The following is a 115,343-nucleotide window of genomic DNA, read 5'->3' on the forward strand; positions in this document are numbered from 1 at the left end:
TGCCGGCACTCGGGCTCGGCCGGATGAAGGCGTGCTGGTCGACGGCCAGGTCGGGCATCCGGGTCTTGTCACCGAGCACCGAGCCTCCGGTGCGCGAGCTGCTCGGGTCCACGGCGAGCACGCCGACGCGGTGTCCGGCTGCGGTCAGCCGGCCCCCCAGCGCCTCGATGAACGTGGACTTCCCGACCCCTGGCAGCCCGGAGATGCCGACCCGGACGGTGGGCTCGCCGGGTGCCGTCAGCCGCGCGAGCAGGTGTCGCGCCTCGGCGCGGTGCTCGGGCCGGCTGGACTCCACCAGGGTGATCGCCCGGCTGACGGCGGCCCGTCGGCCGGCAGCGATCCCGTCGACGAGGTCGTCCACGTCGGCCATCAGTCGAGCATCAGGTGTCGAGCCGGGCCCGGAGCCGGGCCAGCAGGTCCAGCGCGGACGCCGCGATCACGGTGCCGGGCAGGAAGATCGCCGCTGCGCCCATCTCGGTCAGCGCGGGCACGTCGGCCGGCGGGATCACCCCGCCGATCACGATCATGATGTCGTCGCGTCCGAGGTCGGCCAGCGCCTGCTTCAGCGCCGGGAGCAGGGTCAGGTGGCCGGCCGCGAGGCTGCTCACGCCGACGATGTGCACGTCCGCGTCGACGGCCTGCTGGGCGACCTCCTCGGGCGTGGAGAACAACGGCCCGACGTCGACGTCGAAGCCCATGTCGGCGAACGCGCTCACCACGACCTTCTGGCCGCGGTCGTGGCCGTCCTGGCCCATCTTCGCGATCAGGATCCGCGGGCGGCGGCCCTCGGCCTCCTCGAAGTCGGCGGTGGCGGCGAGCACCTGCTCGACGAGCTGGTCCCCCGCGCTGCCGGCTTCGTCGCGGAACACACCGGAGATGGTACGGATCGTGGCGCGGTGCCGGCCCCAGACCTGCTCCAGCGCGCCGCTGATCTCGCCGACCGTCGCCTTGGCCCGGGCGGCGTCCACGGCCAGCGCGAGGAGGTTGTCTCCCTGGCCCTCCGGCTCGCCGGCTGCCTTCGTCAACGCCTCGAGCGCACGACGTACGTCGTCGTCGTCGCGCTCGGCCCGCAGCCGCTCCAGCTTCGCGATCTGCTGGCGGTAGACCTCGTCGTTGTCGACCCGGCGCACGTCGAGCGGGTCCTCGTCGGCGAGGCGGTAGGTGTTGACGCCGATCACCGCCTGGGCACCGGAGTCGATCCGGGCCTGGGTGCGGGCGGCGGCCTCCTCGATCCGCAGCTTCGGGATCCCCTGCTCGATCGCCTTCGACATGCCCCCGGCCCGCTCGACCTCCTGGATGTGGGCCCAGGCACGCTCGGCGAGGTCGTGGGTCAGCCTCTCGACGTAGTAGCTGCCGGCCCAGGGGTCGATCGTCCAGGTCGTGCCGCTCTCCTGCTGGAGGAGGAGCTGGGTGTTGCGGGCGATCCGGGCGCTGAAGTCGGTGGGCAGCGCGATCGCCTCGTCGAGGGCGTTGGTGTGCAGGCTCTGGGTGTGCCCCTGGGTCGCCGCCATCGCCTCGATGCAGGTGCGGCCGACGTTGTTGAAGACGTCCTGCGCGGTCAGGCTCCAGCCGCTGGTCTGGCAGTGGGTGCGCAGGCTCAGGCTCTTGGGGTTCTGCGGCTCGAAGTCGCGCACCAGCCGGGCCCAGAGCGCACGGGCCGCGCGCATCTTGGCGACCTCCATGAAGAAGTTCATCCCGATCGCCCAGAAGAAGCTGAGCCGCGGCGCGAAGTGGTCGATGTCGAGACCGGCCCGCACGCCGGTGCGGAGGTACTCCACGCCGTCGGCCAGCGTGTAGGCGAGCTCGAGGTCGGCGGTCGCCCCGGCCTCCTGCATGTGGTAGCCGGAGATCGAGATCGAGTTGAAGCGCGGCATGTGCTCGGCGGTGTAGCTGAAGATGTCGCCGACGATCCGCATGCTCGGGGCCAGCGGGTAGATGTAGGTGTTGCGGACCATGAACTCCTTGAGGATGTCGTTCTGGATGGTCCCGGCCAGCTGCTCGGGCTTGACGCCCTGCTCCTCGGCGGCGGCGATGTAGAGCGCCATGATCGGCAGCACCGCGCCGTTCATGGTCATGCTCACGCTCATCTGGTCGAGCGGGATCCCGTCGAAGAGCGTCCGCGCGTCGTAGATCGAGTCGATCGCCACTCCGGCCATGCCGACGTCGCCGCGCACCCGCGGGTGGTCGGAGTCGTAGCCGCGGTGGGTCGCCAGGTCGAAGGCGACGCTCAGCCCCTTCTGCCCGGCGGCGAGGTTGCGCCGGTAGAACGCGTTGGACTCCTCGGCGGTGGAGAAGCCGGCGTACTGCCGGATCGTCCAGGGCTGGGTGGTGTACATCGTCGGGTAGGGACCCCGCAGGTACGGCGTGAGGCCGGGCCAGGTGTCGAGGGCGTCGAGGTCCGCGAGGTGCTCGGGTCCGTAGACCGGGAGGATGTCGATCCCCTCCGGCGAGTGCCACGGGGAGGCGCCCTCTCGGTGGTCGAGCGCGTCCCGGTGGTCGAGCGCGTCCCGGTGGTCGAGCGCGTCCCGGTGGTCGAGCGCGTCCCGGTGGTCGAGCGCGTCCCGGTGGTCGAGCGCGTCCCGGTGGTCGAGCGCGTCCCGGTGGTCGAGCGGAGTCGAGACCACCTCGTCGCCGCTCAGCGGGAGGCCAGCGAAGCTCGGCGGCACGGAGGTCATGCGAGGTGTCCCCTCGTCCGGGTCAGGAAGTCGACGGCATCGACCCCGAGGGCACACGAGTCGTCGGCCCAGTCGGCGGGCTTCCCGGCCACGACGACGTGCCGGGCCCCGGCTCCGCGGAGGGCGGAGGCGGCCGCCTCGCCCCACTCGGCGTACGCCGCGTCGGTCCCGGCCAGGCAGACGACCGGCTGGCCGTCGTAGGCAGCGACCAGGTCGTCGACCCCGGCCGTGGGTCCGGCGACGTCCACGGCGACACCACCGGCGGCGAACAGGTTGGTGGCGAAGCCGGCCCGGGCCGTGTGCGCGGCGACCGGCCCCAGGGTCGCCAGGAAGGCGTGCGTGGTCGGCGGCTGAGCCCGCAGGGCCTCGAACGCCGCCCCCCACCGGTAGGTCAGGTTGCGTCGCGCCGGTGCCGGGTCTCCCAGGCGCGGGAACTCACTGAGCCCGGTCAGCGGCCGGCGCCGGGTCGCCACGTCGACCTCGCGGCGGGCTCGGACGTCGCGCACCCGGCCCTCGAAGGCGCCGAGGCCGTCGCTCTCGATCCGGCCGAGCTCGGCCCAGGCGACGCGGGCCAGGTCGTCAGTGAGGCGCTCGACGGCGTACGCCCCGCCGGCGGGGTCGGCCACCGCGGCCACGTGCGACTCCGCGACCAGCAGCGCGCTGGTGTTGCGGGCCATCCGCCGACCGAGCACGGAGACCTCCCCGGTCGGCTCGTCGAAGGGCACCACGGTGATCGAGTCCGCACCGCCGACTCCCGCGCCGAACGCGGCGACGGTCCCCCGGAGCAGGTTGACGTGCACGTCGTAGGCGCTTGTCATCGAGCGGCTGGTCACGGCGTGGATCCGGGTCCTCGGGTCGGCGACCTGGCACAGCTCGGCCAGCCGGGCCCAGAGCCGACGCAGGGCGCGGAACTTGGCCATCGTGGTGAACTGCTCGTCGGTGGCGGCGACCCGGACCTCGACCAGGCCGAAGGCGTCCTCGGGTGGCACCCCGGCCGCATCGAGGACGCGCAGCACGTGCGCTCCGCGGGCCAGCACCCAGCCGAGCTCCTGGCCGTCGGAGGCACCCTGCTCGTGGACCGTGGTGCCGTCGACGACGACCGCACGCACCCCGGCCTCCTGGGCGAGCCGGGCGAAGACCTCGAGGTCGACGGGATCGGCGTCCGGCGCCGCGCCCAGGTTGCTGTCCGGGTGCAGCGGCCCCAGGGCCACCAGGGCCTCCGCGTGGGCGCGCGTCGGACCCTCCAGCACGACCGCGGCGAGGTCGAGCCGCACTCCGGTCAGGGCAGCGGGCAGCTCGTCCGGGGCCACCTCGTCGGCGACCAGCCACAGGCTGGTGGCGCCGTTCTCGAGGTCCGCCACCGCGGCGCCGCTGTCGCCGGAGGTGCGGGTGCGCACGTCCCACGGGCCGTGTCGGGTCGGCCGACCCCTCGTGACGAGGTCGTCCAGGTCGGCGCGGGTGCCGAGCGGGGGGATCGCGATGTCGTCGTACGTCGTCCGGGTCAGGGCCGCCCAGACGGCGTCGTCGGGCGAGTCCTCACCCAGCCGTCGGGTCTTGCGGAGGACCTTCGCGGCCGCGCCCTCCCAGTCCGCACGGGACCAGTCGTCGGCCGCCGAGACCAGGGCGAGCGCGCCGGGGTCCGGTTGCAGCGCTTCGGGCTCGTCGAGACCACCCTGCACGTCGGTCATGGGCCAAGCGTAGGAGCGCGCCACGGGTCCGAGCCAATGGATGGGACCTTTGTCTCCCACCCCGGGACCTTTGCCGCGCGGCGGTTCTCTCCACCTGGCCGCGCGCGGGGTGGGATCATCCCCGGTGTGGCAGACCTGGTCGTGGTGATGGGCCTGGGGCACCTGGTCGGTGCCGACGGGAACGAGTGGTACAACTTCTGGTCCGGCCTCGGCGCCGACGTCGGTCAGGTCGCGCTCTTCGGCGCCGCGATCGGGCTCTACCGCAAGCACAACTGCCACGTGCACCGCTGCTGGCGGATCGCCAAGCAGCAGGTCGAGGGCACGACCTGGATGGTGTGTCACAAGCACCACCCGGACGGGAAGCCGACCGAGGCCCACATGACCGCTCTGGCCGAGAAGAAGCGCGCCGCCGACGCCGGCTCGTCGGTCACCCTGACCGACTGATCCGTCAGACCTCGGTACGGCTGTCGCGGTCCTTGTTACGGATCCCGATCTTGTTGCCCAGCCAGACCAGCGGGTCGTAGGTCTTGTCGACCACGCGCTCCTTCATCGGGATGATCGCGTTGTCGGTGATGTGGATGCCCTCGGGACAGACCTCGGTGCAGCACTTGGTGATGTTGCACATCCCCAGCCCGGCCTGCTCGCGGGTCGTCTCCCGACGGTCGAGGGTGTCCAGCGGGTGCATGTCGAGCTCGGCGTACCGCAGGAAGAACCGCGGGCCGGCGAACGCCTTCTTGTTCTCCTCGTGGTCGCGCACCACGTGGCAGGTGTTCTGGCACAGGAAGCACTCGATGCACTTGCGGAACTCCTGCCCGCGCTCGACGTCCTCCTGCATCATCCGGCGCTTGCCGTCGGCGTCGCGGGGCGGGAGCTCGACGTAGGGCAGCTCCTTGGCCTTCTCGTAGTTGTACGACACGTCGGTGACCAGGTCGCGGATCACCGGGAAGGTGCGCATCGGAGTGACCGTGATGGTCTCGGTCTCGGGGTAGTCCGAGAGCCGAGACATGCACATCAGTCGGGGCTTGCCGTTGATCTCCGCACTGCACGAGCCGCACTTCCCGGCCTTGCAGTTCCAGCGGACCGCGAGGTCACCGGCCTGGGTGGCCTGGACGCGGTGGATCGCGTCGAGCACGACCTCGCCGGTCTCGACCTCGACGTCGTAGTCCTGGAGGTCGCCCCCGGACTGGTCGCCGCGCCAGAGCCGCATCTTGAGCGTGTATCCCATGAGGTCAGTGCCCTTCCTCGAAGAATGCGGCCAGCTCGTCCGGCATCACCGGAAGAGGCTGGGTGGCCAGGTCGACGCCGTCGCCCGCCGAGTTGATCGACAGCACGATGTTCTTGGTGCCCCACTCCTCGTTGAACCCGGGGTGGTCCTCGCGGGTGTGACCGCCGCGTGACTCCTCGCGCTCGAGCGCCGCCTTCGCGATGCACTCGGAGACAAGCAGCATGTTGTGCAGGTCGAGGGCGAGGTGCCAGCCGGGGTTGTACTCCCGCTGTCCCTCGACCTTCAGGTGCGCAGCACGCACCTTGAGCTTCTCGATCTCGGCCAGCGACGACTCCAGCTCCGCACGGGTGCGGATGATGCCGACCAGGTCGTTCATCGTCTGCTGGAGGTCCTGCTGGACCTTGTAGGGGTTCTCGTTGTCGCCGGACGCCGGGTCGAAAGGCTTCAGCGCGAAGCTGCGGGCGGCGGCCAGGTCGTCGTCGGAGACGGCGGGTCGCGCCGCACCCAGGCCGGCGACGTAGGCCGCGGCGGACTCGCCGGCGCGGCGCCCGAACACCAGCAGGTCGGACAGCGAGTTGCCGCCGAGCCGGTTGGAGCCGTGCATGCCGCCGGAGCACTCGCCGACGGCGTACAGGCCCTCGACCCCGCTCAGCTCGGTGTCGGCGTCGACCTCGACGCCACCCATGACGTAGTGGCAGGTCGGGCCGATCTCCATCGCCTCGACGGTGATGTCGACGTCGGCCAGCTCCTTGAACTGGTGGTACATCGACGGGAGGCGCTTGCGGATGAACTCGGGGGTACGACGCGACGCGATGTCGAGGTAGACCCCGCCGTGCTCGGAGCCGCGGCCGGCCTTGATCTCGGAGTTGATCGCCCGCGCGACCTCGTCACGTGGCAGCAGCTCGGGTGGCCGGCGGTTGTTCTTCTTGTCCTCGTACCAGCGGTCGGCCTCCTCCTCGGTGTCGGCCGTCTCGCTCTTGAAGAACTCCGGGATGTAGTCGAACATGAACCGCTTGCCCTCGGAGTTCTTCAGGATGCCGCCGTCGCCACGCACCGACTCCGTGACCAGCAGGCCCTTCACCGAGGGCGGCCAGACCATCCCGGTCGGGTGGAACTGGACGAACTCCATGTTGATCAGCTTCGCGCCGGCGCGCAGGGCCATCGCGTGGCCGTCGCCGGTGTACTCCCAGGAGTTCGAGGTGACCTTGAAGCTCTTGCCGATGCCGCCGGTGGCGAGCACGATGCTGGGCGCGTCGAAGGTGATGAACCTGCCGGTCTCGCGCCAGTAGCCGAAGGCCCCGGAGACCCGGTCGCCGTCCTTGAGGAGGTCGGTGATCGTGCACTCCATGAACACCTCGACGCCGAGCTGCACGGCTCGCTGCTGGAGGGTGCGGATCATCTCCAGTCCGGTGCGGTCCCCGACGTGCGCGAGCCGCGCGTAGCGGTGGCCACCGAAGTCGCGCTGTGAGATCAGCCCGTCCTTGGTGCGGTCGAAGAGCGCCCCCCAGTCCTCGAGCTCGAGGACCCGTTCGGGTGCCTCCTGCGCGTGGAGCTGGGCCATCCGCCAGTTGTTGAGCATCTTGCCGCCGCGCATGGTGTCGCGGAAGTGCACCTGCCAGCTGTCGTCGGGCCACAGGTTGCCCAGCGCTGCCGCGGCACCGCCCTCGGCCATCACCGTGTGGGCCTTGCCGAGCAGCGACTTGCAGACCAGGGCGACCCGGGCGCCGGCCTCGTGAGCCGCGATCGCGGCCCGGAGCCCGGAGCCACCGGCGCCGATCACGACGACGTCGTACTGGTGCTTCTCGACGTCGCTGTCGGGGACGCTCGGCGTCTCGGAGGTGGTGGTCATCAGAAGAACCTCGGGTCGGAGAAGGCCCCGGACGAGATCAGGAGCACGTAGAGGTCGGCGAAGGCGACCGAGAACAGGGACAGCCAGGCGAAACGGGCGTGGTGGTGGTTGATCTTGGAGACCCAGGTCCAGGCCTTGTAGCGCACCGGGTGCTTGGAGAAGTGCCGCAGCCGCCCGCCCACGATGTGGCGGCAGGAGTGGCACGACAGCGTGTAGAGCCAGATCAGGACGATGTTGACCAGGAACACCAGCGAGCCCAGGCCCATGTGGAACCAGTGGTCGTTCGCGTCGCGGAAGGTGAGCACGGTGTCGTAGGTCAGGATCAGCGAGACCACGACCGCGGCGTACCAGAAGTAGCGGTGGATGTTGTTGAGGATCAGCGGCAGCTTGGTCTCACCGGAGTACGACGCGTGCGGTTCGGCGACGGCACACGCCGGCGGGCTCATCCAGAAGGCGCGGTAGTAGGCCTTGCGGTAGTAGTAGCAGCTCATCCGGAAGCCGAGCGGGAAGATCAGCACGATCAGCGCGGCCGACAGCGGCCACCAGCCGAAGGGCTGCCCGAAGTCGGAGCTGCCCTTGACGCAGTCGCCCAAGCAGGGCGAGTAGAGGGGCGAGAGGTAGGGCGCCTGGTAGTAGTGGCTGCCCATGAACGCACGGATCGTGGCGTAGATGACGAACGCCGTGAACACGACGAAGGTGGTCAGGGGGTAGACCCACCACCGGTCGGTCCGCAGCGTCTTCGCCTCGATGCTGGCCCGGGTGGGGCCGTGCACTCCTGTTGACATCGTCGTCCTTCCAAGACTGGGCCAAGCCGGGGCGCGCCTCCGCGACGTCAGGCGCGAGCACAGGGCAACTTATCGCGGCGCCAGCCCGGACGCCGTACCCGGGTGGTGTGAGATTTCGGACGCGGAACCGGCCTGGACCCGGGCGCCCGGCTCAGCGACGGCGCCTGCGGGCCAGCGCCGCCACTGCCCAGGCAGTCGCCGCTCCCACGACGAAGGCCAGCCGGGGGTCGGCGCGCCCCGCCGCCGCGACCGACGGGGCCGGGGCGACGGCCCGGGGTGGCTCCGCAGGCGGGGCGGGGCCCGCCGGAGCGGGTACGGCGTCGCGGGCCGCCCGCGCCGGGCGCGAGGTGTGCGCCCAGGCGGCGGCGTACATGACGACCCGGGAGAAGTAGTTGATCCAGACCAGGAGCACCAGCGCGATCCCGAACGCCTGGAACGCCGGCTGGTGCTGGGTGGCCCGCAGCAGGTAGCTCGACCCCAGCTTGAGCACCTCGAAGCCGATCCCACCCAGCAGCGCTCCCTGCCACAGGGCCCGGCGCGGTGTGCGCGGCCGCGCCAGGAGCCGGAACAGTGCGTAGAACAGCAGCATGTCCGCGCCGATCCCGACCACGACGCCGCCCAGGTGCACCAGCCAGCTCAGCTGCCGGCCGAGGCCGAGCAGCTCCAGGAGCTTGTCCGAGTAGCCGACGACGGCGCCGGTCACCGCGACGCTGAGCATCAGCGTGACCCCGATGATCACCAGGGTGACCAGGTCGCGGAGCTTGCCGACGAAGAAGTTGGGGTACTCGTTGCGCGGCATCTCGAAGACCACCTCGAGGGCGCTGCGCATCCCCGACAGCCAGCCGAGGCCGGAGTAGATCACTCCGGCGAGGCCGATCAGCCCGACGGTTCCGGCGGCGTCCTCGATCGAGCGGATCGAGATCTCGCCGTTGGGAGGAGGGTTCCGGCTGCTGACGATGCCCGGCAGCACCTGCTGGACGGCCCGGACCAGGTTGTCCTGGGCGGAGGAGTCCATCCGGGCGAGGTAGCCGACCACGAAGAACGCGAGAGCCAGGATCGGGAAGAACGACAGGAACGCGAAGTAGGTGACGGCCCCGGCCTGAGCCGAGCCGTTGACCCGCCCGTAGTGGGCCTGCATCCGGACCAGGTGGTCGACCAGCGCCGAGCGCTCGCGGGCACGTCCGAGCAGCGCCTTCGCCCGCGCGAGGGGAGAGGCCATCAGCCCGGTGGGCCGGTGAGCACGAAGTCGTGCGTGGCCGTCCAGCCGCTGTCACCGTCGTGCACGTAGAGGTGGAAGTCGCTCACCGGGAACGCGCACTCGAAGTCGGCCATCTCGTCGAACGCGCGGTCGAGACGGTCGTCGTCGAGGTGGTGGGCGACGGTCACGTGCGGGTGGTAGGGGAAGTCCAGCGTGAGTGCGAGGGGACCCGACCGGCAGGCGTGGGCGAGCTGCTCGGTCTGGGAGATGCCCTGGACCAGGTTGATGAACACCACCGGCGAGACCGGGCGGAAGGTGCCGGAGCCGCGCAGGTGCACGTCGTACGACGCTCGCAGCCGGGCCACCTCACCGAGGTGCTGCTCGATCGGGCCGAGGGTCTGGCTGTCCACCTCGATCGGCGGCACGAGTGTGATGTGGGTCGGGATCGCGGCACCCTGCTCGTCGCCGTTGGCGACCCGGAAGTCCTGGAGCCGGCTGCCCCAGGGTTCGGGAACGGCGAGCGAGACCCCGATCGTCGGCACGCGGACCCCTACGCGCCGGTCGCCCGGGAGACCGCCGCGAAGCCGACCCGCTGGAACACGTCGCGCAGCGTCGCCTCGGCGATCTCGGCGGCGGCCTGGCGGCCCTGCTCGAGGATCTGGGTCAGGTGGGTCTGGTCGTCGAGGAGCTCGAGGGTCCGGTCGCGGAACGGCGTCACGAAGTCCACGACCAGGTCGGCGAGGTCCTTCTTCAGGTCGCCGTAACCGCGCCCGTCGTACTCCTGCTCGAGGTCGCTGACGGCCAGCCCGGACAGGGCGGAGAAGATCGTCAGCAGGTTGGAGACCCCCGGCTTCTCGTCGGGGTCGAAGCGGATCTCCGAGCCGGAGTCGGTGACCGCTGAGCGGATCTTCTTCGCACTCACGCGCGGCTCGTCGAGCAGCTCGATGATGCCGGCCGGCGAGGACGACGACTTCGACATCTTGGCCGTCGGCAGCTGGAGATCGGTGATCTTGGCGGTGGCCTTGAGGATGTAGGGCTCGGGCAGCCGGAAGGTCTTCTTGTAGCGGTGGTTGAACCGCTGGGCGAGGTCGCGCGTGAGCTCGAGGTGCTGGCGCTGGTCCTCGCCGACCGGCACGAAGTGCGGCCGGTAGAGCAGGATGTCGGCGGCCTGGAGGATCGGATAGGTGAACAGCCCGACGCTGGCCGCGCCCTCACCCCCCTTGGCCGACTTGTCCTTGAACTGCGTCATCCGGCGGGCCTCGCCGAAGCCGGTCAGGCACTGCAGGACCCAGCCGAGCTGGGCGTGCGCCGGGATCTGGCTCTGCACGAAGATCGACGACCGCTCGGGGTCGATCCCCATCGCGACCAGCTGGGCGGCCGCGCGCAGCGTCCGCTCGCGCAGGACCTTGGGGTCCTGCTCCAGCGTGATCGCGTGGAGGTCGGCGATGAAGAAGAAGGGCTGGTACTCGCGCTGGAGGTCGACCCACTGACGCAGGGCGCCGAGGTAGTTGCCGAAGTGGAAGGAGTCGGCCGTGGGCTGGATGCCGGAGAGCACCCGCGGCCGCGCCCCGGTGGCCACGTCGGGGACCGTCAGCTGGGGTGACGTGGTCGCGCTGGGCATGGGCTGCATTGTGTCAGGGGCGTCGAGAGCTCCGGGGCCGGGTGACCGGCACGTCGTACGACGGCGCGGCAATCGGCTTGCCCCGTCGCGCTTCGCGTTGGCAGGGTGCCGCCATGCCCGACGTCCCGACCGCGCCCACCCTGACCGACGGCACCGTCACGCTCCGGGCGCACCGGGAGGACGACGTGCCCGGCGTGGTCGAGCAGGCCACGGACCCGGCCAGTGTCCGCTGGACCACCGTGCCCACGCCGTACGGCGTCGACGAGGCCCACGCGTTCGTGACCGAGGTGATGCCCGGGGGCTGGGCGGCGGGCCGGTGGGGGTTCGCGGTCGAGTCGGAGGGGCGCTACGCCGGCACGGTCGAGCTGCGCGACGAGGGGGGCGGCCGCGCCGAGATCGCCTTCGCGTCGACGCCGTGGGTCCGGGGCACCGGCGCGATGCAGCGGGCCTGCCGGCTGGTGCTCGACTGGGGCTTCTCCGAGCGCGGCGTCCGGACCGTCGTCTGGCACGCTCACGTCGGGAACTGGACGTCACGACGGCTCGCGTGGCGGCTCGGGTTCTCCTTCGACGGCACCCTCCGCGGCTACCTGCGGCACCGGGGCAACCTCGTCGACGCGTGGTCGGGCACCCTCCTGGTCACCGACGAGCGCGGCCCGAGGAGCACCTGGTTGGAGACTCCGCTGCTCACCGACGAGGTGGTCCGGCTCCGCCCGCTGCGGTACGGCGACCTCGCCCGGGTGGTGGAGGCGGCCGGGGACGACCGGACCCAGCGTTGGCTGGGTCGGATGCCCTCGCCGTACACCTGGGCCGATGCCCGGACCTGGCTGGAGCAGACCCTCGAGTCGGCGGCGAGCGGCGACGCGGTGACCTGGGCGGTCACGGGGGACGACGACGTCCTGCTCGCGGCGGTGAACCTGTTCGACATCGCGCCCGGCAACGCCGCCGAGGTCGGCTTCTGGGCGCACCCCGACGCCCGGGGCCGGGGAGTGACGACGCGGGCCACCGCGCTCGCCCTCCGGCACGGCTTCGACGCCCTCGGTCTCGTGCGGATCGAGGGTCACGCCGCCCTCGGCAACGCCGCCTCACGGCACGCCCTGGAGGCCGCAGGCCTGCGGGAGGCCGGCGTGGTCCGGCTCGGCACCGTGATCCGTCCCGAGGGCCGGGTCGACGCGATGCGGTACGACGTGCTGGTCGAGGAGTGGCGCGGGTCTCGCTGAGGTCGGGACCAAAGGATTACGGCGCGGTACCGGGGTGTTGGCACAATGGCACGAGCGCCGGATCACGGTGCCGGCCCGACACGAGGGGGAAGGGTGAGCCTGCAGTCCACGATCTCGTCGCTGCGCACCCGGCGCATGCTGACGTGGTTCGTCCCCGCGGTCGGGCTGGCCCTCTACCTGATCCTGGTCCCGCAGGTCCCCGACTTCGCCGCCCAGGCCACCCGCGCCGCGATCTTCGACCGGCTCGGCTCGGTGTCGTGGTGGCCGGGCTGGTACGGCGGCATGGAGCTGCCGACGTACTCGGTGATGGCGCCCGGGATCATGGCCACGATCGGCGACCTGGTCGGCAACAGCGACGCCGGTGTCGCGATCACCGGCGCCATCGCCTCGGCGATCTGCATGTGGACCGGGCACCAGCTGCTGAAGGGCTCGGCCCGTCCGCGGGCGGCGAGCGTGGCGTTCGCGGGGACCGTCCTGCTCAACCTCTTCGGCGGGCGGATCACCTTCCTGGTCGGCCTGGCCGCGGCCATGCTCGCGGTCTACGCCCTCATGCACCGGCACCCGTGGCTGGCCGGGCTGGCCACCATCGCCAGCGTGCTCGGGAGCCCGCTCGCGGGGCTGTTCACCGGCATCGTGGCCGCAGCGGTCCTGGTCAGCGACCGCTCGCGCCGGCCCCAGGCCCTCGTGGTGGGCGTGGCCACCGCCGCGTCGCTGGGCACCCTGGCCGTGCTGTTCCGCAACCCCGGCGTGATGGGGTCTCCGCCGGCGCAGATCCTGTTCGCCCTGCTCGGCATCGTCCTGGTCTGGATCGCCTGCCGCAACGAGCCCACCATCAGGGCCGGCGCCGTGATCATCGCGGTCGGCCTCCTGGTCTGTCTGGTGGTGCCCAACAGCGTCGGGCTCAACCTGACCCGGATGGTGTGGCTGCTCGCGGCCCCGCTGATCGTGGGCTACGGCCACCGGCCCGACAAGCACGTCCTGGCCCTGACCGCGCTGGCCCTGGTCTTCCCCGCGGTGGACGTGACCTGGCAGCTCGCCGAGGCCGACTCGCCGTCGGCGTCCGCGCCGTACTACGCGCCGCTGCTCCACCAGCTCGGGCAGCGCCTCGACTCCGGCGCCCACCTCGGCCAACGGGTCGAGGTCGTGGAGCCGCAGACCAAGGGCGCCGCACGCTACGTCGGCGAGACCACCCCCGTGGCCCGCGGGTGGGAGCGCCAGGCCGACGTCGTGGACAACCCGATCTTCTACAACGACGGCGCCCTCGACGCGACGTCGTACCGTCAGTGGCTCGACCAGCTGGCCGTCGCCTACGTCGCGGTGCCGGCCACCAAGCTGGACTTCGCGTCGGTCGACGAGGCGAAGCTGATCGCCACCGGCCTGCCCTACCTGCACCTGGTCTGGAGCAACCCGGACTGGAAGCTCTACCGGGTCGCGGACCCCGCTCCGCTCCTGCGTGGCGCCCAGATCATCTCGATGTCGGGCAACCAGCTGCGGATGCAGGTCAGCAAGCCGGGCCTGGTGCCGATCCAGATCCGGTGGTCCGACCATCTCGCGGTGCTCGACGGCACCGTGCCGGTGTCGCTGGGCGTCCGGGCGCACGGGTGTCTGTCGCAGAACGGCGACTGGACCCTGCTGCACGCCCGGCGCGCCGGCACCTACGTGCTCACGTCCGACTTCGACGTGCTCCCCGACCGCCAGCAGCGCGGCGGGGTCTGCCCCAACCCGGGCTCCTAGCTGCCCGGCTGCGCCGCGGCAGCCGCGTCGCGCCGATGGGCGCGCGCGGAGACCAGCAGGATCAGCAGCCCGGCCACGGCGAGCACCGCGCCGACGAACGACGGGGCGCGGTAGCCCCAGCCGGCCGCGATCACCAGCCCACCCAGCCACGCCCCGACGGCGTTGCCGATGTTGAGCGAGGAGTGGTTCATCGCCGCCCCCAGGGTCTGGGCGTCGCCGGCGACGTCCATCAGCCGCAGCTGGAGGTTGACCACCAGGACCGACGAGGACACGGCGACCAGGAAGGCCGGGAGCAGGGACGGCCAGCCGGTGGGTGCGACCAGGCCGAAGGCGACCAGGAGCACCGCCATCGCGGCCGACGAGCCGAGCAGGGACCGGAACACCGACCAGTCGGCGAGTGCCCCGGCCACCCAGGTCCCGGCCACCATGCCGAGGCCGAACACGAGCAGGAAGACCGGTACGGCGCCGTCCGGCAGGCCACCGACGACCGTGACCACGTTGGCGATGTAGGAGTAGAGCGCGAACATCCCGCCGAAGCCGATGGCGCCGGCCAGCAGGGTCAGCCAGGCCTGGGGCTCGGCGAACAGCCGGAGCTCGCGCCGGCCGGTCGCGTCGGCGTTGCCGGGGCCGGTCGGCACGAACGCGAGGATCAGGGCCACGGTCAGCATCGACAGGGACGCCGCGACCCAGAACGCCGAGCGCCAGCCGAGGTGCTGCCCGAGGAAGGTGGCGGCCGGCACTCCGACGACATTGGCCACCGACAGCCCCAGCATCACCATCGCCACGGCCCGCCCCTGCCGACCCGGCCGGGCCAGGTCGGCGGCGACCAGTGACGCGACGCCGAAGAAGGCGCCGTGCGGGACACCGTCCAGGAAGCGGGCCAGCAGCAGCAGGTCGTAGCTGCCGGCGAGGGCGCTGAGTGCGTTGGCAACGGCGTACGTCGTCATCAGGGCGACCAGCAGGGCACGGCGCGGCAGCCGCGCGCCGCTGACCGCCAGGATCGGGGCGCCGACGACCACGCCGAGGGCGTAGGCCGAGATCAGGTGGCCCGCTGTCGGGATGTCGACCGCGACCCCGTCGGCGATCTGGGGCAGCAGCCCCATCACCATGAACTCCGTGGTCCCGATCGCGAAGCCGCCCATGGCCAGGGCGAGGGTCGCCAGCTGCACGCGTGCTGCTCCGGCGACGTGCGTCGTCGCGCCGGCCGACGTCTCCGCGCTCAGAGACTGACCAACGTGATCACGGCGACCACGAGCACGAACCCGGCCACGACCCGCCCGGCCAGCCGACCTGCGGTGCTCAGCTCCACCGTCGACCGGTTGCGGACCATCCATCCCTGCGATGCCCGCCAGGTGGACTCGGGGCTCACCAGGGTCCAGACCGCCATCGCGGCGATTACCAGGAGCAGGAGGACCAGGATCACCCGAGCGACTCCAGTGCCGCGTTGAACGTCGGCGACGGACGCATCACCTCGGACGCCTTCGCGTCGTCGGGCCGGTAGTAGCCGCCGAGATCCACGGGGTGGCCCTGGACGGCGATCAGCTCCTCGGTGATCGTCTGCTCCTCGTCGGCCAGGCGGGCCGCGAGGTCGGTGAACCGCGTTGCCAGCTCCGGGTCGTCGTCCTGCCGCGCGAGCTCCTGGGCCCAGTACATCGCCAGGTAGAAGTGCGAGCCGCGGTTGTCGATCGAGCCGACCTTGCGCGAGGGCGAGCGGTTCTCGTTGAGGAACGTGCCGGTGGCGCGGTCGAGGGTCTCGCCGAGGATCTTCGCGTGCGGGTTGTCGTGCACCTCGGCGTACTTGCCGAACGACTCCGCCAGGGCCAGGAACTCGCCGAGGCTGTCCCAGCGCAGGTAGTTCTCCCTCACCAGCTGCTGCACGTGCTTGGGAGCCGAGCCGCCGGCCCCGGTCTCGAAGAGGCCGCCACCGTTGATGAGCGGCACGATCGACAGCATCTTCGCGCTGGTGCCGAGCTCGAGGATCGGGAAGAGGTCGGTGAGGTAGTCGCGCAGCACGTTGCCGGTGACCGAGATCGTGTCCTCGCCCTTGCGGATCCGCTCGAGCGAGAAGGCGATCGCGAGCTGGGGGGCGAGCACCTGGATGTCGAGTCCGCTGGTGTCGTGCTCGGGGAGGTAGGCCCGCACCTTGGCGATCAGGTTGGCGTCGTGGGCGCGGCTCTCGTCGAGCCAGAAGACCGCGGGCGCGCCCGTCGCCCGGGCCCGCGTCACGGCCAGCTTGACCCAGTCACGGACCGGGACGTCCTTGGTCTGGCAGGCCCGCCAGATGTCCCCGGCCTCGACGTCGTGCTCGATCAGCACCGCGCCGGAGCCGTCGACGACTCGCACGGTGCCCGCCGCGGGGATCTCGAAGGTCTTGTCGTGGGAGCCGTACTCCTCGGCGGCCTGCGCCATCAGCCCGACGTTGGAGACCGAGCCCATCGTGGTCGGGTCGAAGGCGCCGTGGGCGCGGCAGTCGTCGATCGTGACCTGGTAGATGCCGGCGTACGACGAGTCGGGGATCACCGCGAGCGTGTCGGCCTCCTCGCCGTCGGGGCCCCACATGTGGCCGCTGGTGCGGATCATCGCGGGCATCGAGGCGTCGACGATCACGTCCGACGGCACGTGCAGGTTGGTGATGCCACGGTCGGAGTCGACCATCGCCAGCGGCGGCCCGTCGGCGAGACCGGCCTCGAAGGCGGCCTTGATCTCCGCACCGTGCTCCAGCTGGTCGAGACCGGCCAGGATCCCGCCGAGGCCGTTCCTCGGGCTGAGCCCCGCGGCTGCGAGCTCCTCGCCGTACGTCGCGAACACCTCGGGGAAGAACGCGGTGACGACATGGCCGAAGATGATCGGGTCGGAGACCTTCATCATCGTGGCCTTGAGGTGCACCGAGAACAGCACACCGTCGGCCTTGGCGCGGGCGATGGCGTTCGCCACGAAGGCGTGCAGGTGCGCCACCTCGAGCACGGTGGCGTCGACGATCTCGCCGGCCAGCACGGGCAACGCGTCCTTGAGCACGGTGAGCGTGCCGTCGGCCGCCTCGTGCTCGATCCGCAGCGTGTCGTCGCCCTCGATCACCACGGACTTCTCGTTGGACTTGAAGTCGTGCTCACCCATGGTCGCCACGTTGGTCTTGGAGTCCGGGCTCCAGGCCCCCATCGAGTGCGGGTGGTTGCGTGCGTACTGCTTGACCGAGTCCGCAGCGCGGCGGTCGGAGTTGCCCTCGCGCAGCACCGGGTTGACCGCGCTGCCCTTGACCTTGTCGTAGCGGGTCCGGACGTCGCGTTCCTCGTCGGTGGTCGGGCTGTCGGGGTAGTCCGGCAGGTCGTATCCCTGGCTCTGCAGCTCGGAGACGGCCGCCTTCAGCTGCGGCATCGAGGCCGAGACGTTGGGCAGCTTGATGATGTTGGCCTCGGGCCGGGTCGCGAGCTCGCCGAGCTCGGCCAGCGCGTCGTGCTGCCGCTGCTCGTCGGTGAGCCGGTCGGGGAACTGCGCGATGATCCGCCCGGCGAGCGAGATGTCGCGGGTCTCGACGCCCACCCCGGCCTGACCGGCGTACGCCTCGATGATCGGCAGGAAGGAGTACGTCGCGAGCAGCGGCGCCTCGTCGGTGTGGGTGTAGATGATCGGGGAGGGCTGCACGGCGTCGGTCACGTCTTCGACGCTAGTTGGGGGCGTGTGGGTCAGGCAAACCACGGCTGCGCGGGACTATCGTCGGCGCTGGACCCGGCGGATGGGCCGGCGCTCGACGTGAGGAGCACTCGATGTCCGACATGACGGTGACCGCGGCCCCGGAGCTCGGCCAGAAGCTGGTCGCCGAGTTCCTCGGCACGTTCGTCCTGGTGTTCTTCGGGGTCGGGTCGGTGGTGATCCTCGGCGCGGCCGGCGGCAACCTCCCCGACTACACGGGCGTCGCCCTGACCTTCGGCATCGCGGTCGCGGTGATGATCTACGCCGTCGGCCGGATCAGCGGCGGGCACTTCAACCCCGCGGTCTCGATCGGCGCCGCCATCGGCGGCCGGGTGCCCTGGAGCGAGGCCCTGGCCTACATGGTCACCCAGGTGGTCGGCGCGACCGTCGGCGCACTGGCGCTCTTCGTCGTCGCCCACGGTTACGACGGCTTCAGCTCCGACGGGCGGATGGGCACCAACTCCTTCGGCCACGGCCTGGGAGCCTCCGGCATCTCCTGGTGGGCCGCGTTCGTGCTCGAGCTGATCCTGACCGCGGTCTTCGTCTTCGTGATCCTCGCGGTCACCGACTCCCGCAACGAGCACCCGGCCCTGGCCCCCCTGGCGATCGGCCTGACCCTCTTCGCGGTGCACATGGTCGCGATCCCGGCCACGGGCACGTCGGTGAACCCGGCCCGCTCGATCGGGCCGGCGCTCTTCGGTGGCAGCGAGGCCCTGAAGCACCTGTGGCTCTTCATCCTCGCGCCGCTGGTCGGCGGGGCCGTGTCCGGCCTGGTCTACCCGGCGCTGTTCGGACGCGGCGTCGAGCCGGTCGCCGGGTCCGGGCTGCGGTTCGGCACCGGCGCCACCGGCGCGGTGCCGGGGTACGGCGCCCCCGACGCGTTCCAGCAGCAGTGGCAGGAGGGCAACGGCGCCGCGGGAGACGTCCCCCCGCCGGCGGCTCCGACCGCGACCCCGCCGGACGACGACGGACGTACCCAGATCCGGCCCCAGCAGTGAGCCGGCCGGCCGTCAGGGCCGGCTGACCCGGACCAGCGTGAGCTGTACGTCGACCGCGTCCGTCGTGTCCTGCGCGACCATCCCGATCCCGGGCACGAAGTAGGTCTGCACCACGCGGATCGGTGCCAGGGCGCTCAGGTCACGGGTCTCGACCGCGTGGTCGTAGCTCCCCCGGGGCAGGGTCACCGAGGCGTCCAGCGACACCACCGTGGACCGGCGCTCCATGTCGCGCGCCCGGAACCCGTTGCCGAAGCCGTCCCCGACCCGCGGCTGCGCGGCCATCACCAGACCCGCCTCGGCGCCGTTGCGACCGGCCCGCCAGGAGGTCGTGGCGAGCGGGTCGACCGGGAAGGTGGCGCCGACCCGCTGGCCGAACCACCAGACGTTGCCCGCGGCGTCCTGGGCGTACCAGCGGACCGCTGCGAACGTCGTACCACCGGAGGGGCGGCGGACGACGTACCGCACCGCCGTGGTCGCCACGCCGTCGACCGGGCGGCTCGCCGGGAGCACGGTGGCGACCACCGTGTCGAGGGTGGTCCGCGTGTAGCGCCGATAGGTCCAGCGGGTGCCCGGCGCGAGCGGGAACCAGCGGTTGTCGACGCGGCCGACGAAGTCGCCGGGGGCGGGGTCCGGGGTCGGGATGGTCAGACCGTCGATGCCGCTCGGGCCGACCGGCGTGGGCAGGCCGCCGCAGGCGGCGAGCGGCGCCACCACGAGCAGGGCGAAGGCCGCTCGGGCTGCCCGGGCGACCAGCTGGGCGGGCCCGCGCGTCATGGCTGCAGCATGCCAGCCCGCTTGAAGTACGACGTCCGCCCGCTGCTAGCGTCGGCGGCATCCACTTCGGTGGTCGGGCGATGTCGCGGCCACGTGTCCCGAGGAGTCATCCCGTGAGTGCAGCACCCCTCAAGGTCGCCGTGACCGGCGCCGCCGGCCAGATCGGCTACAGCCTCCTGTTCCGTCTCGCCAGCGGCTCGCTGCTCGGCGCCGATCGTCCGATCGAGCTGCGGCTGCTGGAGATCGAGCCGGCGCTCAAGGCGCTCGAGGGCGTGGTGATGGAGCTCGACGACTGCGCGTTCCCGACGCTCGCCGGCGTCCAGATCGGCTCGGACGCCGAGCAGATCTTCGACGGCGTGAACCTCGCCCTGCTCGTCGGCGCGCGCCCGCGCGGCCCGGGCATGGAGCGCAGCGACCTGCTCGAGGCCAACGGCGCGATCTTCACCGTGCAGGGCAAGGCCCTCAACAAGGTCGCCGCTGACGACGTACGCATCGGGGTGACCGGCAACCCGGCCAACACCAACGCGCTGATCGCGATGAGCAACGCTCCCGACATCCCCTCGGCGCGCTTCTCCGCGCTCACCCGGCTCGACCACAACCGGGCGATCTCGCAGCTCGCGGCCAAGACCGGCGCACCCGTGACCGACATCGCCAAGATGACGATCTGGGGCAACCACTCCGCCACGCAGTACCCCGACCTCTTCCACGCCGAGGTGGGCGGTCGCAACGCCGCCGAGGTGGTCGGCGACCAGGACTGGCTGGAGAACACGTTCATCCCGACCGTGGCCAAGCGCGGTGCCGCGATCATCGAGGCCCGCGGCTCCTCGTCGGCGGCCTCCGCGGCCTCCGCCACCATCGACGCCGCCCGCGACTGGCTGCACGGCTCGGCCGACGGAGACTGGGTCTCGATGGCCGTGGTCTCCGACGGGTCGTACGGCGTCCCCGAGGGCCTGATCTCGTCGTTCCCGGTCACCACGTCGGGCGGCGACTGGTCGATCGTCCAGGGCCTCGAGATCGACGACTTCTCCCGCGCCCGCATCGACGCCTCCGTGGCCGAGCTCGCCGAGGAGCGCGACGCCGTCACCGGCCTCGGCCTGATCTGACCCAGTCGGCGCAAACAGGCACTCACACCACGCCGAGTCGGCGCAAACAGGCACTCACACCACGCCGAGTCGGCGCAAAGAGGCACGCTCGGGGCGCCGAGTCGGCGCAAAGAGGCACGCTCGGGGCGCCGAGTCGCCGCACAAGTGCACCCGCGGCAACCGAGCCACTGCCCACGCGCGCCGACTGAGCGTGTGTGCATTGCCTTTTCGCGCCGACTGAGCGTGTCTGCGTTGCCTTTTCGCGCCGACTCGGCGTGTGTGCATTGCCTCTTTGCGCCGACTGAGCGGGTGTGCGCTGCCTCTTTGCGCCGAGTCAGGGAAGGGGTTGGTTGGGGATGCTCGTGGAGAGGAACCACAGGGCGACCCCGACGGCGGCGAGGAGGGCGACGTCGAGGAAGCGACGGCGTACGGCGAGCATCCCGGCCTCACTCGCGGGCAGGGCCAGGCGCACGAGCGCCGCGACGACCAGCGAGGCGGCCATCCACTTCACGCCCAGGCGCCAGTTGCCGCGGGTGACGATGCTCAGGCCCACGCCGGCCGTGGCCAGCACGACGAGGTAGACCGCGCCGCCGATCGTGGAGGGGCGCCGCCGGCGGGTCGGCTCGGCGACCAGCTCGGCGGGTTGCTCCTCCTGCTCCACGGTGCTCAGTGTGCCTGCTCCGCGATGCTGACGACGTTGGAGAGCAGCATCGCGCGCGTCATCGGCCCGACCCCGCCGGGGTTCGGCGACACCCAGCCCGCGACCTCGGCCACGTCGTCGGCCACGTCGCCCGCGATCTTGCCGTCGACCCGCGAGACGCCGACGTCGAGGACCGCGGCGCCCGTCTTGACCATCTCCGCGCTGATGATGCCCGGCACCCCGGCGGCCGCGACCACGATGTCGGCGTTGCGCACGTGGGCCGCCAGGTCGCGGGTCCCGGTGTGGCACAGGGTCACCGTCGCGTTCTCGGTACGACGCGTCAGCAGCAGGCCGAGCGGGCGCCCGACCGTGAGCCCGCGGCCGACCACGACCACGTCGGCGCCCGCGATCTCGACCCCGTGGCGGCGGAGCAGCTCGATCACGCCGACCGGCGTGCACGGCAGCGGGCCGGCCTTGCCGAGCACCAGCTTCCCGAGGTTCATCGGGTGCAGGCCGTCGACGTCCTTGTCGGGGTCGACGCGGGAGAGCAGGGCGAACTCGTCGAGCCCGGTCGGCTGCTGCACGATGAAGCCGGTGCACGCCGGGTCGGCGTTCAGCTCGTCGATCACCGCCTCCACCTCGGCCTGGGTCGCGCTCGCGGGCAGGTCGTGCCGCAGCGAGGTGATCCCGATCGAGGCGCAGTCCTTGTGCTTGGCGCCGACATACCAGTGCGAGCCCGGGTCGTCGCCGACCAGGACGGTGCCCAGCCCGGGCGTGATGCCGCGCTCCTTCAGCGCGGCGACCCGTTCGGTGAGCTCGGCCTTGATCGTCCGCAGGGTCGCGGTGCCGTCGAGGATGCGTGCGGTCATCAATGTGTCCTTCGGTTGCCTGGGTGGTCTCGACTCCGCTCGACCACCGAGATGGTCAGTGGAAGAAGTGGCGGGTGCCGGTGAGGTACATCGTGACGCCGGCGTCCCGGCAGGCCTGGATGGTCAGCTCGTCGCGGACCGAGCCGCCCGGCTGCACGATCGCCCGGATGCCGGCGTCGATCAGGATCTGCGGACCGTCCTCGAACGGGAAGAAGGCGTCCGAGGCGGCCACCGAGCCCGCGGCCCGCTCCCCCGCCCGCGAGACCGCGAGCCGGCAGGAGTCGACCCGGTTGACCTGGCCCATCCCGATCCCGACGGACGCGCCGTCCCGCGCGAGCAGGATCGCGTTGGACTTCACCGAGCGGCAGGCCTGCCAGGCGAAGGCGAGGTCCGCGAGCACGTCGTCGGGGGCCGCCTCGCCCGTGGTCAGCGTCCACGTCGACGGGTCGTCGCCGGGCGCGTCAACGTGGTCGACGCGCTGCACCAGGACGCCACCCGAGATGCCCCGGAACTCCACGGGGTCGGCGTGCTCGTCGACGGGGCAGCTCAGGATCCGGATGTTCTTCTTGGTCTGGAGCACCTCCACGGCGCCGTCCTCGTAGCCCGGCGCCACGATCACCTCGGTGAAGACCTCGGCGACCTGTTCGGCCAGCTGCCGGGTGACCGGCCGGTTGACCGCGATCACACCGCCGAACGCCGAGCCCGGGTCGCAGGCATGGGCCTTGCGGTGGGCCTCGGCGACGTCGGCGCCGGTGGCGATCCCGCACGGGTTGGCGTGCTTGATGATCGCCACGGCGGGGACGTCGAAGTCGTTGGCCGCGCGCCGGGCGGCGTCGGTGTCGACGTAGTTGTTGTACGACATCTCCTTGCCGTGCAGCTGCTCGGCCGCGGCCAGCCCACCGCGCCAGTGGGCGTAGAGCGCCGCGGGCTGGTGGGGGTTCTCGCCGTACCTGAGGGCCGCCTTGCGCTGCCAGGTCGCTCCGGTGAACGCCGGGAAGCCGGTGCCGTCGCCGGTGTCGGCGAGCACGCTGCCCATCCACGACGCCACCGCGACGTCGTACGCCGCGGTGTGGGCGAAGGCATCGGCCGCGAGCCGCTTGCGCTGGTCGAGGGTGAAGCCACCTGCGGCCACGGCGGCAACCACGTCGTCGTACGACGTGGGGCTGGTGACGATGGCGACCGAGGGGTGGTTCTTGGCCGCCGCCCGCACCATCGAGGGGCCGCCGATGTCGATCTGCTCGACGCACTGGTCGGGCGTGGCCCCCGACGCCACGGTCTCGGCGAACGGGTAGAGGTTGGAGACCACCAGGTCGAACGGCTCGATGCCGAGCTCGGCGAGCTGGTGGACGTGGGACTCGAGGCGGCGGTCCGCGAGGAGGCCGGCGTGCACCGTGGGGTGCAGGGTCTTCACCCGGCCGTCGAGGCACTCGGGGAAGCCGGTCAGGGTCTCGACCCTGGTCACCGGAAGGCCGAGGGCTTCGATCCGCGCGGCCGAGCCGCCGGTGGAGACCAGCTCGACGTCGGCTGCCGCGAGGGCACGGACGAGGTCGTCGAGTCCGGACTTGTCGAAGACGGAGACCAGGGCTCGCCTGATCGGGATGCGATCGGTCACAGAGGTCACTCCTGCGCTGCTCGGGGCACCCAGGCGGTCGATGCCCGATGACGTCACTCCCCGGTGGTTTCCCACCCGCGCCAGTCGTGTCCGGGCAGCCTAACGGGTGGGCCCGACAAGCTCGACCACCGAATCAGGTCACCGCCCGAAACGGACGACCCGGCCGTCGACGGAGAAGCCCTCGCGGGCGATCCGACCGACCGCCTCGACCAGCATCGCCCGCTCCGAGGTCTTGATCCGTTCGTGCAGCGACTCCGCACTGTCGCCGTCGAGCACGGGGACCGCCGCCTGGGCCACGATCGGCCCGGTGTCGACGCCCGAGTCGACGACGAACAAGGTGCAGCCGCTGACCTTGACGCCGTACGCCAGGGCGTCAGCCGGCCCGTGCATCCCCGGGAACGACGGTGACAGGGCCGGGTGCGTGTTGAGGAACCGGCCGGCGTACCTCGACAGGAAGGCGTCCCCCACCAGCTTCATGAAGCCGGCCGAGACCACGAGGTCGGGCTCGAACGACGACACCGAGGCGGTCAGCGCCTCGTCCCAGGCCTCGCGGGTCTCGAAGTCCGGCACCCGGTGCACGAACGTCGGGATCCCGGCCCGCTCCGCGCGGGCGAGCCCCTCGATCGCGTCCCGGTCCGCACCGACCGCGACCACGGAGACGGGGTACGACGGGTCGCTCGCGGCGTCCAGCAGCGCCTGGAGGTTGGTGCCGGACCCGGACACGAGGACGACGACGCGCAGGGGCTCGGACACCCGTGGAGTCTAGGGTCCGCCCGCGGACGCACCGGCTGTGACCCAGGTCACGAACACCCGCAACCGGGCCATCCCGGTCTGGTGCAAGGGGGCCATGCCCACCCGGGCCCTCGGTCCCCAGTGGCGCCGACGATGGCCCCCTTGGCGGTGGTTCGCCCGCGGCCGGGGGCCGGCGGTGGTCCTCTGGAGTCACGAAGCGAACCGGCCCTCGGGCCGGGGAGCCTCCGCCATGGGGATGGCGCAGCTGCCGGGGTGCGACCGAAAGGTGTGACCTCCCAGTGCGCACGCCCACCGCCTCCGCCCTCAAGGCCCGCACTCTGGCCGCACTCGTCGTCACCGGCGCCCTGGTCTCGTTCGCCGCACCGGCCCCCGCCGCACCCGCGCTCCACCCGGGCTCCGGCCGCGAGGCCCGCACCACCACGCAGGTCGTCCGGGTCCCGGCCGCGTTCTTCGGCCTCCACGACGGCTCGGGCCAGGCCTACGGGCGGGCCGCCTTCGGGTCGATCCGGCTCTGGGACGCCCAGGTCACCTGGCGCGAGATCGAGAAGTCGCCCGGCGTCTACGACTGGAGCAGGCTCGACACCCTGGTCGGCGCCGCCCAGGCGCACGGGGTCCAGGTCACGCTGGTGCTGGCGATGACCCCGACCTTCTACGCCTCGTCCCCGACGCTCCCGCCCACCGACCTGTCCCACTACGCCGACTACGTGCGCGCGGTGATGGACCGCTACCGCGACTTCAACGGCCGGCGTGGCATCGCGGCGTACCAGGTCTGGAACGAAGGCAACCTGTCGACCTTCTGGACCGGCACCCCGGGACAGCTCGCGGAGCTCACACGGGTCGTGCACGACGTGGGCGCCCAGGTCGACCCGGGCGCGACGATCCTCGCACCGTCGTTCGCGATGCGGATGAGGTTCGAGGCCGACGCGTTCGCCGCCTACCAGTCGCAGCTCGTCGACGGAGTTCCGGTCTGGCACTTCTACGACGCCAACGCGCTGAGCCTTTACCCGAAGGCGACCTACGGCACGCGTCCGGGCGGCCCCGAGGACGCGATGGCCCTGCTGGGTACGGCGCGCAACCTGCTGGCCCGCGCCGGCGTGCCGGCCGACCTGCCGCTCTGGGGCACCGAGATCAACTACGGGCTGCCCAGCGGCGGCACCCCCGGGCACCTGGTCGCCACCCCGATCCCGGACAGCCAGCAGGTGGCCAACGTCCTGCGCACCTACGTGCTCGGAGCGGCCGACGGGCTCACCCGGCTGTTCTGGTACCGCTACGACTGGGGCACGGTGCCCGGCGGGGGGACCCTCGGCAACACGCTTCGCAACCCCCGGCGTCTACGACCAGATCACCCCCGCCGGGCAGGCGCTGGCCACCGCCCAGGCGTGGCTGCGCGGACGGTTGGTCGGCACCGGCACCGGTCGGCCCTGCGCCCGGGACGCCGAGGACACCTACACCTGCGTCGTGCGCTACCCGGGCGGCACCCGCCGGATCTACTGGAACCCCACCCAGGCGGTGCGGATCCCGCTGCCCGCCGGTGCGACGTACCGGCAGACCGGCCTGGGCGACCGCCGCACGGTGAGCCGCCGGGCCACGACGGTCCAGATCGGCTACCAGCCGGTGATGGTCGACTCCCCGAGCTGAGCGCGCCTCCCACCACACAGGCGGGACTCGCTTTTCCCACGATTCGCCCACAAGTCGCCCGCGGGCGTGATTCCCTAGAGCTCGCAGCACGTGGGGGGAAGAGCACCAGGGGGGTGCAGCACCGGGGGGTGCCAACTGAATCTCGGGGGGAAGCCCAGAAAGGTCCGATCCCCGTGCACGTCCCCCCTCGCAAACGGCTCTCACTGCACGCACGCGCCGCCGCGGTCATCGCCGGCGCCGGCCTGCTCGTCTCGCTGGCGGCCCCGGCACCTGCCGACCTCGCGGCGTCGGGTCACGACCGCACCCAGGGCAGGCACCACCGCGCCCAGGTGGTCCGGGTGCCCCGCGCCTTCTTCGGGATCCATGACGGGTCCGAACGGGCCTACGGCCGGATCCCCTTCGGCTCGATCCGGCTCTGGGACGCCCAGGTCACCTGGCGCGAGGTCGAGACCGCTCCCGGCGTCTACGACTGGAGCCGCCTCGACAGCCTGGTCAGCGCGGCCCAGGCGCACCACGTGCAGGTGACCCTGGTGCTGGCGATGACGCCGTCGTTCTACGCCGGCACCGCCACCCTCCCGCCGAGCGACCTCAGTCACTACGCCGACTACGTGCGCGCGGTGATGACCCGCTACCGCGACTTCAACGGCCGACGCGGCATCGCGGCGTACCAGGTGTGGAACGAGGGCAACATCTCGACCTTCTGGACGGGCACCCCCGGCCAGCTGGCCGAGCTCACCCGGACCGTGCACGACGTCGGTGCCCAGGTCGACCCGGGCGCGACGATCGTCGCACCGTCGTTCGCGGTCCGCCTGCCCTACCAGCGCCGGTGGTTCAGCCGGTACGAGTCGCAGAGGGTGAACGGCCTGCCGGTGTGGCGCTACTACGACGCGAACGCGCTCAGCCTGTACCCGATGCCGACCAGCGGCCACCGCACGGCGGGGCCGGAGGACGCCATGGCCCTGCTCGGTCGCGCCCGCCACCGGCTGGCCAAGGCCGGCGTGCCGGTCCGGACGCCGTTGTGGGCCTCGGAGATCAACTACGGCGTGCGCAGCGGCACGCCCGGGGAGCTGGCCGCCCGGCCGATCACACGCCGGCACCAGGTCGCCAACGTGATCCGGACCTACCTCCTCGGCGCCGCGCACGGCCTGGCCCGGGTCTTCTGGTACCGCTACGACTGGGGCCGGCTGCCCGCCTCGGTCGGGGGCGGCACCCTCGGCAACACGCTGCTCGCGGTGCCCGGTCAGCCTGATCGGGTCACCGCCGCGGGCCGGGCCCTGGCCACCGCGGCCGACTGGCTGCACGGGCGGCTCGTCGGCCGGCACGGGCGACGCCCCTGCGCGCAGCACCGCTCGGGTCTCTACACGTGCGTGATCCGCTACCGGGGTGGCGTCCGCCGGATCTACTGGAACCCTCGGCACGGCGAGCGGCTGCGCCTGCCGGCGCGCGCGACCTACCGCCAGTCGGTCGACGGCCGTGCGCAGAAGCTCGGCCGGCACCATCACATCCGGATCGGCTACCGCCCGGTGATGGTGCAGTCGCGGCGCTGACCACGCCGCAGCCGAGAGTCAGCCGCGCCGGACGCGCCAGGTGGCGACCAGCGAGCCGAGCAGACCGCCGACGCCGAAGGTCGCGATCCCGTGCAGCAGGACCTGGAACACGAACGGCCCGACCTGGGCCATCCGGCCGGGGCCGACCGCACCGCCCGACAGCGACGCGACCACGGCGAACCCCACGGCACAGAGCAGACCGGCCCCGGCACCGCGCAGGGCCGCGTCGTCCCACCGGTCGGTCGGGTAGCGCCGCAGCACGCGGTACGACGCGGCCGCGGCCACCAGGGGCGGCAGGGCCAGCAGAGCGACCGTCCAGCCCGGGGTCGGGCCGGCGTCGGGCAGGGCCGCGAGCAGGGGGAACATCGGTAGAGGTCCGAGCACTACCGCGGTCGGCGTGACGAGGGTGTGGGTGCCCACGGCGAAGCCGGGGCCGAGGAGGTAGGACCCGCTGAAGGCCGCCGCGTTGGGCACCAGGAGGGCGCAGAGCCCGATCAGCAGGGTGGCCGCGCCGGGGCTCGTGTGCAGCTGCGACATCACGTTGACCGCGCCGTCCCAGTCGACGACGAGGGCGACGACGAGGACCACCGCAGCCAGCACGGCGTACCAGACCAGGATTCGCCAGGCTGCGGCAGCGGCGGCGCGCAGCGAGACCGGCAGGAACGAGGTCCAGATCGCGGCCCGGCCCGAGCCGACAGCGACGGCGACGCCACCCACGAGCCCGCACATCAGGACGATCCGCACGACCACCGAGGCCAGCGACGGCGACGTGGACGGGGTGGCAGCCAGGCGATCGGTGACCACCGCGACCACGAGGTAGCCGGCGGTGAACAGCGCGGTGGCCGACCCGACCGTCCAGTCGCGCACGCCGTCGGCGATCGCATCGGCATCGGGACCGTGCCCGGAGACCGAGTCGCCCAGCCGCAGGCCGAGGCGCCAGACCACGACCGCGCAGAGCAGCGTGAGGCCGAGGGGGACGGCGGTGACGTGCACCCCGTTGACCCGGACCCCAGAGCCGTGCGCCATCAGCCAGCCCAGCGCGCCGACGCGCAGACCGTCCCGCGGCGCCCCGTGGGCGCCGGCGTCGGTGAGGAACCAGCCGACGACCCCGGCGGCCAGGCAGACCACGAGCGTGACCGTGGCCGCGACAGCACCGGCCAGCGTCGCCAGCAGGACCAGCGGCCGTCGGTGAGTCGCGTCACTCCGCTCGACGCCCGGCTCGCGGACGCTCCGGCGCGAAGCGGGCAGCAGTGAAGTCATGGCGCGCTCATCATCACCCGGGCGGGCTGGCGGATCGGGGGTGCCACGCCGGTGGCCGCGCGTTCCGAGGCCTGCTGGGACTTTCCGGTCTGCGCAGGTCGCGGCGTACCGTGGGCGCGCCATGTCCGATGCCGAGCGGTTCGACGCGTTCTACACCGATGCCCGCGAGCGCGTCCTGGTCCAGGCCTTCGCCCTGACCGGCGACCTGCCCGCCTCCCGCGCGGCCGTCCGGGACGCCTTCATCGCCGCCTGGCACCACTGGGCCAAGGTACGACGCCTCGAGGACCCCGAGGCCTGGGTCCGCCCCCACGCCTGGACGCATGCGCAGCGGCGCCACACCGCCCGGATCTGGCACCGCGACAAGTCCCTCGACCCTGAGGTGCGGGCCACCCTCGATGCGCTGGCCAAGCTGCCCGTCAGCGGACGTCGGGCGCTCCTCCTCACGCAGCTGACCACGACCTCCCGGGAGGAGATGGCGCGCGAGGTCGGGCTCCCGCTGGCCGAGGCCGAGCAACGGCTCCAGACCGCGACCACCCAGTTCTCCCTGCACCGCGAGGTGCCGACCACCGCCCTGCGTCCCCTGCTCGACCAGCTGGTCGCGGCCTGTGCCGGCCAGCGCTGGGCCCGGGCCACGATCATCCGCCGCTCCGGCACCACGCGACGCCGTACCCACGCGATGGCCGGCGGCCTGCTGGTCGTCGCGGCGCTCGTCGGCAGTGGCCTCTTCGTGGCGGACGCGAACGGCGTGCGCCCGACGCTGGCCTCGGCGGGCGACCGCCTGACCACGGTGCCACCCGCCGAGGCCGGCGGGAGTGGCGCGCCGCAGACGCCACCGGTGATCACCCCGGCCGCGCTGCTCAGCCGCGCCCAGGTCGGCCACGCCCTCCCCGGACGCACCTGGCGGGTCACCGGCACCGATCCCGGTCAGGGGGCGACTCTCCCGTGCCAGCGGCGCGACTACGCCGACCCCCAGGCCGAGACCACCCTGGTCCGCAACTTCACGTCACGGCGCCAGAAGGGTCACCCGACGATGGCGGCGGTGCAGTCCGTGGAGTACTCCCCCGACACCAGCGGTGCGACGCGCGGCTTCAGCGCCGCGGCCGGCTGGTTCGCGGGCTGCCTGATGCCGCAGACCCAGCTGCTGTCGGTGCATCGGGTGACCGGGGTCGGCGACGAGGCGGAGCAGTACGCGCTCCGCGCCTGGCAGCACCCCGCCGTGACCCTGGTGCTCGGTCTGGCCCGCACCGGGCGGGCCACGACGGTCACCGTCACCCGGACCGGCGGCTCGGCCGGCCCGGACCTGGCGGCCAACCTCCGGCTGCTGGTCACCGCCGTCGACAACCTGTGTACGACGTCGGGGGGCGGCCCCTGCTCCTCCCACCCGCACGCGCACGCCGTACCCGCACCCGCGGCCGGCAGCCCGCCGGCGATGCTCAGCGAGTTCGACCTGCCGCCCGTGGCCGGTGTCCAGCAGCCCTGGGCCGGTACGACGCCGCGCAAGGCGCTCGACAACCTCGCGGCCACCGGCTGCGACTCCAGCAGCTTCTCCGGGCACGGGTGGACCCACGGCGCCACCCGGTCGTTCCTGGCGCCGGGAGCGAAGCTGTCAGCCGAGTTCGGGCTGACCGAGACCGTCGGCGCCCTGCCCACCCCCCAGGCCAAGGCCTTCGTGAGCGGGGTGCGCGGCAAGCTCGCCAGCTGCCCTGACCGCGACCTCGGCACCAAGGTGCAGCGGATCGCCTCGTCGGCCGACCTGGCCGCATGGCGGGTGCGCACCCAGGTCAGCGCCAAGGAGACGGTCACGTTCTTCATGGGGGTCGTGCGGCACGGCGGCGCGGTGGCCCAGGTCGGCTTCGTGCCCGACGGCGCCCACACCATGTCGACCCAGGCCTTCGTGGCCCTGGTGCAGCGGGCCGGCGAGCGCCTCGCGGCGATGCCCTGAGGCTCGCCGCTCGGCCGGCGTCAGCGAGTTGGAGGCGTCAGCCGGCGAGGATCGCGCGCATCAGGTCGGCGGTCTCGGACGGCGTCTTGCCGACCTTGACGCCGACGGCCTCGAGGGCCTCCTTCTTGGCGGCCGCGGTGCCTGACGAGCCGGAGACGATGGCTCCGGCGTGGCCCATGGTCTTGCCCTCGGGAGCGGTGAAGCCGGCGACGTAGCCGACGACCGGCTTGGTCACGTGGTCCTTGATGTAGGCCGCCGCCCGCTCCTCGGCGTCACCGCCGATCTCGCCGATCATCACGATCGCGTCGGTGTCCGGGTCGGCCTCGAAGGCGGCCAGGGCGTCGATGTGGGTGGTGCCGATGATCGGGTCGCCGCCGATGCCGATGCAGGAGGAGAAGCCGAAGTCCCGCAGCTCGTACATCATCTGGTAGGTCAGGGTGCCGGACTTCGAGACCAGGCCCACCCGCCCGGCCTTGGTGATGTCGGCGGGGATGATGCCGGCGTTGGACTTGCCGGGGCTGATCAGTCCGGGGCAGTTGGGGCCGATGATCCGGGTGGAGCCCTTCGCCTCGGCGTACGCACGGAAGTCGGCGGTGTCGTGCACCGGCACGCCCTCGGTGATCACCACCAGCAGGCCGATGCCGGCGTCGATCGCCTCGATGCAGGCGTCCTTGGTGAAGGCGGGCGGCACGAAGACCACCGAGACGTCGGCGCCGGTCTCGGCCATCGCCTCGGCGACCGAGCCGAAGACCGGGACGGCGACGTCGGCGAACTCGACGCTCTGGCCGGCCTTGCGCGGGTTGACGCCACCGACCACCTGGGTGCCCGAGTCGAGCATCCGCTGGGTGTGCTTCATGCCCTCGGAGCCGGTCATGCCCTGGACGACGACCTTGGAGCTCTCGGTCAGGAAGATTGCCATCGTAGAAGTCCTCGTCCTTCTCAGTTGTTCGCGAGCTCGGCGGCCCGGTCGGCCGCACCGTCCATGGTGTCCACGAGCGTCACCAGCGGGTGGTCGGCCTGCTGGAGGATCCGGCGGCCCTCCTCGACGTTGTTGCCGTCGAGGCGGACGACGAGCGGCTTGTTGGCCTCGTCGCCGAGCCGGTGGAGGGCGCCGACGATGCCGTTGGCGACCTCGTCGCAGGCGGTGATGCCGCCGAAGACGTTGACGAACACCGACTTGACCTGCGCGTCGTTCAAGATGATGTCGAGGCCGTTGGCCATCACCTCGGCGGAGGCGCCGCCCCCGATGTCCAGGAAGTTCGCGGGCTTCACGCCGCCGTGCTTCTCCCCGGCGTAGGCGACGACGTCGAGCGTCGACATGACCAGCCCGGCGCCGTTGCCGATGATGCCGACGGCACCGTCGAGCTTGACGTAGTTCAGGCCCTTCTCCTTCGCCGCGAGCTCCAGCGGGTCGGCGTCCTCGGTGACCTCGAACTGCGCGTGGTCCTCGTGCCGGAAGTCGGCGTTGTCGTCGAGGGATACCTTGCCGTCGAGCGCCTCGACGGTGCCGTCGCCCAGCTTCACCAGCGGGTTGACCTCGACCAGGGTGGCGTCCTCCTTGATGAAGACGTCCCAGAGCTTCAGGATCGCGGCCTTGGCGGCCCCGGCCACGTCGGCGTCGAAGCCGGTGGCCGCGACGATCTCGTCGGCCTTGGCGTCGTCGACACCGACCTGCGGGTCGATCGAGATCCGGGCGATCGCGTCCGGGTTCTCGTGCGCCGTGACCTCGATCTCGACCCCGCCCTCGGTGGAGGCGATGCAGAGGTAGTCGCGGTTGGCCCGGTCGACCAGGAACGAGAAGTAGTACTCCTCCGCGATGTCGGCCGCGGGAGCGACCAGCACACGGTGGACGGTGTGTCCCTTGATGTCCATGCCCAGGATCTCGCGCGCCTTGACGACGGCGTCCTGCGGGTCCTGGGCGAGCTTCACGCCACCGGCCTTGCCGCGGCCACCGGTCTGGACCTGGGCCTTGACGACGACCCGGCCGCCCTCGGCCTCGGCCGCGGCCTCGGCGTCCTCGGGCGTGGTGACGACGGTCCCGACCGTCACGGGTACGCCGTGCCTGGCGAACAGCTCCTTGGCCTGGAACTCCATCAGATCCACGATCAACCAACCTCCGTACGACGCCCAGGGTGGGCCTTGGGCACCCTAGTCCCGCTCGCCGCGAGGGGGCCAAGCCGGGTCGGCGTGACCTGGGGCACACGGGGGTCCGCCCACCCGACCCGCAAGCGCGGTCAAGACGGCTGTCGGCGGTCGACCCTAGGTTGGTCCGATGACCCGGGTCGTCTACTTCACCGCCTGCACGCTCGACGGCTTCATCGCCGACGAGCACGACTCGCTCGACTGGCTGTTCGAGGTCCCGCACGGAGCGGACGACGGCAGCTGGGACGCGTTCATCGGCCGGATCCGTCCGATGGTCACCGGCACCACGACGTACCGCTGGATGCTGGACCGGCACTTCACCGAGCACCCCGAGCAGTTCGCCGAGTTCTACGGCGATCGTCCGCTCTGGGTCTTCACCCACCAGGACCTCCCCGGCATCCCCGGCGCGGACGTCCGCTTCGTCTCCGGCGACGTGGCGCGGGTGTACGACGACCTGGTCGCCGCGGCGGACGGTCGCGACATCTGGGTGATCGGCGGCGGCGACCTGGTCGGCCAGTTCGACGACGCCGGGCTGCTCGACGAGGTGCAGCTGGGGCTGACACCGGTGACGCTCGGTGCGGGTCGTCCGCTGCTGCCGCGGCGGATCACCTCGAGCCGGATGCGCTTTCGCGAGGTGCGGCAGTCGGGGCAGCGGGTGCGGGTCGTCCTCGACGTGGACCGGCCCGGCCCGGGTCAGGACTGAGCGGCGAAGGCCTCCGCGACCCAGCCGGTGATCTCGCCGGTCGTCGCGCCGGGGGTGAACACCTTGGCGACCCCGAGCTCCTCGAGCACCGGGATGTCCTCGTCGGGGATGATGCCGCCACCGAAGACCCGGATGTCGTCCGCGTCGCGCTCGGCGAGCAGCTCGAGGAGCCGGCGGAACAGCGTCATGTGCGCCCCGGAGAGCACCGACAGGCCGATCAGGTCGGCGTCCTCCTGGATCGCGGTCTCCACGATCTGCTCCGGGGTCTGGTGGAGCCCGGTGTAGATCACCTCGTGGCCGGCGTCACGCAGCGCCCGGGCCACGATCTTGGCGCCGCGGTCGTGACCGTCCAGACCGGGCTTCGCGACCACGATCCGGATGCGCTGGGAGACGGGGCTGGAGGCCATGCCCGCACCCTAACCGACGTACGACGGGGGTCGACGTAGGGCGCAGGTACCCAGGTTGTTGCGCTTCATGCACCTGATCGGTGCCCTCGGTTTCACCCCCTGTGACCTTTCCGTTATGGTCGGGTTTCGCCTCGATCGACCTGACCTCGTCACGCTGACCACCGGGAGCACACGTATGGGTGACCACCGCGCCGGAGCGGGCGGCAGCCGCATCGCCGCTCCGACCGGCAAGCGCGTCGCCCGTCACGCCAGCGAGCAGGTCCCCGCAGAGCCCTACGTCGGCCGCCGGATCGCCGCCACGGCGCCCGTTCCGCTGCCGGTCCCCGCACCCACGCCGGAGGTGTTCGAGGCCACCGCGACGGTGCCCGTTCCGGTGACCGCGCCGGCTGCGGTGTCCGCGCCAGTGACCGCGCCTGTTGCCGTGACCGCGCCCGTTGCCGTGACCGCGCCCGTTGCCGTGACCGCGCCCGTTGTCGTGACCGCGCCCGTTCCGGTGACCGCCCCGGCGCCGGTCAACCCCGTGACGCCGGTCCCCACGGTCGCGCGCTCCACGTCCCGCACGGCGCCGCGCAGCGCAGGGCGGCGCGTCGCCACCCGTCGTACGGGGTTCCCCAGCCTGTTCTCCGCCCCGGTGCTGATGGGAGTCGCCGTGCTCGGCGTCTCGGTCGCCGGCGCGCTCCAGGCCGTGCACCCGGGCCTGGCCGACAGCGCCGTGCACCACCACCTGACCCCGGCCAGCGCCCTCTCGGGCAGCGGCGCGGTGAGCTCCGCCAGCCTCCTCGGAGGCCGGGCCACGGTGATCAGCCGCGACTCCAACCGGCAGACCCTCTCGCTGGCCAGCGGCAGCAGCCTGCAGGCCGCCGCCGACGCGCAGGCCAAGCAGCGTGACGCCGCACTGTCACAGCTGCGCGGCCTGGCCGAGCAGCAGGCGGCGAAGATCAAGCTGCACCAGTGGGTGCTCCCCGTGCAGCCGGGCGTCTACCAGCTGACCGCCCGCTTCGGTGACTACAGCTCGCTGTGGTCGCACTTCCACACCGGTCTCGACTTCGCGTCGCCGACCGGCACCCCGATCATGGCGGTCGCCGGCGGCACGATCACCGAGGTCGGCTACTCCGGCGCCTACGGCAACCGCACCATCGAGACGCTGCCGGACGGCACCGAGCTGTGGTACTGCCACCAGAACCAGTTCGGCACCTCCGTCGGCGCCACCGTGCGACCCGGCCAGGTGATCGGCTACGTCGGCTCGACCGGCAACGTCACCGGCCCGCACCTGCACCTCGAGGTCCACCCCGGTGGCGGCGACCCGGTCGACCCGTTCACCGCGCTCGAGGTCCACGGCCTGCATCCGTAGCCGGTGGCTACAGCTTCTCCACCGGCGCGTAGCGCAGCAGCAGCCGCTTGACGCCCTCGGACCCGAAGTCGATCGAGGCCACGGCCTTGTCGGCGACTCCCTCGACCGCGACCACGGTGCCCATCCCGAAGGAGTCGTGCAGGACCCGCTCTCCCGGTGCCAGCGACGGCACCGCACGCGCCGGCTTGGACTTCGCGGCGGCGTCGGCCCGGGCGGCCGCGGCAGTGAAGTTGCGGCGCCCGGCGTCCGTCGGCTGACCGAAGCCGGTGGTGCGGGTCAGGTCGGGCCGCTGCCAGTGCACCTGGTCGGCCTCGGTGCGCCGCCAGTCGACCAGCTCGTCGGGCACCTCACCGAGGAAGCGGGAGCCGGGGTTGTGCGCGGGGGCGCCCCAGGCCGAGCGGACGAGGGCCCTGGAGAGGTAGAGGCGCTCGCGGGCGCGGGTGAGGCCGACGTAGGCGAGCCGGCGCTCCTCCTCGAGCTCGCCGCCGTCGTCGAGGCTGCGCGAGTGCGGGAAGACGCCGTCCTCGAGGCCGGTCAGGAAGACGGTGGGGAACTCCAGCCCCTTCGCGGTGTGCAGCGTCATCAGGGTGACCATCCCGCCGTCGTCCTCGCGCGGGGCGTCGGGGATCTGGTCGGTGTCGGCGACCAGGGCGACCCGCTCGAGGAAGTCCGACAGACCGGGCGCGACGATGCCGGCGTCGACGTCGGTCGGGTCGGCGGACGGCCCGGCGATCGGGTCGTCGCTGAACTCCCGGGCGACCGCCACCAGCTCGGCGAGGTTTTCCAGGCGGGTGCCGTCCTGAGGGTCGTCGGAGGCCTCGAGCTCGTCGAGGTAGCCCGACCGGGCCAGCACCGACTCGAGCACGACGTCGGCCCGCTCGCCGGCCTCGACCATCGACTGGAGCTCCTCGACCAGGGCCACGAAGCCCTGGATCGCGGTCAGCGAGCGGGTGGCCAGCCCAGGGGCCTGGTCGGCGTGCCGCAGCCCCTCCCAGAAGGTGATCCGCTCGCGGGCGGCGTACGACGTCACGCACTCGACGGCGCGGTCGCCGATGCCGCGCTTCGGGGTGTTCAGGATCCGGCGCAGCGAGAGCTCGTCGTCGGCGTTGACCAGCATCCGGAGGTAGGCCAGTGCGTCGCGCACCTCGCGCCGCTCGTAGAAGCGCACGCCCCCGACCACGCGGTAGGGCATGCCGAGCCGGACGAAGACCTCCTCGAAGACCCGGGACTGGGCGTTGGTGCGGTAGAAGACGGCGACGTCGCCGGGCCGGGACCCGGCATCGGTCAAGGTGTCGATCTCGCCGGAGACGAAGCGGGCCTCGTCGCGCTCGTCGTCGGCGACGTAGCCGATCAGCATCGCGCCGGCCCCGGCGTCGGACCAGAGGTTCTTCGGCTTGCGGCCCTGGTTGTGCCCGATCACGGCGTTGGCGGCGGTGAGGATGTTCTGCGTCGAGCGGTAGTTCTGCTCGAGCAGGATCGAGGTGGCGTTGGGGAAGTCCTGCTCGAAGTCGAGGATGTTGCGGATGTTGGCGCCGCGGAAGGCGTAGATCGACTGGTCGGCGTCGCCGACCACCATCAGCTCCGCGGGTGGCACCCGGTCGACGGGCACGTCGACCGTGCTCTCCTCCAGCTCGTCGGCGCAGAGCTGGTGGATCAGGGCGTACTGGGCGTGGTTGGTGTCTTGGTACTCGTCGACCAGGACGTGCCGGAACCGCCGGCGGTAGGTCTCGCGCACCTCGGGGAAGGTCGCGAACACCTCGACGGTGAGGGTCAGGATGTCGTCGAAGTCGAGGGCGTTGGCCTCGCGCAGCCGGGCCTGGTAGCGGACGTACGCCGCGGCGTACGCCTCCTCGAACTTGTTGTGGGTGTCCGCGGCGACGTCCTCGGGCGTGCGCAGCTCGTTCTTGTGGGAGGAGACCCAGTGCAGGATCGCGCCCGGCTGGTAGCGCTTGGGGTCGAGATCGAGGTCCTTGACCACCATCGTCATGAGTCGCTTGGAGTCGGCCGCGTCGTAGATCGTGAAGCTGGACTTGTAGCCGAGCTTGTCGATCTCCTTGCGCAGGATGCGGACGCACGCGGAGTGGAAGGTCGAGACCCACATCAGCCGGGCGCGCGGGCCGACCAGCTCCTCGACCCGCTCCTTCATCTCCGCGGCGGCCTTGTTGGTGAAGGTGATCGCCAGGATCGAGCCGGGGTGGGCTCCGCGCTGGGAGACCAGCCAGGCGATCCGGCGGGTGAGCACCCGGGTCTTGCCCGAGCCGGCCCCGGCGACCACGAGCAGCGGCGTGCCCTCGTGGACGACCGCCGCGCGCTGGGGCTCGTTGAGGCCGGCCAGGAGGTCGTCGGCGGAGGGCCGCGGTGGCCGGGCTTGCAGGGTCTCGCTCATCTCGGACCAACCCTACGTGGGTCCACCCCCGGACGATCCCGCCCGGTCACAGGGAGTAGGCGACCCCGATGTCGGCCAGGGTCAGCACCAGGATCAGCCAGTACAGCGCGTCGGGGATCCGGTCCTTACGCACGTTGGCCATCACCAGGACCAGGATCACCAGCCCGATCCCGAACATGACTCCCACCTGGGTGCCGTCGACGTCCTGGTGGCGCGCCTCGAGCACGCCCACGAGCAGCAGGCCGGCCACGAACGTCGTACCGATGCCGTCGCGCATCGGCCCGAGCACCCGCTTGTCCGGCTTGCGCACCTGCACCAGCAACCCGACCAGCAGGGCCAGCACCCCGAGCAGGTGCAGCACCAGGAGCACGACCTGCACGACCTTCATGCCCGCAGCCTAGGGGTCGTACGACGCGCGGCGGGGAGGCGCGGGCCCCAGGGCTACAGGAGCCGGCGGTCGGAGGCCCACCGGGTGAGCTCGTGACGCGAGGACAGCTGGAGCTTGCGCAGCACGCTGGACATGTGGGTCTCGACGGTCTTGATCGAGATGAACAGCTCCTTGGCGACCTCCTTGTAGGCGTAGCCGCGGGCGATCAGGCGCATCACCTCGCGCTCGCGCTCGGTCAGGCGGTCGAGATCCTCGTCGACGGCCGAGATCTCGATGGTGCCCGCGAACGCGTCGAGCACGAAGCCCGCCAGGCGCGGGGAGAACACCGCGTCGCCATCGGCCACCCGCCGGATCGCGTCGACCAGCTCGGGCCCGGTGATGGTCTTGGTGACGTAGCCGCGGGCACCCGAGCGGATCGTCCCGATCACGTCCTCGGCGGCGTCGGAGACGCTGAGGGCCAGGAACTTGGGGCCGTCGGCCGAGCCGGCCGTGGAGAGCCTCCGCATCACCTCGGCGCCGCCGCCACCGGGCAGGTGCACGTCGAGGAGCACGACGTCGGGGCGGTGCGCGAGCACCGCGGCGATCGCCTCGTCGACGTCGGCGGCCTCGCCGATCACCTCCACGGAAGTGCCCAGCTCGGCGCGGACCCCGGCCCGGAACATGGCGTGGTCGTCGACGATCAGGACCCGGGTCAGGGTGTTCATGCGGTCTCCTCGTGTCGGGGCAGTCGCAGCCGGACCTCGGTGCCGGTGCCGGGCGTGGACCTGATCTCGGCGCTGCCGCCGTGCCGGGCCATCCGGTCGACGATGCTGCTGCGGACGCCCTGCCGGTCCGACGGTACGGCGTCCGGGTCGAAGCCCGCGCCGCGGTCGCGGACGAACACCTCGACCTGTCCTGGCCCCACCTCGGCGTAGATGTCGACCAGCCCGCTGCCGGCGTGCTTGGCGGCGTTCGTCACCGCCTCACGGGTCGCCGCGACGATCGGCGCCAGCGCCTCGTCGACCTGGGCCTCGCCGACGGTCACCAGCTCCACGTCGACGCCGTAGCTGTCCTCGACGTCACGGACCACCTCGCGCAGGGCACCGGCCAGGGTGCCGTCGCCGACCGGCGTGGCGTCGAAGAGCCAGGAGCGCAGGTCGCGCTCCTGCGAGCGGGCCAGACGGGACACCGTCGCGTGGTCGGCCGCGTTCTTCTGGATCAGGGCGAGGGTCTGGAGCACCGAGTCGTGCAGGTGGGCGGCGAGGTCGGCCCGCTCCTGGGTCCGGACCCGCTCGGCACGCTCGGCGGCCAGGTCGGTGGTGAGCCGCCAGACCCAGGGGCCGATGGTGATGCCCAGCCCGATGCCGCCCAGGCCCGCCGAGATCAGCACGTCGTACACCTCGGTGACGTGGCCGTTGCGCAGCGCGAAGAGCGCGACCGACCCGGCCACCAGGACCACGCCGGCGCCGACCCGCAGGTAGGCGGCCCAGCCGCCCGAGCCGAAGACGGCCCGCACCGGGTTGAGCCGCTCGGACTGGTCGAGCCAGCGGGCGCGCTGCGCCTCGTCCGCCTGGCGCCACAGCAGGCCGAAGCCGAGCACGGCGAGCACCAGCGGCCAGAACACCAGCCCGTGCCCGAAGATCGCCTCCGCGGTCAGCACCAGGCCGAGCCCCAGGGCGACCAGCGCGATCGCAGGACCCGAGTCGGCCAGCCTCCGGATCCGGCCCGGTCGCCGCCCGCCACGCGAGGCGCTCTCCAGACCCGGCGCCTCGACCTCGAACGGCGAGTCGGCCGGCAGCACCAGCCACAGGCCGGCGTAGAACAGCACGCCGCTGCCCCCGAGCACCGCAGCGACCAGGAACGCCGCGCGCACCCACACCACCGGCACGCCGAGATGGCGGGCGAGCCCGGCGGCCACCCCGCCGATCACCGGCTGCCGGAGGTCACGGGTCGCCCGACGCACGTCGCGCGCCGGCAGGGTGGTCGTCATGGTGCCTCCATGGTCGCAGAGCGCCTGGTCGCGGACCATGCGGACGAACCCCGGCCGACCCCTGACCCGGACCCCGGGGTGGCGGGGCCGGGTCAGGGGGTTCCCCGATGGCGTACGACGTGCCGATGGCGCACCGTGGAGGTATGACCACCACCCCGCCCGACACCTCCCCACCGCAGGGACAGCCCCACGGACCCGGCCCCGACTCCGGCCCCCGGGTCGGCTGGGACGACGTCCGCGACCTCGGCCGGATCCGGCGAACCCGTGACAAGCGGATCGCCGGCGTCGCCGGCGGTCTGGGGCACCACCTCGACATCGACCCGCTGATCGTCCGGGTCGCCTTCGTGGTGCTGTCGTTCTTCGGCGGCGTGGGGCTGCTGCTCTACGTCGCCGGGTGGCTGCTCATCCCCGAGGAGGGGAACGACTGGGCCAAGGTCGCCCTGGACCGGCGCAGCCGCACCGTGGCGCTGGCCCTGGTCACCGGTCTCGGGCTGGTGCTGCTGCTCAGCCACAGCTGGTGGGGCTCCGGCTTCCCGTGGGGCATCCTGATCGTCGCCGGGATCGTCGCCCTGGTGGCGACGCAGCTGCCGGAGCGGCGCCGCCGCGACGACCCGGGCGCCCAGACCGTCGTACCCCCGCAGGGTGCGGTGCCCGCCGACCCCACGGCGTACGTCGTTCCCGCGGCCTCTGTCTCGCCACCCGCCTACGTCGCGCCACCGGTGCAGCCGCGACCCGTCAACCCGCGCAAGCGCGGACCGATCCTGTTCTGGTTCAGCCTGGCCCTGATCACCGTCGCCCTGGGCGCCCTGGCGGTCGTGGACCTCGCCGGCGCCGACGTCGCCCCGTCGGCGTACCCCGCACTGGTGCTCGCCCTGAGCGGGACGATCCTGGTGGTCGGCGCGTTCTTCGGCCGGGCGGGCGGGCTGATCCTGGTCGGCCTGCTGGCGACGTTCGCCACCATCGGCAGCACCGTCGCCGACCGCTGGGACCCGCACCGGCAGGTCGAGCGCCCGGTAGCCGCGGCCGACGTGCAGGGGAGCTACCACCTCGACATGGGCGAGCTCGTCGTCGACCTGACCGACGTGCGCGACCTCGGTGCCCTCGACGGCCGGACCATCGACATCAGCGGGGGGATCGGGCACCTCGACATCCTGGTCCCGGCCGGGATCACCGTGGTGACCCACTCGCAGATCAGCGGGCCCGGCGGGATCACCACCAACGGACAGGACACCGGCGGCGTGAACACCACGGTCGACTGGATCCACCGGGCCGGCTCCCGCGCCCCGACGATCACCATCGACGCCGACCTGCACGTCGGTGCGATCACCTACAGCGCGAGCTAGAGGAGTCATCATGGACGACACGACGGACCAGACGGTCAGCCTGCCGACCACCGCGCCCCACGGCTCAGCCGGCGGCGGCTCGGGCCGCCACCCGGTCAACATCGGGCACCTGGTGATGGGCATCGCCTTCCTCGGGCTGGCGGTGATCTGGGCCCTGATCGAGTCGGGCACCGCCTCGGCCACCGACCTGCGCTGGCTGCTGCCGGTGCCGTGGGTCGCCGCCGGAGCGGTCGGGCTCGCGGCGACCGCGCCGCGGCTGCGCGGCCACCGGGACTGACGGTGGCAGGGTGGAGCCCATGCCACTGCCGCGCCTGGGCTCGCTGGAGTCGCTGCCCGCGCTCTCGCACCCCGACCTGCTCGCCCCGAGCGTCCACGACGCGCTGAGCGCGTGGCCGCACGCCGGTGAGATCGCGGTGGTGGAGATCGACCCCGACTACGCCGACACGGCCGCGATGAGCGAGCGGTACGACGTACCGATGGCCTCGGGCGCCAACTGCGTGGTGGTGATGGGCCGGCGCGACGGCCTCGAGCGGGTCGCGGCGTGCGTCGTGCGCGCGGACACCCGGGCCGACGTGAACAGCCTGGTCAAGCGCACCCTCGACGTCCGCAAGGCGTCGTTCCTGGCGATGGACCGGGCGGTCGGTGAGTCCGGGATGGAGTACGGCGGGATCACCCCCGTCGGGCTCCCGGCCGAGTGGCGGGTGCTGGTCGACGCCGCCTGCCTCGAGCTCGAGGCGGCCGTGATCGGCTCGGGTGTACGCCGTTCCAAGCTGCTGGTGCCGGGGCGGCTGCTCGGGGAGCTGCCCCGCGCCGAGGTGCTGGCCGACCTGGGCCGCTGACGGGCGGAAACCTCCCTCGAAGACACCCTGTCCGACTGGTTTGAACCTCAACCAGCCGGGGGACAGTCCTCTTCGACACCGCAACGCACGGGAGGTCCCCCCATGAGCCTGCACGGAGCCGAGCTCGGCGCCGACCTGGCCCACCTCTACCAGGACGGCGCCGACCTGCTGCCGACCGTCGCCGCCGACTTCGACGCCGCCACGGCCGGCCCCGACGGGATGGCCGAGTACGCCTTCATCCGCGATGCCCAGCTCGGGTTGGGCATCTCCGGCCCCTACGCCGAGATCTCCGGGCTGGCGTCGGCGCTGTCGGAGAAGATCGGCGACGTCGCGACCACGCTCTACGCCCTTGGCCACAACATCGTGGCCACCGCCCAGGACCTCGCCCGCACCGACCAGGCGGCGCGTGATGCCTACCTCACCCAGGGCGGCAAGCTGTGAGCAGCCCGCTGGGCCGGGCCATCGAGGCGATGCACGTCAGCGCGACGACGCCGAACGGCCAGGTCGCCGGCGAGGTCAACGGCTGGTACGACGTCCGGATCACCTGCGCGGCCGGCTACCCCGAGCGGGTCGGTGAGGCCGAGCTCGCGGCCCAGGTGGAGCGGCTCGCCCGGCTGCTGTTCGCGGCCCGGATGGCGACGTACAACCGGCTGGTCGAGGAGCACCTCCCGCAGCCGGTGCTGCCGCTTTCCGACCAGGACCGCGCCTACGAGGAGGACGTCTCCGCCCTGGCCTCGACCGGTGAGTCGTCCGACGGCTCGATCCGGATCTCCGGCGTGGCGATGACCCACTGGACCGTGCACATCCGGCCCGGGCTGGTCGACGGCGTCGGGGGCGAACGCGTGGCGGCGCTGGTGACCGAGGCGGCGAACGCGTTCGTGCGCGACCGGGTCGCCGGCGTGCGCCGGCTGAAGAACCTCCACTACGTGGTCGGCTGAGCGGAGAGCCCGATGAGCGACCTGATCGGCAAGGCCCACGAGATCGTCAAGAAGGCGGTCGAGTGGGACCTCTCCCAGGAGGGGATCTACCCCGACGGGCACGGCGGCTTCGTGATGCCGGGCTACTCCGAGCCGCTGCCTGCCTCGCCCGGCTACTCGATGCCCGGGCAGCCCCCGCCGCCTCCCCCGCCCAGCCCCATCCAGCCGATGATCGACAAGGTGGTGGCGCGGTACGCCGACGTGCCCGGCCTGTTCGAGCCGTTCACGTGGTGCCCGCAGGGAGGCGACTTCGCGACCATGTCGACCGGGATGCTGCCCACCCTGCAGCGGCTGTCGAGCGGGCAGATCGACTCCGACCCGGTCACCCACTCCCCCGTCGTACCGAACCCCCACCTCGACAACGTCGCCACCGTCGCCACCGACGTGGACAACTGGCACGGTGAGGCCGCGAGCAACTTCGTGCGCAACTACCAGTCCCACTTCCGCACGGTGACCGAGAGCCAGTTCATCGCCGCCGCGGTGCTGAAGGGCTGCCTGGAGGCCGAGGACGCGATGTGGCGCGAGGTCGCCGCCAACATCGAGCAGATCGCCGACCGCACCCTCAGCGCGCTCGACAAGATGGACGACACCGGCAAGAACGGCTTCGTCTTCGGCCTGACCGTGGTCGCGGCCGTGGTGGCCACGGTCGTGGTGCTGCCGGCAGGTGCCGCGCTGACCGCGGTCGCGGCCGTCGGCTCGGCCGCCACCATCGCCGCCAGCGGCACCGACCTCGAGTTCAGCGGGGAGTCCGCTCCCGTCGTGGTCGACCACATGCGCGACGCGATCGACCAGCTGAAGAAGCAGATCGTCGACACCGAGACCCGGATCGCCAAGGCCGCCCGCGACATGGGCAACCTGATCGAGAGCTCACCGGTCAACCAGTTCTACCTGAACCGGCCGATGCTCGCCGCCGAGCCGGGCGGCCTCGGCTCCGACCAGGGCTGAGCGTCGCGCAAGGGCGGTGAGTGAGGACCGGTTTGCATGGCTCGAACCGGGCCCACGTCACCGCTGCCCGGCACCCTGCAGTCCCGCGGACGCCCAGCGGTGAGCCAGGACCGGTTGCCCGCGTACATTTCGATCCGCACTCACCGCTGCGCGCGACCCTTGCGACCGTGACAGCGGCTCTGTCAGAGTCGTGGGCGTGAAGATCTCCACGCAGCTGATGTACGCCGGCAACCCCCGCGACGCCGCCGACCAGGTCGTCGCCCTCGAGCAGGCGGGCCTCGACACGATCTGGGTCCCGGAGGCCTACGGCTTCGACTCCCCCACGCTGATGGGCTACCTCGCTGCCAAGACCGAGACCGTCGAGATCGGCAGCGCGATCCTCAACGTCTACTCCCGCACGCCGAGCGCACTGCTCCAGACCGCCGCCGGCCTCGACAACGTCAGCCAGGGCCGGGCGATCATCGGGCTCGGCGCGAGCGGGCCGCAGGTGATCGAGGGCTTCCACGGTGTGCCGTACGACAAGCCGATCGGCCGGACCAAGGAGATCATCGAGCTGATCCGCCGCGGCCTGCGCCGCGAGACGCTCGTCCACGACGGCATCTTCACCCTGCCGCTCCCCGAGGGCCAGGGCACCGGGCTCGGCAAGCCGCTGAAGCTGCTCACCAAGCCCGAGCGCTCCAGCATCCCGCTCTACATCGCCGCGCTCGGCCCCAAGAGCGTCGAGGGCGCCGCGGAGTACGCCGACGGCTGGCTGCCGTTCCTGTTCGTGCCGGAGAAGTCGGGCCAGGTCTGGGGCGACGCCCTCGCCCGCGGCACGGCGAAGCGCCAGGAGGGCCTGGCCCCGCTGGAGATCTGCGCCGGCGGCATGGTCGCGATCGGCGAGGGGCCGGAGACCAAGGCACTGCTGGAGTTCGCCCGCCCGATGGTGGCGCTGTACGTCGGCGGCATGGGCGCGCGCGGGAAGAACTTCTACAACGACCTGATGGTGCAGTACGGCTACGAGCAGGAGGCCAAGGAGATCCAGGACCTCTACCTCGGCGGCAACAAGCGCGACGCCGAGGCCCTGGTGCCCACCGACCTGCTGGAGCTCGGCAACCTGGTCGGCCCGTCGTCGTACGTCAAGGAGCGGGTCGCCGCCTTCGCCGAGGCGGGCGTGACCAACCTCCAGGTGATGCCGGCCTCCGACGACCCCGTCGCCACGATCCGTCAGCTGCGCGAGCTGGTCGACTGACCGACGACGTCGACGAGCCGGTCGAGCACGTCGTTCCAGCCCTGGGTCAGGTCGGTCCCGGCGGCCCGGGAGCCGCAGACGTGGGAGACCTCCACCTGGGTCCCGCCGTCGACAGCGGCGAGGCTGACCTCGACCGGCTCCGCCGCCGCCACCTCTCCGTCGGCCTCCCAGACCCAGGTGAAGGCCAGGCGGTACGGCGGGTCGACCTCGGAGTAGACCCCCGAGACCGTCGCCCCGATCACCGGGCTCTCGATCCGGTAGCCGCCTCCCGGCCGTGCGTCGACGTCGTACGTCGTGCCGGCCAGTTGCGGCCACCACCAGGTGGCCAGCCGCTCGGGCTGCACCCAGGCGGCGAAGACCGTCTCCGGCGGGGCGGCGACGGTGCGGGTGATCGTGATCGTGTGCCCGGTCATGGCACCAGCCTCGCATCCGGGCCTTGCATCCGGGCCTTGCATCCGGGCGCCGACCCGGCCACGGTGGCGGCATGCGGTTCGGCCTCCACCACCCTCGTCGCTTCGAGATCCGCGACCACCTCCGCACCCTCGATCCCGAGCACGACCGGGACGAGATCGCCTGGCTGGTCAGCCGGCACGAGTTCCCGTGGGACTACACCCAGGGCACCGGGATCGCGTTCCTGCGCGACTACGGCATCCCCACGATCTCGGCGCTGCTGGACCGGACCGGCGAGTTCGAGCACGACGGCGTCAAGCGGTACGACGACACCCTGCTGGTCGCCGAGGAGTCCAGCGTCGAGGGGCTCGACTCCGAGCGTGGGCACGCCACCCTGCGCCGGCTCAACCGCATCCACGGTCACTACGACATCCCCAACGACGAGTTCCAGTTCGTGCTGGCGACCACGATCGTCGGCCCGGTCGAGTGGATCCGCGCGTACGGCTGGCGCGACCTCGAGCCGGTCGAGCTCCAGGCCCTGGCCAACCTGACGACCCGCTTCGGCGAGCTGATGGGCATCACCGGCCTGCCCACGACGTACGACGGCTACCTGACCCTGCTGCGCGACTACGAGGCCGACCGCTTCGAGTTCACCGCCGCCAACCGCCGGGTGACCGAGGCGACCCTGCGGATCGCGGCGCAGGTCGCGCCCGCCCCGCTCCGACCCCTGGCCCGCCGGGTGACGATCGCGCTGATGGACGAGCCGCTCCGGGTGGCGCTGGGGATGCCCGAGCAGCCGGCGTGGTTCGTCACCGCGGTGCGCCGCGGGCTCCGGGTCCGGGCCCGACTGCTCCGCCTCGCGCCACCCCGCCGGACGGCGTACCACCACCGCCCGACGACGTACCCGCACGGCTACTCGCTGCGGGACATCGGCCCCGTCTCGATGCTCGAGGACCTCAACCGACGCCCCGCCTGACGACTCCCTACTTCGTGACCGAGATGGTCAGCGTCTTGCTGCCCAGGTCGAAGGAGTCGACGTTCGGATCGGTCGGCGGCAACGTCGGAACCACGGCGGGCAGGATCCTGATCTGCACCGTGTAGCTCTTGTTCACCTGCCATCCGAGCGTCGACGGCTTCAGGTCGGACTGGAAGAAGTGCTGCACCGCGTCGTACCTCGTGAGGTTGGTGCGTGCGGTCCAGCCGCCCGAGGTCACCGAGGAGAGGCGCCACCTGATCTGCAGCCGCCCTGCGGCCACCAGTGCAGCCGCCGTCGCGTCGTCCAGCTTCGTGCCGTTCGGGAGCAGCGCGCTGGTCTTCACCGGAACTGTTCCGGTGGCGTTGGTCGAGGCCGTCGCCACGCCCTTCTTGTCGGTGTTCACCGGCGAGATGAAGTTGCTGAACGTGTACTTGATCAGCATCGGAACAGTCCGGTTCGTCGCGCCGTCGGCCGAGACCGTCATCACGAAGTCACCCGGCGCGGTGCCGGCCCTCGGGACCGGGGACACGGCCACGCCCGCCGAGTTGGTGGTCACCTGGACCGAGGGACCGGTGGTGAAGGCCGCGCCGGTCCCGGTCAGGTCGAACGTGACCGGGACGCCGACCATCGGGCCGTTGGCGTCCCTGAGGGTCGCGGTGACACCACTCGGGAACAGTCCTCCCGCGACTCCGACCAGGGACGTCGGGGTGAGCGAGAGCGTGGCGCCGCTCAAGACGACGATGAGCGTGTCGTTGCCGACCACCGCGCCCGTGGAGTCGAGCAGGTTCGCCCGCACGGTGAGGCGTCCGGACGGCGGCTGCTGGCCGCTCGGCTGCACGATCTCCACGGAGCCGCCGGCCGACGTGGTGCCGGAGCCGGCGAAGAGCTGGATGCCCCCGCGGCTGACCGTGTACGTGACCGTGCGACCGGCCACGGGGCTGCCCTGCGCGTCCTCGACACCGGCAGTGACGCCCAGCGGGGAGCCGGCCGTGGCCGTGTGGGCGCGCAAGGTCAGCAGGCCCTGGTCTGGGCCTGCCTGGACCACGGGATAGCCGTCGCCCTCGGCCGTGTCGAGACCGACCGCGCCGACGCCGTTCGCGGCCTGTACCAGGAAGCGCACGTCGCCCGACGCCTGGCCCGGGGGCAGGTTGAGCGCGCCGGACCAGTGGGTCGAGTCGTTGGGGTCCTGGGTCAGGTCGACCGAGTCCCAGTGGCCGTCGCCGTTCGCGTCCGGGCCGCCGGTCCAGGTCACCCAGACCTGCTGCACGCCGGCCGACGGGTCGCCGGTCGAGGTCACCGAGAAGGTGACGACACCGTTGGTCACTGTGCCGTGGACCCCGCCGATGCTCGGCGCAGCCGCGGTGACCGGGGTGTTGCCGTTGAAGCCCTGGTTGTCGGACGGGCTGTAGAACAGCCGCACGCCCATCGACGAGTAGGCCCGCTGGGTGTCGGTCAGCGACCCGACGGCGTCCGAGCGGTACTGCGCAGGCGTCAGGATCAGCGACGTACGCCCGCTATGACCCAGGGCACCGAAGTAGTTCGGCGAGGTCAGCCGCTGCGGGAAGAACGCACTGGACTCGAACGTCGTGTTGGCGGTCGAGCCCTCGATCGCGGGCGCGCCGGTCAGCGGCAGCAGCCCGGAGTCGTCGTGGTAGCTCCCGCTACGGAAGCCGACGCCGCGCAGCACCTGGCCGGCGACCGTGACGTCCTCGATCTGCTTGGGCAGCGCCGGGGCGCCCGGCATCACGGTGACGCCGTCCGCACCGTTGAGCCAGGTCAGCTTGTCGGGCAGGCCGGCACCGGCACCGGAGTCCTTGGTCCGGGAGTCGGTGGGGGTCAGGTAGGTGTGGTCGAAGGTGCCGAGCCCGAACGTGGAGCCGGGCGCGCTCCCGACGGCGCCCGGCGAGACCTGCGAGCTTTGCGAGGGCAGTGGGCTGCGGCTCGGCGCGTCGAACTTCGTCATCGGCAGGCCGTAGAGCGTGGCCTCGAGCATCGCCTTCTGGTCGATGCCGGTGACCGTGCTCAAACCGGACAGGTAGTCCTGCTTGGCCAGGGCCAGGGCACTGCCGACCGCGATCCCGGGCGGCGGGGTGGCGGGCGAGGCGGGACCTTCGTGGAGCCGGCGCGCGATGTCGAGGTACAGCCGCTCGCTGTACTCGGTGAAGTCGGAGTCGCCGTACTGGTAGCCGGTGCCGCCGATCAGCACCGCGTGCTGGTCGGCCATCGCCTGGGTCCAGTCGTAGGTGTTGGTCACGCCCGGGACTGCCGCACCGTCGACGATGTTGTAACCCGAGTGGCAGCCGGCGCTCAGCACCAGCGTGTCCGTGAGCGCGTGCTCATCCGGTGTGCCCGGCGCGAACGTCGTGGCGTCGAGGGTCGTGGTGAAGTCGGCGGCCAGGGTGTCGTTGGCGCTGAAGTGGCCGGCCAGGTAGACCAGGTCGTGGTGGCTGTCGGTCAGGGCGGTGTGCAGTTGGTCCGCGGTCCAGGGGATCTCGGCCGGGGTCTGGTTCGGGTTGGTGATCAGCTGGTCGTTCGTGCCGCCCGGGAGTGCCGCGGCGAACTGGTCACCGACGCTGTGGGCGGCGTCGGCCAGGAAGTCGTAGCCGGTCACCAGCGACGAGGTCGGGGCCGGCAGCGTGAAGTCGGTCAGACCGTTGACGTCGTGGTCGATCGTGGCCTCGATCTCCTCCGGGGTCTTCACCAGCCGGCCGACACCGAGGTCGGGAAGTGGCAGCGTCGAGCCGCCGATCGTGACCTGCTGGTCCGAGCCGTAGGCGTCCTGGCTCTGCACCTGGTCCTCGGCGAGGCTGGCGTTCGACGGCGAGTCCGTCAGCACCGGCACGATGAACTGGCTCTCCTGGCCCAGCCCGGACACGTCCGGGTAGCGGAAGAACGGGATCACGTCGTCCCCGCCGGCGAGGACGACGTACTTCGTGTCGGGGCCGCGGAACGCGTGGCCGATCGACGCGATCGCGTCCGCGACCAGGTTGATGGCGTACGGGCAGGAGGGATGGTCTGCGACCTGGCCCCAGAGCGACTGCACGCGAGGCGAGTCCGCGACGTCGACGACATCGGCGTTGGTCGCGGTGGCGAGCTCGTGGAGGGACTGCTGATACGTCGCCAGCTCCGAGGAGCCGGGCGCCAGCCCGAGCTTGTTGGTGTCGGTGAGGACCACGGTCCCCGGGTCGGTCGTCGAGCTGTCGGCGGTGAGCTGCGGGATCAGCGGCTGCCCGGAGAAGTCGACCAGCCCGGCGCAGTCGGCGTTGCCGGAGGTGGAGCGGGTGAGGGTGAAGGGCACGTTCTTGTTGGACTGCTGGTCGGTGTGGCCCTGGACGCGGACGTAGAAGTACCCGTCGGTGTTGCCGGTGGATGCCGAGACGGTCTCGCTGTCGGTGCTGGTGTTGGCAGAGACCGCCAGCAGGGTCTGGTCCTGCGCAGCCGTGAAGGCCTGCGCGAACGACGGGTCCGAGGCGAGGTCGGGCAGGAACGAGTCAGGTGCGTAGACCCGCGGGGCGTAGACGCGGGGGGCGTAGACGCGGGGCGCATAGACACGCGGGGCGTAGACGCGAGGCGCATAGACCCGCGGGGCGTAGACGCGCGGAGCGAAGGTGGTGGAGGGCAGCGTGTCGGTCGAGGACGCGATCTTCGTGACCGAGGTCGGGTAGTCCGGCACCTGACTGCCCGAGCCGGGCGCGCCCGCGGCCGACGCGGCCGCCAGCGAGGTGATGTCGCTGCTGCCACCGAGCCGCTGGAAGGCTGCCCCGATGTCGCCGTACAGCGCGAGGTCGTAGTCGGCCGGGAGGTTGCCGAGGTTGACCGTGACCTGCTGCCCCGGCACCACTGGGAAGCGGTACCAGCGGGCCTCACCCGGCTCGTTCAACGTGCCGGACGTGCCCCCCGCCGGGAAGTCGGACGCCCCGAGCCACTGCCGGTTGTCGGTGCCGATCGTGGCGTCGATGTAGGGCTTGGTGCTCAGCGTGAACGTGCCGCGCAGGAAGTTGTTCTGGTCGGCGTTCGACCCGCTCAGCTTGAAGCCGTAGGTGTCGCCCGCCTGGACGTTGTTGAACGTGGCGACACCGCCGTAGACGAACCCGTTGGACGGGGAGGTGCAGCAGTTCACCGGACCCTGTGACACGAGGGTGCCGACCACGCTGCCGTTGACGACCATGTCGAGCCGGGTGGTGACCTGGAACCAGGCGTGCAGGCCCTGCCAGGTGTACGGGACCTTGATCGTCCCGGCGCTGTCCGTGGTTGCCTGGGACGTGAAGGTCCAGCTGGCCGTCGAGCCGATCCCGAAGCCGTCGGCGTTGTAGGTCATCGACGCCGCTGCCGCCGAGCCGTTCGACACCGTGGTGACGGTCCCGTTGCCGCTCGCGGACCAGCCGGCGTTGACCGGGCCGGCGACGGAGGGACCGGTGGCCAGGGCCACGAGTCCGACCACCATCGCCAGCACGGCGAGCACCGGAGTGACCACGGAGCGCCCGTGACGACCGCGTTGCGACGTGCGTGAAGGTACGACGAATCCAGCCATGCGTGAAGCTCCCCACCCCAGCCGCTCGACGTTCACGCCCGACGGAGGCCAGCCTCCGCGTGCGAGCAGCGCTTGGCAGGCTATCCCGTCGACACCACCTGAGACGAGGGCTCCAGGGCCAAATTCGCGCGATGCACGCTATCCGTCAGGTCGGCGACACTTCCCGAGATCTGCGCCCGCTCGAGCACGTCGGCTGGTGTCCGGGCCCGCGCGGGCTCCAGTGCGGCAGCCAGCGCTGCCTCCGTCGGCGGGAAGCGCGGCGCTCCGATCTCGTGGCGGAGGGACTCCGCGGACGCGAGCAGGGACACGGCCACGGCGTCTCCCTCGGGCCCGCGCGCCAGCAGCCACAGGGCGACGTCCTCGAAGAGGTGGGCCAGAGACCACCGGTCGTCGCGCTCGGCGTAGGCGGCCAGCGCCGGCCTGAGGTGGCCGGGCGTGGCGTCGAGGTCTCCCAGGTCGCGGGTCGCGTTCCCGAGGTTGTGGTGGCCGACCGCGTCGAGCCACCGGTCGCCCACCTCCTCGGCCAGGGCCTGCGCCTCGGTGAAGCGCTCGAGGGCGAGCTCGAGGTCACCACGCACCGTGGCCAGCATCCCCATGTTGGTCAGCGACACGCTCACCGCCCGGCGGTCGTCGAGGGCACGCCGTCGGGCCAGGCCCTCCTGGCCGAGCCGCTCGGCCTCGACCAGGTCGTCCTCGTCCTCGGCCACGAGGGCCAGGTTGGTCAGCATCGCGGCCACGCCCGCCTCGTCGCCGAGCCGCTCGCGCAGGGCCAGGCTCGCCTCGTACGCCGCTCGCGCCTCCTCGACGTGACCCTGCTGCGAGGCAAGGGTCCCGCGCAGGTGCAGCACCCGGCCGCGGCCCGCCTCGTCTCCGACGCGGGTGAAGGCCTCCTCCGCGGCCTCCAGCTCGGTCAGCGCCTCGGTGTACCGTCCCTGCTTGCGCGCCAGCTCGGCCCGGGCCGTGCGCGCCCGCGCCGAACCCGCGAGGTCGTCGGTGTCGTCGGCGGCCCGGAGGGCCCGGGCGACCGCCTCCTCGGCGCCGGCCCAGTCGCCGCCCAGCTCCCTCGCCTCGGCGAGTTGGAGCAGCACGGCGTTCTGCTCCTCCGGCGCGACCAGCGGGAGAGCCTGCTCGAGGTAGGAGATGGCGGTCTCGTTGGCGTACGACGCCCGCGCGGCCGCCGCGGCGGCGAGCAGGTAGTGACGCTGCTTGGGCACGTCGTCGCTGCGCGAGTAGTGGTAGGCGAGCAGGTCGAGGTGGCGGTCGGGGCCGTCCGGCTCGCTCTCCAGGGCGTCGCCGACCCGGCCGTGCAGCACGGTCCGGATGCTGAAGGGCAGGGAGTCGTAGGCGACGTCCCGGGTCACCGCATGGCCGAACGCGAACGCCCGCTCGGCGGGGTTCTCCAGCTCGATCAGCCGGGTCGAGGCGACCGCGACCAGGTCGTCGTGCACGACCGGCTCGTCGCCGAGGTCGGGATAGGCGGCCGCGACCAGGGGCGAGCGGAACGTCCGGCCGATCACGCTGGCGACCTTGACCGCGCGGCGGGGGCCCTCCGGCTGCGCGTCGATCCGGCTGAGCACCAGGCTGTGCAGGCTCGACGGCAGCTCGAGGGCGTCGGGGTCGATCGAGCCGTCCTCGGGCGCCGCATGGGCGACGACGTAGTCGACGAGCTGCTCGAGGTAGAACGCGTTGCCCTCGGCCCGCTCCACGACCGTGGCCACCAGCTCCGGCGCGGGCTCGGTGCCCACCAGGGCCCGGTGGCGCTCGTCGACCAGGGCGGTCGCGGCCTCCGGCCCGAGCGCGTCGAGCACCAGGTCGGTCACGTGACCGGACCGTCCCAGCGGCAGGCCGGCCAGCGGGGTGCCGTCGGGCCGGCTGGTGATCATCACCAGCACCGGCAGACTGGCCACGGCCCGGCCGAGCACCTCCAGCAGGTCGCGGGACAACGCATCGAGCCAGTGCGCGTCCTCGATCACCACCGCGAAGCCGGAGACGGCGGCGCGGGCGGCGAGCAGCTGCCGGAGCAGGTCCTCCAGTGAGGCCTTGCGCAGCTCCCCGTCGAACGACGCGGTCAGGGCGCTGTCCGGCAGCGTCACCCCGAGGACCGGCCCCAGCAACGGAGCGCGCCCGACCAGCCCCGGCGCGAGGCGTCGTACGGCGTCAGCCACCGCAGCGGCGTCGACCCCCTCGCCGTCGAGGCCCAGCAGGCCGGCCCAGATCCCGCGCCAGCCGGCGTACGCGACCTGGGTCCCCAGCGGCGTCGCCTCGCCGATCGATACCGGGACGCCGGCCGTCACCAGCTCACGGACGAGCTCGCCGACCAGTCGCGACTTGCCGGTGCCGGCCTCGGCCTGCACGACCACCAGCTGGCCGCGGCCGGCCGCGGCGCCGGCCCAGAGCTCGCGCAACCGGCCCAGCTCCTCGTCGCGACCGACGATGGCGTTCAGGGCCCCGGACGCCGAGGGGGTACGACGCGACGCCCGACCACGCAGGCGGCGCACCGCGACCTCCTGCTCCCGCCCCTTCACCTGGATCGACGGGAGCTCCTGCCAGTCGAACCGGTCGCCGGCCGCCGCGGCGACCTCCCCGTGCACCCAGATCCCCCCGACCGGTGCCCGCGTCATCAGCCGGGCGGCGAGGTTGACCGCGTCGCCGAGGCAGCAGAAGGTCCGGCGCTGGTGGTGGCCGTAGGTGCCGCTGCGTAGCCGGCCGGTGGCGATCCCCACCTGCACGTCGGTCACCGGGACGTCGTCGGCGATCTCGAGCAGCCGGAGGGCGGCCTCGCAGGCCCGGGCCGCGTCGTCCTCGTGGGCCAACGGAGAGCCGAAGACGCCGTACAGGTAGGCCCCCTTGTCGCCGATGGTGAGCTGGAGCACCGAGCCGCCCTGCTCGTCGAGCGCCCGCTGCGCCCGCGTCACGAAGTCGTCGAGCACTTCCGGGGCGTGGGGGTCCTGCTCGAAGTCGAGACCGCCGAAGTGCACGAAGACCGGCACCGCGGGCCGGAGGTCGGCCAGGAGCTCTCCGCGGCCGGCGACCATGCGCTCCCAGACCGGTGGGAGCAGCCACTGCCGGGCGATCTCCTCGGGCAGGTCGGGCCAGACCGGCAGCGCCTCGGGCGGGGACGGCGGGGCGAGCAGGCCGTCGACGACCCCCACGCCCTCCCGGGTCCCCCGCAGACGTACCCGCTCGCCCAGCGACGCGAGGGCGCCCTGGTCCAGGACGACCTCGCCTGCGCGGGACTGTCCCTCGGCGGCGGCGAGCGAGTCCATCAGCCGGCCCGCCAGCACGTCGATCAGCTGGACGTCAGGGGTGCCGACGACGAAGCGGTGCACCTCGCCGACCGCGACCGCGACCTTGACCCCGAGCGTCACCGGGACCCCGCCCGGCGTCGAGACGACCCCGACCCGGCCCATCACCTCCTGCATCGCCAGCGCGCAGGCCGTCGCCCGCACACCGTCGTCCCCGTCGATCCACGCCGTGACCGCGTCACCGCTGAAGTAGATGACGCTGCCCTGCCAGATGTGGAGCGGCTCGAGGAGTGCGGAGAAGATCCGGTCGAGCGTCGCGGAGAGCTCCTCGGCGCCCCGGCGCCCTCCGAGCTCCCGGGCCAGCGCCTCGGTCAGGGGCGTGAACCCCGAGATGTCGACGAACATCGCGGCGCCGCGAGCCAGCCTCGGCAGCTCCTCGCCGCGCTCGAGGGCGCGACGACGGTCGCCCGGGATGTAGGCCTGCGGGTTGTCCCCCGGCAGCAGCGTTCGCATGAGGTCCCCCCTCCAGCGCGTCCTGGGCACATTGTGCTGCACATGCGCCCGACGCGCCTCCGGCCGCTCGCGGGACGTCGTACCGACCCTTGCACCGTGACAGTCCCACTGTCACGATGAAGGCATGTCGCGCGCCATCTTCGAGCCCGAGCACGAGGCCTTCCGCGAGACCGTCGGCACCTTCCTGGACAAGGAGGCGGTGCCGTTCCACGACCAGTGGGAGACCGACGGCATCGTCGACCGCGAGGTCTGGGCCAAGGCGGGGGCCCAGGGCCTGCTGGCCTTCCAGCTGCCCGAGGAGTACGGCGGCGGTGGGACGCCCGACTTCCGCTACAACCTCGTCGTCAACGAGGAGATGACCCGGCGCGGTGTCTACGGCTGCGCCTTCCCGCTCTTCAACGACATGATCGTGCCCTACCTCGTCTCGAGCGCCACCGAGGAGCAGCAGGAGCGGTGGTACCCCGGTCTGTGCGCCGGTACGACGATCGCGGCGATCGCGATGAGCGAGCCCGGCGCGGGCTCCGACCTCCAGGGGATCCGCACCACCGCCGTCGACGCCGGCGACCACTACGTGCTGAACGGCTCGAAGACCTTCATCTCCAACGGCATCCTGGCCGACCTCGTGGTCGTGGTCGCCCGGACCGATGCCGAGGCCGGCCACCAGGGCATCAGCCTGCTCGTGGTCGAACGCGGCATGGCGGGCTTCGAGCGCGGCCGCAACCTCGACAAGATCGGCCAGCACGCCCAGGACACTGCCGAGCTGTTCTTCGACAACGTCCGCGTGCCCAAGGCCAACCTGCTCGGTGCGGAGGGCTCGGGGTTCCTCCAGCTGATGACCAACCTGGCCCAGGAGCGGCTCTCGATCGCGGCGTCGGCGGCGACCGCCTGCGAGGTGATCCTGGACGAGACGCTGCGCTACGTGAAGGAGCGCACGGCGTTCGGCCGGCCGATCGGGAAGTTCCAGCACAACCGCTTCGTGATGGCCGAGATGGCCACCGAGACCCACATCGCCCGGGTGTTCCTCGACGACTGCGTCGCCCGGCACGTCCGCGGCGAGCTGGACGCCAAGACCGCCTCGATGGCCAAGTGGTGGCTGACCGAGCTCCAGAAGAAGATCGTGGACCAGGCGGTCCAGCTGTACGGCGGCTACGGCTACATGGCGGAGTACCCGATCGCCCGCGCCTACGTGAACTCGCGCGTCCAGACCATCTACGGCGGCACCACCGAGATCCAGAAGGAGATCATCGGCCGGTCGCTGGGCCTCTGAGCCCTTCCGGCGCTTGCCCGGCGGTGCCACGATGACCGCCATGAGCGCCGACACCCTCCAGAGCGACCGGGCCGAGATCGAGCAGTTGATCGGGGGGCGCACGGTCGCGGACGCGCTCGCGGCGACGGTCGCCAGGTACGGCGAGCAGCCGGCGTACAGCGACAAGGCGGACGGCCGCAGCGAGTGGCGCACCCTGACCTGGCAGCAGGTGTACGACGAGGCGCGCGACGTGGCGGCCGCCCTGGTCGACCTCGGCGTCGAGCCCGGCCGGACCGTGGCGATCATGGCCACCAACCGGATCGAGCACCTGGTCGCCGACATGGGCGCGATGCTCGCCGGGGCCGTCCCGATGTCGATCTACAACACCCTCTCGCCCGAGCAGATCGCCTTCATCGCCGGCCAGTCCCGGCCCGCGGTGGTGTTCGTCGAGACCGCCGACCACCTGGACCGCTGGCGCACCGCCCTCACGGCGGACACCGGAGTGCTGGCGGTGGTCGGCATCGGCCCCGGCACCACCGAGGCCGGCTTCGACGACGACCGCCTCACCACCTGGGACGTGGTCGTCGAGCGAGGCCGCGGCGTCGGGCACGCGGCCGTCGACGCGCGCACCGCGGCGCTCCGGCCGGAGGACCCCGCCACGATCCTCTACACCTCGGGCACCACCGGAGACCCGAAGGGCGTCGAGCTCAGCCATCGCAACGTGCTCTACGACTGCGAGGCCGGGCTCCGGATGAGCCGGCTGGAGGGCACCAACCTGACCGTCTCCTACCTCCCCTACGCCCACATCGCCGAGCGGATCCTCAGCCTCTACATCCCCCAGCACTACGGTGACGTCCACATCTACCTCGTCGCGGACCCCTCCCTGCTGCTCGGTGCCCTCGGCGAGGTGCACCCGGCGCAGTTCTTCGGTGTCCCGCGGGTCTGGGAGAAGATCCAGTCCGGCGTCTCCGGGCTGCTGGCGATGGAGCAGGACGCCGCCAAGAAGTCGGCCGTCGAGGAGGCGATGCGGGTCGGGGCGGAGTACGTCGAGTCCCTCCAGGTGGGCCACACGACCTCCCCTGAGCTCCAGGCCCGCTTCGAGGCCGCGGACGCGGCCGTGCTCCGGCCGATCCGCTCGATGCTCGGCCTCGACCAGGTGATCTGGGCCGGCTCGGCCTCCGCTCCGATGCCCCTGGAGGTGGCCCGGTTCTTCGCGGGGCTCGGGATGCCGATCTACGACATCTGGGGCATGACCGAGACCTGCGGCGGGGCCACGGCGTGCGGCCCGGACGCGTTCAAGCTCGGCACCGTGGGGCGGGCCTATCCCGGCATCGAGCTCCGGATCGCCGACGACGGTGAGCTGTTGGCCCGTGGCCCGATCATGACGACCGGCTATCACCAGCGACCCGAGGCGACGGCCGAGCTGATCGACGCCGACGGCTGGCTGCACACCGGTGACATCGCCAGCATCGACGACGAGGGCTTCGTGTCGATCGTGGACCGGAAGAAGGAGCTGATCATCACCTCCGCCGGGAAGAACATCGCACCGTCCAACATCGAGAGCTACCTGAAGGAGTCGCCGATCGTCGGCCACGCGCTGGCGTTCGGCGACAGCCGGCCCTACGTCGTGGCGGTGCTGACCCTGGACGGCGAGGTCGCCCCGGTGATCGCCCAGATGGGCGGCATCGAGTTCACCGACCTGGCCGACCTCGCGGCCAAGCCGGAGATCCTGGCGATGGCACAGGACGCCGTGGACAAGGCCAACGCCCGGCTCTCGCGCCCCGAGCAGATCAAGGCCTTCGAGCTGCTCCCGGTCGAGTGGACCGCGGAGTCGGAGGAGCTCACCCCCACCCTCAAGCTGAAGCGGCGCGTCGTACACACGAAGTACGCCGACGTGATCGACCGGCTCTACGGCTGAGGGGGGCGACAGTGGCAACCCGGCACACCCTCGGCGCGTCCTACCCGACGTATCTACCGTCCCTGCGGCGGCTCTTCGACTGAAGGAGGGTCCGGGCACGGGACCCGACGCGGACACCAGGAGACAACCCATGCATCTCGCCAGCGACTTCGCCTTCGAGCCGGTTCCGGCCATCGCCGACACCCCGGCCCACCCGTTCACCAGCATCGACGACCCGCTCGGCCCGCTCGCCGCGCTGGTCGGGACCTGGACCGGCACCGGCTTCAACACGATCTGGCGCCCGCACTTCCCGTCCGGCGCCCAGGACCGCTTCCTCGAGCTCAACCTCACCTCGGAGACCCTGGTCTTCGAGGAGATCCCGGGCGCCATCCCCAACCGCGGTCTGGACCAGAAGGACATCGAGATGTTCGGCGTCCACTACCTCCAGCAGATCTCCGACAGCGCCCTGTCGGCCGGGATCCACCTCGAGCCGGGCATCTGGGCCACGGTGCCGGCCACGACCGCGCCGAAGGAGCCGCCGACGGTCGTCCGGATGGCGTCCATCCCGCACGGCACCGCGATCCTGGTGCAGGGCAAGGCCTTCACCGTCGCCGGCCCACCGGTCATCGCCGACACCGACATCATCCCGTTCGGGGCCGGCGACCCCGGTGGCAAGGGCACGTTCGCCAACGCCGAGCAGGCCTTCCCGGAGCTCGACCTCTCCAAGAAGACCAAGTTCCGGCAACCGTCCGACGCCACCACGCAGCCGTCGATCACCCAGGCGATGGTGAAGAACCCCAACCTCGTGCTGCAGAAGGCGATCCACGGCCAGGACATCGTCCGGACCACGGTCCTGCGGATCAACACCCACACCAAGCCGGAGAGCGTCGGCACGGCCAACACGTTCTTCCTCGGCGAGAACGCGTCGGCCAACCACGTCGACGCGACCTTCTGGATCGAGAAGGTCAAGAAGCCGCACACCGCCGGCCACTTCCTCCAGCTCCAGTACTCCCAGACGGTGATGCTCGACTTCAACGGCCTGCGCTGGCCGCACGTCTCGGTCGCCACGCTGCGCAAGACGGTCCCGTCGCCCGCCCCGGCGCGCAACGACCTCCCGTCGGGCGGGGGCGCGGTCGCCGGTCGCGAGGTCGAGCTCGGCTAGCGCCGGTCAGGCCTCGCGGATCGAGAAGACCTTGTCCAGGCTGGTGACCTGGAAGATCCGCAGCAGCCGCTCGTTGCTGCACAGGATCTCGAAGGATCCCTTGCGGGAGTAGGCGCGGCGCCGAGCGCTGATCAGGGTGCCGAGCGCCGTCGAGTCCAGGAACGTCGTGTGGCTCAGGTCGACCACGATGTCGACCTTGCCGGCGTCGAGGAGCTCCACGATGGCCGTCGCGAGCTGGGTGTGCGTGGCCAGGTCGATCTCACCGTGGGGGGCGACCACCGCCCGACCTTCCGCGTCGGTTCCCAGCTCGATCGAGAACTCGTCCATCTGCTCCCCTCCCACTAGCCTGAGCGCATGGACGCCCTCGCCCGCTGGAACGTACACCAGAGCGGGCAGAAGGGCGGGCCGGTCCTGCTCTTCGCTCACGGATTCGGTTGCGACCAGCACATGTGGCGGTTCGTCACGCCGGCGTTCGAGGACCGGTTCCGGGTCGTCCGCTTCGACTTCGTGGGCAGCGGCGGCTCCGACCTCACGACGTACGACGTCGAGCGCTACTCCACGCTCCAGGGCTACGCCGACGACGTGGTCAGCCTGTGCACCGAGCTCGACCTGACCGACGTCACGTACGTCGGGCACTCGGTGGCGGCGATGATCGGGGTCCTCGCCGAGGTGGCGCGACCCGAGCTCTTCGCGCAGCTGGTGCTGGTGGGGCCGTCGCCGCGCTACATCGACACCGACGGCTACCGGGGTGGCTTCTCCGCGGACGACATCGAGCAGCTGCTCGGGTCCCTCGACAGCAACTACCTCGGCTGGTCCGGCGCGATGGCGCCGGTGATCATGGGCAACGCGGAGCGCCCCCATCTCGGTGCCGAGCTGACCGCGAGCTTCTGCCGCACGGATCCCGAGATCGCTCGCCGCTTCGCCCGGGTCACCTTCACCTCCGACAACCGCGCGGAGCTGGGGCGGGTCACGACCCCGACCCTGATCCTGCAGTGCCGCGACGACGTGATCGCTCCGCTCGAGGTCGGCGCCTACGTCCGCGACGCGATCCCCGGCAGCACCATGACGGTGCTCGAGGCCACCGGGCACTGCCCCAACCTGAGCGCTCCCGAAGAGACCGTGGCGGCGATGGCGGACTTCGTCCGCGGCCGCTGACGTGCCGGGTCGCGAGCGAGCCCGGCGCGCGTTCGACGCCGCCCTGCTCGAGCACGATGCAGAGCAGCTCTACCAGCAGGCGCCGTGCGGCTACCTGTCGCTGTCGGCGGACGGGCTGGTGGTGCGGGTCAACCAGACGTTCCTGACCTGGACCGGGTTCACCCGCGACGCGCTGGAGGGCCGGCGCCGGTTCTCCGAGCTGCTCACGGTCGGCGGCCGGATCTACTACGAGACGCACTTCGCCCCGATGATCCAGCTCCAGGGCGGCGCGCGCGAGATCGCCCTCGAGGTGGTCGGAGCCGACGGCGTGGCACTGCCGGTCCTGGTGAACGCCGTACTCGAGCGCGACGCCGACGGCGCTCCGCGGTCGATCCTGGTCGCGGTGTTCGACGCCTCCGAGCGGCGGGGCTACGAGCAGGAGCTGCTGCGGGCCCGGCGGACCGCCGAGGAGTCGGAGACCCGGGCGCTCTCCCTGGCCCGCACCCTCCAGCAGACCCTGATCCCACCCCGGCCGCCGGACATCCCCGGCCTGGAGGTCGCAGCGGTCTACCGGCCGGCCGGCGACGGGCACGAGGTGGGCGGCGACTTCTACGACGTGTTCCAGGTGGCCGTCGACGACTGGGTGGTCGTGCTCGGTGACGTTTCGGGCAAGGGCGTCGACGCCGCCGTGGTGACGTCCCTGATCCGACACTCCCTGCGCGGGATCGCGGTCACGGTGGCGGACCCCAGCGAGGCGCTGGGCGAGCTCAACACGATCCTGCTCGCCGACGCGACGGACCGCTTCTGCACGGTGCTGATGCTGCGGCTCGTGCGGTCTGACGGCAGCTGGTGCCTGACCGCGAGCGCGGGCGGGCACCCCGCTGCCCTGATCTGGCCCGAGGGCGCCTCCCCGGGGGCGGTCGGCGAGCCGGGCTCTCTCGTGGGCATCTTCGACGACGCCTCCTTCACCACGGCCCGGGTCGAGCTCGGGCCCGGCGACACCGTCGTGCTCTACACCGACGGGCTCTCCGAGGCGCGGAGAGGCCAGGAGTTCTTCTCCGACACCCGGCTGCTCGAGCGCCTCGTCCACCACGGGGCCGATCCCGCCGTCCTGACGCGGGGTCTGCTCGAGGACGCGCTGGCCTTCGAGGAGGGCGCCCCCCGTGACGACATCGCCGTACTGGGGCTGAGGGTTCCGCACCCGCACGAGTGACCTGCTCGTGGTGTCCCGGTGGCCCGCAGCCCGACGTCAGGTCACGATTCGGCAAACCCTGACCGGATCGGGGGAATCCCCGATGCACGGCGTTGTCCGGATCTGGTCCACTTGACCCATGCACCGACAGATCGCAGGCAAGCTCACGAGTCCGGTCACCAAGTGGTTCGTCGCGATCGCGTGGATCGTGATCGCGGTGGGCGGCGGGTTCTTCGGCAGCAAGCTGTCGACGGTCACCAACGACCAGGCCGCCTCGTGGCTGCCCACCAGCGCGGAGTCGACCAAGGCGCTCGCCCAGCTCGACGCCTTCCAGAACCCCAACAACATCCCCACCGTGATCGTCTACTACCGCGCCGGCGGCCTGACCACCTCGGACCTCGCGGCGATCAAGGGACAGGTCGCCGACATCTCCGCGATGAAGGGGGTCACCGGCCGGGTCCAGGGCCCGGTGCCGTCTCAGGACGGTGAGGTCGCCCAGACCCTGGTCACCTTCAACTTCGGCAAGGACGGATGGAACAAGCTGCCCGACACCACCGACCAGCTGCGCTCGATCGCCGCGATCCCCGGTGTCACCGTCCACTTCGCCGGGCCGGGTGGTCAGGCTGCCGACTCCGCCAAGGCGTTCGCCGGCATCGACGGCACGCTGCTCTTCGCCAGCCTGGGCGTCGTGATCCTGATCCTGCTGGTCACCTACCGGAGCCCGATCCTGTGGATCCTGCCGCTGTTCTCCTCGGTGGTGGCGCTGTTCACCAGCCAGGGGGTGGTCTACTTCCTGGCCAAGGACGCCGGGCTCACCGTGAACAGCCAGAGCAGCGCGATCCTCACGGTGCTCGTGATCGGCGCCGGCACCGACTACGCGCTGCTGCTGGTGGCCAGGTATCGCGAGGAGCTGCGCCGGCACGCCGATCGGCACGAAGCGATGGCCTTCGCCCTGCACCGGGCCGCCCCCGCGCTGCTGGCCAGCGCCGGCACGGTCGTGGTGGGCATGCTGTGCCTGACCTTGGCCGAGATGAACTCCACCAAGGGCCTCGGTCCGGTCAACGCGATCGGTGTCGCGATCACCTTGCTCGTGATGATCACGCTGCTTCCGGCGCTGCTGGTGATCTTCGGACGCTGGATCTTCTGGCCGGCCCGCCCGTCGTACGGATCGCACGAGCCGACCACCACCGGCCTGTGGGCCAAGGTCGGCAACTGGATCGCTCCGCGGCCGCGCAAGGTGTGGGTCGTCACCGCCGTCGTGCTCGGGATCGCCGCGCTCGGCACCCTCAACCTCGACACCGGCGGGCTGACCACGGCCGACCAGTACACCAAGGTCGTGGACTCCACCCAGGGCCAGGCCCTGCTCAACCAGCACGGCCTGGTCAACAACGCGACCCCGATCATGGTGGTCACCAGCGCCTCCACCGCCGACCAGGTCACCCAGGCGATCCGCACGGTGCCGGGAGTCGACCCGCCGATCTCCCCTGCGCCGCCGATCAACGGGGTCGCCCTGGTCACCGCGACGATCCCCGACGACGTGGCGTCCCAGGCGGCCTTCGACAAGGTGCGCGCGGTGCGCGACGCCGTACACCAGGTGCCCGGCGCCAACGCCCTGGTGGGCGGGGCATCGGCGACCTTCCTCGACGTCCAGGTGGCCTCGCACCACGACAACAAGCTGATCATCCCGGTGATCCTGGTCGTGGTGATGCTGATCCTGATGCTGTTGCTGCGTGCGCTGATCTCACCGCTGATCCTGATCGCGACGGTGGTCCTGTCGTACGCCGCAGCGCTGGGGATCTCGACATTCCTCTTCCAGCACGTCTACACCCACCTGTTCAGCCAGGGGGCGGGCTTCGACCACGCCGACGCGTCGTTCCCGCTGTTCGTCTTCGTGTTCCTGGTGGCCCTGGGCATCGACTACAACATCTTCCTGATGACCCGGGTGCGGGAGGAGACCGCGGCCCGCGGCACCCGTCAGGGCTCGCTGATCGCGCTCGGTGCGACCGGTGGGGTGATCACCTCGGCCGGCTTCGTCCTGGCGTCGACGTTCGCGGTGCTGGGCACGCTGCCACTGGTGTTCATCGCCGAGCTCGGCACGGCGGTGGCCCTGGGGGTCATCCTCGACACGATCATCGTGCGGTCGGTACTGGTGACCGCGATCAACCTCGACCTGGGCGGCCGGATCTGGTGGCCGAGCAAGCTCGACCGCGGACCCCAGGACAGCGCCGTCGAGGCGGCCCACGAGGTCGACCGGATCGACGCCTGACCGACTTCTCAGGCGAAACCCGTCGCTTCCCGGCCGAGATTTCGGCTGAGAAGCGACGGTTTCCCCGGTGCACCGGGGAAACCGCGGCCCCTAGCGGTGCAGGCGGACCGGCACCGACTCGACGCCGTACACGATCGACTTGGCGTGGTAGGGCAGGTCCTCGGTGGGTACGGCGAGGGAGAGGTCGGGGAAGCGGCGGGCCAGGGCGGGATAGGCGGCCTTGAGCTCCATCCGCGCCAGCTCGGCGCCGACGCAGCGGTGGAAGCCGTACCCGAACGCCAGGTGCGAGGCGGTGGCCCGCGACGGGTCCAGCGCGTCGCCGGCCGGGTAGGCGCGCGGGTCGCGGTCGGTGGCCGGGAGGTGGACCAGGACGCACGATCCCTTCTTGATCCGGTGCCCGGCCACGGTGACGTCGGCCTTGGCGAAGCGCGGGAACGCGACCTGCACCACCGAGAGGTGTCGCAGGAGGTCCTCCACGACCGGGGTGACCGTGACCGGGTCGGTGACCAGGCCGGCGTACAGGTCGGGGTTGTTCAGCAGCACGACCGTGCCGAGGGCGAGCATCGACGCCGAGGTCTCGAGCCCGCCGGTGAACGCGCCGTCCGCGAGCCCACCGAGGTCGAAGTCGTCGATCTCGTCGCCGTGCTCACGGATGATCTGGCCGATCAGGCCGGGCCCGGGCTCGGTGCGCTGGCGGGCGCACTCGGCGAACAGGAACTCGCGGGACGCCCCGACTGCACCCATCACCGCCTGGCCGCCGTGGGTGACGTCGAACCGGGCCGAGCCGAGCTTGCGGACGATCTCGCGGTCCTCGTCGCGCAGGCCGAGGAGCTCGCAGATCACCAGGAACGGGATCGGGAAGGCGAAGGTCTGCACCAGGTCGGCGATGCCGTCGTTCGCGGCTGCGACCCGCTCGGTCTCGTCGAGCTGGGTCTCGATGATCCGGTCGATCGCCGGCTTCAGCCGGGCCAGCCGGCGCATCGTGAACTCCGGCGTGAGCAGCTTGCGGAGCCGGGTGTGCTCCGGCGGGTCGGTGAACCCCAGCCCACCGATGTCACCGCCGGCGGCGCCGGACTTGCCGTAGTAGGGCCGGATGTCGGTGGAGTACGACGTGAGGTCGCCGAGCACGGTGCGCGCCTCGGCATCGCCGGTGACCAGCCAGATGTCCATCCCCAGGAAGGTGATCAGGCGGGCGACGGGGTCCTTGTCGCGCATCTCGCCCACGCGCGGCACGGGGTCGGCGACGACCCGGTCGAGCGGCCAGGTCAGCCGGTCGGGGACCTTGTCGAGCTGGGTGAGGTCGATGCCGCCGGCGCGTGACAGCAGGCTGCGGCGCACCACTCCCTTGACAGCTTCCAGCATCGGCACGGGCCCCAGGGTACGGGTCTCACCCGTGAATCTGCTGAGCGGCACGGCTCTGGACGCCGCGCCGCCTCGTCCGGCGCCGGGCCTGCCCCCTTCCGCCCCGCTGGAGCGGGACCTCCGTCCCTGTTGCCGCCGCGTCCGGGCGCACATCGTGGAGTCGACGAGCGAGCCGAACCCGAGGATGTGAGACCCGTGCTGGTACGTGAGGTGATGACCTCCCCTGCCGTGACCGTGACCGCCGAGGCGTCGTTGCGCGAGGCGATCGGCCTCCTCGACCGGCACACGATCACCGCCCTCCCGGTCGTGGACGAGGCCGGGCGACCCCTGGGCGTGGTCAGCGAGGCCGACCTGCTGCGCGAGGCCCTCGGCCGTGGGGCCCACGAGACCGTCGGCGAGGTGATGACCTCCCCGGTACGGACCGTGTCCGCGGACAGCACCCTCACGGACGCGTTCGCCGTGATGGACGGCACCGTCGTGAAGAGCCTGCCGGTGACCCTGCACGGCCGGGTCGTCGGCGTCGTCAGCCGGCGCGACCTGGTCGCGGCGCTGGCCCGCGGCGACCTGGACCCGACCCGGACGAGCTGGTCTGCGAGCTGAGGGCTCCCCCCGGGACGGGCGGAGCGGCTACTCCCACTCGATCGACACTAGCGCGAATCCTCTTGAGTGCTGACGTCCGCTTCCTCGCCTACGCTGTACGCATTCCCGCCAAGGAACAACTCCACACGGAAGGTTCGTTCCTCGCGGACGCCTGTTGGCCGATTCCCGGTATCGCCAGCGGCCGTTAGGGTCCCGCCATGGGCGTGCACGGGAGGGAACCGGAGCAAGCTGCCATCGCTGACCTGCTGACGCAGGCACGGTCAGGGCTCGGCGGAAGCCTCGTCCTGACTGCCGAGGCAGGTGCCGGGAAGACCTCGCTCCTGGCGGAGGCCGCCGCCAGTGCGCGTGCTGCAGGCGACATGACGGTCGTGACCACGTCCGGCATCGAGTCCGAGGCGCCCTTGGCGTTCGCCGCCGTCGAGCGGCTCCTCGCGCCCCTGTCCGGGTCTCTGGACCGGATTCCCGCGCCGCAGGCTCAGGCGCTGCGGGTCGTGTTCGGGATGGAAGCCGGCGAGGCCGGCGACCGGTTCCTGATCTTCCTCGGGGTCCTGTCGCTGCTCGCGGACGCAGGGGAGCAACAGCCGGTTCTCGTGGTGGTCGACGACGCCCAATGGCTCGATGACGCATCCGCCGCGGCGCTGCAGTTCGTGGCCCGCCGCATCGCGATGGAGCCGGTCGCGCTGCTGTGGGCGGCGCGTGAGAATGCGGCACGCCCGTTCGACACCAGCGATCTCCCGACCCTCCGGCTGGCCGGACTGGGCCTGGCGGGGGCGACCGCCATCTTGGCGGAACAGACGGGCGGCGAGGTGTCCCCGGAGGTCGCGGCACTGCTGGTGGCGAACACGGGCGGCAACCCGCTGGCGTTGTGTGAGCTGCCCAGCGTCCTGACGCCCGGTCAGGTGGCCGGGACCGAGCCGTTGCCGCCGCGGTTGCCGGTGACCGAACGCATCGAGCGCGTGTTCCTCGACCGGGCCCGACGCCTCTCCGCGGACGCCCAAAGCCTGCTGCTGGTCGCCTCCGTCGACGACTCCACCCGCCTGGCCACGGTCCTGAAGGCTGCCGAGAGGCTCGGGGCCGACACCGGTTCGCTGGGCGAGCTCGAGACCTCGGGCCTGGTCGCCGTGGACGGTGGCCGGCTGAGGTTGCGTCACCCATTGGTGCGGTCGGCGATGTACGAGGCCGCCGCGAGCGGCGACCGTCGCCGCGTCCACGCCGCCCTGGCCGGGGCGCTGGACCGTGAGGAGGACGCCGACCGGCGAGCCTGGCACCTGTCGTCCTCGGTGGTCGAGCCCGACGAGTCGGTGGTGGCCGAGCTCGTGACGGCCGCGGAACGAGCCGGTCGTCGGGGCGGCCACGAAGCGGCCTCGGCCGCCTGGGAGCGAGCCGCCGAGCTTGCCCCCGACCCGGACGCACGGGCCCGTCACCTGTTCGCGGCGTCGATGTCCGCGTGGGCGTCCGCACACCCCGATCGCGCCCGGGACCTCGTCGAGAAGGCCATCACCGAGGCCCGCGACCCGCTCCTGCTCGCAGACGCGCGGCGTGTGCGTGGCCGCATCGAGTGGAACACCGGGTCGGTGAAGCTGGCCAACCGGATGCTGCTCGAGGCCGCGGTCGACGTCGCCGAGCACGACGCGGCGCGAGCCCGCGAGATGGCTGCCGAAGCAGTCTCGATCGCCCCGTGGGGAGGCGCGTCCGGGTCGACCATCGACGGCACGACCGTGGTCCCGCCGCCGCCCGCGGATGCACCGGCCCGGGCACGGACCTACGACCAGCTGATGCGCGGCTGCGCCCACGTCGCGGCCGGCGACTACGCGGCAGCCGCCGCACCGTTCCGCAACGCCTTCGCCATCCACGAAGAGCTCACCGAGGACTTCGAGCTCCTCCCCAACCTGAGCATCTGCGCGTTCCACCTCGGCGACTACCAACGCTCCCAGGGCTACATGCAGCGCGTGCTGACCCGCGCCCGCAACGACGGCGCCGCGGTGATGATGTTGTACACGTTGACCCGGCTGGCCATGATCGACCTGGCCGGCGGCCGGTGGACCGACGCCATCGGCGACTGCACCGAGGCCGTGTCCCTCGGTGAAGTCACCGGCCACCACGTCCTGGCCGACACCCCCGCCGCCATCCTGATGCTGCTCGCAGCCCACCGCGGCGAGACCGAGACGTTCGCCGAGCTCGTCCCTCGCCTCGACGTCGCCACATCGCTGGGCGCATCCGGCGTACTCGATGTGGTGCTGCGCGACGTCGTCCACTGGGCCCACGGCGTCCACCTGTCCCTCACCGACGCCAGCCGATCTGCCTCGGCGTTCCACCGGTTCGCCCAGATGTCTCACGACGTGCAGAAGCGGGTGGCCGGCATCGACCGCATCGAGGCCGCAGTCCGCGCCGACCAGACCGAGGCCGCCCGCCTGTGGACCGAGGACTTCGCCGGGTTCGCGGCCGCGACTGGGCTGCCGTGGCCGGCGGCGGTCGCCGAGCACGGGCTCGCCCTCCTGTCGGCGTCGGAGGAGCCCGAGGCTGCGGACGCCCACTTCATCCGGGCTCTGGAGCTGCACGAGGAGGACGCGAACGCTGGTGGATCGGGCTGGCCGGGGCGGCAGTTCAACCGGGCCCGGACCCGCCTGGCGTACGGGGAGTTCCTGCGTCGCTCCAGGCGCCGGGTCGATGCGCGCACACATCTGCGGGCCGCCCTGGACACGTTCGAGGAGCTCAAGGCGAGGCCGTGGGCCGAACGCGCGGCTACCGAGCTACGGGCCTCGGGTGAGACGGTCCGGCGCCGCGACGACGCGGCCGGTGAGGTCGTGTTGACCCCGCAGGAGCGTCAGGTCGCCCAGCTGGTGAAGCAGGGCATGTCGAACAAGGAAGTCGCCGCACAGCTGTTCGTCAGCCCTCGGACGGTGGACTTCCATCTGCGCAACGTGTTCACCAAGACCGGGGTCAGCTCTCGGGGCGAGCTCATCGGCCTCGAACTGGCGTAGGCGCCCCGGCTGCGTTCCTCCAAGGGCTGCGCGCTGGATGGTGAACCGTCGGTGCACTGCCGAACCCCAGCCCGCCCCGGCAGGTGGTGGCAGGCGGGCCGGCTCCCCAGTCCTGGCTAGGTCAGGCTTCGGTGTGGTCGGAGATCGCGTCGACGAGGCGTGGCCACAGGGGTCGTGGCCGGTCGTGCCCCATGTCCTCGAGCAGAAGGAGCTGGGCGTCGGGTACCAGCTCGGCAGTTCTGCGGCCTCCGGACGGGTCGATCAAGGTGTCGTCGAGGCCGTGGATGACGAGGGTCGGCAGGTCGAGGGTCCGGAGCGCGTCGGCCCGGGAGCCGTCGAGGATCATGGCGGCCAGCTGCCGCGGCACGCCGGGCGGGTAGTACGCCCGGTCGTAGCTGGCTGCCGCGAGGGACCGCAGTGTTGCCGGGTCGCGGTACCGGCGTGAGGCCCAGACGAGGTCACGCTCGGCTGCGGCGATGTACCCGTCCCGATCGGCCGGCCGCGGGGTGAACAGGACCTGTTGGGCCTCGGGGGTGGACTGGCCGTAGTCCGGTTCGCCGGTCGTGGACATGATCGACGTCAGCGACAGCACCCGGTCGGGGAACTCGATCGCCATCTTTTGCGCGATCATGCCGCCCATGGAGGATCCCACCACGTGGGCGCGTTCGATGCCGAGGCCGTCGAGCAGGCTGACGCCGTCGGCTGCCATGTCCACCAGCGAGTAGGGAGCCATCGCCCGCGCTCGGTCGATGTCACCGGAGGTGACCGCGCCGATGAACTCACCGAGGGCCACGGGATGGTCATGGAACCTGGTCGACAGGCCACAGTCGCGGTTGTCGTACCGGATCACATACCGGCCCCGGTCAGCGAGCAGTCGACAGAAGTCGGCGTCCCAGCCCAGTTGCTGGGCACCGAAACCCATCACCAGCAGGATCGCCGTGTCGCTGGCGTCACCGAACGCCTCGTACTCGATCACGATGCCGGTGTCGGTCTCGACGTGCATCACTTCCCCTTTCCGGGAGTTTGAGGTTGACGCGACACCGCGTCAACCGGGCCGTCCTCAACGCATCGCCCTCGGTCTTGGGTGAGCGTCTTCATGGTCATGCTCCGGTGGTGTTCGAGGTCTCGGCGGGCACGGACGTCCGTCGCCGTATGACCAGAGTGCACCCGAGGGCGGCGGTGGCGAGTGAGACGAGGGCTGCGGCAGTGAACGCGGCGGTGAACCCGGACGGCCCGAGCGCGCCGGAAGCGGTGCCGGCGACGGCGATGCCGATGGCGGTGAACACCGAGGTGCCGAGCGCCGAGCCGACCTGAGTGGCCGACCCGGCCAGGCCGGAGGCGAGTCCGGTGTGGGTGTCGGGCACGGCGCCTGCGATGACCACGGTGGTCGGGGTGAAGCTGAACGCAACCTCGGTGGCGACCAGAAGTAGTCCGGGGAGGACGGCGATGGTGTAGCCGACGCCGCTGGGTGCGTAGGCGAGCCACAGGTGGCCGGCGGCGAGGACGACCATCCCGGTGACCAGCGTGAGCTTCGGTCCGAGGGCGCGCAGCACCCTGGGCAGGAGGGTCAGGGAGACGACGAACCCGGTGACCGAGGTGGGGACCATGGCGAGACCGGCGTGCTGGGGGTCGAACCCGAGAGCCTGCTGCAGGTACAAGGCGACCAGCACGAACGTGGATGCTCGGGCCGAGCCGCCGAGGACGGCGAGCCCGACGCCGGTGCTGACGACGCGGTCTGCGAAGAGGCCGAGCGGCACCAGCGGTTCTGCGGCCCGGCGCTCGATGGCGATGAACGCACCGACGAGGACGGCAGCCATGGCCAGGCTGGCGACCGTCGAGCTGGTGAGGCCGTTCTCAGCGAGGCCGAGGGCGCCGTGGACGAGTGCGACGACGGTGCCGGTGATGGTGACGGCGCCGAGGACGTCGAACCGGTGCCGGGCCCCGGGGCTTGCGTCCTCGAGCACACGCCGCGCGAGGACGACGCCGGTCATCGACACCGGGACGGTCACCAGGAAGACCGACTGCCAGCCGAATGCACCGGTCAGGAGCCCGCCGAGGAACACGCCGGTGGCGCCGCCGACGGCGGACGCGGCTCCCCACATGCTCATCGCGCGGGCACGTGCAGGTCCGGGGGAGGTGAGGAGCAGCAGCGACATGGCGGCGGGGCTGAGGGCGGCGGCGCCGGCGCCCTGGACGACACGCCCGCCCAGCAGCATCCACTGGTTCGAGGCAGCTGCGGCCAGGAGGGTGCCGAGCGTGAAAAGGGCGGAACCGCCGATGAACATGCGGCGACGGCCGAACAGGTCTGCCATGCGGCCCGACAGCACCAGCAGACCCCCGAACGCGAGGACGTAGGCATTGACGACCCAGGCGACGCCCGCTGGGCCGAGCGCGAGGTCGGACTGGATGGACGGCAGGGCGACATTCACGATCGAGGTGTCGAGCATGACCATGAACTGCGCGGAGACGAGCAGCCCCAAGGCGACGGTGCGGCGACGACGCTGACGCTCGGCGGGGGCCGTTCCCGCGAGCGTGTTCGCGGCGGTGGGGGTCGCCGTGCTGGTGGAGGTGCGGGGTGCCGCGGTGGTGGTCATCGTGGGCCTGCCTGCTGTGGTCGATTGGCGGTGGTCGGTGTGGCTGGTGGGTCCACCGTCTCGTCGCTGCGGGTGTGTTCGCGCCGGCGAGATTGCCGGGTTCACACCGACGGCTGGGTCCCTGGCGGTGCGGAGGACGACGGGGCCGGGAGGGTGGTGGTCCCTCCCGGCCCGTCGGCCTGTGGCGGCGGGTCAGTGCATGCCGTGACCGTGTCCGTGCCCACCGGCGCCGGCAGGCGCCTTCACGTTGGGGACCGCGAAGGCGGCGAAGACGGACAGTGCGACCATGGCGACCGCGATGGCGGTGAAGACGGTCGGGTAGGCGTCGAGGAGCCCGGTGCGGGTGGTCAGGTCGCCGGCGATGGCGGTCAGGGACGCGACGCCGAGGGCGGCGCCGACCTCGTGGCCGGTCATCATGACCCCGGAGGCGAGCCCGGACTGCTCGTGCCGGATGCCGCTCATGGCGACGATGGAGATGGCCACGAACATGGGGCCGGTGCCGAGCCCGAGGACGATGAACCCGGGCAGGACGTCGGTCAAGTAGCTCGGGTTGGCGTCCACGCCGGCCAGGAGCCAGGCGCCGGTGGCGACAACGAGGAGTCCGACGACCATCAGGTGCTTGGGGCCGACGTGGCCGATGACGTGGGAGGCGACCGCTGCACCGAGAGTGATGGATGCTGCCAGGGGCAGGAACTCCAGGCCGGCGATGACCGGGGAGGCTCCGAGGACCTGCTGGAGGAACAGGGAGCTGACGAAGATGGCGCCGACGATGCCGCCGGTGATGACGGCCATGACCGTCGAGGCCGACATCAGGGACCGAATCTTCCAGGTGGTCGGGGGCACGAGCGGCGCGGGGACGTGACTCTCGATGAGCCAGAACGCGGTGAGCAGCACCGTGGAGATGGCCGACCCGAGGATGGTCTGGGTCGAGGTCCAGCCATGCGTGCCGGCGCTCTCGATGGCGTAGACCATGGCGAGCACTCCGGTGACCAGGGTGATCGCGCCGGGGACGTCGAGGGACCGCGAGCCATCGTGGTTCCCGTTGTTGCGGTTGCGGGCGACGGTGCGCAGGGTCAGGACGGCGGCGACGATGCCGATGGGCACGTTGACGAAGAAGATGGACCGCCAGCCCAGGGTGGTGGTGAGGATGCCGCCGAGGAGCACGCCGGCGGCGATGCCCATGCTGCCGATGGTGCCCCAGATGGCCAGGGCGGTGGAGCGCTGTTTGCCGGTGTACGTGGTGACGATGATGGAGAGCGCGGCGGGGGTGAGCATGGCGGCGCCGGTGCCCTGGGCGGCCCGGGACAGGATCATGGTCGCGGCGGAGGACGCCGTCGCGGATACCAGGGACGCGATCGTGAAGGTGCTGAGCCCGGTCAGGAACATGGTGCGGCGGTCGAACAGGTCGGAGAGCCGGCCGCCGAAGAGCAGCAGCCCGCCGGAGAGCAGCACGTAGGCGGAGACGACCCACTGGTAGTCGCCACTGGAGAACGACAGGGACCTCCCGATGGAGGGGAGGGCGACGTTCACGACGGAGACGTCGAGGACGACCATGAACTGGGCCATCAGCATCAGGGCGAGGATGGTCCAGGGACGGTGGGTCTCAGCCTCCCCGGCGCCTTCGTGCGCACCGTGGTGAGCGCCGTGCGAGTGAGCTGCTGGCTGGCCGTGGTGACCGTGACCGTGGCTGGTGCGCTGGGTGGTGCCGGCGTCGGGGACCGGTGCCGGGGTGGTGTGGTGCGACATGGGGATGCTCCTTCGAGTCCAGTTGGAGGGGGCCTGGGCTTTGTGGCCCGTTGACTCGACACTCCCGTCAGAGCCGCCTCCGTCGCGCCGGGTGAACCGCCGGGTTCGGGCCCTCGCCGCCCCCTGGGTCTGGCCCCTCGGCACTACCCGAGGGGCGCACACGGCCCTTCTGTCCGGGTGGCCGGGGTGAGCGACCCGGCGACATCCCGGCGACATCCCGGCGATTTCGCCGGCGCGGCCCCCGCGGGGCCGTTCGTAGCCTCAACGACGCCCCACGGCCCAACAATCGCCGAGCTTCCGACCCTCCACAGAGGAGCAGTCCCCATGTACGCCGCCCCCGACTCCACCGCTCACCGGCCCGCATTTGACTCGCCGCCACGCACACCGCTGGACGCGCTCGTCATCGGTGCCGGCCAGGCGGGCCTCGCGGTCGGCTACCACCTGGCCAGGCAGGGCTTGAGGTTCCTCCTGGTCGACGCTGCCTCCGAGATCGGGCATACCTGGGCGACCCGATGGGACTCGCTGCGGCTGTTCACCCCCGCCGAGTACTCCTCGCTGCCAGGCATGGCGTTCCCCGCCGCACGGGGCACCTACCCGGGCAAGGACGAGGTCGCCAGCTACCTGAAGACCTACGCTGAGCGGTTCGACCTCCCCGTCATGCCCAACACCCGCGTCCACCACGTCGACCAGCCCGACGACCAGCAGGAGGGCTTGTTCCGAGTCGCCACGAGCCAGGGCACGCTGTGGGCCCGGCAGGTCATCGTGGCTACTGGGCCGTTCCAGCAGCCCGGCATCCCCGCCGTCGCCGGCGGGTTCGCCCCCGATGTGACCCAGCTGCACAGCTACGCCTACCGGAACCCCACCGACCTGCCGCCCGGTGGCGCCGGGAACGTCCTGGTTGTCGGCGCGGGGAACTCCGGGCTCCAGATCGCGCTCGAGGTCGCCCGCACCCATCGAGTGCACCTCGCGGTCGGGACCCGGCCGAGGGCCGTGCCGCAGCGGCCATGGGGGCGTGACCTGTTCTGGTGGCTGACCAAGACCGGGGCCGTGACCCGGCCCTCGTCGTCCCCGGTAGCCGCGTGGTTCCGGAAGCGCGGCGGAGACCTGGTCATCGGCACCAGCTGGGACGACATCGACGCCGCCGGCATCCACATCCACCCGCGCCTCGCCGCCGCCGACGGGCACACCGCGACGTGCGCGGACCAGTCGCAGCTCGACGACGTGGCCGCGGTGGTGTGGGCCACCGGATTCCGCCCGGACTACTCCTGGCTCAACGTGCCCGGCGTGTGGGACGGCCACCAGATCGCCCACCACCGCGGCGCCACCAGCGTGCCCGGCCTGTGGTTCATCGGACTGCCCTGGCAGCACACCCGCGGCTCAGCGCTCCTGGGGTTCGTCGGCGCCGACGCCGCCTGGGTCGCCGACCAGGTCGCCAGCCTTGCCCCCAGCCGTACTTCGGGGCGGCGAGGCAGGTCGAGGTGATGAGCGCGGACGCCTCCACGTTCCAGCACGTTCACGCTGAAGCGTTCGACGACGGCACGGTCGACACCGCCCCGTTGGTCGTCCACACGGCCGGGCACCCGATGCGGTAGCTGCCCCCGGCGCCCCAGGCAGGTCTCCTGCTTGGGGCGCCGCCACATGCTCTGACGGTCCAGCTGCGTCACGCAGACCCAACGCGGGTCGACAACCCCGGTCCACACACCTGCCGCGCGTCACCGGAACCCCAACGGGCACCATCAAGGTGCTCCGCGGCGACCCGTCGCTCGCTGAGACCCTTGCGCCCGCCCCCGACGAGCTGCCCGACGGGAAGCCGGACGGAGAGTGGGACTGGGAGGCGTACGCCGACCAGCGGGAGGTGCCGCCGCCGCCGCCTCGTCGGCACGGTCTAATTCATGTCGACCGGGCCCTCGGTGTGCCGCACCGCGTGGCGGCCAACCGGATCGGGCGCGTCCGCTACGTCTCCGCGACCCAGCTCTTGTGAGTCGGACAGCTCGAGTTCTTCATGTACACCGAGCCCACGTACGGCCGGACGGCCCGGCCACCCCGGCCGCAGCCGGGTCCTGGTCGACACTCGTCGCCCAGACGAGAACCTGACCCGAGCAGACCTGCCCTGAACCCGACGCCCCCGGCGTCACCAGGTCCCCCTTCTCCGCTATGGAGAGGGGGGACCTTCGTCGTGGCCCGACAGTTCTCTGCGGGAGTGCGTCACGCGGATCGTCGCGTTGCCCGAATCGACGCCGGCACCGAAGAAGAGGTCGGGCGGCGAAGTGGAGCGACGGGTCACGTCGAGATGACGATTCGGCCGGCTGCGTCGCCGGCCTCAAACGCTGCCACGGCAGCCACCCCTTCCGCCAGTGGGAATGTCTGCTCCAACTTGGGCGCGACCTTCCCGGCGGCGACGAGCTCGCTCATCGTCACGAGGTCGGCGGTGTTCTCCTTGGCGACGACGACGGTGAGCTTCTGCGGCACCAGCGTCGAGAGGGCGGTGGCCCAGAGCTGCCGCTGGAGGCCGCCGACCCACCGGTCGCCCTCGCCGCCGACGATGACCAGCGTCCCCTTCCGGTCCAAAGCCTTCCGGAGCCGCGCGACGGACGTCGCGCCGCCGATGTCGAGGATGACGTCGTAGTGGTGCGAACCGTCGGCGAAGTCCTCGTTGGTGTAGTCGAAGACGTCGGCGGCGCCGAGTGACCGTACGAGATCGACGTTCCTGGCGCTGCAGACGCCGGTCACGGTGGCGCCGAACGCGACCGCGAGCTGGACCGCGATGGTGCCGACAGCACCGGAGGCGCCGACGACGAGCACACGCTGACCCGGCTGGACATGCCCGTGGTCACGCAGCGCCTGGAGTGCGGCGAACGTGGGATAGGGCAGGACCGCTGCCTCCTCGAAGGACAACTGGGACGGCTTGAGAGCGACCTTGTCGACCGACGCGACCGCGTACTCGGCGAACGTGCCGCGGGTCGCGCCGTAGACCTCGTCCCCGGCTTTGAGGGTGGTGACGCCGGGTCCGACGGCCTCCACGACTCCGGCGAAGCTCGTGCCGGGTACGGCGACCTTCGGAGCGCGAAGGCCGAACCCGAGCAACCGCATCAGGTAGGGCTCTCCCGTCATCAAGTGCCACGCACCGCGGTCGATGCCCGCGGCGACGACCCGCACCAGTACCTGGTTCTCGCCGGGCTCTGGGCGCTCGATGTCACGGACCTCTAGGACGTCTGAGGTTCCGTACCGGTCTTGAGTCAGAGCCTTCATGCCAACCTCCGGTGTGTGGGCTGGGGTGTGGGTGGGTTGGGTTGAGATTGCTCCCGAGGCGGGTGGGGTGTCGAGCATCGGAACTCCTGTGTCGGTTTGCATGGGTGGTGCGGTGGGTGCGGGGCTGGCGGGACGGCTGGGCCGGCGCGGGTGGGCCGTCATCAATCGCTCACCCGGGTGCCGCCGCGGACCGCTGCGATGACCTGGTCAATGGCGCGTGCCGATGCTCGGGCGGGGCTCTGGTCCTCCAGCAGCCCGGGGTGTGTGGAGTCGACGACCCGGTGAACGACGTTGGTGGAGAGCGCGGCCAGCTGGTCCTGCGCCTCGCCCCAGCCAGCGGTCTTGCGGAGATTGTCGGTGCTGGTCAAGACAGCCAGCGGGCGACCGTGGAGGCTCGTGAGAACCCCAGCCTGGGAGAACAGCGTGGGTAGGATCGAGATCTCGTCGCGGCCGTTCCTGGCTCCGCGGGCGCTCGCGGTCAGCGAGGTCACGACGTCCGCCGCCGGCTGGGGGAAGTGCGAGGGCATGACGTCAGCCAACAGCCGGCCCAGCCCGATCCGGTCGAGGGTGGGCAGGAACGCCAGGCCACGCCGCATCATCAAGGCGTACTGGGTGGCGTAGGCGGGCAGCACGGTGAACTGGTGCGGGCTGGAGCTGTCCAGCAGCACCATCCCGGCGACCTGCCCCGGGTACTTGGCGGCGTAGGTCATGACGTAGCTGCCACCGATGGAGTGTCCGACCAGGACGTAGGGGCCGTGTTCGCCGGCTTCTCGCAGCAGGGTGTGCAGGTCGCGGGCGGCGGTCACCCCGTCCTGGGGTTGTGAGACATCGCCACTCCAGCCCTGGCCGGCGCGGTCGTAGGCACACACGCGCGTGTCGGCGTCGACCTGGACGACGATGCGGGTCCAGGAGGCGGCGACTTCGCCGAGTCCGTTGGAAAGCACGACGGTGGGGCTGCCGTGGCCGCGGCAGTCGAGGTAGAGCCGGTGCCCGTTCACCTCGTAGGTCGTGCCGGGGCCGGAGTAGACGCGGTGGTCGCGGACCACGGAGACGTCTTCGTAGACGGCCCCGATCGAGGCGACAGCGAGGAGGGCTGCGACCGGGGTGAGCATCCAGCGTCCGCGGCGGGGCAGGGAACGCCGGACCTGCGTCCAGATGTACACGGACAGGACCACGGTCGGGACGGGCCAGACCCAGCTCATTGCGGCCATGGCGGAGTCGCCCGGTGTGAAGACCAGCAGTGCCGCGCCGGTGAGACCCATCGCAGCGGCCGGAAAGGCGGCCCACCGCAACGGTGGCGTGGTGAACCGGGAGGTCAGCCATGCCATCAACGCCCAGCCGGCCCCGAATCCCACCAGCAGGGAGCCGGTGATGGTGCTCTCGCTCCCGCCGGGGAAGACCACCAGCGTCAGGAGGCCGGCGACGGCGACTCCGATGGCCAGAGACAGGGCGATCAACCGGGCGAAGGGTCCCTGCTGTGCGATGGGCTGTCTGGTTCCGGGATGGCCTACGGCGTGGTGGTCACCGCGGGTTTCGATCGTGGTCATGGCGACTCCTTTAGATGGTGTCACCAGGTTGTCGCGAAGGTGTGTCTCCTCTCGCCGGGAGAATCGCCAGGTTTCGCCAGGGCGGGACTCCGGGCGCTCGCTGAGCGCCCATCCAGAGGCGGAGCCAGGTGGGGAATCGTGATCGCGATGCTCGGTGCGACCCAAGACCCCGATATTCGAGCGTTGCCGCAGGTCAGACGGCAGTGCAAGTCAGAACTACGACATCTGAGGCAATCCAGAGTGCTCCCAATCAGTCTTACCCGGTCCCGAGCCGGCGCTAGAGTCGGCCAACTCCAACCACCGAGTTCCATGGCGGGCCGCGTCCCGCAGGTCAGAGTGGGCGGCTACTCCCACTCGATGGTGCCCGGCGGCTTCGAGGTGATGTCGAGGGTGACCCGGTTGACCTCGGCCACCTCGTTGGTGATCCGGGTCGAGATCTTCTCCAGGAGGTCGTAGGGCAGGCGGGCCCAGTCAGCGGTCATCGCGTCCTCGGACGTGACCGGTCGCAGCACGACCGGGTGGCCGTAGGTGCGGCCGTCACCCTGGACGCCGACGGAGCGGACGTCGGCCAGGAGCACGACCGGGAACTGCCAGATGTCACGGTCCAGACCGGCTGCCGTCAGCTCCTCGCGGGCGATCGCGTCGGCCTGGCGCAGGATGTCGAGCCGCTCGCGGGTCACCTCTCCGATGATCCGGATGCCCAGGCCGGGCCCAGGGAAGGGCTGGCGCCAGACCATCGTCGGCGGCAGGCCGAGCTGCTCGCCGACCAGCCTGACCTCGTCCTTGAACAGGGTGCGCAGGGGCTCGACCAGCTCGAAGTCCAGGTCGTCGGGCAGGCCGCCGACGTTGTGGTGCGACTTGATGTTGGAGGTGCCGGCGCCACCGCCGGACTCGACGACGTCGGGGTAGAGCGTGCCCTGGACGAGGTAGGCCGTGGCCCCGGACGCCACATCACCGAAGACCCGCGCCTCGGCGGCCTCGAAGACCCGGATGAACTCCCGCCCGATGACCTTCCGCTTCTCCTCGGGGTCGACGATGCCCTCCAGGGCACCGAGGAACTGGTCGGAGGCGTCGACCACGTCGAGGATGTCGAAGACGGCCTCGAAGTCACGGCGTACCTGCTCGGTCTCGCCCTGGCGCATCATCCCGTGGTCGACGTACACGCAGGTGAGGCGGTCGCCGATCGCGCGCTGCACGATCGCCGCGGCGACCGCGGAGTCGACCCCGCCCGAGAGCGCGCAGATCGCCCGACTGTCGCCGATCTGCTCACGGATGTGCTCGACCTGCTCGTCGACGATGTTGACCATGGTCCAGGTGGGCCGGCAGCCGGCGATGTCGTGGAGGAAGTGCTCGAGCACCTGCTGCCCGTGCTCGGTGTGCAGCACCTCGGGGTGCCACTGCACGCCGGCGAGCCGTCGGTCGACGTCCTCGAACGCGGCCACCGGCGTCAGGGGGGTCGAGGCGAGCACGTCGAAGCCGGGCGGGGCGGCGGTCACGGAGTCGCCGTGGGACATCCACACCCGGTGCTCGTGGGGGAGCTCGGCCAGCAGGGTGCCGTCGTGGTCGACGGAGACCGGGGTGCGGCCGTACTCGCGCTTGCCGGTCGCCGAGACCTCCCCACCCAGGCCCCGCGCCATCAGCTGGAAGCCGTAGCACATGCCGAAGACCGGGACGCCGGCCTCGAAGATCGCGTTGTCGACGGCCGGGGCGCCCGGGTCGTAGACCGACGAAGGCCCCCCGGAGAGGATCAGGGCGGCCGGCTTGCGGGCCAGCATCTCCGCGACCGGCATGGAGTGCGGCACGATCTCGGAGTAGACCCGTGCCTCGCGCACCCGGCGGGCGATCAGCTGGGCGTACTGCGCCCCGAAGTCCACGACGAGGACCAGATCGTGCTCGGCCTCGGGTGTGGCTGGCGACATGACCGCAGCCTATCCGTGGGCGGTGGCGCGCCCGCACCCGGACGCGCCAGGGCCCGGCCCACTTGGGAGCAAGGCCGGGCCCTGGGTCCGGGGCTGCGAGGCAGGGACCCGGACCGCGGACCCGGCAAGGGAGGGAGTTCGACGCCGGGCCCGCTCGTCCAACGAGAGCCCGGCGGGTGGGTTACGGCATCGTGGCCCCGACTTCGGCTGACGCCGGGGGGTCGGGTCAGCTGACCGAGACGATCGGCAGGCGCAGCGCGCCGGGCGCGGAGTCCGGCACCACCGGCCGGCCCGGGACCACCGGCTGTACGCGCTGGTACGGCGTACCCAGAGGTGGGCGCGGGTCGGCGTCGCCCTTGTTGGGCCACAACGACATCGCCCGCTCGGCCTGCGCGGTGATCGTCAGGGACGGGTTCACCCCGAGGTTGGCCGAGATCGCCGAGCCGTCCGCGATGTGCAGGCCGGGGTGGCCGTAGACGCGCTGGTAGGGGTCGATCACGCCGGACTCCGCCGAGTCGCCGATCGCGCAGCCACCCAGGAAGTGGGCGGTCAGGGGCCGGTTGAAGGGCTCGCCGATCGAGCCGCCCGGCAGGCCGCCCATGACCTCGGCCATCAGCCGCACCGCGCGGTTGCCGGCCGGGATCCAGGTCGGGTTGGGCTCGCCGTGCCCCTGCTTGCTGGTCAGGAAGCGCTTCCTGGTGCCCGGGATCGGCTTGGTGTAGGTCGTGATCGAGTTGTCGACGCTCTGCATGACCAGGGCGATCACGGTGCGCTCCGACCAGTGCTTGAGGTCGTAGAGGTCGCGCACGTTCCGGCGCTGCGCCCAAATCTCGCGCAGCCAGGTGCGCCAGCGCGGGTCCGGGCCGTCACCGTCGGTGAGCACGGTCTGCATCAGCGACATGAAGTTGCTGCCCTTACCGTAGCGGCACGGCTCGATGTGGGTGCGGTCGTCGGGGTGGAAGCTCGACGTGATCGCGACGCCCTGGGTGTAGTCGACCGAGGTGTCGGGGGCGATCGCGCCCACGATCGACTCGGAGTTGGTGCGCGAGAGGTAGCCGAGGCGCTCCGAGAGCCGCGGCAGGTGCCCCTGGTCGCGCATCTGGTGCAGCAGCCGCTGGGTGCCCAGCGAGGAGGCGGCGAAGACCACCTGCTCGGCGGTGAGCACCCGGCGGGCGGACCGGCGGCCGGTCTTGGCCTTGGTGAACTTCACGTGCACGTCGTAGCCGTCGGCGCCGGACTCCCCCCGGGGGGAGACCCGGGTCACGGTCGTCAGCGGCAGCACGCGGGCGCCGTTCTGCTCGGCGAGATAGAGGTAGTTCTTGACCAGGGTGTTCTTGGCGTTGTGCCGGCAGCCGCTCATGCACTCGCCACAGCCGATGCACGTCGTACGAGCGGGTCCGGCGCCCCCGAAGAACGGGTCCGCGACGTCGGTGCCCTGCTCGTCCTCCGGGCCGCCGAAGAACACGCCCACGGGCGTCGGGTGGAACGTCTCGCCGACGCCCATCTCGGTCGCGACCTTCTCCATCACCTCGTCGGCCGGGGTGTGGAGGGGGTTCTGGACGACGCCCAGCATCCGCTTCGCCTGGTCGTAGTAGGGCGCCAGCTCCGACTTCCAGTCCGTGATGTGGCTCCACTGCTGGTCGGTGAAGAAGGCCGGGAGCGGCTCGTAGAGGGTGTTGGCGTAGACCAGTGAGCCGCCACCCACGCCGGCACCGGAGACGATCACGCAGTCCTTGAGCGCGTCGATGCGCTGGATGCCGTAGCAGCCGACCTCGGGCCGGAACAGGTAGCGCTTGACGTCCCACGAGGTGTCGGCGAAGTCGCTGTCGGCGAAGCGGGCACCGGCCTCGATCACGCCGACCCGGTAGCCCTTCTCGGTCAGCCGCAGCGCGGTCACGGACCCGCCGAAGCCGGACCCGATCACCAGGACGTCGTAGTCGAACTCGGTTGCCGAGCTCGCCGGGGTCGTGCTCACGCCCGGCCCAGCTTCTTGAGCAGCCGCAGGTTGGCGGTCATCACCTTGGCGTACGTCGCGTCGGACATGCCGAGGGACGGCGCGAGCCGGGTCGCCCGCTGGGTCGCCACCGACTGCGTCTCGGTGAAGCGCAGCACGCCCTCGCTGCCCTGCCGCCGCCCGACCCCGGACTGCCGCATACCCCCCATCGGGGCCTCGAGGCTGGCGAAGGTGGCGGCGAACGCCTCGTTGATGTTCACGGTGCCGCACGAGATCAGCCGTGCCATCGCGCGGGCGCGCGGGCCGTCCTGGCTGTAGATGGACGCGTTCAGGCCGTACTCGCCGTCGTTCGCCCGGGCGATCGCGTCGGCCTCGTCGGAGAAGCGGTACGCCGCGATCACGGGGCCGAAGGTCTCCTTGCCGAAGCAGGTCATCGACGGCGTCACGCCCTCGAGGATCGTCGGCTCGTAGAAGAAGGGGCCCAGGTCGGGGCGGGCCCGACCGCCGGTGAGCACCCGGGCGCCCTGGGCGACCGCGTCGTCGACGTGGGCGACCACGGTGTCGAGCTGCGCCTGGCTGATCAACGAGCCCATGTCGTTGCCCCAGTCGAGGGTGGCCCCGAGGGTCATCGCCTGCGTGCGGGCCACGAACCGCTCCATGAAGCGGTCGTAGACCTGGTCGGCCACGAACATCCGCTCCATCGAGACACAGAGCTGGCCGGCGTTGGAGAACGCGGCGCGGACCGCGCCCTCGGCGGCCTTCTCGAGGTCGGCGTCGCGCAGCACCAGCAGGGGGTTCTTTCCGCCGAGCTCCAGCGAGCAGCCGATCAGCCGCTCCGCGCAGCCCTGGGCGACGGTCCGCCCGGTGGCGGTCGAGCCGGTGAAGCAGATGTAGTCGGCGCGGGCCACCAGGGCCGGCCCGACCTCGGGGCCGGGGCCGGAGACGACCTGCCACAGGTCACGCGGGAAGCCGGCATCCTCGAGCAGCTGCGCGGCGTACAGCGCCGAGAGCATGGTCTGGGCGTCGGGCTTGGCCACGACGGCGTTGCCCGCGAGCAGGGCCGGGAGGCCGTCGCAGAGCGCCATCGTGAAGGGGTAGTTCCACGGCGAGATGATGCCGACGACGCCCTTGGCGATCCGGTTGACCTCGACCCGGGTCAGCGCCGGGAAGACGCCGCGCACCCGCTTGCTGTCGAGGTGCTGGTGGGCCGTCCGGCCGTAGTAGCGGGCCGTGAGCGCGATGTGCAGCGGCTCGTCGAAGGCGTGCTTGCGGGCCTTGCCCGACTCCAGGCAGATCAGGTCGATGATCTCCGACTGCCGGTCGAGCACCAGGTCGTGCAGCCGCAGCAGGGCGGCCGCACGGGTGTCGATCGAGGTGCGCGACCACGCGGCCTGCGCCGCACGGGCGCGGCGGAACGCCTCGTCGATGTCGGCCTCGGAGGACTGCGGGATGTGGGCCAGCGGCTGGCCGTTCAGCGGCGATCGCACCTCCACCGAGCCGCTGGTGGCGACCAGCCGATCGGTCAGCGCCGCGACGTACTCCGGCTCGAGGGCGTACGACGCGGTGGGGTCGTGCTCGGGATCGTGCGGGCCGCCCACGAGAGGGCCGGAGGACGGGGTCTGGGCGCTCATGTACCGAGAGTATGCCGAGCCCGGTCGCGGGGGCTACCCCCCAGTAACCAGTCTCGCGCCGGAGCTCTAGACGATGTCGGGGGCGCTGACCCGGGCCTCGTCGGCCTCCTGGTCGGTCAGCTTCTGCTGCGACTGCCGCTCGGCCTCGACCCGGCGCAGGTAGTGGTCCACCTCGTCGTCGCGGCGGGCGCGGTCCCAGCCCAGCTCCCCGGCCATCAGGTCGGCGGCGGCGAAGACCGCCACCGTGCCGCGGTCGAAGGTCTCGATGGAGATCCGGGTTCGACGGGCGAGGACGTCGTCGAGATGGCGGGCGCCCTCGTGCGAGACGGCGTACACGACCTCGGCGCAGAGGTAGTCCTCCGCGCCCGGCAGCGGTTCGCCGAGCTCGGGGCGCTGCTCGACCAGGTCGAGCAGCTCGTCGATCATCCCGCCGTACCGCCCGAGCAGGTGGTCGATGTGGGCGACGTCCAGCCCCGAACGGCGGCTGAGCGCGACCCGCTGGTTGGTGCGGACCTCGAAGCCGACGGCGCCGAGCAGCGGGACCCGCTCGGTGTGCGAGGGGGCCACGTCGTGCCGGTCGCGGACGGCGAGGTCGATCGCATCCCGCGCCATGATCCGGTACGTCGTGAGCTTGCCGCCGGCGATCAGCACCAGGCCCGGCACCGGGCTGGCCACGGTGTGCTCGCGGGAGACCTTGGTGGTCGACGACCGGGCCTCGCCCTCGCCGGCCGACCCCACGCCGCGTCCGGGCTTGCCGGCCAGCAACGGCCTCAGACCGGCGTACACACCCTCGACGTCGTCGTGGTCGAGCGGCACGGTCAGCAGCTTGTTGACGTGCTCGAGCAGGTAGTCGATGTCGGTGCGCGAGGCGGCGGGGTGCGCCAGGTCGAGGTCCCACGCGGTGTCGGTGGTGCCGATGATCCAGTGCCTCCCCCACGGGATCACGAACAGCACGGACTTCTCGGTGCGCGCCACCAGCCCGTACTCCGAGCGGATCCGGTCGCGCGGCACGACGAGGTGGATCCCCTTGCTGGCCTCGACGTCGAGAGCGAGCTCGCCGCCGAGCAGGTGCTGCACCTCGTCGGTCCAGACCCCGGCGGCGTTGACCACCACCCGGGCGCGCACCTCGAGCTCGGCCCCGGTCTCCAGATCGGTGGCGCGCACGCCGACCACCCGCTCGCCCTCGCGCAGGAAGCCGGTGACCCGGGTGCGGGTCGCGACCTGGGCGCCATAGCCGGCGGCGGTCCGGGCCAGGTTCACCACCAGCCGGGCGTCGTCGACCTGGCAGTCGTAGTAGCGGATCGCGCCAGTCATGGCGTCGGTGCGCAGGTCGGGGGCGATCCGGGCGATCTGCCGGCGGAACAGGTGGCGGTGCTTGGGCACGCCCATGTCGTACTTGCCGGCCATCGCCAGCGCGTCGTACAGCGCCAGGCCGGCACCGACGTAGGGCCGCTCGATGGTGCGGTGCAGCGGGTAGAGGAAGGCGACGGGTCGCACCAGGTGCGGCGCCAGCCGGGTCAGCAGCAGCCCGCGCTCCTGCAGTGCCTCACGGACCAGGGCGAAGTCGAACATCTCCAGGTAGCGCAGCCCTCCGTGGACCAGCTTGCTGGAGCGCGACGACGTGCCGCTGGCCAGGTCGCGCTGCTCGAGCAGCCCGACGCTCAGGCCGCGGGTGACCGCGTCGAGCGCCGCGCCGGTCCCGACGATGCCGCCGCCGACCACCAGCACGTCGAGCACCGCGTCCCCGGTCGCGGTGCCGGCGAGGGCCGCCAGCGCGCTCGCCCGACCCGTCGGATCGAGGGCGGTGGACTGGGGCATGCCACGATCCTCTCAACCCGGGACCGTTCCACCGCAACCCGACGCGATGCCAGCGCGTCCCAGCGACGACCGGAACACCAACGGACGGAGACCAGGTGCGCGCCACGACCCGGGTCGGCCTGGCCGGAGGCCTCCTGTCGCTGACGCTCGCGGCCTCGCTGCTGGCCTCCGGCTCGCCACCCGGAGGCGGGCGTGCCGGACCGGCCGGGCTCGGGCCGTCGAGCGTCCCGCTTCCCCGGGTCACGCCGTCCGCGGAGCCCCCGGCCCGGCCCGGCCCCCGGCACCAGCACACCCCCGCCGCCGGACCCCCGCCGCACCGCCACGTCACCGTGGTGATGAGCGGCGACCTGCTGTGGCACAACACGGTCTGGGAGAGCGCCCACGAGGACGCCGTACGCCTCGGCACGCACCAGCCCTTCGACTTCGGGCCGGCGTTCGCGGCGATGGCTCCGGTGGTACGACGTGCCGACCTGGCGATCTGCCACGAGGAGGTGCCGTTCGCCGCCGACGACGCCCATCTGTCGAGCTACCCGGTGTTCGCTGCGCCACCGGAGGTCGCACCCTGGATCGCCTCGATGGGCTGGGACGCCTGCACGACCGACTCCAACCACAGCATCGACCAGGGGTTCGCCGGGCTGGTGCGCACCGCGAACCTGCTCGAGCGCAACGGCGTCCGCCACGTCGGCACCTTCCGGACGGCCGCCGAGCGACGCCGCCCCGTCATCCTGACGACCCGCAACGGCGTCCGCGTCGGCATCGTCGGCGGGACCTACTCGCTCAACGGGTTCGCACTGCCCCCCGACAAGCGGTGGGCGGTCTCGATGTGGGACGCCGACAACCTGATCGCCCAGGCGAAGGCCGCGAAGGCGGCCGGCGCCGACATCGTGCTCGTGCAGTACCACGGGGGCGACGAGTACTCCCGCCTGCCCAACGCCGAGCAGGTGGCACTGGTCCGCCGGCTCACCGCCTGCCCGGCCGTGGACCTCGTCTTCGCCGAGCACGTCCACGTCGTGCAGCCGATCACCCGGGTCAACGGCACGTGGGTCGTCTACGGGATGGGCAACATGATCGCCCAGATGGACCCCGTCTACCCCCGCGCCTTCGAAGGCATCACCGTGCGGTTCCGCTTCACCCAGTCGCGGCACGGGTTCCGGGTGGACCGAGCGGCCTACATCCCGACCTACTGGAACCTCTGGTCCCCCGGTCACCCGATCCGGATCCAGCGCGTCGACCGGGCCCTGGCCCACGGCGCCCCGGACCGCGCCCGGTTGCTCGAGGCCCGTCGGATGACCCGGCTTGCGGTCAACGGTCTCGCGACACGCGGCGGCACGACTCCCGGACTACGCGAGCGCTGAACGCGTTTTGCGGGTTTGATGGGACCGTGGACGAGATCGTCGCGCTCTACGACGATGGGGGACGTCCCGCGGGAAGTGCCCCTCGGTCGGTGATGCGCGCGGAAAACCTGCGTCACGCCGCCACCGGCGTGGTCGTCCGCGACCGCCTGGGCCGGGTCTACGTGCACCGTCGCACCAACACCAAGGACGTCTACCCCGGCCGCTGGGACTTCACCGCGGGCGGGGTCGTGCTCTACGAGGAGGATCCTCTCGACGGCGCCCGGCGCGAGCTGCTGGAGGAGCTCGGCATCGAGGGTGAGCTGGTGTCGCTGGGCGAGGCGGACTACGCCGACGAGCACACGTCGTACCGCGCCTTCCGCTACGTCACCAGCTGCGACGGCGTGGTGACCCCGCAGGCCTCTGAGATCGCCTACGGCACCTGGATCAGCATCGAGCGCCTGCTCCCCCTGATGGAGGACCCCGACCTCGCGTTCATGCCCGACACGGTAGAGCTGTTCGGCGACTGGCTGCGCGAGCGCGCCGCCGAGCGCAGCGAGCCCAGCCAGGGCTGGGACTCCCTCGCCACCATCGTCGAGGGCAGGTGGATCGACCGGCAGCCGCGCTTCCGCGACGTCGCCGCCCCCCTGCGTGCCGAGACCCGGCTGCTGCCGGCGATCGCCCCACTGCTCCCGCTCAGCGTGCCGCTGCCCGAGGTGCTGGACGAGCACCCGCTCCGGGTCCGGCACCTGCTCGTCCCCGGCGAGCCGGCCACCGAGGTGGAGCTGACCGCCGCCGACGGGACCCGGATGGGTGAGTTCCTCCGGGCCCTGCACGACCTCCCCCGCGAGGTGTACGCCACGGCCGGGGTGGACGACGACCTCAAGGCCCGGGCCGAGCTGATGGCCACCCTCGACAAGCTGCTGCACCGGGTGCTGCCGCTCCTGCCCGAGGAGCACCAGGAGGCCGGCCGCGCGCTGCTCGGCCAGGTCGCCGCCCGCACACCGGTCACGCTCGTGCACGGCGACCTCGGCCCGGCGCACCTGCTGTCGCAGGACGGCGTGCTCACCGGCGTGATCGACTGGACCGACGCCCGGCTCGGCGATCCGGCCCTGGACCTCGCGTGGGCGCTCTACGGCTCGCCCGAGCCGTTCGCCGAGGCCGTCGCCACGGCGTACGCCGTCACCGACGAGGAGCTGTCCCGGGCCCTGGCGTGGCACCGGCTCGGCCCGTGGTACGAGGTGCTGTGGGGCCAGTCCGCCGGCGGCAAGGAGTACGTCGAGTCCGGCCTCGCGGGCATCCTCGAGCGGATCGGCGCCGGCTGAGCGCTGCCGGGCGGCCGGTCAGCGGGGTACGACGAGCCGGGACTCGTAGGCGAAGACGACCGCCTGGACGCGGTCGCGCAGGCCGAGCTTGGCCAGCACCCGCGCCACATGCGTCTTCACCGTGGCCACCGAGACGTAGAGCTCGGCGGCGATCTCGGCGTTGCTGGCCCCGGTGGCCATCGCCCGGAGCACGACCAGCTCGCGCTTGGTGAGCAGCTTCAGCTCGTCGGGCAGGGCACGGGGGCCCGGGTGCTGGTCGCCGGGACGGTCGGTCCGGCGAGCGGTGCGGCCGAGGGCCGACATCAGGCCCTCGACGGCGAGGTCGTCGAGGTGCAAGGTGAGCTGGGTGCGATCGCCCCAGCGGTTGCGGTGCAGCGCCGGTGGCGCGGCGATCATGGTCATGTCCCTGTGTCCCCCTGTGAGTCGCGTGCGGTCACCGAGCGTCCGTGATCACGGCCCGAGCGCGCTCCTGTGCAAGATCGGACACGCGCGACGCTCCGCACATCACCCAAGAGGGTGCATCGGCGCGCTACGTACGTGACCGGTCGCTCCATCTTGCACCGGGTCCTCCCCGGACGCATCAGGTAATTCGGGCACGACGTGGGTCAGGAGACGACGACCTCGATCCGCTGGAACTCCTTGAGCTCGGTGTAGCCGGTGGTGGCCATGGCCCGCTTGAGGGCGCCGACGAGGTTCATCGTGCCGTCGGCGACCCGCGACGGCCCGAAGAGGATCTCGGCCAGGGTGCCGACGGTGCCGATCTCCACGCGCTCGCCGCGCGGCAGGTCCGCGTGCACGGCCTCGGCTCCCCAGTGGAAGCCCTGCCCCGGGGCGTCGCTGGCCCGGGCGAACGGCGAGCCGATCATCACCGCGTCGGCGCCGCAGGCGATCGCCTTGGCGATGTCGCCGCTGCGGCCGATCGAGCCGTCGGCGATCACATGGACGTAGCGGCCGCCCGACTCGTCGAGGTAGTCCCGGCGGGCGCCGGCGACGTCCGCGACCGCACTGGCCATCGGCACGCTCACCCCCAGCACCGTGCGGGTGGTGTGGGCCGCTCCCCCGCCGAACCCGACCAGGACACCGGCGGCACCGGTGCGCATCAGGTGCAGCGCCGCCTGGTAGGTCGCGCAGCCACCGACGATCACGGGGACGTCGAGCTCGTAGATGAACTCCTTGAGGTTCAGCGGCTCGGCCTGGGCGCTGACGTGCTCGGCGCTGACCGTGGTGCCGCGGATCACGAACATGTCCACGCCCGCGTCGACCACGGCCTTCGCGAACTCCTTGGTGCGCTGCGGGCTGAGCGAGCCGGCCACCGTCACCCCGGCCTCCCTCATCTGCTGGAGCCGCTGGGTGATCAGCTGGGCCTTGATCGGCTCGGCGTACATCTCCTGCATCCGGCGGACGGCGGGTACGCCGTCGAGCTCGGCGATCTCGGCGAGCAGGTCGCTCGGGTCGTCGTACCGCGTCCAGAGGCCCTCGAGATTCAGCACACCGAGGCCGCCGTAGCGGCCCAGGGCGATCGCGGTGTCGGGCGACATCACCGAGTCCATCGGCGCGGCGATGATCGGGAGCTCGAAGCGGTAGGCATCGATCTGCCACGCCACGCTGACCTCCTCGGGGTCGCGGGTCCGCCGGCTCGGGACGATCGCGATGTCGTCGAAGGCATAGGCCCGGCGTCCGCGCTTGGCGCGGCCGATCTCGATCTCGCTCACGGAGGCAGGGTATCGACGCCTCTGCAGTGTGGGTGAAATCGCATCACTCGAGCCCCACGAGTTCCGCCGTTCTGCCGCGCGACGGCGCTTCCTCTGCGACCGTTTTCAGTACCCCACCTTGGAACGGAGCCGGTCATGTCATGTCCTCACCAGCGACGGCGCAGCCGTCTCCTGGCGAGCGCCGTGGCGCTGGCGGCCACGGTGGGCGTGATCGGCCTGGCGGCTCCGTCGTACGCCGGCGACGACTACCCGTACCGGGGCCTGGGCCAGTGTCCGCTGGTGCCGCTGCCGCCGGTCAAGCCCGGCCCTCCCGGTCAGCCTGGTCAGCCAGGCCACCCGGGACAGCCCGGTCAGCCGGGTCACCCGGGACAGCCGGGTCACCCGGGGTCGGGCCCGTCCACGCCGGGCAACGCGCCGCACGGACCGCACGCCCCGCACGCGCCCGGCGGGCCGGCGACCCCGGGACCGACGACCCCTGCCACGCCGGCCACCCCGCCGCCTCCCCGGGAGTGCGCGAAGCACATCTGGATCTACAACGGCACGTACGGCGACCCCTGGGGCTTCGCGCTGCGCAACTGCACGAGCTTCGTGGCCTGGCGGCTGCGTGAGACCAACGGCGTGACCGACTTCTCGAACTACTCCGGGGGCGGCTCGTGGGGCGACGCCCGGCACTGGGACGACAACGCGCAGGCCCTCGGCTACCTGGTCGACGACGTGCCCGCGGTCGGCGCCGTGGCCCAGACCGACCACGGCCGGGTCGGCCACGTGGCCTGGGTCTCCGCGGTCGGCGACGGCACCGTGACCGTCGAGGAGTACAACTACTACACGCCCGGCGCCTACGACGTCCGCACCGTGCCGACCTCGACCTTCCGATACCTGCACCTCGACGACGTCGCACCCGCGCCGTACCTCGGCTCGACCCGGGCCACCGCCACCGCGGTCGACCTGCGCGGGCTCACCTGGACCGCCCGCGTCACCGCGGCCGGTGACCTCGTCGTACGTCGACCGTCGGGGCACGACGTCCGCGTAGGCCCCTCGGGCGCCTGGTCGCGGCACGCGGCCCCGTCGCTCGTGGCCGACGAGTCCGGCCGGATGTGGCTGGCCGGGGTCACCGGCAACGGACGGGTCCTCCTGACCCATGCCTCCACCGCGGACCCCCGCTGGAGCAGGCTACGCACGCTCGGGCACGGCGGCTGGTCCGCGACCTCGACCCCGATGCTCGTCGTCGACGGAGCCGGCCGGCTCCACGCCTTCGCCCTGAGCGCCGGGGGCACGCTGGTCGAGCGCCATCCGGTCCGGCCCGACGCCGCACGGTGGAGCCTGCCGCACCGACTCGGCCGGCCAGGCTCGTGGTCACCGCAGAGCGCTCCGGCCACGAGCACCGACCGCCAGGGACGGACCTGGCTGGTCGCGGTCACCCGGCAGGGGGCGCTCCTGGCCCGGCACAGCAACCCGTCGGGCACCTGGTGGACGACCTTCCACGCCGTCGACGGCCGGACCTGGTCGCCGACGTCGACTCCGGCCCTCACCACCGCGGCCGACGGCCGCCTGTGGCTGGCCTCGGTCACCTCGCGCGGCGAACTGGTCTCGCGGCACACCGGCCTCCGGCCCGGCCCCGGAGCCGGTCGCTGGCAGGCCACCACCGAGCTCGGCGGCCGTTTCTCGCCCTACGCCTCCCCGACGATCGCGTCGGACGGTGCCGGGCGACTGTGGCTGGCCGCGGTCGACACCGCCGGCCGGGTGGTGCTCCGCGGCGCCGACACCCGCGACCGCTGGGGCCACGCCCACCGACTGGCTCCGGCCGTCTCGGTGACGGACGGCCCGGCACTGCTGGCCCTGCGTTCGGGTGGCGTCCGGATCGCGGCGCTCGGCTCCGACGGCGCGCTGCTCTCACGCAGGATCGGAACGCTCCGGGTCGGCCGGTCCAGCGCCCGCGGCGGTGGCTTCTCAATGCTGCGGCTGTTCGGCCTCTGAGCCCCGCCCGACGCCTGTCAGGCTCCGCCGCCGAGGAGCACCTCGTCGCCGAGGCGGATCGTCCCGGGCTCGACGACGTCGACGAAGATCGCCAGCCGCTGGTCGCGGGTCTCGGCGAGGGCCTTCAGCCAGCCGCCCAGGGGCGGCAGCCCCTCCTGGGCGATGTCGACCATCCGGCAGCGCTCGATCCGCTTGACCACGACGAAGGAGGTCGAGCCGATCGACAGGGGGCCCGTCCAGGTCTCCTCGACGAACGGCTCGCTGGTCTCGACCACGAGGTTGGGGCGCAGCCGGCGCGGGTCGGCGTCGATGTCCCAGTGCTCACGGCACCAGTCGAGGGTCGCGGTGCCGACCAGCGAGACCCAGCCCTCGTCGTGGTGGGGAGTGTCGCCCTCGGGCAGCACCCGCACCGGGTCGCCCATGGCGCCGGTCAGGACGGCGTCCAGAGCCGGGTCACCGGCCGGCCACTCGCCGTCGGCTCCGGTCACGCGTACGCCGTCGCTCGTCGTACGGGCGGCGAAGTCGAAGACCGCGTCGCGGCGACGGAAGCGGCGGGAGTGCTTGCCCGAGGCCAGCCTCCCGTCGTCGTCGACCACGGCGTACCACCGGTCGCCCACCACCCCACGTCGGTCGAGATCGACCTCGGCGAGCGACTCGCCGGCCATCGACTTCACCGGGTAGCGACGGATCTCCGAGACGCGGGGCACGTCGCCCACGCTAGTCGCCGAGCACCGGCTCGCCACAGATCGGGCAGTTCAGGCTGTCGCTGTCCGCACCGGCGGGGACGTCACCGGTGGCTCCACAGGTGTCGCAGACCCAGCGCCGCCCCATCGGTCAGCGACCGGTGTAGTTGGGCGCCTCGACGGTCATCTGGACGTCGTGCGGGTGGCTCTCGGCCAACGATGCCTGGGTGATCCGCACGAAGCGACCCTTGTCCTGGAGCTCCGCGACCGTGCGGGCGCCGACGTAGAACATCGACTGGTTGAGACCGCCGAGCAGCTGGTGGGCGACCGCGGAAAGGGGGCCGCGGTAGGCGACCTGGCCCTCGATGCCCTCGGGGACGATCTTGTCGTCGGAGGTGACCTCGGCCTGGAAGTAGCGGTCCTTGGAGTAGGACTTCTTGCCCCGGCTGCTCATCGCCCCGAGCGAGCCCATGCCGCGGTAGGCCTTGAACTGCTTGCCGTTGACGAACACCAGGTCGCCCGGGGACTCCTCGCAGCCGGCGAGGAGCGAGCCGACCATCACCGACTCGGCTCCCGCGACGATCGCCTTGGCGATCTCGCCGGAGTGCTTGAGGCCGCCGTCGGCGATCACCGGGATGCCGACCGGCCGGGCTGCCAGGGCCGCCTCGTGGACCGCGGTGATCTGGGGTACGCCGACCCCGGTGACCACGCGCGTCGTACAGATGGAGCCGGGGCCGACCCCGACCTTCACGGCATCGACCCCGGCGTCGATGAACGCCTGGGCGCCCTCGCGGGTGGCGACGTTGCCGCCGATCACCTGGACGTGCCGGGTGGCGGGGTCGCTCTTGAGCCGCTCCACCATCTCGAGCAGCAGGCGGACGTGGCCGTGGGCGGTGTCGGCGACGAGCACGTCCACACCGGCGTCGACCAGGGTGGTGGCCCGCTGCCAGGCGTCGCCGAAGTAGCCGATCGCGGCGCCGACCAGCAGCCGCCCGTGGCCGTCGTACGACGCGTCGGGGAACTGCTCGCCCTTGACGAAGTCCTTGACCGTGATCAGTCCGCCGAGGTGGCCCGCCTCGTCGACGAGCGGCAGCCGCTCCCGCTTGTGCTGCCGCAGCAGGGTGGTGGCCTCCTCACGCGTGATGCCGAGCCGCCCGGTGACGAGGGGCATCGGCGTCATCACCTCGTCGACCTTCGTGGTCGCCCAGTCGGCGACCGGGGTGAAGCGCAGGTCGCGGTTGGTGATGATGCCGAGCAGGCGGCTGTCGGTGTCGACGACCGGGAGGCCGGAGACGCGGTACTCACCGCAGATCCGGTCGAGGTCCTCCAGGGTCGCGTCGGGGCCGATCGTGACCGGGTTGGAGATGATCCCGGTCTGGGTGCGCTTGACCAGGTCGACCTGGTAGGCCTGCTCCTCGATCGAGAGGTTGCGGTGCAGGATGCCGATGCCGCCCTCACGGGCCATCGCGATCGCCATCCGGCTCTCGGTGACGGTGTCCATGGCGGCGCTGACCAACGGCGCCTTGATGCTGATCTCGCGGGTCAGGCGGGTGGTGGTGTCGATGTCGGACGGCGCGAGGTCGCTGTAGCCCGGCAACAGGAGCACGTCGTCGTAGGTCAGGCCCATCCGGGCGAACATCTCGGGCAGGTCGGCGTCGGACGAGGGCAGCTCCACTCCCGCATCCTACCGGGGCCGGGCGGTCTCCCCCGTCACCGCGGCCGACGTCTCCGCGGCGCGCGGCGCGAGGCCGCCCAGCGGGATCCGGACGGTCAGGGTCTCGCCGGCCATCCGGATCCGGCCGCGCAGGCCCGAGGCCAGGACGACCGCGAGCACCGCCTGGTTGTCCGACCGGGTGGTGAGCACCAGCGCGTCGGTACGACGCGACGACGCCAGGCGGGCGGCGTCGCGGAGCAGCCGGGTGCCGATCCCGCGGCGTCGCCAGGCCGGGTCGACGGCGAGGTCCACCGCGACGACCGCGTCCTCGTCGGGCACCGGCGCGAGGGTCGCGTGCCCGATCACCCGGTCGTCGACCGTGGCGCGCGCGCCGTCGACGTACTCACCGAACTCGGGCGTGGCCGACTCGTCGGCGCGGTGACCGAGACCGTCGGCTGCCGGGTGGTGCCGCACCAGGACGTCGTTGACCAGGTCGGCCAGGGAGCCGGCGCGGGCGTGCTCGGTGGCGGTGAACGGCGCCAGCCGGCGGATCTGCACGGTGACCTCGCGGACGGTCAGCTCGAGGACGTCCTGCAGCGCCGCCAGCGGGTCGTCGGCCGGGCGGTCCGGCTCGGCGTCGAAGAGCGCCGCCACCACCTCGGGGAACGAGGCCGGCTGGTCCAGCACCGTGCGCGCCGCCTCGACGTACCGGGTGGGCTGGTCGACCAGGGCCGCCTCCGTCACCGGGGCGACGCTGACCCGCGAGGCACCGGCCGACTCGAGGAGCCGGGCGACCTCGGCGGTGGTCCACTCGCCCGGACTGCGCAGGATCAGCTCGTCGGTCACGCTGCCGAGGGCGGGGAAGATCTGCAGGCCCAAGATGTTCACACCGGCCGCCCCGCAGCTGCGGGCCAGCTCGGCCAGGGCTCCCGGACGGTCGGCCAGGGTCGCGCGCACCTTCCACAACATGCGGGTCACTGTGCCCGGCTCGTGTTGCGCTCCCTGGTCGCCCGTGTTTCCCCGGTGCTAACGCTGGGCTACGTCTGACGCAAGCACGCCGAGTCGGCGCAAAGAGGCACGGGGAAGACGCTGAGTCGGCGCAAACAGACACCAGGAACACGCCGAGTCGGCGCAAACAGACACCAGGAACACGCCGAGTCGGCGCAAACAGACACCGGGAACACGCTGAGTCGGCACACAGAGACATCACAAAGCCGCCGACCCGGCAGCTCCTTGGCGAAGGAGTGCCGGGTCGGCGGTTGAGAACTGCCTGTTTGCGCCGAGTCAGCGGTTGAGCGCTGCCTCTTTGCGCCGAGTCAGCGGTTGAGCGCTGCCTCTTTGCGCCGAGTCAGCGGGTGAGCGCTGCCTGTTTGCGCCGACTCAGTGGCCGTGGCCGTGCCCGTGGCCGGCACCGGCGGCGGCCGGCTCCTGCTCCTCGGGCTTCTCGACGATCAGGGTCTCGGTGGTCAGCAGCATGGCGGCGATCGAGGTGGCGTTGACCAGCGCGGAGCGGGTCACCTTCACCGGGTCGATGACACCCTGGGCGACCAGGTCGCCGTACTCGCTGGTCGCGGCGTTGTAGCCGGTGCCGGCGCCGCCCTCGCGGACCTTGGCGACGATGATGTGGCCGTTCTCGCCGCCGTTCTCGGCGATCCAGCGCAGCGGCTGGTCGACGGCCGTGCGGATGATCCGGACGCCGGTCGCCTCGTCGCCGGTCAGGCCGAGGGAGTCGTCGAGCACGGACGACGCGTGGATCAGGGCCGAGCCACCGCCGGCGACGATGCCCTCCTCGATCGCGGCGCGGGTCGCGGAGACGGCGTCCTCGATGCGGTGCTTCTTCTCCTTCAGCTCCACCTCGGTGGCGGCGCCGACCTTGATCACGCAGACCCCGCCGGCGAGCTTGGCGAGACGCTCCTGGAGCTTCTCGCGGTCCCAGTCGGAGTCGGTGTTCTCGATCTCGGCCTTGATCTGGTTGACCCGGCCCTCGACCTCGGCGGTGTCGCCGCCGCCGTCGATGATCGTGGTGTTGTCCTTGGTGATCACGACGCGGCGGGCGGTGCCCAGCACGTCGAGACCGACCTGGTCGAGCTTGAGGCCGACCTCGGGAGCGACGACCTGGCCACCGGTCAGGGTCGCGATGTCCTGCATCATCGCCTTGCGGCGGTCACCGAAGGCCGGAGCCTTGACCGCGACCGCGTTGAAGGTGCCGCGGATCTTGTTGACGACCAGGGTCGACAGCGCCTCGCCCTCGACGTCCTCGGCCAGGATGAACAGCGGCTTGCCCGCGGCGATGACCTTCTCCAGCAGCGGGAGCAGGTCGGCGATCGCGGAGATCTTGCCCTGGTGCAGCAGCACGTAGGGGTCGTCGAGGACGGCCTCCATGCGCTCGGGGTCGGAGACGAAGTACGCCGAGATGTAGCCCTTGTCGAACTGCATGCCCTCGGTGAACTCCAGCTCGGTGCCCATGGTGTTGGACTCCTCGACCGTGATCACGCCGTCCTTGCCGACCTTGTCGAAGGACTCGGCGAGCAGCTCGCCGATCAGCGAGTCGCGGCTGGAGATCGTGGCGACCGACGCCATGTCCTCCTTGGAGTCGACCTCGCGGGCAGCCTCGCGCAGCGCGTCGCCCACGGCCTCGGCAGCGGCGTCCATGCCGCGCTTGAGGCTCATCGGGTTGGCGCCGGCGGCCACCGCACGCAGGCCCTCGTGGACCATCGCCTGGGCCAGGACCGTCGCGGTCGTCGTACCGTCACCGGCGACGTCGTTGGTCTTGGTGGCGACCTCTTTGGTCAGCTGGGCGCCGAGGTTCTCGAACGGGTCGTCGAGCTCCACCTCACGGGCGACGGTGACACCGTCGTTGGTGATCGTGGGGGCGCCCCACTTCTTGTCGAGCACGACGTAGCGGCCCTTGGGGCCGAGCGTCACCTTCACGGCGTTGGCGAGCGCGTCGACGCCGCGCTCCAGCGAACGCCGGGCGTTCTCGTCGAACTCCAGGATCTTGGGCATGGGGTGCTTCCTTCTGGATCGGTTGGGTGGTGTCGACTCAGCTCGACCACCGACGAAGACGGGTCGTGTGCCCGAGGGCGCGCGTCAGCGCGGCCCCGGACACACGACCCGGTGGATCAGGAGACGACAGCGAGGACGTCGCGCGCGGAGAGGATGAGGTACTCGTCCCCGCCGTACTTGACCTCGGTGCCGCCGTACTTGCTGTAGATGACCTTGTCGCCGACGGCCACGTCCAGCGGGACGCGGTTGCCGTTGTCGTCGATGCGACCCGGGCCGATCGCCTGGACCTCGCCCTCCTGGGGCTTCTCCTTGGCGGTGTCGGGGATGACCAGGCCGGATGCCGTGGTCTGCTCGGCCTCGAGGGGCTTGACCACGATCCGGTCCTCGAGGGGCTTGATGTTGACCGACACGATGTCGACCTCCACTTTCTCCACTGTGTTTCGGACTCGGGGGCGGACCCCCGGGGACGTTGGAGCCTGCGGATGACGGACGCCGTCGCGGGGGTCGGCCGTCAAGGCAAGCGCTGGCATTCTCGGATCGAGAGTGCCAATGCCGAAACTAGCACTCACCGGCAACGAGTGCCAACGGGGTCCCCGGACGGTGCCTCCGGGACCCGTCCCCGCCGGGCTGCGAGGATGCCGGGATGGACCTCGAGACCTTCCGGTGGCTGCTGACCGACGAGGGCCAGGGCCTGCTCGCCGCGGCGGCCTCGGCGGAGGGCAGCGAGCTCCAGGTCCAGGCCAGGCTGCGCGAGACCGCGACCGCCGAGCAGGTCGCGGCGGCGATGACCCAGGTCGAGCTGCGGAGCCGGGCGGTCGACAAGCTCGGGGCCGACGGCAGCCGGATGTACTTCACCCGCGACGGGCTGGAGCAGGCCACGCGCGCCTCGGTGGCCGCGCACCGGGCCGCGCGGATCGCCGCGGGGGGCACCAGCGTGATCGACCTGACCTGTGGGATCGGCGGAGACCTGGTCGCGTTCGCCCGCGCCGGGCTGACCACGGCCGGCGTGGACCTCGACCCCCTGCGCGTGGAGATCGCGCGCGCCAACCTCGCCGCGCTCGACCTCGGCGGCGCGGTCAGCGTCGCCGACGGCACCGGACTCGACGTCTCGCCCTTCGCCACGGCGTACGCCGATCCGGCCCGCCGCGGGCCGCGCGGTCGCACCTTCCGGGTCGACGACTGGGCGCCACCGTGGTCGTTCGTGGAGACCCTGCTGACGCGGGCGTCCTGCGTCAAGGTCGCTCCCGGCATCCCTCACGACCTGGTGCCCGCCGGCGTCGAGGCCGAGTGGGTCAGCGACAGCGGCGAGGTCAAGGAGGCCGCGCTCTGGTCCGGGCGGCTCTCCACGACGGCGAGGCGGGCGACCGTGATCGGGCGCGGCGGCCTGGCCACGCTGACCGACGAGGACGACCCGGGCGCCGACGTCGGACCGGTCGCCGAGTTCCTCTACGAGCCGGACGGCGCCGTGATCCGGGCCGGGCTTGTGACCGCGGTGGCGGCCGGTGTCGGCGGCCATCTCGTCGACCGCAAGATCGCCTACGTCACCGCACCCGGCTCGTTCCGTACGCCGTTCGCCCGCGGCTACCGCGTGCTGGAGCGGTTGCCCTACCGCGAGAAGCAGCTCAAGGCTGCGCTGCGCGTTCGCGGGATCGGCTCCCTGACCATCAAGAAGCGCGGCGTCGACGTCTCCCCCGACGAGCTCCGCACCCGCCTCACGCTTCGGGGCGACCGGACCGCGACGATCGTGCTCACCCGTGCCGCCGGCGAGGGCGTGGCCCTGCTCGTCGAGCCCTTCTGACCCGCCCCGCGGAGCGCCCAGAGCCGCTCTGGCACGATCGAGCGGTGACAGCCGACGACGCCCGCGGCCGCTGGATCGCCCTCGCCGTCTGCTGCAGCGCGATGTTCATGACGTTGCTCGACGTCAGCGTGACCAACGTGGCCCTGCCGTCGATCCGACGCGACCTCGGGACGTCCACCGCCGAGCTCCAGTGGATCGTCTCCGGCTACATCCTGGCGTTCGGCCTGGTGCCGGTGCTGGGCGGCAAGCTCGGCGACGACCACGGGCGACGCCGCATGTTCCAGGTCGGGGTGGCCGGCTTCGCCCTCGCCTCGCTCCTGTCGGGGCTGGCCCCGACCGCCGGGGTGCTGATCGGGGCGAGGGTCGTCCAGGGCCTCTTCGGCGGCCTGATCAACCCCCAGACCTCCGGACTGCTCCAGCAGATGTTCCGGGGCTCGGACCGCGGCCGCGCCTTCGGCGTCCTCGGTACGACGGTCGGGCTGGGCACGGCGATCGGGCCGCTGGTCGGCGGTGCCCTGATCGCGCTCGGTGGGCCGACGCTGGGCTGGCGGCTGGTGTTCTTCGTCAACATCCCGGTCGGGATCGTGGTGCTGCTGCTCTCGCGCCGCTACCTGCCCGCCACGCCCCGCGTCGTCCGGCACCGGCTGGACCTGCTGGGTGCCGCGCTGCTCGGCTCGGCGACGTTCAGCGTCCTGATCGGCTGCGTGGAGTACGACTCGCACCACGACGCCCGGCTGGCGTGGCTGGCCGTGCCCGCCGCCGTGCTGTTCTCGCTGTTCCTGCGCCGCGAGCGGCGACTGACCCGTGCCGACGCCGACCCGCTCGTCGACCTGCGCCTGTTCCATCGGCCGTCGTACGTCGCGGGCATCACCCTGGCGCTCACGTTCTTCCCGGCGATGGCCGGCCTCCCGCTGGTGCTGGCGATCTACTACCAGGACGGGCTGGGCTACACCGCCCTCCAGTCGGCGCTCGGGGTCACGGCGTACGCCGTCGGCAGCGCGGTGTCCGCACCGCTGTCGGGCCGGGTGGTGACGCGGGTCGGTCGGCCTCTCGTCGTCGGCGGCGCGGTCACCTTCGGCCTCGGAGCGGTCGCGCTGGCCCTGGTCGCCGCGCACGTGCCGACCGGGCACGCGGCGCTGGCGCTGGCGCTGCCGCTCTTCGTGATGGGCTGCGGGCAGGGCGCCCTGATCACGCCGAACCAGACACTGGCCCTGATGGACGTCGACCCGGCGATGGGCAGCACCGCCGGCGGCGTGCTCCAGACCGGGCAGCGGATCGGGCTGGCGATCGGCCAGGCCGTGATCGGCGCGGTCTTCTTCGCCTCCCTCACCGGCCCCGGCCACGCGTCGTACTCACGCGCTCTCGGGCACGCGGTGATCGCCGCGATCTGCTTCGTCAGCCTGGCCATCACCGCCGGCGTCTGGGACCTGGTGCGGGCCAACCGGCGCTCGCAGGCACCGGTGGCCTGACCGCGGCCGGACAGGCCAAGGACCGGCTCCCGCGAGGGGAGCCGGTCCAGGGTGGACCGCTCGAGTCAGGCGTGCGCGCCCAACGGCTGGCTGTCTGCGGCCACGGAGTGTCCGGCACGACGCGAGTGCCAGATACCGAAACCGGCGAGCAGGAACAGGAGCACGGCACCGATGTAGGCACCGATGGCGGCGATTCCGGCGATGGTCCCCATGGTGGCGAACGCGTAGCCGTAGAGCAGCAGGCCGCGCAGGGTGCTACCCATGAACATCGTCTGGCGCAGGGACCCGAGGTCGGTGCAGGCCTTGGTGGCGGCAGCCTTCGGGTCGGAGCACTGGCCGATGTACTGACCACTGACCTCGGAGTACGTCTTGCCACCGGAGGCTTCGTTCAGGTGCACGGCGATGAAGTGGTCGGCGTAGGCCTTGGCCTGGGGACCGGTCGTCAGGGGCTGGCCGGCGTACTTCGAGAGTGCCGCCTGGTCCGCCTTGGGAAGTGCCGACAGACCCGTCTGGTCGGTCGGCATGGTGATGTGCTGCTCCGAGAGCTGCGTGTTGACCTGGTCGCCGATGAAGGAGTGAGCCCAGGACAGCAGCCCACCGAAGACGAGCAGGAGGACGGCAATGAGCAAGCCTGCTCCGGAGATCAACTTGTCAAGCGTGGCGCGCATGATGTTCACCTTCTCTGTCGGATCTTCGGTCCTTCCGGAGATCCTTGTGTTCTCAGGTTGGGCCGACTTGCGCCTCGACCACAGAGAAGGAGGTCACCACCGGGACCGCCATGGGTCCCGGTCCGGCGGGACCTATGGTGGACCTGTGCGCGACCCCCACGGCGACGCGGACCCGGCCAACCGGGCGGCCCGCTCCGCGGCCGGGCAGATCGCGGAGCTGACCGGCGTCCCCGCACACCGCGCCGCCGTGGTGCTGGGCTCCGGCTGGGGACCCGCCACCGAGGCGTTCGGCGAGCCCGTGGCCCTGACTGCGATGAGCGAGGTGACCGGCTTCCTGGCACCGACCGCCGAGGGTCACCGCGGCACCATCGCGTCGTACGACGTGCGTGGGGTGGCGACGCTGGTGCTGTCCGGGCGCACCCATCTGTACGAGGGCCACGGCCTGGCGCCGGTGGTGCACGGCGTCCGGACGGCGGCGGCAGCCGGCTGCACGACGGTCGTGCTCACCAACGCCAACGGGTCGCTCCGGCCGGACTGGGAGGTCGGGCGTCCGGTGCTGGTCCGCGACCACCTGAACCTGACCGCGACCTCACCGGTCGAGGGTCCCCGGTTCGTGGATCTCACCGACTGCTGGTCGCCGCGGCTGCGCGCGCTGGCGCGCGAGCTGGACCCGACCCTGGCCGAGGGCGTGTACGCCTGGCTGCCCGGCCCGCACTACGAGACCCTCGCCGAGGCGGAGTTCGTACGCCGGATGGGGGCCGACGTGCTCGGGATGTCGACGGTGCCCGAGGCGATCGCCGCGCGAGACTGTGGGCTGGAGGTGCTGGGACTCTCGACGGTGACCGCCGTCGAGGGTGACGATTCCGGCATCGATCCGAGTGAGGTGGTGGCGGTGGCCGAGGCGACCGCCGCCCGGATGGGTCCGCTGCTCGCGGACCTGGTGAGGAGAGGAACCCGATGACGACGACCGAGTCCGAGCGCGCGCCGGCACCCGTCGCCCCCAAGGGCATCGAGGCCAACGGCATCAACGTCATCGACGAGTCCGAGCGCCGGGGCACACCGGCCGGGCTGTTCTGGCCGTGGTGCGCCTCGAACATCTCCGTGCTCGCGGTGTCGTACGGCGCGTTCGTGCTGGGCTTCGGGATCGGGCTGTGGCAGGCGCTGCTGGCCACGGTCGTCGGTGCCGTCGTGTCGTTCTTCCTGGTCGGACTGGTCTCGATCGCCGGGAAGCGGGGCTCGGCACCGACGCTGGTGCTCTCGCGCGCGGCGTTCGGCAAGAACGGCAACATCCTCCCCGGCCTGATCTCCTACGTCCTGCTCGTGGGCTGGGAGACGGTGCTCGTCGCGCTGTCGACCCTGGCCACCGCCACCGTCTTCGACCGGCTCGGCTGGGCGCACGGCGACACCACCAAGATCGCCGCCTTCGTGGTGGTCGCCCTGGTGATCGTGCTCGCCGGCATCCTCGGCTTCGACACGATCATGCGGATGCAGAAGGTGCTCACGGTCTCGCTGATCGTGGTCACCGCCGTCTACATCGCCCTGACCGTCGACCACGTCCACCTCGACACCCTGAGGGCGCTCCCGAACGGCGACCGGCAGGCCGTCATCGGAGCGACGATCCTGGTGCTCACCGGGTTCGGGCTGGGCTGGGTCAACACCGGCGCCGACTACTCGCGCTACCTGCCGCGCCGTACCTCGACCTCGGGGGTCGTGTGGTGGCCGACGATCGGCGGCAGCCTGCCGGTCGTCCTCCTCGTGGGGTACGGCGTGCTCCTCGCCGGCTCCGACCAGAAGCTCAGCTCGGCGGTCGGCGCCGACCCGATCGGTGCCTTGACCACCATCCTGCCGACGTGGTTCCTGCTGCCGTTCGCGATCGTGGCGGTCGCGGGCCTGGTCAGCGGTGCCGTGATGGACATCTACTCCTCCGGCCTCACGCTGCTCACCCTCGGGCTGAGGACCCCGCGCTGGGTCGCCGCGGGCATCGACGGCGTCCTGATGATCGCCGGCGCGATCTACATCGTCTTCTACTCCTCGAGCAGCTTCATCTACCTCTTCGAGGCCTACCTGATCTTCCTCGGGGTCCCGATGGCCGCCTGGTGCGGCGTGTTCCTGGCCGACCTGCTGCTGCGCCGGCGTGACTACGACGAGCCGTCGCTGTACACGTCGACCGGGATCTACGGGAGCTTCCGGCTCAGTGCGGTCCTGTTCCTCGCGCTCGGCACCGCGGCCGGCTGGGGTCTGGTCATCGTCACCACGGGCCAGAGCAAGGGCCTGACCTGGCTGGGATACCTCATGGACGGCGTGACCATCAACGGTCACACGTACTTCGACCTGGGCGGTACCGCCGGCAGCTGGGCCTACGCCAACGTCGGCGTCCCGGTGGCGCTGGTGATCGGGTTCGTGGGCTACCTGCTCTTCGGCTTCGCCGGCGTCCGCAGGCAGGAGCGCGACCTGCGGCGTACGGGCACCACGACGCCGGAGGCTGTGAGCGTCGACTGACGGGGTACGACGCTCAGGCCAGGCCCGCGCGCTCGGCGGCGATCGTCGTGTCGTCGCCGTGACCGGTGTGGACCACCGTCTCGTCGGGCAGGGGCAGCAGCCGCTCCCGGATCGACTCCACGATCCGGTCGCCGTCGCTGAACGAGCGCCCGGTCGCGCCGGGGCCGCCCTGGAAGAGCGTGTCGCCGGTGAAGACGCAGCCGAGCTCGCGGGCATAGAGGCACACTGAGCCCGGCGAGTGCCCCGGGGTGTGGATCACGAGGAGTGACGAGCCCGCGACCGGCACCTCGAGGTTGTCGGAGAGGTCGACGTCCCACAGCGAGTCGGGATGCGTCAGCGCCCAGACCGGGCGGTCCGCCGGGTGAAGCAGGATCGGTGCGATCACGGCCTCGCGCAGCGCCACGGCCATCCGCACGTGGTCGTCGTGGGCGTGGGTGCACACGATCGCGCTCACCCGGCGGCCGTCGACGACGGCCAGGATCGCGTCCACGTCGTGCGGGGCGTCGATCACCACGCACGACTCGTCGTCGCCGACCACCCAGATGTTGTTGTCGACGTCGTAGGTCGACCCGTCCAGGCTGAAGGTCCCGCTGACGACCGCGTGGTCGACCCGCATCAGAAGATCACGACGCTGCGGAGCACGCTCTGCCCATCGTCGGTGGCGTGGTGCATCTTCTCGAACGCCGCCTCCACGTCGCCGAGCCCGATCTCCTCGGAGACGAACGCGTCGAGGTCGAGCCGCCCCTGCCGGTAGAGCGAGACCAGCATCGGGAAGTCGCGCGAGGGCAGGCAGTCGCCGTACCAGCTGGACTTCAGCGCGCCGCCCCGGCCGAAGACGTCGATCAGGGGGATGTCGGGGATCTTCATGTCGGGCGTGGGCACGCCGACCAGGACCAGCGTGCCAGCCAGGTCGCGGGCGTAGAACCCCTGCTTCCAGGTCTCGGGCCGCCCGACGGCGTCGATCACCACGTCCGCGCCGTTGCCGTCGGTGAGGGCCTGGATCGCGGCCACGGGGTCGTCGTTCGTGCTGTTGACGGTGTGGGTGGCGCCCATCCGGCGGGCGCCCTCGAGCTTCCGGTCGTCGATGTCGACGGCGATGATCGTCGAGGCCCCGGCCAGGACCGAGCCGGCGATGGCGGCCACGCCCACGCCGCCGCAACCGATCACCGCGACGCTCTTGCCGCGCGAGACGTTGCCGGTGTTGATCGCGGCGCCGAGGCCGGCCATCACCCCACAGCCCAGCAGCCCGACCGCGGCGGCCCGGGTCGAGGGGTCGACCTTGGTGCACTGGCCGGCCGCGACCAGGGTCTTCTCGGCGAAGGCGCCGATGCCGAGAGCCGGGCTGAGCTCGGTGCCGTCCTCGAGGGTCATCTTCTGGGTGGCGTTGTGGGTGGCGAAGCAGTACCACGGCTCGCCGCGGTTGCAGGCGCGGCAGTTGCCGCAGACCGCTCGCCAGTTGAGGACCACGAAGTCGCCCGGCGCGACCGACGTGACGTCGTCGCCGACGGCCTCGACGATGCCCGCAGCCTCGTGCCCGAGCAGGAACGGGAAGTCGTCGTTGATGCCGCCCTCGCGGTAGTGCAGGTCGGTGTGGCACACCCCGCAGGCCTGGACCTGCACCAGCGCCTCGCCCGGCCCGGGGTCAGGGACGTTGATCGTCTCGATGCTCACCGGCTCGCCCTTGGCGCGCGCGACGACTGCCTTCACCTGCTGCATGGGTTGTCCTCCTCGGGGCTGTGGGCACACCCTACGGATGGTCACCTCAGGCGCGACAGCGTCCGGGCACAACCTTTCTGCGACCTCGGCGCGTCACACCGCCATGATGACCAGCTACCTGCGCCCGCTGACCTACTCGGCCCTGGCGACCCTGCTGATGACCGCCCCGCTCGCCGGCAGCGGGCTCGACGCGGCCGCGCTGCACACCTCGCGCGGCGGCGAACCTGCCGCGGGTACGACGTACCAGCGCGCCGCGACGGCCTTCCCGACGACGGGCCTCCCCACCGGCGCCCCGCCGAAGATCGCCTACGCCCGGGCGACCAAGCCGGAGTTCCTCGGCGGCAACTTCCGGATGCACCGCCCGGACGGCACGTCACTGAGGCTCGGGTTCCTGGCGCTGGGCCAGTGGACGCCGATGGGGCGCGGCGCGTTCGGGCTCGCCACGACCGAGGTCGGGCCCCAGCTCCAGCGGATCGACTCCTCCGGCCGGATCGTGCGCAAGCGCTTCCTGGCCCACTTCGGCATGGCCGTCTCGCCCGACCACTCCATCGCGAGCTGGCTCGACGACCAGCGCCGGCCGCACGACCTCGAGGGCGGCGGCACGCGCGAGTTCACCCTGCCGCAGGTGCCCCGGGGTGACGGCGTCGGCGCGGTCTCGGGCGCACAGACCTGCAAGGAGCAGTCGCCCGAGGGCGGAGGCTGCACCGTCTTCGTCAACACGGCCCGGCGCAACGGGGTCTTCGTCTCGACCTCCCACGGCATCGTGACCAAGGTCGGTCCGATGCTGCGCGTCACCGACGTCAACCAGCGCGGCCGGGTGACCGCCCTGCTCTCGAAGGGGACCGCATCGAGTCCCCCCTGCTGGGGCGTGATCACGCCAGCCGGGCACCGGGCCTTCCGGACCTGCCGCTACCAGCTCGACTCGTTCTCGACCGACGGCCGGCTCATCCTCGGTGAGCACACGCCGTCCGCCTCGGAGAGCGTGCGGCGGTTCGCCATCCTGCGCCGCGACGGTTCGGTGGCGCGGGCGTTCACGTTCGACATCGGCGCCCGTCGGAGCCTGAACCGGCTGACCTGGGAGGACTCCACCCACCTGCTCGGGGTGCTGCGGGCCGGCGGCTCGTGGTCGATCGTCCGCATCGGGGTCGACGGCACCGTCGAGTACGCCGTACCGCCCACGCCGGCGGTCAACGAGTTCACGCCGTTCTCCCTCCCCCTCCGCTGACCCTCCCACCCCCTTCTCCACAGGCTTCGCGGGATAGTCCGTGACGGAAAGCAGGTCAATTCGGCCGAATGACCTGCGTTTCGTCACGGACTATCCCGCCGTACGCCGTGCAACCCCTGGCGGATGGATCTCGTGTAGGGGGTGACACGGCGAGCAGGATGGTGGCGGATGCAGGGTCAGGTGATCGTGGGGGGAGGGCCGATGAGCGCCCACGGCCGCTCGACGCGCGAGGCGGAGTTCGAGTCGTGGCTGGTCGCCCGCGAGCCCGCCCTCCAGCGCACCGCGCACCTGCTGACCGGCGACGTCCACACGGCTCAGGACCTCGTCCAGGTCACGCTGGCCAAGCTCTACCTCGCCTGGGACCGGATCCAGGACCGCGGCAACGTCGACGCCTACGCCCGCAAGATCCTGCTCAACGAGCACCGCACCGCGTGGCGACGCCCGGTCCGCCGACGTGAGCAGGTCACCGACCAGCTCCCCGACCGGGCCGTCTCCGACCAGTCGTACGACGGCCAGCGCGAGGCGGTCTGGGCGTTCGTCGCCGCGCTGCCCCCGCGGCAGCGGGCCGTGGTGGTGCTGCGGTTCTACGAGCAGCTCACCGAGCCCGAGATCGCCGACCTGCTCGGCATCTCGCTGGGCACCGTGAAGTCCCAGAGCAGCCGCGCCCTCGCCGCGCTGCGCGCCCACCTGCCCGACCATCCCGAGCTCACCGCCGACGGCGGCGAGGAGGAACGATGAACCCCGAGGACCTGCTCACCGAGACCCTGCACGACCGGGTCGAGCGCACCGACTACCCCAGCACTCCCCTGTCGGCCGTCGCCGGCCGGGCCGGCGCGATCCGCGCCCGCCGACGTCGTACGACGGTCCTCGCGGCGGCCGCGGCGGTCGCGGTCGTCGTCGTCCCCGGCGCGGTCTGGCTCGGCCGCTCCCCCGGCTCCTCACCGCAGCCGTCCCAGTCCCTGTCGTCGGGCCCCAGCACCGACCCGACCGCTCCGACCCTGGCTGAGCCGCTCCCCCTCTCCGCTCTGCCGCTCGGCCAGAAGCCCGGCATCGACTACCTCGTGGGCGACACCTACGTGACGATGAGCGGTGACCGGATCACCGACGCGGTCTTCGGCAACGCGACGACGGCGACGCCCGTGCGGGACGGGATCCTGGCCTCCGTACCCCCGGCGCCGGGGCTGATGGCCCAGGACGGCATCGCCGGCACCTACCTGGTGTCCGACGCACACCACCAGTACCTCGGCTGCGGCTCGGACCGGTTCGCGATGTCGACCGACGGCGTCCAGTCCGCCTACTGGCTGGCGGACTCGTGTCCGGTCGCCGACACGGTCGCCGGCGCGCTGTACTCCGGCGTCGACAACACGATGGGCGAGTCCGGGCCGGGGCGCGTGGTCACGCCCGTCGGCACCCAGGTGACACCGGTCGGCATCGTCCAGCAGGGTGTCGTCACCGACGTCGTCCACGGTCCTGCCGAGAGCGTTCAGGTCGTCGACAGCAGCGGCCACCGGTCACCGGTGACCGGACTGGCCCGCGCCGGCGGGTCGGACGAGAACCACGACGTCCTGTCGGGCCAGCTGGCGAGCGACGTCAACACGGGGGCCATCGTCGATGCGGCGACGGGGGCGGTGCAGGTGCGGGTGCCGGGCTGGACGCTGGGACAGTTCTCCAGCGACGGTCGCTACGTCCTGGGTGACCAGCCTCGCAACGGGCCGACTTCCGACGCGATCGCGGTCTTCGATGCCAGGACCGGCCACAAGGTCGCCGACCTGAATCGTCCGGGTGGGCCCGGCGTCACGCTCGGACAGCCGGCCTGGGACGTCGACGACACTGTGCTCGCGGTGGCCGACAGCACCGAGGGCTCGACCATTGTCAGGTTCGACCTGCAGGGGCACGTGACGCGGGCGACCTCGGTGTCCCACGCATCGGGCGCCTACCGGCTCGCCACCCGCCCCTGAGGGCTCGCCTCTGCCACCATTGCAACCTTCCCTGGCTCGCCCGCGTCTTGGTGGCGAACCTTGGGAGGAACGATGGATCTACCCGCCGACCGTGCACGTACGGGGGCGCCGACGGGGGCAGTGGCGATGGCCAGCAGGAGCAGCGACACCGACGCCGACTTCGCGGCGTACCTCGCCGCGCGGCAGGCCAGCCTGCTGCGTACGGCGTACCTGCTGACCGGCAACCGCCACGACGCCGAGGACCTGACCCAGACCGCGTTCGCCAAGCTCTACCTGTCGTGGGACAAGGTTCGCGACCGGGGCTCGATCGACGGCTACGTCCGGCGGATCCTGGTCAACGAGCACAACTCCCTGTGGCGTCGCGCCTGGAAACGGCGTGAGCACCCGCAGGACCAGACGACGTTCGACACCGCAGTGCAGGACGAGTACGACGAGGGTCGCGGCGCCGCGCTGTGGGACCTCGTCCAGACCCTGCCGCGCAAGGCCCGCGCGGTCGTGGTCCTGCGCTACTACGAGGAGATGTCCGAGTCCGAGACCGCGGACGCCCTCGGCATCTCGGTCGGGACCGTGAAGTCCCAGACCAGCCGTGCGCTCGCCACCCTGCGCGAGCGCACACCCCAGACCCTGAACCCCCGCTCGACTGAGGAGAACGACAGATGAGCGCGCCCGACGACGACCTGACCACCGAGCTGAACCGCGAGCTGCGCGGGCGCTCGGACACCATGCGCGGCTCCGCGCTCGACTTCGGTGACGTGCAGCGCAAGGCCCGCTCGATCCGCCGCCGGCGTACGGCGACCGCGGTCGTCGGCGCGGCCGCCGCGGTCGCCCTGATCGTGCCGACCGCCGCCCTGGCCACCCACTCCGGCCACCGCGACGAGCCCGGCCCGGCGAACCCCTCCACGCCGACCCCGACCCAGACCACGACCACCACCGCCGACGGCCACCAGCCGGCTCCGGGCGTGCTCGACGTCTCCGACCTGCCGACCGGCGCCCCGCCGCGGATCGCCTACCTCGGGCGCGGCTCGAGCGAGCACCCCTTCTCGCCGTTCCCCGCGACCTCCTTCACGCAGCTCAACGACGGCACCGACGTCGTCGAGATGAACAACGAGGGCTCGTTCGAGGTCATGGTGAGCTCACCCGACGGTGCGCACTCGGGGCCCTACGGTTCTTCGGCCGGCCTGGCGGTCGACCCCTCCCACAGCATCGCGGCCTGGGTGGACCGCACCGGACAGGTGATGACCTGGACCGCCGGGGCGGCCAAGCCCCGCCCGCTCGGCGACCCGGTGCCGGGCCAGGACCTGCGGATCGCCGCCGTGACCGGTGACGACTGCTCACTCGCCTGCTCGGTGATCGTCAACGTGCACGATGCCCAACACCAGCCGTGGACGGTGGACGCGTCGGGCTCCCAGCCCCTGCGCGACGGCGGCTACCTCGACGTCAACGACGTCGACGATGCCGGCCTGACCATCGGGCTCTACCGGATCACCGACTCCAGCACCTGCTCGAAGCTCCTCGGGGGCGGCGAGTTCCAGGGCTTCGAGACCTGCCAGGCCCAGCTCACGTCGTTCTCGCCGGACGGGCGGCTGATCCTGGGCCTGCCCAGCTACTTCGACGGCCTCGGTCCAGGTGGGATCTCGATGTACGACCTCAGCGGCCGGCGCCTCTTCGAGCGCTCCTCGACCGTGAAGTCGCAGGCCTACTTCAGCGAAGCGACCTGGGAGGACGCGACTCATCTGCTGGCGGCGACCTTCCAGGACGGGAAGTGGTCGCTGGTCCGGATCGCCTCGGACGGGTCGATGGAGTACGCCGTGGCTCCGGCCCCGGGCCCCTACGACTCCAGCCCGTTCGTCCTGCCCACCGGCGGGTGACCTTCTGGGCCGGATCCGGGAGTTTCGGCACCTGTGCCGGGCCCGGATCCGGACGAGGATGGGATGAGGAGCACCATGAGCACCTATCGCAGTCCCGTCCCCACCCAGCACCATGACCCGCTCGGACCCGGAGCCCAGCCGCCGCATCGGCGGCGCCGCCTGCTGATCGCCGCGGTCAGTGCCGCCGCCGTCGTCGCCATCACCTTCCCGATCGCCATCCGTGGGGGTGATCCGTTCGGGAGCGGCGACCAGCCGTCGACGCAGCCGTCCTCGAGCCTGCCGACCACCGGGGCCACCTCTGCCCCGTCGTCGTCCTCGACGCCGACCGGGCCTGCGGACCACCAGCCCGCGCCCGGCGTCCTCGACGTCACCCACCTGCCGACCGGGGAGCCGCCGGCGATCGGCTACGCCGCGCAGGGCGTCGTCCACCTGGCCGACGGCACCACCCTGCCCGCGCCGACCACCTACCCCGTGGTCGGGTTCACCGAGCTGAACGACGGATCCGTCGCCTACCTCACCCACCACGACGTGTGGTTCACCGTCGAGATCGTCACCGCCGGCGGCACCCACCTCGCTCCCGTCCCCTCCGGCTACGAGCTCGTCGTCAACGCCGACCGCACGGTCGTGGCCTGGCTGTCGCGGACCGGCGTGGCCACGGTGTGGCAGCCCGGACTGGCCACGCCGCGGTCGCTGGGGGTCTCGATCCCGGGCAACAGCCGCCGGTTGGCGGCCGTGACCGGGCCGAGCTGCACCTACGCGCCCGGCTGCACGGTGTACGCGTCGTCCTGGCAGGGCGACAACGCGTTCGCGTGGGCCGTGACCGCAGACGGTCGGCTGACCACCGCGGACCCCGCGGGCCGGGTGATCCGGGTCGGGGACGTCACGGAGAGCGGCCGGCTCGTCGGTTACACAGCGATCGGTGACACGGGGTCCCGCTCGGCCGTCATCGACGAGGCCGCACCCGGGCACCCGCTCCTGTGGAGCACCACCCGGCACACCCTGGACACCTTCTCGCCGACCGGCGAGTACCTGCTGGCCGGCCCGGCGTACCGCGACGGCATCGGCGACGGTCAGGTGGCCGTGTACGCCGCCGACGGACGGCTGCTGGTGAACCGGCAGACCTCCCAGCAGCACCCGGGCTTCCTGCAGGGGACGACGTGGGAGGACGCCACGCACGTGCTGTTCCCCGTCTACCAGGACGGCCGGTGGTCGCTGGTGCGGATGTCGGTGACCGGCACGATGGAGTACGCCGTACCTCCGGCGCCGGGCAGCATGGACCACGACCCCTTCGTGGTCGCGAGCGTGCCGTAGCCCTGGTCAGGCCACGACCTGCGTGATCGGCTGGGACGAGTCCGCGGGGAGGTCGAGCGCCGAGGCCGGCCGCCCGCGGGCGACCAGCTCGGCACCCAGCGCGGCGACCATCGCCCCGTTGTCGGTGCAGAGCCCGGGTCTCGGGACCCGGACCCTGATGCCCTTGGCCGCGGCCCGCTCGGTCGCCATCGCCCGGAGCCGGGAGTTGGCCGCGACGCCGCCGCCGATCAGGAGGTCCTCGATCCCCTGGTCGGTCGCCGCATCGAGCGCCTTGCGGACCAGGACGTCGCAGACCGCCTCCTGGAAGCTCGCGGCCACGTCGGCGACGTCGATCGTGACGCCGTCGCGCTGCTGGGTCTCGACCCACCGCGCCACCGCGGTCTTGAGCCCGGAGAACGAGAAGTCGAAGCGGTGCCGCTCGAGGTCACGCCGGCTGGTCAGGCCGCGCGGGAAGTCGATCGTCACGTGGCCACTGCGGGCCTCCCGGTCGATGTGCGGTCCGCCCGGGAAGGGCAGTCCGAGCAGGCGCGCCACCTTGTCGAACGCCTCCCCTGCCGCGTCGTCGATGGTCGCGCCCATCGGCTCGACCCCCACGGTCACGTCCTCGACCCGCAGCAGGCTGGAGTGGCCGCCGCTGACCAACATCGCCAGGCACGGCTCGGGCAGGGGCCCGTGCTCGAGCTGGTCGACGGCGACGTGGGCGGCGAGGTGGTTCACGCCGTAGATCGGCTTGCCGAGCCCGATCGCCAACGCCTTGGCCGCGGCCACCCCGACGAGGAGGGCGCCGGCCAGCCCGGGCCCGCTGGTCACGGCGATCGCGTCGACGTCGTATAGGTGGACGCCGGCGGTCTCGCAGGCCCGCTCGATCGTCGGCACCATCGCCTCGAGGTGCGCCCGGCTGGCGACCTCGGGGACGACCCCGCCGAACCGCGCGTGCTCCTCGACGCTGCTGGCCACCGCGTCGGCCAGGAGGGTGTGGCCGCGGACGATGCCGACGCCGGTCTCGTCGCACGACGTCTCGATGCCGAGGATCAGGAGCTCGTCGGTCATCACAGGTCCTTGAGGAGTACGACGGCGGTGGTGCCGTCGGCGTAGTAGCGCGGTCGTCGGTCGATCTCGGTGAAGCCGCGGGCGGCGTAGAAGGCGCACGCGCCGTGGTTGTCCTCCCGCACCTCGAGCAGCAGCCGGTCCACCTGCCGCGCCCGCACCTCGCTCTCGACCCGCGCCAGCAGGTCGCTGGCCACACCGGTCCGGCGACTGGTCTCCGCCACCGCGATCCGCTGGAGCTCGGCGACGTCGACGATGCTGGTGGCGGCATAGCCGGTCAGCTCGTCGCCGTCGGTCGCGACCAGGTAGTGCGTGGTCGGCAGCCGACCCGCAGCACCCTCCCGGACGAGGTTCTCCGACCAGGCGTCGGAGCCGAGCGCGTCCCGCTCGAGGGCGGCGATCGCGGGCGCGTCGTCGGCTTCGGCTGCGCGGATCACGAGACCCGCTTGGGGATTCCGGGCGCCACCGCATCGGGCCGGCGCAGGTACATCGGCTCGGGGTCGTGCAGCTCGACCAGCTCCTCGGCGACGGCGTGGGCCAGCCAGCCGGCACTGGGCAGGCTCGGTCCACGCCGGTCGGGGAAGGCGTCCGGGTAGAGCTCGGCGCCCTCGCCGACCACCGGGACGGCGGTGGCGGCGTCGCCGGGCCGCAGCACGTCCGGGCCGTCGATCCGGCGGCCCCCGTCGTCGTACGACGCGACGTAGACCTCCTTGCGGCGCGCGTCGGTGGCGACCAGGAAGTCGGTGCCGATCGGGCTCGACCCGTGCGCGGCCTCGACAGCGAGCACGTCCAGCGAGCAGACGCCGTACACCGGGAGCTCGAGGACGAACGCCAGCGTCCGTGCGGTCACCAGCCCCACTCGCAGCCCGGTGAACGGGCCCGGGCCGACGCCGACGGCGATCGCGCTGAGGTCCTGCCGGACGATGCCGGCGTCGGCCAGCACCGCCTCGATCAGGGGCGCTAGCTGCTCGCCGTGCTTCATCCGCTGCTCGGAGCGGCGCTGGGCGACCACGTCGTCGCCGTCGTGGAGGGCGACGGTCACGTACGGCGTGGCCGTGTCGAAGGCGAGGAGCACGCCCCCGAGGCTATCGAGGGCGTGATCGACCGCGCCGTGGGCGGGTCACGGCAGCGCCCGCCAGTGGGTGGTCACCCGACCGTCGTCGACCAGGTGGAGGGCGAACGACGGGGGCGCGTCGTACCAGAGCGTCGGCACCGCCTCGGCGTCCGCCGTGACCGTGGAGACCACCCCGCCGCCGATCAGCAGGGGCCGGTCGGCGAAGGTGGTGGCCGCCATGGTGTGGGCGTGGCCGACCAGGGTGGCGACGACGTGCGGGTGCCGCTCGAGCACCGTCTCCAGCGCCGCGGCGTCGCGCAGTCTGATCGGGTCCATCAGCTCCAGGGAGATGGTGGGCGGCGGGTGGTGGAGGACGACGAAGGTGGGGCGCGGGTCCTCGGCCAGCCGCTGGTCGAGCCAGTCGAGCTGGTCGGTCCCGAGCTCGCCGGGGTCGACCCGCTGGCCGTCGACCGCGTCGACCAGCGAGTCGAGGAGCACGACGCGCGTGCCGTCGACCTCCACCACGGTCCGGGTCTCGATGCCGAGCCCGGCCACGAACGCCGTGCGGACGTCGTGGTTCCCGGGGCAGACCGCCAAGACGCCCGGCCAGCGGTCCAGCCAGGCGCGCGCCGCGGCGTACTCCTCCGGGAGGCCGTGGTCGGCGACGTCGCCGGAGACGACCAGGAGGTCGGGACGAGGCTCCATGGCGAGCAGGTGCTCCATCACGGCGGCGTTGCGGGCGCTCGGGTCCTGGGCGTCGCCGAAGTGGGTGTCGCTGACGTGGGCGATCACGAGCATGGGACCAGACTTCCACGAGTGCCGCCTCGGCGCCGCGAGACCGCCGCCGCGGTTATCGTCCCCGCATGGACGACTCGGCGTGGGCAGGACGGTTCCCGGCGTTGTGGGGCCTGGACTTCCAGCCCTACGCCAATGCCGACCTCCGCTTCCGGCTCGGCGTCCCGGACGATGCGCTGGTCACCCGCCTGCATCTCGTGGCGCAGGTCGCCGACGGCCGGGTCGTCGTCTGCCGGTCGGCCGAGGGATGGCGCTTCCTGCCCGGCGGCCGCCGGGAGGCCGGCGAGTCCCTCACCGAGCTCGCCGCCCGCGAGCTGCGGGAGGAGGCGGGGTGCGCGCTGGTCGGCGAGATCGAGGTCTTCGCCTACCAGGACGTCCGCTCACGCAACGCGGAGCCTCATCAGGAGCACTTCCCGCACCCTCGCAGTGCCTGGGCCTTCGCGACCGCGCAGGTGGAGCACGTCGGACCCCCGACGAACCCCTCCGACGGCGAGGTCGTGGTCGAGGTCCGCATCGAGGCGGTCGCCGAGGCGGCCGCGTGGTTGCGGCTCCACGAGGCCGAGCCTGCCGACGTCCTGCTCCTCGCCGACTCCCTCGGCCTGCTCAGTCGCTGAGCGCGGGAAGCACGACGCCGAGCCAGCGACGTCCGACCGGGGCGACGAACACCTGACGGGGGTCGAGGCCTGCCTCCTCGTCCGCCCGGCCGCCCACCGCGCGGTCGATCCGCACCTCGAGCCGGTCGTCGGCCAGGCCCTCGGCGATCCCCTCCCCCCACTCGACGACGGTGACCGCGTCGTCGAGGGAGGTGTCGAGGTCGAGGTC

94 protein-coding genes and 1 riboswitch (2 of these 95 running past the window's edge) are annotated in these 115,343 nt (G+C 71.9%); of the genes, 40 read left to right on the forward strand and 54 right to left on the reverse strand.

Translation table 11 applies throughout. The annotated features are described in order from the left end of the window. The 3 genes in view from meaB to E3N83_RS10445 are tightly spaced (at most 10 nt apart) and all read right to left on the reverse strand, a layout consistent with a single transcriptional unit that may run on beyond the window. Positions 1-370, reverse strand: the 5' end (the start) of a protein-coding gene (gene meaB, locus E3N83_RS10435) for a methylmalonyl Co-A mutase-associated GTPase MeaB (protein WP_151083203.1). 602 nt of this gene lie to the left of the window's left edge; only the first 370 of its 972 coding nucleotides appear in the window; the start codon lies at positions 368-370; its stop codon lies beyond the left edge, outside the window. 10 nt (positions 371-380) lie between these two features. Continuing rightward, complete coding sequence (gene scpA / locus E3N83_RS10440) at positions 381-2,675, reverse strand: methylmalonyl-CoA mutase (RefSeq protein WP_238342855.1); 2,295 nt, start codon at positions 2,673-2,675, stop codon at positions 381-383. Next, positions 2,672-4,363 carry a methylmalonyl-CoA mutase family protein gene (locus E3N83_RS10445; RefSeq protein ID WP_151083204.1) on the reverse strand — a complete coding sequence of 564 codons (1,692 nt, stop codon included), beginning with the start codon at positions 4,361-4,363 and terminating at the stop codon, positions 2,672-2,674. The genes scpA and E3N83_RS10445 overlap by 4 nt, the downstream gene beginning before the upstream one ends. A 126-nt stretch (positions 4,364-4,489) precedes the next feature. On the opposite strand from E3N83_RS10445, the gene E3N83_RS10450 reads away from it, so the two are divergent. After that, the gene (locus E3N83_RS10450) at positions 4,490-4,807 is read left to right on the forward strand and encodes a hypothetical protein (RefSeq protein WP_151083205.1); all 318 of its coding nucleotides are present in this window, start codon (positions 4,490-4,492) and stop codon (positions 4,805-4,807) included. Positions 4,808-4,811: 4 nt separating this feature from the next. Here E3N83_RS10450 and E3N83_RS10455 read toward each other — a convergent pair whose 3' ends face one another. From E3N83_RS10455 to trpS, 6 genes are all read right to left on the reverse strand, one after another. Beyond that, a complete protein-coding gene (locus E3N83_RS10455; protein WP_151083206.1) occupies positions 4,812-5,588 on the reverse strand; it encodes a succinate dehydrogenase/fumarate reductase iron-sulfur subunit in 777 nt (258 codons plus the stop codon). A 4-nt stretch (positions 5,589-5,592) separates the two neighbouring features. After that, entirely contained in the window at positions 5,593-7,437 is a 1,845-nt protein-coding gene (locus E3N83_RS10460; protein ID WP_151083207.1) for a fumarate reductase/succinate dehydrogenase flavoprotein subunit, read from the reverse strand. After that, on the reverse strand, positions 7,437-8,222 hold the full coding sequence (locus E3N83_RS10465) for a hypothetical protein (protein ID WP_151083208.1): 786 nt from the start codon (positions 8,220-8,222) through the stop codon (positions 7,437-7,439). The genes E3N83_RS10460 and E3N83_RS10465 overlap by 1 nt, the downstream gene beginning before the upstream one ends. A gap of 151 nt (positions 8,223-8,373) precedes the next feature. Next, positions 8,374-9,441: a YihY/virulence factor BrkB family protein gene (locus tag E3N83_RS10470; RefSeq protein WP_151083209.1), complete on the reverse strand. Its 1,068-nt coding sequence runs from the start codon at positions 9,439-9,441 to the stop codon at positions 8,374-8,376. Then, positions 9,441-9,962, reverse strand: a complete 522-nt coding sequence (locus E3N83_RS10475) for a 2'-5' RNA ligase family protein (protein WP_151083210.1) — start codon at positions 9,960-9,962, stop codon at positions 9,441-9,443. Before E3N83_RS10475 ends, E3N83_RS10470 begins: the two co-directional genes overlap by 1 nt. Before the next feature lie 8 nt (positions 9,963-9,970). Next, entirely contained in the window at positions 9,971-11,041 is a 1,071-nt protein-coding gene (trpS, locus tag E3N83_RS10480) for a tryptophan--tRNA ligase (protein WP_151083211.1), read from the reverse strand. 113 nt (positions 11,042-11,154) lie between these two features. Between trpS and E3N83_RS10485 the strand changes: the two genes are divergently transcribed. Together E3N83_RS10485 and E3N83_RS10490 are read left to right on the forward strand one after the other, a co-directional pair. Further along, positions 11,155-12,258, forward strand: a complete 1,104-nt coding sequence (locus E3N83_RS10485; protein ID WP_151083212.1) for a GNAT family N-acetyltransferase — start codon at positions 11,155-11,157, stop codon at positions 12,256-12,258. Positions 12,259-12,351: 93 nt separating this feature from the next. Then, on the forward strand, positions 12,352-13,992 hold the full coding sequence (locus E3N83_RS10490; RefSeq protein WP_151083213.1) for a DUF2029 domain-containing protein: 1,641 nt from the start codon (positions 12,352-12,354) through the stop codon (positions 13,990-13,992). On the opposite strand, the gene E3N83_RS10495 is transcribed toward E3N83_RS10490, so the two are convergent. The 3 genes from E3N83_RS10495 to E3N83_RS10500 are packed head-to-tail and all read right to left on the reverse strand — an operon-like array spanning position 13,989 to position 17,643. Next, positions 13,989-15,161, reverse strand: a complete 1,173-nt coding sequence (locus tag E3N83_RS10495) for an MFS transporter (RefSeq protein ID WP_337692347.1) — start codon at positions 15,159-15,161, stop codon at positions 13,989-13,991. The genes E3N83_RS10490 and E3N83_RS10495 overlap by 4 nt on opposite strands. Positions 15,162-15,211: 50 nt before the next feature. Beyond that, on the reverse strand, positions 15,212-15,415 hold the full coding sequence (locus E3N83_RS19990; RefSeq protein ID WP_238342856.1) for a DUF6199 family natural product biosynthesis protein: 204 nt from the start codon (positions 15,413-15,415) through the stop codon (positions 15,212-15,214). After that, a complete protein-coding gene (locus tag E3N83_RS10500; RefSeq protein WP_238342857.1) occupies positions 15,412-17,643 on the reverse strand; it encodes an NADP-dependent isocitrate dehydrogenase in 2,232 nt (743 codons plus the stop codon). Before E3N83_RS10500 ends, E3N83_RS19990 begins: the two co-directional genes overlap by 4 nt. A gap of 110 nt (positions 17,644-17,753) precedes the next feature. Between E3N83_RS10500 and E3N83_RS10505 the strand changes: the two genes are divergently transcribed. Next, positions 17,754-18,677 carry an MIP/aquaporin family protein gene (locus E3N83_RS10505; protein WP_238342858.1) on the forward strand — a complete coding sequence of 308 codons (924 nt, stop codon included), beginning with the start codon at positions 17,754-17,756 and terminating at the stop codon, positions 18,675-18,677. A 12-nt stretch (positions 18,678-18,689) separates the two neighbouring features. Here the strand turns inward: E3N83_RS10505 and E3N83_RS10510 are convergent, their stop codons facing one another. Then, positions 18,690-19,451, reverse strand: coding sequence for a hypothetical protein (locus E3N83_RS10510; RefSeq protein WP_151083215.1), 762 nt, complete (start codon positions 19,449-19,451; stop codon positions 18,690-18,692). Between the two features lie 80 nt (positions 19,452-19,531). On the opposite strand from E3N83_RS10510, the gene E3N83_RS10515 reads away from it, so the two are divergent. Further along, positions 19,532-20,554 (forward strand): malate dehydrogenase, encoded by a 1,023-nt coding sequence (locus tag E3N83_RS10515; RefSeq protein WP_420371827.1) that lies wholly within the window; start codon positions 19,532-19,534, stop codon positions 20,552-20,554. 313 nt (positions 20,555-20,867) lie between these two features. Here the strand turns inward: E3N83_RS10515 and E3N83_RS10520 are convergent, their stop codons facing one another. From E3N83_RS10520 to purN, 4 genes are all read right to left on the reverse strand, one after another. Further along, positions 20,868-21,194, reverse strand: a complete 327-nt coding sequence (locus E3N83_RS10520) for a DUF3017 domain-containing protein (RefSeq protein ID WP_238342859.1) — start codon at positions 21,192-21,194, stop codon at positions 20,868-20,870. A gap of 5 nt (positions 21,195-21,199) precedes the next feature. Then, positions 21,200-22,042 carry a bifunctional methylenetetrahydrofolate dehydrogenase/methenyltetrahydrofolate cyclohydrolase gene (locus E3N83_RS10525; RefSeq protein ID WP_151083217.1) on the reverse strand — a complete coding sequence of 281 codons (843 nt, stop codon included), beginning with the start codon at positions 22,040-22,042 and terminating at the stop codon, positions 21,200-21,202. Between the two features lie 55 nt (positions 22,043-22,097). After that, on the reverse strand, positions 22,098-23,654 hold the full coding sequence (purH, locus tag E3N83_RS10530; RefSeq protein ID WP_202879197.1) for a bifunctional phosphoribosylaminoimidazolecarboxamide formyltransferase/IMP cyclohydrolase: 1,557 nt from the start codon (positions 23,652-23,654) through the stop codon (positions 22,098-22,100). Between the two features lie 20 nt (positions 23,655-23,674). After that, a riboswitch (ZMP/ZTP riboswitch) is annotated at positions 23,675-23,752 on the reverse strand. 40 nt (positions 23,753-23,792) lie between these two features. After that, positions 23,793-24,407 (reverse strand): phosphoribosylglycinamide formyltransferase, encoded by a 615-nt coding sequence (purN, locus tag E3N83_RS10535; RefSeq protein ID WP_202879198.1) that lies wholly within the window; start codon positions 24,405-24,407, stop codon positions 23,793-23,795. Positions 24,408-24,685: 278 nt separating this feature from the next. On the opposite strand from purN, the gene E3N83_RS10540 reads away from it, so the two are divergent. Then, complete coding sequence (locus E3N83_RS10540) at positions 24,686-27,592, forward strand: glycoside hydrolase family protein (RefSeq protein WP_151083219.1); 2,907 nt, start codon at positions 24,686-24,688, stop codon at positions 27,590-27,592. Between the two features lie 18 nt (positions 27,593-27,610). On the opposite strand, the gene E3N83_RS10545 is transcribed toward E3N83_RS10540, so the two are convergent. Next, on the reverse strand, positions 27,611-28,852 hold the full coding sequence (locus tag E3N83_RS10545) for a cell division protein PerM (protein ID WP_151083220.1): 1,242 nt from the start codon (positions 28,850-28,852) through the stop codon (positions 27,611-27,613). 121 nt (positions 28,853-28,973) lie between these two features. Between E3N83_RS10545 and E3N83_RS10550 the strand changes: the two genes are divergently transcribed. Continuing rightward, a complete protein-coding gene (locus E3N83_RS10550) occupies positions 28,974-30,794 on the forward strand; it encodes a SigE family RNA polymerase sigma factor (protein WP_151083221.1) in 1,821 nt (606 codons plus the stop codon). A gap of 37 nt (positions 30,795-30,831) precedes the next feature. Here the strand turns inward: E3N83_RS10550 and sucD are convergent, their stop codons facing one another. Continuing rightward, on the reverse strand, positions 30,832-31,713 hold the full coding sequence (sucD, locus tag E3N83_RS10555) for a succinate--CoA ligase subunit alpha (RefSeq protein WP_151083222.1): 882 nt from the start codon (positions 31,711-31,713) through the stop codon (positions 30,832-30,834). A gap of 20 nt (positions 31,714-31,733) precedes the next feature. Then, positions 31,734-32,897, reverse strand: coding sequence for an ADP-forming succinate--CoA ligase subunit beta (gene sucC / locus E3N83_RS10560; RefSeq protein WP_151083223.1), 1,164 nt, complete (start codon positions 32,895-32,897; stop codon positions 31,734-31,736). A gap of 169 nt (positions 32,898-33,066) precedes the next feature. On the opposite strand from sucC, the gene E3N83_RS10565 reads away from it, so the two are divergent. After that, positions 33,067-33,639, forward strand: coding sequence for a dihydrofolate reductase family protein (locus E3N83_RS10565; RefSeq protein WP_151083224.1), 573 nt, complete (start codon positions 33,067-33,069; stop codon positions 33,637-33,639). Here E3N83_RS10565 and E3N83_RS10570 read toward each other — a convergent pair. Next, positions 33,630-34,046, reverse strand: a complete 417-nt coding sequence (locus E3N83_RS10570; protein WP_151083225.1) for a cobalamin B12-binding domain-containing protein — start codon at positions 34,044-34,046, stop codon at positions 33,630-33,632. The genes E3N83_RS10565 and E3N83_RS10570 overlap by 10 nt on opposite strands. 175 nt (positions 34,047-34,221) lie before the next feature. On the opposite strand from E3N83_RS10570, the gene E3N83_RS19795 reads away from it, so the two are divergent. Beyond that, positions 34,222-35,397: a M23 family metallopeptidase gene (locus E3N83_RS19795; RefSeq protein WP_202879199.1), complete on the forward strand. Its 1,176-nt coding sequence runs from the start codon at positions 34,222-34,224 to the stop codon at positions 35,395-35,397. Positions 35,398-35,404: 7 nt separating this feature from the next. On the opposite strand, the gene pcrA is transcribed toward E3N83_RS19795, so the two are convergent. The 4 genes from pcrA to E3N83_RS10595 are packed head-to-tail and all read right to left on the reverse strand — an operon-like array spanning position 35,405 to position 40,140. Further along, positions 35,405-37,783, reverse strand: coding sequence for a DNA helicase PcrA (pcrA, locus tag E3N83_RS10580; protein ID WP_151083226.1), 2,379 nt, complete (start codon positions 37,781-37,783; stop codon positions 35,405-35,407). Positions 37,784-37,829: 46 nt separating this feature from the next. Next, on the reverse strand, positions 37,830-38,171 hold the full coding sequence (locus tag E3N83_RS10585) for a hypothetical protein (RefSeq protein WP_151083227.1): 342 nt from the start codon (positions 38,169-38,171) through the stop codon (positions 37,830-37,832). Between the two features lie 53 nt (positions 38,172-38,224). After that, entirely contained in the window at positions 38,225-38,875 is a 651-nt protein-coding gene (locus E3N83_RS10590; protein WP_151083228.1) for a response regulator, read from the reverse strand. After that, positions 38,872-40,140: an ATP-binding protein gene (locus E3N83_RS10595; RefSeq protein ID WP_151083229.1), complete on the reverse strand. Its 1,269-nt coding sequence runs from the start codon at positions 40,138-40,140 to the stop codon at positions 38,872-38,874. The genes E3N83_RS10590 and E3N83_RS10595 overlap by 4 nt, the downstream gene beginning before the upstream one ends. 143 nt (positions 40,141-40,283) lie before the next feature. Between E3N83_RS10595 and E3N83_RS10600 the strand changes: the two genes are divergently transcribed. The 7 genes from E3N83_RS10600 (at position 40,284) to E3N83_RS10630 (ending at position 45,475) form a co-directional block, all read left to right on the forward strand. After that, positions 40,284-41,483, forward strand: a complete 1,200-nt coding sequence (locus E3N83_RS10600; protein WP_191907765.1) for a PspC domain-containing protein — start codon at positions 40,284-40,286, stop codon at positions 41,481-41,483. 10 nt (positions 41,484-41,493) lie between these two features. Beyond that, positions 41,494-41,760, forward strand: coding sequence for a hypothetical protein (locus tag E3N83_RS10605; RefSeq protein ID WP_151083231.1), 267 nt, complete (start codon positions 41,494-41,496; stop codon positions 41,758-41,760). Positions 41,761-41,779: 19 nt separating this feature from the next. Then, positions 41,780-42,322 carry a YbaK/EbsC family protein gene (locus tag E3N83_RS10610; protein WP_151083232.1) on the forward strand — a complete coding sequence of 181 codons (543 nt, stop codon included), beginning with the start codon at positions 41,780-41,782 and terminating at the stop codon, positions 42,320-42,322. A gap of 102 nt (positions 42,323-42,424) precedes the next feature. Next, on the forward strand, positions 42,425-42,763 hold the full coding sequence (locus E3N83_RS10615) for a hypothetical protein (RefSeq protein ID WP_151083233.1): 339 nt from the start codon (positions 42,425-42,427) through the stop codon (positions 42,761-42,763). After that, positions 42,760-43,260 (forward strand): hypothetical protein, encoded by a 501-nt coding sequence (locus E3N83_RS10620; protein WP_151083234.1) that lies wholly within the window; start codon positions 42,760-42,762, stop codon positions 43,258-43,260. Before E3N83_RS10615 ends, E3N83_RS10620 begins: the two co-directional genes overlap by 4 nt. 12 nt (positions 43,261-43,272) lie before the next feature. After that, positions 43,273-44,244 (forward strand): hypothetical protein, encoded by a 972-nt coding sequence (locus tag E3N83_RS10625; protein ID WP_151083235.1) that lies wholly within the window; start codon positions 43,273-43,275, stop codon positions 44,242-44,244. A 196-nt stretch (positions 44,245-44,440) separates the two neighbouring features. Next, complete coding sequence (locus E3N83_RS10630) at positions 44,441-45,475, forward strand: LLM class F420-dependent oxidoreductase (protein ID WP_151083236.1); 1,035 nt, start codon at positions 44,441-44,443, stop codon at positions 45,473-45,475. On the opposite strand, the gene E3N83_RS10635 is transcribed toward E3N83_RS10630, so the two are convergent. Continuing rightward, complete coding sequence (locus E3N83_RS10635; RefSeq protein WP_191907766.1) at positions 45,451-45,888, reverse strand: SRPBCC family protein; 438 nt, start codon at positions 45,886-45,888, stop codon at positions 45,451-45,453. The genes E3N83_RS10630 and E3N83_RS10635 overlap by 25 nt on opposite strands. A gap of 71 nt (positions 45,889-45,959) precedes the next feature. Here E3N83_RS10635 and E3N83_RS10640 point away from each other — a divergent pair, with 71 nt between their 5' ends. After that, positions 45,960-46,841: an oxygenase MpaB family protein gene (locus E3N83_RS10640; RefSeq protein WP_151083238.1), complete on the forward strand. Its 882-nt coding sequence runs from the start codon at positions 45,960-45,962 to the stop codon at positions 46,839-46,841. Positions 46,842-46,848: 7 nt separating this feature from the next. Here the strand turns inward: E3N83_RS10640 and E3N83_RS10645 are convergent, their stop codons facing one another. Both E3N83_RS10645 and E3N83_RS10650 read right to left on the reverse strand, forming a co-directional pair. After that, positions 46,849-51,315, reverse strand: coding sequence for a hypothetical protein (locus tag E3N83_RS10645; RefSeq protein WP_151083239.1), 4,467 nt, complete (start codon positions 51,313-51,315; stop codon positions 46,849-46,851). A gap of 137 nt (positions 51,316-51,452) precedes the next feature. Next, positions 51,453-55,130 (reverse strand): AAA family ATPase, encoded by a 3,678-nt coding sequence (locus E3N83_RS10650; protein ID WP_151083240.1) that lies wholly within the window; start codon positions 55,128-55,130, stop codon positions 51,453-51,455. 124 nt (positions 55,131-55,254) lie between these two features. On the opposite strand from E3N83_RS10650, the gene E3N83_RS10655 reads away from it, so the two are divergent. From E3N83_RS10655 to E3N83_RS10665, 3 genes are all read left to right on the forward strand, one after another. After that, the gene (locus E3N83_RS10655) at positions 55,255-56,397 is read left to right on the forward strand and encodes an acyl-CoA dehydrogenase family protein (protein WP_151083241.1); all 1,143 of its coding nucleotides are present in this window, start codon (positions 55,255-55,257) and stop codon (positions 56,395-56,397) included. 40 nt (positions 56,398-56,437) lie between these two features. After that, complete coding sequence (locus tag E3N83_RS10660; protein ID WP_151083242.1) at positions 56,438-58,294, forward strand: AMP-dependent synthetase/ligase; 1,857 nt, start codon at positions 56,438-56,440, stop codon at positions 58,292-58,294. A gap of 130 nt (positions 58,295-58,424) precedes the next feature. Then, the gene (locus E3N83_RS10665) at positions 58,425-59,435 is read left to right on the forward strand and encodes a heme-binding protein (protein ID WP_151083243.1); all 1,011 of its coding nucleotides are present in this window, start codon (positions 58,425-58,427) and stop codon (positions 59,433-59,435) included. A 6-nt stretch (positions 59,436-59,441) separates the two neighbouring features. On the opposite strand, the gene E3N83_RS10670 is transcribed toward E3N83_RS10665, so the two are convergent. Further along, a complete protein-coding gene (locus tag E3N83_RS10670; protein ID WP_151083244.1) occupies positions 59,442-59,762 on the reverse strand; it encodes an STAS domain-containing protein in 321 nt (106 codons plus the stop codon). A 27-nt stretch (positions 59,763-59,789) separates the two neighbouring features. Between E3N83_RS10670 and E3N83_RS10675 the strand changes: the two genes are divergently transcribed. From E3N83_RS10675 to E3N83_RS10685, 3 genes are all read left to right on the forward strand, one after another. Further along, positions 59,790-60,590 (forward strand): alpha/beta fold hydrolase, encoded by an 801-nt coding sequence (locus E3N83_RS10675; protein WP_151083245.1) that lies wholly within the window; start codon positions 59,790-59,792, stop codon positions 60,588-60,590. A 1-nt stretch (position 60,591) separates the two neighbouring features. Next, complete coding sequence (locus tag E3N83_RS10680; RefSeq protein WP_151083246.1) at positions 60,592-61,782, forward strand: PP2C family protein-serine/threonine phosphatase; 1,191 nt, start codon at positions 60,592-60,594, stop codon at positions 61,780-61,782. Positions 61,783-61,900: 118 nt separating this feature from the next. After that, a complete protein-coding gene (locus E3N83_RS10685) occupies positions 61,901-64,027 on the forward strand; it encodes an MMPL family transporter (protein ID WP_151083247.1) in 2,127 nt (708 codons plus the stop codon). A 90-nt stretch (positions 64,028-64,117) separates the two neighbouring features. Here the strand turns inward: E3N83_RS10685 and E3N83_RS10690 are convergent, their stop codons facing one another. Then, a complete protein-coding gene (locus E3N83_RS10690) occupies positions 64,118-65,389 on the reverse strand; it encodes a cytochrome P450 (protein WP_151085148.1) in 1,272 nt (423 codons plus the stop codon). Positions 65,390-65,584: 195 nt separating this feature from the next. Here E3N83_RS10690 and E3N83_RS10695 point away from each other — a divergent pair, with 195 nt between their 5' ends. Continuing rightward, a complete protein-coding gene (locus tag E3N83_RS10695) occupies positions 65,585-65,989 on the forward strand; it encodes a CBS domain-containing protein (protein ID WP_151083248.1) in 405 nt (134 codons plus the stop codon). Between the two features lie 197 nt (positions 65,990-66,186). Beyond that, a complete protein-coding gene (locus E3N83_RS10700) occupies positions 66,187-68,970 on the forward strand; it encodes a helix-turn-helix transcriptional regulator (protein WP_151083249.1) in 2,784 nt (927 codons plus the stop codon). 121 nt (positions 68,971-69,091) lie between these two features. Here E3N83_RS10700 and E3N83_RS10705 read toward each other — a convergent pair whose 3' ends face one another. From E3N83_RS10705 to E3N83_RS10715, 3 genes are all read right to left on the reverse strand, one after another. Further along, complete coding sequence (locus tag E3N83_RS10705) at positions 69,092-69,973, reverse strand: alpha/beta fold hydrolase (protein ID WP_151083250.1); 882 nt, start codon at positions 69,971-69,973, stop codon at positions 69,092-69,094. A gap of 97 nt (positions 69,974-70,070) precedes the next feature. Further along, complete coding sequence (locus E3N83_RS10710; protein ID WP_151083251.1) at positions 70,071-71,564, reverse strand: MFS transporter; 1,494 nt, start codon at positions 71,562-71,564, stop codon at positions 70,071-70,073. 192 nt (positions 71,565-71,756) lie between these two features. Then, on the reverse strand, positions 71,757-73,310 hold the full coding sequence (locus E3N83_RS10715; protein WP_151083252.1) for an MFS transporter: 1,554 nt from the start codon (positions 73,308-73,310) through the stop codon (positions 71,757-71,759). 324 nt (positions 73,311-73,634) lie between these two features. Between E3N83_RS10715 and E3N83_RS10720 the strand changes: the two genes are divergently transcribed. Further along, positions 73,635-74,792: a flavin-containing monooxygenase gene (locus E3N83_RS10720; protein ID WP_151083253.1), complete on the forward strand. Its 1,158-nt coding sequence runs from the start codon at positions 73,635-73,637 to the stop codon at positions 74,790-74,792. Between the two features lie 798 nt (positions 74,793-75,590). Here E3N83_RS10720 and E3N83_RS10725 read toward each other — a convergent pair. From E3N83_RS10725 to E3N83_RS10750, 6 genes are all read right to left on the reverse strand, one after another. Continuing rightward, the gene (locus tag E3N83_RS10725; RefSeq protein ID WP_151083254.1) at positions 75,591-76,559 is read right to left on the reverse strand and encodes an NAD(P)-dependent alcohol dehydrogenase; all 969 of its coding nucleotides are present in this window, start codon (positions 76,557-76,559) and stop codon (positions 75,591-75,593) included. 161 nt (positions 76,560-76,720) lie between these two features. After that, complete coding sequence (locus tag E3N83_RS10730; protein WP_151083255.1) at positions 76,721-78,106, reverse strand: alpha/beta fold hydrolase; 1,386 nt, start codon at positions 78,104-78,106, stop codon at positions 76,721-76,723. Positions 78,107-78,450: 344 nt separating this feature from the next. After that, complete coding sequence (gene guaA, locus E3N83_RS10735; protein WP_151083256.1) at positions 78,451-80,025, reverse strand: glutamine-hydrolyzing GMP synthase; 1,575 nt, start codon at positions 80,023-80,025, stop codon at positions 78,451-78,453. Positions 80,026-80,251: 226 nt separating this feature from the next. Then, positions 80,252-82,000, reverse strand: a complete 1,749-nt coding sequence (locus E3N83_RS10740; protein ID WP_151083257.1) for a GMC oxidoreductase — start codon at positions 81,998-82,000, stop codon at positions 80,252-80,254. Next, positions 81,997-83,610 (reverse strand): succinic semialdehyde dehydrogenase, encoded by a 1,614-nt coding sequence (locus E3N83_RS10745; protein WP_151083258.1) that lies wholly within the window; start codon positions 83,608-83,610, stop codon positions 81,997-81,999. The genes E3N83_RS10740 and E3N83_RS10745 overlap by 4 nt, the downstream gene beginning before the upstream one ends. A gap of 66 nt (positions 83,611-83,676) precedes the next feature. After that, a complete protein-coding gene (locus E3N83_RS10750; protein ID WP_151083259.1) occupies positions 83,677-85,428 on the reverse strand; it encodes a glycerol-3-phosphate dehydrogenase/oxidase in 1,752 nt (583 codons plus the stop codon). Positions 85,429-85,523: 95 nt separating this feature from the next. Between E3N83_RS10750 and E3N83_RS10755 the strand changes: the two genes are divergently transcribed. Together E3N83_RS10755 and E3N83_RS19800 are read left to right on the forward strand one after the other, a co-directional pair. Further along, complete coding sequence (locus tag E3N83_RS10755; RefSeq protein ID WP_151083260.1) at positions 85,524-86,783, forward strand: CapA family protein; 1,260 nt, start codon at positions 85,524-85,526, stop codon at positions 86,781-86,783. Positions 86,784-86,809: 26 nt separating this feature from the next. Then, complete coding sequence (locus tag E3N83_RS19800) at positions 86,810-88,084, forward strand: phosphotransferase (RefSeq protein ID WP_202879200.1); 1,275 nt, start codon at positions 86,810-86,812, stop codon at positions 88,082-88,084. 18 nt (positions 88,085-88,102) lie between these two features. Here E3N83_RS19800 and E3N83_RS20340 read toward each other — a convergent pair whose 3' ends face one another. Together E3N83_RS20340 and E3N83_RS10770 are read right to left on the reverse strand one after the other, a co-directional pair. Next, the gene (locus tag E3N83_RS20340) at positions 88,103-88,486 is read right to left on the reverse strand and encodes a response regulator transcription factor (RefSeq protein WP_151083261.1); all 384 of its coding nucleotides are present in this window, start codon (positions 88,484-88,486) and stop codon (positions 88,103-88,105) included. 203 nt (positions 88,487-88,689) lie between these two features. Next, positions 88,690-89,796: a GuaB3 family IMP dehydrogenase-related protein gene (locus E3N83_RS10770; protein WP_151083262.1), complete on the reverse strand. Its 1,107-nt coding sequence runs from the start codon at positions 89,794-89,796 to the stop codon at positions 88,690-88,692. 135 nt (positions 89,797-89,931) lie between these two features. Here E3N83_RS10770 and E3N83_RS10775 point away from each other — a divergent pair, with 135 nt between their 5' ends. Next, positions 89,932-91,770 carry a CHAP domain-containing protein gene (locus tag E3N83_RS10775; protein ID WP_151083263.1) on the forward strand — a complete coding sequence of 613 codons (1,839 nt, stop codon included), beginning with the start codon at positions 89,932-89,934 and terminating at the stop codon, positions 91,768-91,770. Between the two features lie 17 nt (positions 91,771-91,787). Here E3N83_RS10775 and E3N83_RS10780 read toward each other — a convergent pair whose 3' ends face one another. The 5 genes from E3N83_RS10780 to groES form a co-directional block, all read right to left on the reverse strand. Further along, positions 91,788-92,477: an MOSC domain-containing protein gene (locus tag E3N83_RS10780; protein WP_151083264.1), complete on the reverse strand. Its 690-nt coding sequence runs from the start codon at positions 92,475-92,477 to the stop codon at positions 91,788-91,790. A 127-nt stretch (positions 92,478-92,604) separates the two neighbouring features. Next, positions 92,605-94,092, reverse strand: a complete 1,488-nt coding sequence (gene guaB / locus E3N83_RS10785) for an IMP dehydrogenase (protein WP_202879416.1) — start codon at positions 94,090-94,092, stop codon at positions 92,605-92,607. 45 nt (positions 94,093-94,137) lie between these two features. Then, positions 94,138-95,076 (reverse strand): GNAT family N-acetyltransferase, encoded by a 939-nt coding sequence (locus tag E3N83_RS10790; RefSeq protein WP_151083265.1) that lies wholly within the window; start codon positions 95,074-95,076, stop codon positions 94,138-94,140. 411 nt (positions 95,077-95,487) lie between these two features. Continuing rightward, on the reverse strand, positions 95,488-97,113 hold the full coding sequence (gene groL / locus E3N83_RS10795; RefSeq protein WP_151083266.1) for a chaperonin GroEL: 1,626 nt from the start codon (positions 97,111-97,113) through the stop codon (positions 95,488-95,490). Between the two features lie 116 nt (positions 97,114-97,229). Then, positions 97,230-97,523 (reverse strand): co-chaperone GroES, encoded by a 294-nt coding sequence (gene groES, locus E3N83_RS10800; protein ID WP_151085154.1) that lies wholly within the window; start codon positions 97,521-97,523, stop codon positions 97,230-97,232. A gap of 233 nt (positions 97,524-97,756) precedes the next feature. Here groES and E3N83_RS10805 point away from each other — a divergent pair, with 233 nt between their 5' ends. Further along, entirely contained in the window at positions 97,757-98,911 is a 1,155-nt protein-coding gene (locus E3N83_RS10805; protein ID WP_151083267.1) for a class I SAM-dependent methyltransferase, read from the forward strand. 44 nt (positions 98,912-98,955) lie between these two features. Beyond that, entirely contained in the window at positions 98,956-100,380 is a 1,425-nt protein-coding gene (locus tag E3N83_RS10810; protein WP_202879201.1) for an MFS transporter, read from the forward strand. Positions 100,381-100,445: 65 nt separating this feature from the next. Here E3N83_RS10810 and E3N83_RS10815 read toward each other — a convergent pair whose 3' ends face one another. Continuing rightward, entirely contained in the window at positions 100,446-101,048 is a 603-nt protein-coding gene (locus E3N83_RS10815) for a hypothetical protein (RefSeq protein ID WP_151083268.1), read from the reverse strand. Positions 101,049-101,193: 145 nt separating this feature from the next. Here E3N83_RS10815 and E3N83_RS10820 point away from each other — a divergent pair, with 145 nt between their 5' ends. After that, positions 101,194-102,009, forward strand: a complete 816-nt coding sequence (locus E3N83_RS10820; protein ID WP_238342860.1) for a purine-nucleoside phosphorylase — start codon at positions 101,194-101,196, stop codon at positions 102,007-102,009. Continuing rightward, a complete protein-coding gene (locus E3N83_RS10825; protein ID WP_151083269.1) occupies positions 102,006-103,547 on the forward strand; it encodes a purine-cytosine permease family protein in 1,542 nt (513 codons plus the stop codon). The genes E3N83_RS10820 and E3N83_RS10825 overlap by 4 nt, the downstream gene beginning before the upstream one ends. A gap of 13 nt (positions 103,548-103,560) precedes the next feature. Here E3N83_RS10825 and E3N83_RS10830 read toward each other — a convergent pair whose 3' ends face one another. Together E3N83_RS10830 and E3N83_RS10835 are read right to left on the reverse strand one after the other, a co-directional pair. After that, complete coding sequence (locus tag E3N83_RS10830) at positions 103,561-104,163, reverse strand: MBL fold metallo-hydrolase (RefSeq protein ID WP_151083270.1); 603 nt, start codon at positions 104,161-104,163, stop codon at positions 103,561-103,563. After that, positions 104,163-105,263 (reverse strand): S-(hydroxymethyl)mycothiol dehydrogenase, encoded by a 1,101-nt coding sequence (locus tag E3N83_RS10835; RefSeq protein WP_151083271.1) that lies wholly within the window; start codon positions 105,261-105,263, stop codon positions 104,163-104,165. Before E3N83_RS10835 ends, E3N83_RS10830 begins: the two co-directional genes overlap by 1 nt. Before the next feature lie 106 nt (positions 105,264-105,369). Between E3N83_RS10835 and E3N83_RS10840 the strand changes: the two genes are divergently transcribed. From E3N83_RS10840 to E3N83_RS10865, 6 genes are all read left to right on the forward strand, one after another. Further along, positions 105,370-106,488, forward strand: a complete 1,119-nt coding sequence (locus E3N83_RS10840; RefSeq protein WP_151083272.1) for a hypothetical protein — start codon at positions 105,370-105,372, stop codon at positions 106,486-106,488. A 168-nt stretch (positions 106,489-106,656) separates the two neighbouring features. Beyond that, complete coding sequence (locus E3N83_RS10845; RefSeq protein WP_238342861.1) at positions 106,657-107,226, forward strand: SigE family RNA polymerase sigma factor; 570 nt, start codon at positions 106,657-106,659, stop codon at positions 107,224-107,226. Continuing rightward, complete coding sequence (locus E3N83_RS10850; protein ID WP_151083273.1) at positions 107,223-108,446, forward strand: hypothetical protein; 1,224 nt, start codon at positions 107,223-107,225, stop codon at positions 108,444-108,446. Before E3N83_RS10845 ends, E3N83_RS10850 begins: the two co-directional genes overlap by 4 nt. 126 nt (positions 108,447-108,572) lie before the next feature. Next, on the forward strand, positions 108,573-109,106 hold the full coding sequence (locus E3N83_RS10855; RefSeq protein WP_151083274.1) for a SigE family RNA polymerase sigma factor: 534 nt from the start codon (positions 108,573-108,575) through the stop codon (positions 109,104-109,106). Continuing rightward, the gene (locus E3N83_RS10860) at positions 109,103-110,314 is read left to right on the forward strand and encodes a hypothetical protein (RefSeq protein ID WP_151083275.1); all 1,212 of its coding nucleotides are present in this window, start codon (positions 109,103-109,105) and stop codon (positions 110,312-110,314) included. The genes E3N83_RS10855 and E3N83_RS10860 overlap by 4 nt, the downstream gene beginning before the upstream one ends. A 75-nt stretch (positions 110,315-110,389) precedes the next feature. Continuing rightward, on the forward strand, positions 110,390-111,625 hold the full coding sequence (locus tag E3N83_RS10865) for a hypothetical protein (RefSeq protein ID WP_151083276.1): 1,236 nt from the start codon (positions 110,390-110,392) through the stop codon (positions 111,623-111,625). Between the two features lie 6 nt (positions 111,626-111,631). Here E3N83_RS10865 and tsaD read toward each other — a convergent pair whose 3' ends face one another. The 4 genes from tsaD to E3N83_RS10885 are packed head-to-tail and all read right to left on the reverse strand — an operon-like array spanning position 111,632 to position 114,524. Next, positions 111,632-112,675, reverse strand: coding sequence for a tRNA (adenosine(37)-N6)-threonylcarbamoyltransferase complex transferase subunit TsaD (gene tsaD / locus E3N83_RS10870; protein WP_151083277.1), 1,044 nt, complete (start codon positions 112,673-112,675; stop codon positions 111,632-111,634). Beyond that, positions 112,675-113,109, reverse strand: coding sequence for a ribosomal protein S18-alanine N-acetyltransferase (rimI, locus tag E3N83_RS10875; protein ID WP_151083278.1), 435 nt, complete (start codon positions 113,107-113,109; stop codon positions 112,675-112,677). Before rimI ends, tsaD begins: the two co-directional genes overlap by 1 nt. Beyond that, positions 113,106-113,747, reverse strand: a complete 642-nt coding sequence (gene tsaB / locus E3N83_RS10880) for a tRNA (adenosine(37)-N6)-threonylcarbamoyltransferase complex dimerization subunit type 1 TsaB (RefSeq protein ID WP_151083279.1) — start codon at positions 113,745-113,747, stop codon at positions 113,106-113,108. The genes rimI and tsaB overlap by 4 nt, the downstream gene beginning before the upstream one ends. Before the next feature lie 45 nt (positions 113,748-113,792). Then, the gene (locus tag E3N83_RS10885) at positions 113,793-114,524 is read right to left on the reverse strand and encodes a metallophosphoesterase (protein ID WP_151083280.1); all 732 of its coding nucleotides are present in this window, start codon (positions 114,522-114,524) and stop codon (positions 113,793-113,795) included. Between the two features lie 65 nt (positions 114,525-114,589). On the opposite strand from E3N83_RS10885, the gene E3N83_RS10890 reads away from it, so the two are divergent. Next, positions 114,590-115,135 carry an NUDIX domain-containing protein gene (locus E3N83_RS10890; protein WP_151083281.1) on the forward strand — a complete coding sequence of 182 codons (546 nt, stop codon included), beginning with the start codon at positions 114,590-114,592 and terminating at the stop codon, positions 115,133-115,135. Here the strand turns inward: E3N83_RS10890 and tsaE are convergent. Continuing rightward, positions 115,125-115,343: the final stretch of a tRNA (adenosine(37)-N6)-threonylcarbamoyltransferase complex ATPase subunit type 1 TsaE gene (gene tsaE, locus E3N83_RS10895; protein WP_151083282.1), read on the reverse strand. The gene runs 729 nt beyond the window's last position; only the last 219 of its 948 coding nucleotides appear in the window; its start codon lies beyond the right edge, outside the window; it ends in the stop codon at positions 115,125-115,127. The genes E3N83_RS10890 and tsaE overlap by 11 nt on opposite strands.

It is taken from the genome of Nocardioides cynanchi (assembly GCF_008761635.1).
Taxonomy (GTDB): domain Bacteria; phylum Actinomycetota; class Actinomycetes; order Propionibacteriales; family Nocardioidaceae; genus Nocardioides; species Nocardioides cynanchi.

What these genes read in the sequence shown, in the direction of transcription:
- scpA (WP_238342855.1), bottom strand. Translation starts at nt 2,675, where the DNA reads ATGACCTCCGTGCCGCCGAGCTTCGCTGGCCTCCCGCTGAGCGGCGAC.
- E3N83_RS10445 (WP_151083204.1), bottom strand. Translation starts at nt 4,363, where the DNA reads ATGACCGACGTGCAGGGTGGTCTCGACGAGCCCGAAGCGCTGCAACCG.
- E3N83_RS10455 (WP_151083206.1), bottom strand. Translation starts at nt 5,588, where the DNA reads ATGGGATACACGCTCAAGATGCGGCTCTGGCGCGGCGACCAGTCCGGG.
- E3N83_RS10460 (WP_151083207.1), bottom strand. Translation starts at nt 7,437, where the DNA reads ATGACCACCACCTCCGAGACGCCGAGCGTCCCCGACAGCGACGTCGAG.
- E3N83_RS10465 (WP_151083208.1), bottom strand. Translation starts at nt 8,222, where the DNA reads ATGTCAACAGGAGTGCACGGCCCCACCCGGGCCAGCATCGAGGCGAAG.
- E3N83_RS10470 (WP_151083209.1), bottom strand. Translation starts at nt 9,441, where the DNA reads ATGGCCTCTCCCCTCGCGCGGGCGAAGGCGCTGCTCGGACGTGCCCGC.
- trpS (WP_151083211.1), bottom strand. Translation starts at nt 11,041, where the DNA reads ATGCCCAGCGCGACCACGTCACCCCAGCTGACGGTCCCCGACGTGGCC.
- E3N83_RS10485 (WP_151083212.1), top strand. Translation starts at nt 11,155, where the DNA reads ATGCCCGACGTCCCGACCGCGCCCACCCTGACCGACGGCACCGTCACG.
- E3N83_RS10505 (WP_238342858.1), top strand. Translation starts at nt 17,754, where the DNA reads ATGTCCGACATGACGGTGACCGCGGCCCCGGAGCTCGGCCAGAAGCTG.
- E3N83_RS10510 (WP_151083215.1), bottom strand. Translation starts at nt 19,451, where the DNA reads ATGACGCGCGGGCCCGCCCAGCTGGTCGCCCGGGCAGCCCGAGCGGCC.
- E3N83_RS10515 (WP_420371827.1), top strand. Translation starts at nt 19,532, where the DNA reads ATGTCGCGGCCACGTGTCCCGAGGAGTCATCCCGTGAGTGCAGCACCC.
- E3N83_RS10525 (WP_151083217.1), bottom strand. Translation starts at nt 22,042, where the DNA reads ATGACCGCACGCATCCTCGACGGCACCGCGACCCTGCGGACGATCAAG.
- E3N83_RS10545 (WP_151083220.1), bottom strand. Translation starts at nt 28,852, where the DNA reads ATGACTTCACTGCTGCCCGCTTCGCGCCGGAGCGTCCGCGAGCCGGGC.
- E3N83_RS10550 (WP_151083221.1), top strand. Translation starts at nt 28,974, where the DNA reads ATGTCCGATGCCGAGCGGTTCGACGCGTTCTACACCGATGCCCGCGAG.
- sucD (WP_151083222.1), bottom strand. Translation starts at nt 31,713, where the DNA reads ATGGCAATCTTCCTGACCGAGAGCTCCAAGGTCGTCGTCCAGGGCATG.
- E3N83_RS10565 (WP_151083224.1), top strand. Translation starts at nt 33,067, where the DNA reads ATGACCCGGGTCGTCTACTTCACCGCCTGCACGCTCGACGGCTTCATC.
- E3N83_RS10570 (WP_151083225.1), bottom strand. Translation starts at nt 34,046, where the DNA reads ATGGCCTCCAGCCCCGTCTCCCAGCGCATCCGGATCGTGGTCGCGAAG.
- E3N83_RS19795 (WP_202879199.1), top strand. Translation starts at nt 34,222, where the DNA reads ATGGGTGACCACCGCGCCGGAGCGGGCGGCAGCCGCATCGCCGCTCCG.
- pcrA (WP_151083226.1), bottom strand. Translation starts at nt 37,783, where the DNA reads ATGAGCGAGACCCTGCAAGCCCGGCCACCGCGGCCCTCCGCCGACGAC.
- E3N83_RS10585 (WP_151083227.1), bottom strand. Translation starts at nt 38,171, where the DNA reads ATGAAGGTCGTGCAGGTCGTGCTCCTGGTGCTGCACCTGCTCGGGGTG.
- E3N83_RS10590 (WP_151083228.1), bottom strand. Translation starts at nt 38,875, where the DNA reads ATGAACACCCTGACCCGGGTCCTGATCGTCGACGACCACGCCATGTTC.
- E3N83_RS10595 (WP_151083229.1), bottom strand. Translation starts at nt 40,140, where the DNA reads ATGACGACCACCCTGCCGGCGCGCGACGTGCGTCGGGCGACCCGTGAC.
- E3N83_RS10600 (WP_191907765.1), top strand. Translation starts at nt 40,284, where the DNA reads ATGACCACCACCCCGCCCGACACCTCCCCACCGCAGGGACAGCCCCAC.
- E3N83_RS10605 (WP_151083231.1), top strand. Translation starts at nt 41,494, where the DNA reads ATGGACGACACGACGGACCAGACGGTCAGCCTGCCGACCACCGCGCCC.
- E3N83_RS10610 (WP_151083232.1), top strand. Translation starts at nt 41,780, where the DNA reads ATGCCACTGCCGCGCCTGGGCTCGCTGGAGTCGCTGCCCGCGCTCTCG.
- E3N83_RS10615 (WP_151083233.1), top strand. Translation starts at nt 42,425, where the DNA reads ATGAGCCTGCACGGAGCCGAGCTCGGCGCCGACCTGGCCCACCTCTAC.
- E3N83_RS10625 (WP_151083235.1), top strand. Translation starts at nt 43,273, where the DNA reads ATGAGCGACCTGATCGGCAAGGCCCACGAGATCGTCAAGAAGGCGGTC.
- E3N83_RS10635 (WP_191907766.1), bottom strand. Translation starts at nt 45,888, where the DNA reads ATGACCGGGCACACGATCACGATCACCCGCACCGTCGCCGCCCCGCCG.
- E3N83_RS10640 (WP_151083238.1), top strand. Translation starts at nt 45,960, where the DNA reads ATGCGGTTCGGCCTCCACCACCCTCGTCGCTTCGAGATCCGCGACCAC.
- E3N83_RS10650 (WP_151083240.1), bottom strand. Translation starts at nt 55,130, where the DNA reads ATGCGAACGCTGCTGCCGGGGGACAACCCGCAGGCCTACATCCCGGGC.
- E3N83_RS10655 (WP_151083241.1), top strand. Translation starts at nt 55,255, where the DNA reads ATGTCGCGCGCCATCTTCGAGCCCGAGCACGAGGCCTTCCGCGAGACC.
- E3N83_RS10660 (WP_151083242.1), top strand. Translation starts at nt 56,438, where the DNA reads ATGAGCGCCGACACCCTCCAGAGCGACCGGGCCGAGATCGAGCAGTTG.
- E3N83_RS10665 (WP_151083243.1), top strand. Translation starts at nt 58,425, where the DNA reads ATGCATCTCGCCAGCGACTTCGCCTTCGAGCCGGTTCCGGCCATCGCC.
- E3N83_RS10670 (WP_151083244.1), bottom strand. Translation starts at nt 59,762, where the DNA reads ATGGACGAGTTCTCGATCGAGCTGGGAACCGACGCGGAAGGTCGGGCG.
- E3N83_RS10675 (WP_151083245.1), top strand. Translation starts at nt 59,790, where the DNA reads ATGGACGCCCTCGCCCGCTGGAACGTACACCAGAGCGGGCAGAAGGGC.
- E3N83_RS10685 (WP_151083247.1), top strand. Translation starts at nt 61,901, where the DNA reads ATGCACCGACAGATCGCAGGCAAGCTCACGAGTCCGGTCACCAAGTGG.
- E3N83_RS10690 (WP_151085148.1), bottom strand. Translation starts at nt 65,389, where the DNA reads ATGCTGGAAGCTGTCAAGGGAGTGGTGCGCCGCAGCCTGCTGTCACGC.
- E3N83_RS10700 (WP_151083249.1), top strand. Translation starts at nt 66,187, where the DNA reads ATGGGCGTGCACGGGAGGGAACCGGAGCAAGCTGCCATCGCTGACCTG.
- E3N83_RS10705 (WP_151083250.1), bottom strand. Translation starts at nt 69,973, where the DNA reads ATGCACGTCGAGACCGACACCGGCATCGTGATCGAGTACGAGGCGTTC.
- E3N83_RS10710 (WP_151083251.1), bottom strand. Translation starts at nt 71,564, where the DNA reads ATGACCACCACCGCGGCACCCCGCACCTCCACCAGCACGGCGACCCCC.
- E3N83_RS10715 (WP_151083252.1), bottom strand. Translation starts at nt 73,310, where the DNA reads ATGTCGCACCACACCACCCCGGCACCGGTCCCCGACGCCGGCACCACC.
- E3N83_RS10720 (WP_151083253.1), top strand. Translation starts at nt 73,635, where the DNA reads ATGTACGCCGCCCCCGACTCCACCGCTCACCGGCCCGCATTTGACTCG.
- E3N83_RS10725 (WP_151083254.1), bottom strand. Translation starts at nt 76,559, where the DNA reads ATGAAGGCTCTGACTCAAGACCGGTACGGAACCTCAGACGTCCTAGAG.
- E3N83_RS10730 (WP_151083255.1), bottom strand. Translation starts at nt 78,106, where the DNA reads ATGACCACGATCGAAACCCGCGGTGACCACCACGCCGTAGGCCATCCC.
- guaA (WP_151083256.1), bottom strand. Translation starts at nt 80,025, where the DNA reads ATGTCGCCAGCCACACCCGAGGCCGAGCACGATCTGGTCCTCGTCGTG.
- E3N83_RS10745 (WP_151083258.1), bottom strand. Translation starts at nt 83,610, where the DNA reads ATGAGCGCCCAGACCCCGTCCTCCGGCCCTCTCGTGGGCGGCCCGCAC.
- E3N83_RS10750 (WP_151083259.1), bottom strand. Translation starts at nt 85,428, where the DNA reads ATGCCCCAGTCCACCGCCCTCGATCCGACGGGTCGGGCGAGCGCGCTG.
- E3N83_RS20340 (WP_151083261.1), bottom strand. Translation starts at nt 88,486, where the DNA reads ATGACCATGATCGCCGCGCCACCGGCGCTGCACCGCAACCGCTGGGGC.
- E3N83_RS10775 (WP_151083263.1), top strand. Translation starts at nt 89,932, where the DNA reads ATGTCATGTCCTCACCAGCGACGGCGCAGCCGTCTCCTGGCGAGCGCC.
- guaB (WP_202879416.1), bottom strand. Translation starts at nt 94,092, where the DNA reads ATGTTCGCCCGGATGGGCCTGACCTACGACGACGTGCTCCTGTTGCCG.
- E3N83_RS10790 (WP_151083265.1), bottom strand. Translation starts at nt 95,076, where the DNA reads ATGTTGTGGAAGGTGCGCGCGACCCTGGCCGACCGTCCGGGAGCCCTG.
- groL (WP_151083266.1), bottom strand. Translation starts at nt 97,113, where the DNA reads ATGCCCAAGATCCTGGAGTTCGACGAGAACGCCCGGCGTTCGCTGGAG.
- E3N83_RS10805 (WP_151083267.1), top strand. Translation starts at nt 97,757, where the DNA reads ATGGACCTCGAGACCTTCCGGTGGCTGCTGACCGACGAGGGCCAGGGC.
- E3N83_RS10815 (WP_151083268.1), bottom strand. Translation starts at nt 101,048, where the DNA reads ATGCGCGCCACGCTTGACAAGTTGATCTCCGGAGCAGGCTTGCTCATT.
- E3N83_RS10825 (WP_151083269.1), top strand. Translation starts at nt 102,006, where the DNA reads ATGACGACGACCGAGTCCGAGCGCGCGCCGGCACCCGTCGCCCCCAAG.
- E3N83_RS10830 (WP_151083270.1), bottom strand. Translation starts at nt 104,163, where the DNA reads ATGCGGGTCGACCACGCGGTCGTCAGCGGGACCTTCAGCCTGGACGGG.
- E3N83_RS10835 (WP_151083271.1), bottom strand. Translation starts at nt 105,263, where the DNA reads ATGCAGCAGGTGAAGGCAGTCGTCGCGCGCGCCAAGGGCGAGCCGGTG.
- E3N83_RS10840 (WP_151083272.1), top strand. Translation starts at nt 105,370, where the DNA reads ATGACCAGCTACCTGCGCCCGCTGACCTACTCGGCCCTGGCGACCCTG.
- E3N83_RS10845 (WP_238342861.1), top strand. Translation starts at nt 106,657, where the DNA reads ATGCAGGGTCAGGTGATCGTGGGGGGAGGGCCGATGAGCGCCCACGGC.
- E3N83_RS10850 (WP_151083273.1), top strand. Translation starts at nt 107,223, where the DNA reads ATGAACCCCGAGGACCTGCTCACCGAGACCCTGCACGACCGGGTCGAG.
- E3N83_RS10855 (WP_151083274.1), top strand. Translation starts at nt 108,573, where the DNA reads ATGGCCAGCAGGAGCAGCGACACCGACGCCGACTTCGCGGCGTACCTC.
- E3N83_RS10860 (WP_151083275.1), top strand. Translation starts at nt 109,103, where the DNA reads ATGAGCGCGCCCGACGACGACCTGACCACCGAGCTGAACCGCGAGCTG.
- E3N83_RS10865 (WP_151083276.1), top strand. Translation starts at nt 110,390, where the DNA reads ATGAGCACCTATCGCAGTCCCGTCCCCACCCAGCACCATGACCCGCTC.
- tsaD (WP_151083277.1), bottom strand. Translation starts at nt 112,675, where the DNA reads ATGACCGACGAGCTCCTGATCCTCGGCATCGAGACGTCGTGCGACGAG.
- E3N83_RS10885 (WP_151083280.1), bottom strand. Translation starts at nt 114,524, where the DNA reads ATGCTCGTGATCGCCCACGTCAGCGACACCCACTTCGGCGACGCCCAG.
- E3N83_RS10890 (WP_151083281.1), top strand. Translation starts at nt 114,590, where the DNA reads ATGGACGACTCGGCGTGGGCAGGACGGTTCCCGGCGTTGTGGGGCCTG.